103 protein-coding genes and 2 pseudogenes are annotated in these 115343 nt (G+C 70.1%); 76 read left to right on the top strand and 29 right to left on the bottom strand.

The features are described 5' to 3' along the window. Positions 1-41: 41 nt before the first annotated feature. Positions 42-767, bottom strand: a complete 726-nt coding sequence (locus OHT57_RS09625) for a 3'-5' exonuclease (RefSeq protein ID WP_328745666.1) — start codon at positions 765-767, stop codon at positions 42-44. 190 nt (positions 768-957) lie between these two features. Between OHT57_RS09625 and OHT57_RS09620 the strand changes: the two genes are divergently transcribed. The 3 genes from OHT57_RS09620 to thrS all read left to right on the top strand — a co-directional run bounded on the left by OHT57_RS09620 (position 958) and on the right by thrS (position 4826). Beyond that, on the top strand, positions 958-1524 hold the full coding sequence (locus OHT57_RS09620; protein WP_328745665.1) for a DUF4365 domain-containing protein: 567 nt from the start codon (positions 958-960) through the stop codon (positions 1522-1524). Next, positions 1521-2759, top strand: a complete 1239-nt coding sequence (locus OHT57_RS09615) for a hypothetical protein (RefSeq protein WP_328745664.1) — start codon at positions 1521-1523, stop codon at positions 2757-2759. The genes OHT57_RS09620 and OHT57_RS09615 overlap by 4 nt, the downstream gene beginning before the upstream one ends. A gap of 90 nt (positions 2760-2849) precedes the next feature. After that, complete coding sequence (gene thrS / locus OHT57_RS09610; protein WP_328745663.1) at positions 2850-4826, top strand: threonine--tRNA ligase; 1977 nt, start codon at positions 2850-2852, stop codon at positions 4824-4826. On the opposite strand, the gene OHT57_RS09605 is transcribed toward thrS, so the two are convergent. Beyond that, positions 4736-5407, bottom strand: a complete 672-nt coding sequence (locus OHT57_RS09605) for a potassium channel family protein (protein WP_443053606.1) — start codon at positions 5405-5407, stop codon at positions 4736-4738. The genes thrS and OHT57_RS09605 overlap by 91 nt on opposite strands. A 259-nt stretch (positions 5408-5666) precedes the next feature. Between OHT57_RS09605 and OHT57_RS09600 the strand changes: the two genes are divergently transcribed. After that, positions 5667-6227, top strand: coding sequence for an HIT family protein (locus OHT57_RS09600; protein ID WP_328745661.1), 561 nt, complete (start codon positions 5667-5669; stop codon positions 6225-6227). A 102-nt stretch (positions 6228-6329) separates the two neighbouring features. Here the strand turns inward: OHT57_RS09600 and OHT57_RS09595 are convergent, their stop codons facing one another. Both OHT57_RS09595 and OHT57_RS09590 read right to left on the bottom strand, forming a co-directional pair. After that, on the bottom strand, positions 6330-7991 hold the full coding sequence (locus tag OHT57_RS09595) for a hypothetical protein (RefSeq protein ID WP_328745660.1): 1662 nt from the start codon (positions 7989-7991) through the stop codon (positions 6330-6332). Positions 7992-8199: 208 nt separating this feature from the next. Next, positions 8200-10398: an elongation factor G-like protein EF-G2 gene (locus OHT57_RS09590; protein ID WP_328745659.1), complete on the bottom strand. Its 2199-nt coding sequence runs from the start codon at positions 10396-10398 to the stop codon at positions 8200-8202. A gap of 244 nt (positions 10399-10642) precedes the next feature. Here OHT57_RS09590 and pgsA point away from each other — a divergent pair, with 244 nt between their 5' ends. The 16 genes from pgsA (at position 10643) to OHT57_RS09510 (ending at position 26386) form a co-directional block, all read left to right on the top strand. Further along, complete coding sequence (gene pgsA, locus OHT57_RS09585; protein ID WP_328753161.1) at positions 10643-11422, top strand: phosphatidylinositol phosphate synthase; 780 nt, start codon at positions 10643-10645, stop codon at positions 11420-11422. Further along, a complete protein-coding gene (locus OHT57_RS09580; protein WP_328745658.1) occupies positions 11419-12327 on the top strand; it encodes a phosphatidylinositol mannoside acyltransferase in 909 nt (302 codons plus the stop codon). The genes pgsA and OHT57_RS09580 overlap by 4 nt, the downstream gene beginning before the upstream one ends. Further along, the gene (locus OHT57_RS09575; RefSeq protein ID WP_328745657.1) at positions 12324-13493 is read left to right on the top strand and encodes a glycosyltransferase family 4 protein; all 1170 of its coding nucleotides are present in this window, start codon (positions 12324-12326) and stop codon (positions 13491-13493) included. The genes OHT57_RS09580 and OHT57_RS09575 overlap by 4 nt, the downstream gene beginning before the upstream one ends. 86 nt (positions 13494-13579) lie before the next feature. Continuing rightward, entirely contained in the window at positions 13580-14122 is a 543-nt protein-coding gene (locus OHT57_RS09570) for a hypothetical protein (RefSeq protein WP_328745656.1), read from the top strand. Positions 14123-14387: 265 nt separating this feature from the next. Next, a complete protein-coding gene (locus OHT57_RS09565; RefSeq protein ID WP_328753160.1) occupies positions 14388-14504 on the top strand; it encodes a DUF6210 family protein in 117 nt (38 codons plus the stop codon). 120 nt (positions 14505-14624) lie between these two features. After that, positions 14625-15530, top strand: coding sequence for a pyridoxal 5'-phosphate synthase lyase subunit PdxS (pdxS, locus tag OHT57_RS09560; RefSeq protein WP_328745654.1), 906 nt, complete (start codon positions 14625-14627; stop codon positions 15528-15530). Between the two features lie 6 nt (positions 15531-15536). Beyond that, a complete protein-coding gene (gene pdxT / locus OHT57_RS09555) occupies positions 15537-16142 on the top strand; it encodes a pyridoxal 5'-phosphate synthase glutaminase subunit PdxT (protein WP_328745653.1) in 606 nt (201 codons plus the stop codon). Positions 16143-16191: 49 nt separating this feature from the next. Beyond that, complete coding sequence (locus OHT57_RS09550; RefSeq protein WP_328745652.1) at positions 16192-16944, top strand: YebC/PmpR family DNA-binding transcriptional regulator; 753 nt, start codon at positions 16192-16194, stop codon at positions 16942-16944. A 117-nt stretch (positions 16945-17061) separates the two neighbouring features. After that, positions 17062-17601, top strand: a complete 540-nt coding sequence (gene ruvC / locus OHT57_RS09545) for a crossover junction endodeoxyribonuclease RuvC (RefSeq protein ID WP_328745651.1) — start codon at positions 17062-17064, stop codon at positions 17599-17601. Next, on the top strand, positions 17598-18203 hold the full coding sequence (gene ruvA, locus OHT57_RS09540) for a Holliday junction branch migration protein RuvA (protein WP_328745650.1): 606 nt from the start codon (positions 17598-17600) through the stop codon (positions 18201-18203). The genes ruvC and ruvA overlap by 4 nt, the downstream gene beginning before the upstream one ends. Positions 18204-18213: 10 nt before the next feature. Beyond that, positions 18214-19290 carry a Holliday junction branch migration DNA helicase RuvB gene (ruvB, locus tag OHT57_RS09535; RefSeq protein ID WP_328745648.1) on the top strand — a complete coding sequence of 359 codons (1077 nt, stop codon included), beginning with the start codon at positions 18214-18216 and terminating at the stop codon, positions 19288-19290. A 173-nt stretch (positions 19291-19463) separates the two neighbouring features. Then, positions 19464-19991, top strand: coding sequence for a preprotein translocase subunit YajC (gene yajC, locus OHT57_RS09530; RefSeq protein WP_328745647.1), 528 nt, complete (start codon positions 19464-19466; stop codon positions 19989-19991). Between the two features lie 132 nt (positions 19992-20123). After that, complete coding sequence (secD, locus tag OHT57_RS09525) at positions 20124-21890, top strand: protein translocase subunit SecD (RefSeq protein WP_328745646.1); 1767 nt, start codon at positions 20124-20126, stop codon at positions 21888-21890. 2 nt (positions 21891-21892) lie between these two features. Further along, a complete protein-coding gene (gene secF, locus OHT57_RS09520) occupies positions 21893-22993 on the top strand; it encodes a protein translocase subunit SecF (protein ID WP_328745645.1) in 1101 nt (366 codons plus the stop codon). Beyond that, the gene (locus OHT57_RS09515; protein ID WP_328745644.1) at positions 22990-23538 is read left to right on the top strand and encodes an adenine phosphoribosyltransferase; all 549 of its coding nucleotides are present in this window, start codon (positions 22990-22992) and stop codon (positions 23536-23538) included. The genes secF and OHT57_RS09515 overlap by 4 nt, the downstream gene beginning before the upstream one ends. A gap of 277 nt (positions 23539-23815) precedes the next feature. Then, complete coding sequence (locus OHT57_RS09510; protein WP_328745643.1) at positions 23816-26386, top strand: RelA/SpoT family protein; 2571 nt, start codon at positions 23816-23818, stop codon at positions 26384-26386. A gap of 64 nt (positions 26387-26450) precedes the next feature. On the opposite strand, the gene OHT57_RS09505 is transcribed toward OHT57_RS09510, so the two are convergent. Beyond that, positions 26451-27680 carry a DUF349 domain-containing protein gene (locus OHT57_RS09505; RefSeq protein ID WP_328745642.1) on the bottom strand — a complete coding sequence of 410 codons (1230 nt, stop codon included), beginning with the start codon at positions 27678-27680 and terminating at the stop codon, positions 26451-26453. A gap of 135 nt (positions 27681-27815) precedes the next feature. Then, a complete protein-coding gene (locus tag OHT57_RS09500; RefSeq protein ID WP_328745641.1) occupies positions 27816-28637 on the bottom strand; it encodes a peptidylprolyl isomerase in 822 nt (273 codons plus the stop codon). A 180-nt stretch (positions 28638-28817) separates the two neighbouring features. On the opposite strand from OHT57_RS09500, the gene OHT57_RS09495 reads away from it, so the two are divergent. The 3 genes from OHT57_RS09495 to OHT57_RS09485 all read left to right on the top strand — a co-directional run bounded on the left by OHT57_RS09495 (position 28818) and on the right by OHT57_RS09485 (position 31771). Continuing rightward, positions 28818-29525 carry an MBL fold metallo-hydrolase gene (locus OHT57_RS09495; protein ID WP_328745640.1) on the top strand — a complete coding sequence of 236 codons (708 nt, stop codon included), beginning with the start codon at positions 28818-28820 and terminating at the stop codon, positions 29523-29525. A gap of 12 nt (positions 29526-29537) precedes the next feature. Beyond that, complete coding sequence (gene hisS / locus OHT57_RS09490) at positions 29538-30800, top strand: histidine--tRNA ligase (RefSeq protein ID WP_328745639.1); 1263 nt, start codon at positions 29538-29540, stop codon at positions 30798-30800. A 146-nt stretch (positions 30801-30946) separates the two neighbouring features. Beyond that, the gene (locus OHT57_RS09485) at positions 30947-31771 is read left to right on the top strand and encodes a tetratricopeptide repeat protein (RefSeq protein WP_328745638.1); all 825 of its coding nucleotides are present in this window, start codon (positions 30947-30949) and stop codon (positions 31769-31771) included. Between the two features lie 7 nt (positions 31772-31778). Here the strand turns inward: OHT57_RS09485 and OHT57_RS09480 are convergent, their stop codons facing one another. The 4 genes from OHT57_RS09480 to OHT57_RS09465 are packed head-to-tail and all read right to left on the bottom strand — an operon-like array spanning position 31779 to position 35306. Next, positions 31779-32405 carry a response regulator transcription factor gene (locus tag OHT57_RS09480; protein ID WP_328745637.1) on the bottom strand — a complete coding sequence of 209 codons (627 nt, stop codon included), beginning with the start codon at positions 32403-32405 and terminating at the stop codon, positions 31779-31781. Then, complete coding sequence (locus OHT57_RS09475; RefSeq protein ID WP_328745636.1) at positions 32402-33601, bottom strand: sensor histidine kinase; 1200 nt, start codon at positions 33599-33601, stop codon at positions 32402-32404. Before OHT57_RS09475 ends, OHT57_RS09480 begins: the two co-directional genes overlap by 4 nt. Beyond that, the gene (locus tag OHT57_RS09470) at positions 33598-34443 is read right to left on the bottom strand and encodes an ABC transporter permease (protein ID WP_328745635.1); all 846 of its coding nucleotides are present in this window, start codon (positions 34441-34443) and stop codon (positions 33598-33600) included. Before OHT57_RS09470 ends, OHT57_RS09475 begins: the two co-directional genes overlap by 4 nt. Continuing rightward, positions 34440-35306, bottom strand: a complete 867-nt coding sequence (locus tag OHT57_RS09465; protein ID WP_328745634.1) for an ABC transporter ATP-binding protein — start codon at positions 35304-35306, stop codon at positions 34440-34442. Before OHT57_RS09465 ends, OHT57_RS09470 begins: the two co-directional genes overlap by 4 nt. Before the next feature lie 145 nt (positions 35307-35451). Here OHT57_RS09465 and OHT57_RS09460 point away from each other — a divergent pair, with 145 nt between their 5' ends. From OHT57_RS09460 to rpsD, 3 genes are all read left to right on the top strand, one after another. Further along, the gene (locus OHT57_RS09460; protein ID WP_328745633.1) at positions 35452-36114 is read left to right on the top strand and encodes a vitamin K epoxide reductase family protein; all 663 of its coding nucleotides are present in this window, start codon (positions 35452-35454) and stop codon (positions 36112-36114) included. A 41-nt stretch (positions 36115-36155) separates the two neighbouring features. Then, positions 36156-37511, top strand: coding sequence for a replication-associated recombination protein A (locus OHT57_RS09455; RefSeq protein WP_328745632.1), 1356 nt, complete (start codon positions 36156-36158; stop codon positions 37509-37511). Positions 37512-37814: 303 nt separating this feature from the next. After that, entirely contained in the window at positions 37815-38429 is a 615-nt protein-coding gene (gene rpsD / locus OHT57_RS09450; protein ID WP_328745631.1) for a 30S ribosomal protein S4, read from the top strand. Between the two features lie 31 nt (positions 38430-38460). On the opposite strand, the gene OHT57_RS09445 is transcribed toward rpsD, so the two are convergent. Further along, on the bottom strand, positions 38461-40632 hold the full coding sequence (locus OHT57_RS09445; protein ID WP_328745630.1) for an ATP-binding protein: 2172 nt from the start codon (positions 40630-40632) through the stop codon (positions 38461-38463). Positions 40633-40782: 150 nt separating this feature from the next. On the opposite strand from OHT57_RS09445, the gene OHT57_RS09440 reads away from it, so the two are divergent. The 13 genes from OHT57_RS09440 to nusB all read left to right on the top strand — a co-directional run bounded on the left by OHT57_RS09440 (position 40783) and on the right by nusB (position 54195). Beyond that, positions 40783-41223: a DUF948 domain-containing protein gene (locus OHT57_RS09440; RefSeq protein ID WP_328745629.1), complete on the top strand. Its 441-nt coding sequence runs from the start codon at positions 40783-40785 to the stop codon at positions 41221-41223. A gap of 8 nt (positions 41224-41231) precedes the next feature. Next, positions 41232-41582 (top strand): hypothetical protein, encoded by a 351-nt coding sequence (locus tag OHT57_RS09435; protein ID WP_328745628.1) that lies wholly within the window; start codon positions 41232-41234, stop codon positions 41580-41582. Then, positions 41582-44254 carry an alanine--tRNA ligase gene (gene alaS / locus OHT57_RS09430; protein WP_328745627.1) on the top strand — a complete coding sequence of 891 codons (2673 nt, stop codon included), beginning with the start codon at positions 41582-41584 and terminating at the stop codon, positions 44252-44254. Before OHT57_RS09435 ends, alaS begins: the two co-directional genes overlap by 1 nt. Continuing rightward, entirely contained in the window at positions 44254-44718 is a 465-nt protein-coding gene (ruvX, locus tag OHT57_RS09425) for a Holliday junction resolvase RuvX (RefSeq protein WP_328745626.1), read from the top strand. The genes alaS and ruvX overlap by 1 nt, the downstream gene beginning before the upstream one ends. Before the next feature lie 122 nt (positions 44719-44840). Continuing rightward, positions 44841-46574 carry an endolytic transglycosylase MltG gene (mltG, locus tag OHT57_RS09420; protein WP_328745625.1) on the top strand — a complete coding sequence of 578 codons (1734 nt, stop codon included), beginning with the start codon at positions 44841-44843 and terminating at the stop codon, positions 46572-46574. Between the two features lie 186 nt (positions 46575-46760). Further along, positions 46761-47594 (top strand): shikimate dehydrogenase, encoded by an 834-nt coding sequence (locus OHT57_RS09415; protein WP_328745624.1) that lies wholly within the window; start codon positions 46761-46763, stop codon positions 47592-47594. Between the two features lie 417 nt (positions 47595-48011). Continuing rightward, positions 48012-49196, top strand: a complete 1185-nt coding sequence (aroC, locus tag OHT57_RS09410) for a chorismate synthase (protein ID WP_328745623.1) — start codon at positions 48012-48014, stop codon at positions 49194-49196. Between the two features lie 29 nt (positions 49197-49225). Next, positions 49226-49708: a shikimate kinase gene (locus tag OHT57_RS09405; RefSeq protein ID WP_443053605.1), complete on the top strand. Its 483-nt coding sequence runs from the start codon at positions 49226-49228 to the stop codon at positions 49706-49708. Further along, the gene (aroB, locus tag OHT57_RS09400) at positions 49705-50796 is read left to right on the top strand and encodes a 3-dehydroquinate synthase (RefSeq protein ID WP_328745621.1); all 1092 of its coding nucleotides are present in this window, start codon (positions 49705-49707) and stop codon (positions 50794-50796) included. The genes OHT57_RS09405 and aroB overlap by 4 nt, the downstream gene beginning before the upstream one ends. Positions 50797-51082: 286 nt before the next feature. Then, positions 51083-51925 carry a Pro-rich N-terminal domain-containing protein gene (locus OHT57_RS09395; protein ID WP_328745620.1) on the top strand — a complete coding sequence of 281 codons (843 nt, stop codon included), beginning with the start codon at positions 51083-51085 and terminating at the stop codon, positions 51923-51925. Between the two features lie 108 nt (positions 51926-52033). After that, positions 52034-53140 (top strand): aminopeptidase P family protein, encoded by a 1107-nt coding sequence (locus tag OHT57_RS09390; RefSeq protein WP_328745619.1) that lies wholly within the window; start codon positions 52034-52036, stop codon positions 53138-53140. A gap of 51 nt (positions 53141-53191) precedes the next feature. After that, a complete protein-coding gene (gene efp / locus OHT57_RS09385) occupies positions 53192-53758 on the top strand; it encodes an elongation factor P (RefSeq protein WP_328745617.1) in 567 nt (188 codons plus the stop codon). Positions 53759-53760: 2 nt separating this feature from the next. Further along, positions 53761-54195: a transcription antitermination factor NusB gene (gene nusB, locus OHT57_RS09380; RefSeq protein WP_328745616.1), complete on the top strand. Its 435-nt coding sequence runs from the start codon at positions 53761-53763 to the stop codon at positions 54193-54195. Positions 54196-54369: 174 nt separating this feature from the next. Here the strand turns inward: nusB and bldD are convergent, their stop codons facing one another. Then, positions 54370-54870, bottom strand: a complete 501-nt coding sequence (gene bldD, locus OHT57_RS09375) for a transcriptional regulator BldD (RefSeq protein WP_007380685.1) — start codon at positions 54868-54870, stop codon at positions 54370-54372. A gap of 251 nt (positions 54871-55121) precedes the next feature. On the opposite strand from bldD, the gene pyrR reads away from it, so the two are divergent. From pyrR to OHT57_RS09305, 14 genes are all read left to right on the top strand, one after another. Next, the gene (gene pyrR / locus OHT57_RS09370) at positions 55122-55688 is read left to right on the top strand and encodes a bifunctional pyr operon transcriptional regulator/uracil phosphoribosyltransferase PyrR (protein ID WP_328745615.1); all 567 of its coding nucleotides are present in this window, start codon (positions 55122-55124) and stop codon (positions 55686-55688) included. A 112-nt stretch (positions 55689-55800) separates the two neighbouring features. Continuing rightward, positions 55801-56778 (top strand): aspartate carbamoyltransferase catalytic subunit, encoded by a 978-nt coding sequence (locus OHT57_RS09365; RefSeq protein ID WP_328745614.1) that lies wholly within the window; start codon positions 55801-55803, stop codon positions 56776-56778. Positions 56779-56783: 5 nt separating this feature from the next. Then, complete coding sequence (locus OHT57_RS09360) at positions 56784-58070, top strand: dihydroorotase (protein WP_328745613.1); 1287 nt, start codon at positions 56784-56786, stop codon at positions 58068-58070. After that, positions 58067-58642, top strand: coding sequence for a PH-like domain-containing protein (locus tag OHT57_RS09355; protein WP_328745612.1), 576 nt, complete (start codon positions 58067-58069; stop codon positions 58640-58642). Before OHT57_RS09360 ends, OHT57_RS09355 begins: the two co-directional genes overlap by 4 nt. Further along, positions 58639-59811, top strand: coding sequence for a glutamine-hydrolyzing carbamoyl-phosphate synthase small subunit (gene carA, locus OHT57_RS09350; RefSeq protein ID WP_328745611.1), 1173 nt, complete (start codon positions 58639-58641; stop codon positions 59809-59811). The genes OHT57_RS09355 and carA overlap by 4 nt, the downstream gene beginning before the upstream one ends. Beyond that, entirely contained in the window at positions 59804-63112 is a 3309-nt protein-coding gene (gene carB / locus OHT57_RS09345; protein WP_328745610.1) for a carbamoyl-phosphate synthase large subunit, read from the top strand. The genes carA and carB overlap by 8 nt, the downstream gene beginning before the upstream one ends. A gap of 54 nt (positions 63113-63166) precedes the next feature. Then, entirely contained in the window at positions 63167-64273 is a 1107-nt protein-coding gene (locus OHT57_RS09340) for a quinone-dependent dihydroorotate dehydrogenase (RefSeq protein ID WP_328745609.1), read from the top strand. Further along, a complete protein-coding gene (gene pyrF / locus OHT57_RS09335) occupies positions 64270-65115 on the top strand; it encodes an orotidine-5'-phosphate decarboxylase (RefSeq protein WP_328745608.1) in 846 nt (281 codons plus the stop codon). The genes OHT57_RS09340 and pyrF overlap by 4 nt, the downstream gene beginning before the upstream one ends. A 368-nt stretch (positions 65116-65483) precedes the next feature. Then, positions 65484-65807 carry an integration host factor gene (locus OHT57_RS09330; RefSeq protein WP_147977088.1) on the top strand — a complete coding sequence of 108 codons (324 nt, stop codon included), beginning with the start codon at positions 65484-65486 and terminating at the stop codon, positions 65805-65807. Positions 65808-65867: 60 nt separating this feature from the next. Then, positions 65868-66461, top strand: a complete 594-nt coding sequence (gene gmk, locus OHT57_RS09325; RefSeq protein ID WP_328745607.1) for a guanylate kinase — start codon at positions 65868-65870, stop codon at positions 66459-66461. 51 nt (positions 66462-66512) lie between these two features. Next, complete coding sequence (gene rpoZ / locus OHT57_RS09320; RefSeq protein WP_067025681.1) at positions 66513-66785, top strand: DNA-directed RNA polymerase subunit omega; 273 nt, start codon at positions 66513-66515, stop codon at positions 66783-66785. 100 nt (positions 66786-66885) lie between these two features. Then, the gene (coaBC, locus tag OHT57_RS09315) at positions 66886-68088 is read left to right on the top strand and encodes a bifunctional phosphopantothenoylcysteine decarboxylase/phosphopantothenate--cysteine ligase CoaBC (protein WP_328745606.1); all 1203 of its coding nucleotides are present in this window, start codon (positions 66886-66888) and stop codon (positions 68086-68088) included. 249 nt (positions 68089-68337) lie between these two features. Beyond that, the gene (gene metK / locus OHT57_RS09310) at positions 68338-69546 is read left to right on the top strand and encodes a methionine adenosyltransferase (protein WP_328745605.1); all 1209 of its coding nucleotides are present in this window, start codon (positions 68338-68340) and stop codon (positions 69544-69546) included. 334 nt (positions 69547-69880) lie between these two features. After that, entirely contained in the window at positions 69881-72037 is a 2157-nt protein-coding gene (locus OHT57_RS09305) for a primosomal protein N' (RefSeq protein WP_328745604.1), read from the top strand. A gap of 150 nt (positions 72038-72187) precedes the next feature. On the opposite strand, the gene OHT57_RS09300 is transcribed toward OHT57_RS09305, so the two are convergent. Continuing rightward, entirely contained in the window at positions 72188-72739 is a 552-nt protein-coding gene (locus OHT57_RS09300; RefSeq protein ID WP_328745603.1) for a hypothetical protein, read from the bottom strand. A 267-nt stretch (positions 72740-73006) separates the two neighbouring features. Here OHT57_RS09300 and fmt point away from each other — a divergent pair, with 267 nt between their 5' ends. Together fmt and OHT57_RS09290 are read left to right on the top strand one after the other, a co-directional pair. After that, positions 73007-73939, top strand: a complete 933-nt coding sequence (fmt, locus tag OHT57_RS09295) for a methionyl-tRNA formyltransferase (RefSeq protein WP_328745602.1) — start codon at positions 73007-73009, stop codon at positions 73937-73939. Between the two features lie 149 nt (positions 73940-74088). Then, positions 74089-75507 (top strand): RsmB/NOP family class I SAM-dependent RNA methyltransferase, encoded by a 1419-nt coding sequence (locus OHT57_RS09290; RefSeq protein ID WP_328745601.1) that lies wholly within the window; start codon positions 74089-74091, stop codon positions 75505-75507. Positions 75508-75589: 82 nt separating this feature from the next. On the opposite strand, the pseudogene OHT57_RS09285 reads toward OHT57_RS09290, so the two are convergent. The 3 genes and pseudogenes from OHT57_RS09285 to OHT57_RS09275 all read right to left on the bottom strand — a co-directional run. Continuing rightward, positions 75590-75762: pseudogene (locus OHT57_RS09285) on the bottom strand (cyclase family protein); the annotation flags it as partial. After that, complete coding sequence (locus tag OHT57_RS09280) at positions 75762-77000, bottom strand: FAD-dependent oxidoreductase (protein ID WP_328745600.1); 1239 nt, start codon at positions 76998-77000, stop codon at positions 75762-75764. The pseudogene OHT57_RS09285 and the gene OHT57_RS09280, both read right to left, overlap by 1 nt. 33 nt (positions 77001-77033) lie before the next feature. After that, positions 77034-77321, bottom strand: coding sequence for a putative quinol monooxygenase (locus OHT57_RS09275; RefSeq protein ID WP_328745599.1), 288 nt, complete (start codon positions 77319-77321; stop codon positions 77034-77036). Between the two features lie 251 nt (positions 77322-77572). Between OHT57_RS09275 and OHT57_RS09270 the strand changes: the two genes are divergently transcribed. Then, positions 77573-80248: an alpha-L-rhamnosidase gene (locus tag OHT57_RS09270; protein WP_328745598.1), complete on the top strand. Its 2676-nt coding sequence runs from the start codon at positions 77573-77575 to the stop codon at positions 80246-80248. Between the two features lie 499 nt (positions 80249-80747). Here the strand turns inward: OHT57_RS09270 and OHT57_RS09265 are convergent, their stop codons facing one another. Beyond that, on the bottom strand, positions 80748-81224 hold the full coding sequence (locus OHT57_RS09265) for a MarR family winged helix-turn-helix transcriptional regulator (RefSeq protein WP_328745597.1): 477 nt from the start codon (positions 81222-81224) through the stop codon (positions 80748-80750). A 157-nt stretch (positions 81225-81381) separates the two neighbouring features. Between OHT57_RS09265 and OHT57_RS09260 the strand changes: the two genes are divergently transcribed. Then, a complete protein-coding gene (locus OHT57_RS09260; RefSeq protein WP_328745596.1) occupies positions 81382-82491 on the top strand; it encodes an ABC transporter substrate-binding protein in 1110 nt (369 codons plus the stop codon). Between the two features lie 242 nt (positions 82492-82733). On the opposite strand, the gene OHT57_RS09255 is transcribed toward OHT57_RS09260, so the two are convergent. From OHT57_RS09255 to OHT57_RS09240, 4 genes are all read right to left on the bottom strand, one after another. Continuing rightward, on the bottom strand, positions 82734-83951 hold the full coding sequence (locus OHT57_RS09255) for a metal-dependent hydrolase family protein (protein WP_328745595.1): 1218 nt from the start codon (positions 83949-83951) through the stop codon (positions 82734-82736). Beyond that, positions 83948-84160 (bottom strand): GAF domain-containing protein, encoded by a 213-nt coding sequence (locus OHT57_RS09250; protein ID WP_328745594.1) that lies wholly within the window; start codon positions 84158-84160, stop codon positions 83948-83950. Before OHT57_RS09250 ends, OHT57_RS09255 begins: the two co-directional genes overlap by 4 nt. 15 nt (positions 84161-84175) lie before the next feature. After that, the gene (locus tag OHT57_RS09245) at positions 84176-85132 is read right to left on the bottom strand and encodes an alpha/beta hydrolase (protein WP_328745593.1); all 957 of its coding nucleotides are present in this window, start codon (positions 85130-85132) and stop codon (positions 84176-84178) included. A gap of 482 nt (positions 85133-85614) precedes the next feature. Next, positions 85615-86469, bottom strand: coding sequence for an alpha/beta fold hydrolase (locus OHT57_RS09240; RefSeq protein ID WP_328745592.1), 855 nt, complete (start codon positions 86467-86469; stop codon positions 85615-85617). Between the two features lie 455 nt (positions 86470-86924). Between OHT57_RS09240 and OHT57_RS09235 the strand changes: the two genes are divergently transcribed. Continuing rightward, positions 86925-87527 carry a TetR/AcrR family transcriptional regulator gene (locus tag OHT57_RS09235; RefSeq protein ID WP_328745591.1) on the top strand — a complete coding sequence of 201 codons (603 nt, stop codon included), beginning with the start codon at positions 86925-86927 and terminating at the stop codon, positions 87525-87527. Between the two features lie 81 nt (positions 87528-87608). Next, positions 87609-87815: an MFS transporter gene (locus tag OHT57_RS09230; RefSeq protein ID WP_328745590.1), complete on the top strand. Its 207-nt coding sequence runs from the start codon at positions 87609-87611 to the stop codon at positions 87813-87815. A 333-nt stretch (positions 87816-88148) separates the two neighbouring features. On the opposite strand, the gene OHT57_RS09225 is transcribed toward OHT57_RS09230, so the two are convergent. Both OHT57_RS09225 and OHT57_RS09220 read right to left on the bottom strand, forming a co-directional pair. Further along, positions 88149-90455 (bottom strand): glycoside hydrolase family 3 N-terminal domain-containing protein, encoded by a 2307-nt coding sequence (locus OHT57_RS09225; protein WP_328745589.1) that lies wholly within the window; start codon positions 90453-90455, stop codon positions 88149-88151. Positions 90456-90497: 42 nt separating this feature from the next. Next, positions 90498-91529 (bottom strand): LacI family DNA-binding transcriptional regulator, encoded by a 1032-nt coding sequence (locus OHT57_RS09220; protein WP_328745588.1) that lies wholly within the window; start codon positions 91527-91529, stop codon positions 90498-90500. Positions 91530-91766: 237 nt separating this feature from the next. Here OHT57_RS09220 and OHT57_RS09215 point away from each other — a divergent pair, with 237 nt between their 5' ends. The 3 genes from OHT57_RS09215 to OHT57_RS09205 all read left to right on the top strand — a co-directional run bounded on the left by OHT57_RS09215 (position 91767) and on the right by OHT57_RS09205 (position 94908). Then, on the top strand, positions 91767-93086 hold the full coding sequence (locus tag OHT57_RS09215; RefSeq protein ID WP_328745587.1) for an extracellular solute-binding protein: 1320 nt from the start codon (positions 91767-91769) through the stop codon (positions 93084-93086). 62 nt (positions 93087-93148) lie between these two features. Continuing rightward, positions 93149-93994 (top strand): carbohydrate ABC transporter permease, encoded by an 846-nt coding sequence (locus OHT57_RS09210; RefSeq protein ID WP_328753158.1) that lies wholly within the window; start codon positions 93149-93151, stop codon positions 93992-93994. After that, a complete protein-coding gene (locus OHT57_RS09205; RefSeq protein ID WP_328745585.1) occupies positions 93994-94908 on the top strand; it encodes a carbohydrate ABC transporter permease in 915 nt (304 codons plus the stop codon). Before OHT57_RS09210 ends, OHT57_RS09205 begins: the two co-directional genes overlap by 1 nt. Positions 94909-95099: 191 nt before the next feature. Here the strand turns inward: OHT57_RS09205 and cimA are convergent, their stop codons facing one another. The 3 genes from cimA to OHT57_RS09190 form a co-directional block, all read right to left on the bottom strand. Continuing rightward, positions 95100-97004, bottom strand: a complete 1905-nt coding sequence (gene cimA / locus OHT57_RS09200; protein ID WP_328745584.1) for a citramalate synthase — start codon at positions 97002-97004, stop codon at positions 95100-95102. Between the two features lie 345 nt (positions 97005-97349). Then, positions 97350-97502: a hypothetical protein gene (locus OHT57_RS09195; protein WP_328745582.1), complete on the bottom strand. Its 153-nt coding sequence runs from the start codon at positions 97500-97502 to the stop codon at positions 97350-97352. Between the two features lie 189 nt (positions 97503-97691). Beyond that, entirely contained in the window at positions 97692-99836 is a 2145-nt protein-coding gene (locus OHT57_RS09190; RefSeq protein ID WP_328745580.1) for an MMPL family transporter, read from the bottom strand. A gap of 134 nt (positions 99837-99970) precedes the next feature. Here OHT57_RS09190 and rpe point away from each other — a divergent pair, with 134 nt between their 5' ends. The 5 genes from rpe (at position 99971) to OHT57_RS09165 (ending at position 103253) form a co-directional block, all read left to right on the top strand. Then, positions 99971-100657 (top strand): ribulose-phosphate 3-epimerase, encoded by a 687-nt coding sequence (rpe, locus tag OHT57_RS09185; protein WP_328745579.1) that lies wholly within the window; start codon positions 99971-99973, stop codon positions 100655-100657. A 78-nt stretch (positions 100658-100735) separates the two neighbouring features. Next, complete coding sequence (locus OHT57_RS09180; protein ID WP_328745578.1) at positions 100736-101779, top strand: sugar-binding transcriptional regulator; 1044 nt, start codon at positions 100736-100738, stop codon at positions 101777-101779. 71 nt (positions 101780-101850) lie between these two features. Beyond that, on the top strand, positions 101851-102219 hold the full coding sequence (locus tag OHT57_RS09175) for a ribonuclease domain-containing protein (protein ID WP_328745577.1): 369 nt from the start codon (positions 101851-101853) through the stop codon (positions 102217-102219). After that, positions 102216-102551, top strand: a complete 336-nt coding sequence (locus OHT57_RS09170; protein ID WP_328745576.1) for a barstar family protein — start codon at positions 102216-102218, stop codon at positions 102549-102551. The genes OHT57_RS09175 and OHT57_RS09170 overlap by 4 nt, the downstream gene beginning before the upstream one ends. A 90-nt stretch (positions 102552-102641) precedes the next feature. Continuing rightward, the gene (locus OHT57_RS09165) at positions 102642-103253 is read left to right on the top strand and encodes a hypothetical protein (protein WP_328745575.1); all 612 of its coding nucleotides are present in this window, start codon (positions 102642-102644) and stop codon (positions 103251-103253) included. Positions 103254-103281: 28 nt separating this feature from the next. Here the strand turns inward: OHT57_RS09165 and OHT57_RS09160 are convergent, their stop codons facing one another. Next, positions 103282-104844, bottom strand: coding sequence for a hypothetical protein (locus OHT57_RS09160; protein ID WP_328745574.1), 1563 nt, complete (start codon positions 104842-104844; stop codon positions 103282-103284). Positions 104845-105071: 227 nt separating this feature from the next. On the opposite strand from OHT57_RS09160, the gene OHT57_RS09155 reads away from it, so the two are divergent. The 3 genes and pseudogenes from OHT57_RS09155 (at position 105072) to OHT57_RS09145 (ending at position 107215) form a co-directional block, all read left to right on the top strand. Then, positions 105072-106514, top strand: a complete 1443-nt coding sequence (locus OHT57_RS09155; RefSeq protein WP_328753157.1) for a GuaB1 family IMP dehydrogenase-related protein — start codon at positions 105072-105074, stop codon at positions 106512-106514. Positions 106515-106590: 76 nt separating this feature from the next. Continuing rightward, positions 106591-106752 (top strand): annotated as a pseudogene (locus tag OHT57_RS09150) (amino acid permease C-terminal domain-containing protein); the annotation flags it as partial. A 10-nt stretch (positions 106753-106762) separates the two neighbouring features. Continuing rightward, on the top strand, positions 106763-107215 hold the full coding sequence (locus OHT57_RS09145) for an Lrp/AsnC family transcriptional regulator (RefSeq protein WP_328745573.1): 453 nt from the start codon (positions 106763-106765) through the stop codon (positions 107213-107215). On the opposite strand, the gene OHT57_RS09140 is transcribed toward OHT57_RS09145, so the two are convergent. Together OHT57_RS09140 and OHT57_RS09135 are read right to left on the bottom strand one after the other, a co-directional pair. Continuing rightward, entirely contained in the window at positions 107208-107666 is a 459-nt protein-coding gene (locus tag OHT57_RS09140) for a hypothetical protein (protein WP_328745572.1), read from the bottom strand. The genes OHT57_RS09145 and OHT57_RS09140 overlap by 8 nt on opposite strands. A gap of 27 nt (positions 107667-107693) precedes the next feature. Next, positions 107694-108434, bottom strand: a complete 741-nt coding sequence (locus OHT57_RS09135) for a GntR family transcriptional regulator (protein ID WP_328745571.1) — start codon at positions 108432-108434, stop codon at positions 107694-107696. A 214-nt stretch (positions 108435-108648) separates the two neighbouring features. Here OHT57_RS09135 and OHT57_RS09130 point away from each other — a divergent pair, with 214 nt between their 5' ends. The 6 genes from OHT57_RS09130 to OHT57_RS09105 all read left to right on the top strand — a co-directional run bounded on the left by OHT57_RS09130 (position 108649) and on the right by OHT57_RS09105 (position 115279). Further along, complete coding sequence (locus OHT57_RS09130) at positions 108649-109794, top strand: ABC transporter substrate-binding protein (protein ID WP_328745570.1); 1146 nt, start codon at positions 108649-108651, stop codon at positions 109792-109794. Next, complete coding sequence (locus tag OHT57_RS09125) at positions 109791-110690, top strand: ABC transporter permease (protein ID WP_328745569.1); 900 nt, start codon at positions 109791-109793, stop codon at positions 110688-110690. Before OHT57_RS09130 ends, OHT57_RS09125 begins: the two co-directional genes overlap by 4 nt. Further along, positions 110678-111490: an ABC transporter permease gene (locus tag OHT57_RS09120; protein WP_328745568.1), complete on the top strand. Its 813-nt coding sequence runs from the start codon at positions 110678-110680 to the stop codon at positions 111488-111490. The genes OHT57_RS09125 and OHT57_RS09120 overlap by 13 nt, the downstream gene beginning before the upstream one ends. Positions 111491-111493: 3 nt before the next feature. Next, positions 111494-112543: an ABC transporter ATP-binding protein gene (locus OHT57_RS09115; protein WP_328745567.1), complete on the top strand. Its 1050-nt coding sequence runs from the start codon at positions 111494-111496 to the stop codon at positions 112541-112543. 34 nt (positions 112544-112577) lie between these two features. Then, positions 112578-113987, top strand: a complete 1410-nt coding sequence (locus tag OHT57_RS09110; RefSeq protein ID WP_328745566.1) for an HAD-IA family hydrolase — start codon at positions 112578-112580, stop codon at positions 113985-113987. Positions 113988-114091: 104 nt separating this feature from the next. Further along, positions 114092-115279, top strand: coding sequence for an MFS transporter (locus OHT57_RS09105; protein ID WP_328745565.1), 1188 nt, complete (start codon positions 114092-114094; stop codon positions 115277-115279). Positions 115280-115343: the final 64 nt, after the last annotated feature.

Genomic DNA, 115343 nt, shown 5'->3' with positions numbered 1-115343 from the left:
AGCCGGTCCGTCGCAGACGGGCCGGCTTTCTTCATGCCTTGTCATGCCGCCGCGGGCAGATCCGGACGCAGCGGCCAGTCCGTGCTCACCGACTCCTCCGAGCCGCTGCGCGCGAACCACGCCTGCAGGCCCCGTGCCTGCGCCGCGTGCCACACCGCCTGCAGATTGTGCAGCTCCGGAGGCGCCAGCCGCTCCAGCCGGGCCGCGAAACGGCGCCCGACCGCCCGTACGACATCCAGTGAGGCCAGCGCGTCGGCCGCCGCGTCGTGTGCGCCCTCCAGTTCGACGTCGTAGTGCGCGCACAGGTCGGTCAGGGTGCGGCGGCCCTTGCGGTAGCGGTCCAGATGCTTGTCGAGGACCCGCGGATCCAGCACCAGCAGCGGTGAGGTGTCGAACCAGCGGTCCAGGGACGACGCGCGATGGCGGCGCAACTCCCGGTCCAGCAGTGTCAGATCGAACGGCGCGTTCATCACCACCAGCGGACGGCCCGCCACCGCCTGCTCCGCCAGCGCCTCGGCTATCTCGAACATCACCGGCGCCGGCCAGCGGCCGTTGCGCTGGAGATGTTCGTCCGTCAGCCCGTGCACCGCCGTCGCCCCGGCGGGCACCGGCACGCCCGGGTTGACCAGCCACCGGCTCACCCGCGGCCGGCTGCCCGCGGCGTCCTGGACGACGACGGCGGCCGACACGATCCGGTCGGTCTCGACGTCAACGCCCGTGGTCTCCGTGTCGAAAGCGGCCAGGGGCCCTTCGTACCAGTACGTCATCCAACTCAACCCCTCGTTCACCCACGGCAGCTGACGCACCGTCTTCTGCCTGTTTGGTGATACCCGGGCTGTTTGCGCCGTACGCCGGAAGGACACAACAGGAGTACGGGTCTTTGCAGTTCAGCGGCCCGGCGCGGGATTCATCCGCCCCCATTGTGGGCATGTCACTTTGCTTGGAAGGCTGTTGGTCATGGCGATAGCGCAGCCCGAGCGGGGCGGGCTGCTGCCCGAACGCACGGGCCCCCTTCGCGGCACGCTCGCCACCACCGCCTGCATGGAGACACTGCAGGTGGGCTATCTGCACGCCGTCGCGGCGGCGGCCGGCTGCTCGTTGTCGCAACCCTTTCCGGACAACGGCATCGACTGGCACGTCAGCCACGGCTCGCCCGGACACACCGTCGACGACGAGGTCACCATCAAGGTGCAGCTCAAGTGCACCTACCAGATCGCGCCCAACCCGGCAGGCCGGTTCTTCTCCTTCACGCTCGACAACGACCACTTGCGCAAACTCGCCCGCACACCGGTGTCCGTCCACAAGATCCTGGTGGTCATGCTCGTCCCGAGAACCCAGGACGACTGGCTGCGCGCCGGCCACGACCGCCTCGACCTCAGACACTGCTGTTACTGGGTCAACCTGGCCGGCCACCCCATCACCGGCCGGACCCGGACCACCGTGCGGATTCCGACCAACCGCATCTTCGACGACCGGGCGCTGTGCGAGATCATGACGCGCGTCGGGACGGGAGGCAGACCATGACCCACCGGCCGCTGGAGGAGCCACTGCGTGCCGTACGCCCCCACCCGGAGGCCCACTGGGAGCGTTCACCGACTCCCGACGAGGTCGACCCCGCCGTCCTGAGCGCCCTGCTGCACCGGCACGGCTGGCAGCGGCGCGGCGGCGCTCCGGGCCGCTACGGCCGCTGGACGCCGCCGGGCCCGGGCGCGGGCGGGACCAGCCTGCTCGTGCCCGAGAGCCGTGCGTTCCCCGACAGCGAGGAACTCCTCGGCGAGGCCCTCGTCGCGCTGTCCCGCAGCGGCACCCCCTCGGCGCGCGAGGTGCTCGTCGGGCTCGCTGTGCCCAGCGACGAGATCCGCTGGTGGCGGGACGTCCCGACCGGCCCCGCCGACGCCACGACCTGGAGCGTCGAGGAGCAACTGCGCGCCGCCGCCCGCCAGACCCTGCTCGCCGGCGCGCTCGCCACACGCGCGCGTGCCGGCTACTACGGCGCCCGCCACCGCCGTACGGCAGCCGCGACCCTGGACACCGTCCTGGTCGGCTCGGCCACCGGGGGCCGCCGGCTCACCGCCTTCGTGCCCGTCGACACCGCCCGCCCCCTCGCCGTCCGCCTCCACCAGGCCCTCTACGCGACCAGGGAGGCCATCGACTACCAGCGGGCCACCGGCGGCATGGACGCCTTCGACGGGGCCGTCGAGGCGGGTGTCAGCCGGGAGCTCACCGAGGCGCTGATCGCCCTCGTGCGGGGTACCGAAGGTGCCCGCATCGCCGTCGAGTGGGCGCCCGCGGCCGGGGTCCCCGAAGGGTGCGCGGCCCGTGCCGAGGCCGTCGAGTTCTCGCCCGGCGACCTGCCCGTGCTGCGCGAGGCCGGAGCCCGCTTCCTGCGCGAGGAGCCCTCCGTCCCGGTGCGGATCACCGGCACGGTGGAGCGGATGCACAGGTCGGGGCCGCGCGGCGACGGGTCGGTACGGCTGCGCGTGATCGCCGGCGCCGAGATCCCGCACCTGCGGCTGACGCTGGACGAGGAGGCGTACCGGATCGCCGGGCAGGCCCACCTCGTCGGGCTGCCGGTCCGGGTGCACGGCCGGCTGGAGAGCCGCGGCGGCTTCCGCAGGCTCACCGGGGCCACCGGAGTCGCGCCCGTACAGGTGGACGAGGCCGAGCGGGACCGGCTGATGAAGTCCCTCCAGGAGAATCTGGACTTCTTCGAGGAGGCATGCGGAGAGTCCGGTCAGGAAGCCTGCGGAGGGGACTGATTTCGCGGAGGCGGGTGCCGGGTCGGTACGATCCCCTCTTGCGCGCGCTCCCGGTATGGCGCCGCACCCACCTTCAGTCAGGAGAGACCGGTGTCAGACGTCCGTGTGATCATCCAGCGCGATTCCGAGCGGGAAGAACGCGTGGTGACGACGGGCACTACGGCCGCCGAGCTCTTCGCGGGCGAACGCTCGATCGTCGCCGCGCGCGTGGGAGGCGAGCTCAGGGACCTCGCGTACGTCCTCTCCGAGGGCGAAGAGGTGGAGGGCGTGGAGATCTCCTCCGAGGACGGCCTCAACATCCTGCGCCACTCCGCCGCCCACGTGATGGCGCAGGCCGTGCAGGAGCTCTTCCCCGAGGCCAAGCTGGGCATCGGCCCGCCGGTCAAGGACGGCTTCTACTACGACTTCGACGTCGAGAAGCCGTTCACGCCCGAGGACCTCAAGGCCGTCGAGAAGAAGATGCAGGAGATCCAGAAGCGGGGGCAGAAGTTCTCCCGCCGTGTGGTCACCGACGAGGCCGCCCGCGAGGAACTGGCCGCCGAGCCGTACAAGCTGGAGCTGATCGGCCTCAAGGGTTCCGCGTCGAGCGACGACGGTGCGGACGTCGAGGTCGGCGCCGGCGAGCTCACCATCTACGACAACCTCGACGCCAAGACCGGCGAGCTGTGCTGGAAGGACCTGTGCCGCGGTCCCCACCTGCCCTCCACCCGCAACATCCCGGCGTTCAAACTGATGCGCAACGCGGCCGCCTACTGGCGCGGCAGCGAGAAGAACCCGATGCTCCAGCGCATCTACGGCACCGCGTGGCCGACCAAGGACGAGCTGAAGGCGCACCTCGACTTTCTCGCCGAGGCCGAGAAGCGCGACCACCGCAAGCTGGGCTCCGAGCTCGACCTGTTCTCCATCCCGGAGCAGATCGGCTCCGGCCTCGCCGTCTTCCACCCCAAGGGCGGCATCATCCGCCGCGTCATGGAGGACTACTCGCGCCGCCGCCACGAGGAGGAGGGCTACGAGTTCGTCTACACCCCGCACGCGACGAAGGGGAAGCTCTTCGAGCAGTCCGGGCACCTGGACTGGTACGCCGACGGCATGTACCCGCCCATGCAGCTCGACGAGGGCGTGGACTACTACCTCAAGCCCATGAACTGCCCGATGCACAACCTGATCTTCGACGCGCGCGGCCGCTCCTACCGTGAACTGCCGCTGCGCCTCTTCGAGTTCGGGACCGTGTACCGGTACGAGAAGTCGGGTGTCGTGCACGGCCTCACCCGCGCGCGTGGCTTCACCCAGGACGACGCGCACATCTACTGCACCCGTGAGCAGATGTCGGAGGAGCTCGACAAGACGCTCACCTTCGTCCTCGGCCTGCTGCGCGACTACGGCCTGACCGACTTCTACCTGGAGCTGTCCACCAAGGACCCGGAGAAGTTCGTCGGCTCCGACGAGGTCTGGGAAGAGGCGACCGAGACCCTGCGTCAGGTCGCCGAGAAGCAGGGCCTGCCCCTGGTCCCGGACCCGGGTGGCGCCGCCTTCTACGGCCCGAAGATCTCCGTCCAGACCAAGGACGCGATCGGCCGTACCTGGCAGATGTCGACGATCCAGCTCGACTTCAACCTGCCGGAGCGCTTCGAGCTGGAGTACACCTCGCCCGACGGCACCAAGCAGCGCCCGGTCATGATCCACCGCGCGCTGTTCGGCTCCATCGAGCGGTTCTTCGCGGTGCTCCTGGAGCACTACGCGGGCGCCTTCCCGGCCTGGCTGGCCCCGGTCCAGGCGGTCGGCATCCCGATCGGCGACGCACACGTGGAGTACCTGGAGAAGTTCGCCGCGGCCGCCAAGAAGCAGGGCCTGCGGGTCGAGGTGGACTCCTCCTCGGACCGCATGCAGAAGAAGATCCGCAACGCCCAGAAGCAGAAGGTGCCCTTCATGGTCATCGCGGGCGACGAGGACATGGCGGGCGGCTCGGTGTCCTTCCGCTACCGCGACGGCTCGCAGGAGAACGGCATCCCGTTCGACGAGGCCATCGCGAAGATCGCGAAGGTCGTCGAGGAGCGGACACAGGTCTGACGCCTGCAGGTGGGGCCCTCGGGGAGTTCAGTTCCCCGGGGGCCCTTCGTCGTCCTCCCGGTCACGGCGCCGAGCAGGGCCAGCCCGATCATCATCACGCCGACCGCGATCAGGCGGCCCAGCGGGGTGACCGGGACGACATCGCCGTAACCGACGGTGGCGAGGGTGGCGCAGGTCCACCAGACGGCGTCACCGAAGGTGTGCATGGTGGTCCCGGGTGCGTGGCGTTCCTGCTGGTAGACGGCGAGAGCACCGGTGAAGCCCAGCAGCAGGGTCGACAGACCGGCGTAGACGCTCACGCGCGCGTGCAGGGCGAGCCGGGGCCGTCCGCGCCGGCGCTGCACGGCCTCGTACACCTTCACGACCCTCAGGGGCCGCAGCAGAGGCAGGAGCAGCACGAGGGTGTCCAGGACGTGGGTCCGTACGAAGCGCTGCCGCTGCCCGCTCAGACGCCGGCGCACCGCGTAGTCGACGGCGAACAGCGCCCAGGCGGCCAGTGTCACGGCCAGACAGAGGTCGAGCAGACCGTCCGCGAGACCGTCGGCCAGCACCCGGAGCGCGTACCCGGCGAGGAAGGCCAGGGCGGCGACGGCGAGAGGGAGTTCCGTGCGCTGCTCCCAGCGGGCCTCGCGGTCGTCGGCGGGCGGCGTCCCGCGGGAGCCGGAGACGGGGGCGCCCCGTACGTGCCTACCGGCGGCCCGGGTCCGGCGGGCCTCGTGGTCGTGGCTCCTGTGTTCCCCGGTGTCGTCGGCTCCGCGGCTGTCGTCGTCCACCCGTCCAGCTTGGCCCGGACCGTTTTTCCCACAACCCCACCGACACGGCGCGAACGGGCGAAGTCATATGCTGCACTGCATGACGAGTGAGCCGGAGCAGCAGTGGGGAGTCGGGACGCAGGACGCGTTCCAGCGTCTGTGGACACCCCACCGGATGGCCTACATCCAGGGCGAGAACAAGCCGACCGGCCCGGGTGCCGAAGACGGCTGTCCCTTCTGCTCCATCCCGGCCAAATCCAACGAGGACGGTCTGATCGTCCGGCGCGGACAACTGGTGTACGCGGTGCTCAATCTCTACCCCTACACCGGCGGCCATCTGATGGTTGTGCCCTACCGGCATGTGGCCGACTACACCGACCTCACCGAGCCGGAGACCGCCGAACTGGCCGCGCTGACCAAGCAGGCGATGACGGCCCTGCGGACCGCGTCCGGGGCGCACGGCTTCAACATCGGCATGAACCAGGGGACGGTCGCCGGCGCCGGTATCGCCGCCCACCTGCACCAGCACATCGTCCCGCGCTGGGGTGGCGACACGAACTTCATGCCCGTCGTCGGCCACACGAAGGTGCTGCCGCAGCTGCTGGGGGACACCCGGAAGATGCTGGCGGAGGCCTGGCCGACGGACTGATCTCAGCCGAGGCCGACACCGACCGGCCCGTCCGGACCGACGGGGACCGGGGGTTACCGCCCCCAGACCCCCCGCCCCCAGACCCCCCGCACCGCCGGATGCCTACGCGTCGTACAGGTCGGCCTTGCGCGGGGACACGTCCTGGACCTGCGTGCTCAGGAAGCCCGCCCGCGTGCCGAACTTCTCCGTGTCCACGCCGTTGTCCTCCAGGACCCGGATCGCCGCGGCGTGCACGACCCGCAGCACCGGTGTCGCGGCACGCAGCGCGTCGTCGGCCATGAAGCGGTGCCGCCACGGCCGGTCCGCCCAGGCGTGCCGCACACCGAACGGCTCGGGCAGGACGAGCGCGCCGCCGAGCCAGTTGAGCAGCGGCGGATACCGGGTCAGGGGCGCCCGGGCGGCGAGACGAACCACCTCGTCGGCGTCGACCAGCGGGAGCTTGATCTTCCGGGTCTCCCAGAACCGGATCGACTTGGCGACCTCCTTCTCCTTGGCCTCCGGCTTCGAGGTGAACAGCCCGTGCACCGGCCCCAGTGCGTGCCCGGTGACCTCGATGCGCAGGGTCTCGTGCAGCACGGTCACCGTGATCATCATGGTGAGGACCAGCTGCCCCTCCCACAGCGTCCACTGGACGCCCAGGTAGTGCCGGTCTCCGCCGCCGAACTGCTGCTTGTTGCAGATGTCCTGTATCGCGTGGGACTTGACCTGGTACGCGTCCACGTCCGTGCCCCCGGGCCGGGTCACCGCCTTGGCGCCTTCCGCGATCGGGGTGACGACCCAGTGCCGTACGGACGGTTTCGGGAAGCCGCCGGTGTTGATGGTGTTGCGTTCCAGCATGCGCAGCTGGTCGTGGATGGAGCGGATGACGTCCCAGCTGCGGAAGGGGTGGATCTCCCGGGTGGGGTCGGCGGACACCAGGTTCTCGGCCAGCTGCCAGCTGCCCCAGCGGGTGCCCATGCCGAGTATCCCCTTGGGGCCGGCGTAGAAGACGGAGTTGGACTGCTGTTCGGCGCTGAGGGTGGCGAGGGACTGGCGGAGTTGTTCGGCCGCGGTCTCACCGGGGCTGCTCGGCACCGCCTCGGGCACCTTGGCGCCGACGCTGCTGCCGGCCAGCAGATTGTCCCAGCGGCTCCGCAGGTCCGTCGCCGTGCGCTCGCAGATCTGCTTGGCCCAGAACCAGCCGACCACAGGGAGGACCACGCACGCGCGTGCGTACAGGGCCCAGAAGCCGCCGAAGGGCATCTTGATCAGGAAGAGCACGGCGAGCGCCCCCATCGCGACCAGCAGCGCTGTGCCGAGCACGCCCGCCTGCTTGTCGTCGCGCCTGGCGACGTTGGTGCGCAGCGTGAAGACCATCAGCCAGACCAGGAATCCGGGCAGGAAGAGCACACCGCACAGCACCACCACGGCGCTCAGCCAGTTGTCCCGGTCCCGGCGGATGTTGTTCGCCGCGAGACAGTGCTCGACCACGACCTGCGGCTCGGCGCCGAAGGACTGGATGAGCGGCTTGCGGCCCTTGCCGAGCATGCGGATGACCACGGCCGTGGAGAAGGCCTCGCCGAGGTTGGGGCGGAAGATCTTTGCCCAGCTGCGGCCGCCCTTGATGGTCGACTCGTGCCATTCGTTGTTGGCCTTGAGGATCTCCTCCATCGGATTGTCCCGATAGGCCGCCGAGGCCAGGGCGAACGTGGCCGTCTGTGCCTCGTCACCCGTGCGCGGCACCTGCGGACCGAAGAAGTCCGCGTAACCGCCGTTAACGGTCATTCCCGCCCCCCGATCGCCGCGTTGCTCCCGCTCCTGCGGCCTTCCCGACTTCCGTGCTCCGCACACCTGTTGATCAGGTCATCAGGGTATCCGCAGGTACCGACATTCGTCGGCGGACGGCCGAAGCCGCCCGCCTGGGCGGAGGGAAAGGTTCCGTAAACGTCACCTGCCGGGCCCCGGGCGCCACTTGTGCGGCGCCCGGCCCCAACTACGAGGCGTCTCGCGCGCCTTCACGGATCCTCTCGGAGATCTGCGGCGGCATGGGCTCGTGCCGTGCGTAGGAGCGGTCGAAACGCGCGGTGCCGTGCGACAGGGACCTGAGGTCGATCGCGTACCGGCCGATCTCGATCTCGGGCACCTCGGCCCTGACGAGCGTGCGCCCGCCGTTGGTCTGCTCGGTGCCGAGCACCCGCCCGCGCCGCCCGGACAGGTCACTCATCACGGCGCCCACGTAGTCGTCGCCGACCAGGACGGACACCTCTGCCACCGGCTCCAGCAGATGGATCCGCGCGTCCGCCGCCGCCTCCCGCAGCGCCAGCGCCCCGGCCGTCTGGAACGCGGCGTCGGACGAGTCGACGGAGTGCGCCTTTCCGTCCACCAGCGTGACCCGGACGTCGATGAGCTGATGGCCGGTGGCGACCCCCCTGGCCGCCTGCGCCCGTACGCCCTTCTCGACGGACGGGATGAACTGACGCGGCACCGCACCGCCGATGACCTTGTCCACGAACTCGATGCCCGAGCCGCCGGGCAGCGGCTCCACCTCGATCTCGCAGATGGCGAACTGCCCGTGCCCGCCGGACTGCTTCACATGCCGCCCGCGCCCCGCCGACTTGTCGGCGAACGTCTCCCGCAGGGCCACCCGGTGCGGTACGAGGTCCACCTGCACTCCGTAACGGCTGCGCAGCCGCTCCAGCGCCACGTCGGCGTGCGCCTCGCCCAGGCACCACAGGACCACCTGGTGGGTGTCCGGGTTCTGTTCGAGCCGCATGGTCGGGTCCTCGGCGACCAGCCTCGCGAGGCCCTGCGAGAGCTTGTCCTCGTCCGCCTTGCTGTGCGCCTCGATGGCGAGCGGCAGCAGCGGGTCGGGCATCTCCCACGGCTCCATGAGCAGCGGGTCGTCCTTCGCCGAGAGCGTGTCCCCGGTCTCCGCGCGGCTCAGCTTCGCCACGCACGCGAGGTCTCCCGCGATGCAGTGCGTGAGCGAGCGCTGCTGTTTGCCGAAGGGCGCGGACAGCGCGCCGACCCGCTCGTCGACGTCATGGTCCTCGTGCCCGCGGTCGGCGAGCCCGTGCCCCGAGACATGGACCGTCTCGTCCGGGCGCAGGGTCCCGGAGAAGACCCGCACCAGCGAGATCCGGCCGACGTACGGGTCGGATGCGGTCTTCACGACCTCCGCGACCAGCGGTCCCTCGGTGTCGCAGGGTTTGATCTCGCGCGGCTTGCCGTCGATGGTGGTGACGCCCGGTGTGGGGTGCTCGAACGGCGTCGGGAAACCCCCTGTGACCAGCTCCAGCAGCTCGACCGTGCCGATGCCCTGCCGGGCGCCTTCGCTCGCGGGGGCGGCGGCCAGGACCGGATGGAACGCCCCGCGCGCCACGGCCCGCTCCAGGTCCTCCACGAGTGTTTTGAAGTCGATCTCCTCGCCGCCGAGGTAGCGGTCCATGAGGGTCTCGTCCTCGCTCTCCGCGATGATCCCCTCGATCAGCCGGTTGCGGGCCTCCTCGATCTCCGGCAGCAGATCCTCACCCGGCTCGGCCTCCTTGCGTTCCCCGGACGAGTAGTCGAACAGCTTCTGCGACAGCAGCCCGGTCAGCCCGGTCACGGGCGCGTGCCCGTCGGGGCCCTGCGGGCCGTGCAGGGGCAGATAGAGCGGCAGTACGGCGTCGGGGTCGTCGCCGCCGAAGGCCTCGGCGCAGGTCCGCGTCATCTCCTCGAAGTCCGCCCGCGCGGCCTCCAGATGCGTGACGACGATCGCCCGGGGCATCCCGACGGCCGCGCACTCCTCCCACACCATGCGCGTGGAACCGTCCACGCCGTCCGCGGCCGAGACGACGAAAAGGGCCGCGTCCGCCGCTCGCAGACCGGCCCTGAGTTCCCCGACGAAGTCGGCGTATCCGGGGGTGTCCAGCAGATTGATCTTGTACCCGCCCCATTCGACGGGCACCAGGGAGAGCTGTACCGAGCGTTGCTGGCGGTGCTCGATCTCGTCGTAGTCGGAGACGGTGCCGCCGTCCTCCACACGGCCCGCCCGGTTCACCGCCCCCGCCGTCAGCGCGAGAGCTTCCACCAATGTCGTCTTGCCCGAACCGGAGTGGCCGACCAGCACCACATTCCGTATGGACGCGGGGTGGTCGGCCGCCGTTGCCCTGCCGGCGGCTCCGGGGTGTGTGTTCGCCTTGTCGCCCATGGCCTTGCCTCCCGTGCACGGTGAGGTCACTGTGGGCGCGGACGTGCGGAATCCTCCCCCAGGCTTCGCCCGGGAGGTGCCCCCAGCGATGGCGGCAACGGTGACGCCCGCGGTCCTTCGAGCTTTCCACTCGTGTCACGGTGCGTCCATACAACGGACGCGATCGCACCGTGACCCGTATGCCGCGGGCCCGTGACACGTGCTCCGGGTGCCCCGCCGCCGCCCACGCGTGCGCGTGGCTACGATGGGCCAGCCGGTGGCCAGCAGGGGCCGCGCGGCGAAACCGACCCTCGGGAAGGCCATGCTGAACAAGTACGCGCGTGCTTTCTTCACGCGTGTTCTCACGCCGTTCGCCACATTTCTGATCAGAAGGGGCGTCAGCCCCGACACGGTCACGCTTCTCGGCACCGCCGGAGTGGTCGCGGGCGCGCTGGTCTTCTACCCCATGGGCGAGCTCTTCTGGGGCACGGTCGTGATCACGCTGTTCGTGTTCTCCGACCTCGTCGACGGCAACATGGCCCGCCAGCTCGGCCGCTCCAGCCGCTGGGGTGCCTTCCTGGACTCCACGCTGGACCGGGTGGCCGACAGCGCGGTCTTCGGCGGGTTCGCCCTCTGGTACGCGGGCGGGGGCGACGACATCGCCCTGTGCGCGGTCTCCATCTTCTGCCTGGCCAGCGGCCAGGTGGTGTCGTACACCAAGGCCCGTGGCGAGTCGATCGGGCTGCCCGTCGCCGTCAACGGCCTCGTCGAGCGCGCCGAGCGCCTCGTGATCTCGTTGGTCGCGGCCGGCCTCGCGGGCCTGCACAAGTTCGGAGTGCCCGGCATCCAGTACCTGCTGCCGGTCGCCTTGTGGATCGTCGCCGTCGGCAGCCTGGTCACGCTCATCCAGCGGGTCGTCACGGTCCGCCGGGAGTCGGCGGAGGCCGAGGAGGCCGCCGCCGAGTCCGGTTCCGCGGAATCCGGCGCCGTCGAGCCTGCCGCCGAGGAGACGCAGCAGGAGCAGGGGAGCGAGGCCGCGAAGTGAGCGCGCAGGAGCGGCTGACGGACACGCTGTACGGCCTCGGCTGGGGCGTGGTCAAGAAGCTCCCCGAACCGGTCGCCGTGCGCCTCGGCCGGAGCATCGCCGACCTCGCCTGGAAACGGCGCGGCAAGGGCGTACTCCGGCTGGAGAGCAACTACGCGCGTGTGGTGCCGGGCGCGGGCCCCGAGCGCCTCGCCGAGCTCTCGCGCGCGGGGATGCGCTCCTACCTGCGCTACTGGATGGAGTCCTTCCGGCTGCCCGCCTGGAGCAGGGAACGCATCAGGGGCGGCTTCGAGCCCAAGGACCTGCACCACCTCACCGACGGCCTCGCCGCCGGCAAGGGCGTCATCCTCGCACTGCCGCACATGGCCAACTGGGACCTCGCCGGCGCCTGGGTCACCACCACGCTGGAGACACCGTTCAGCACGGTCGCCGAACGGCTCAAGCCGGAGACGCTGTACGACCGTTTCGTCGCCTACCGCGAGGGCCTCGGCATGGAGGTCCTCCCGCACAGCGGCGGCACCGCCTTCGGCACGCTGGCCCGGCGCCTGCGGGACGGCGGCCTGGTCTGCCTGGTCGCCGAGCGGGACCTGTCCAGCTCCGGCGTCGAGGTGGAGTTCTTCGGCGAGAGCACCCGCATCCCGGCCGGACCGGCCCTGCTGGCCCAGCAGACCGGCGCACTGCTGCTGCCGGTGACACTCTGGTACGACGACTCGCCCGTCATGCGGGGCCGGGTGCACCCCCCGGTCGAGGTGCCCGAGACAGGTACGCGGGCCGAAAAGACGTCTGTCATGGCACAGGCGCTGGCCGATGCCTTCGCCACCGGGATCGCCGACCATCCGGAGGACTGGCACATGCTCCAGAGGCTGTGGCTGAAGGACCTTGATCCCACGAAGGGAACCTCGTGAGGATCGGCATCGTCTGCCCCTACTCCTGGGATGTGCCGGGCGGCGTCCAGTTCCACATCCGCGATCTCGCGGAGTACTTCATCCGCCTCGGCCACGAGGTGTCCGTCCTCGCCCCGGCCGACGACGACACCCCGCTGCCCCCGTACGTCGTCTCGGCCGGCCGTGCCGTCCCGGTGCCGTACAACGGCTCGGTGGCCCGGCTCAACTTCGGCTTCCTGAGCGCCGCGCGCGTACGCCGCTGGCTGCACGACGGGGAGTTCGACGTCGTGCACATCCACGAGCCGTCCTCACCGTCCCTCGGCCTGCTGGCCTGTTGGATCGCCCAGGGCCCGATCGTCGCGACCTTCCACACCTCCAACCCCCGCTCGCGCGCGATGATCGCCGCGTACTCGATCCTCCAGGCCGCCCTGGAGAAGATCAGCGCCCGGATCGCCGTCAGCGAGTACGCCCGACGCACGCTCGTCGAGCACCTCGGCGGCGACGCGGTGGTGATCCCGAACGGCGTCGACGTCGACTTCTTCGCCCGGGCCAAGCCCCATCCCGAGTGGCAGGGCGACACGATCGGCTTCATGGGCCGTATCGACGAACCCCGCAAGGGGCTGCCGGTACTGATGAGGGCCCTGCCCAGGATCCTCGCCGAACGCCCGCAGACCCGGCTGCTGGTGGCAGGGCGCGGCGACGAGGAGGAGGCCGTGGAGTCGCTCCCCGAGGAACTGCGCGCACGCGTGGAGTTCCTCGGCATGGTCAGCGACGAGGACAAGGCCCGCTTCCTGCGCAGCGTCGACCTGTACGTCGCCCCCAACACCGGCGGCGAGAGCTTCGGGATCATCCTCGTCGAGGCCATGTCGGCGGGGGTCCCGGTGCTCGCCTCCGACCTCGACGCCTTCGCCCAGGTCCTGGACCAGGGCGCCGCGGGCGAGCTCTTCGCCAACGAGGACGCGGACGCGCTCGCCGAGGCCGCCGTGCGACTGCTGGGCGATCCGGCGCGACTGGCCGAACTGCGGGCCCGCGGAAGCGCGCACGTACGCCGGTTCGACTGGTCGACGGTCGGCGCGGACATCCTGTCGGTGTACGAGACGGTGACGGTCGGTACCACGGCGGTGGCAGCGGCGGAGGACGACCGGGGCACGGGGTTGCGGGCACGGCTGGGGCTGGCCCGGGACTGACCGGCCCGACGACCGGACGGTACCGGCGGGGCGCTCCGGCGTCCTGACCCGCCCCGCGCGACCCCGCCCCGATAGCCTTGCTGCTCGTGACTCCCACCCTCATCTGGACCCTTGTCGCGCTCGTCGCGATCGGCCTTTACCTGAGCTGGACCGCGGGCCGTCTCGACCGGCTGCACGCCAGGATCGACGCCACGCGCGCGGGACTGGACGCGCAGTTGCTGCGCCGGGCCTCCGTGGCCCAGGAACTGGCCACCTCGGGCGTCCTGGACCCCGCCGCGTCGATCGTCCTGTACGAGGCCGCGCATGCCGCGCGGCAGGCCGAGGAGGAGCAGCGGGAGGTCGCCGAGAGCGAGCTGAGCCAGGCGCTGCGGGCCGTTTTCGCGGAGGCGGCCCAGGTCGAGGTGGTCCGTGAGGTGCCCGGGGGAGAGTCGGCGGCCCATGAACTCACGGAGGCCGTACGACGGGTCCCGATGGCCCGCCGCTTCCACAACGACGCGGTCGGCGCGGCCCGCCGCCTCCGCCAGCACCGCAAGGTCCGCTGGTTCCGGCTGGCCGGGCACGCTCCCTTCCCGATGGCCTTCGAGATGGACGACGAGCCGCCCGCGGCCCTGGTGGACCGGGCGGCGTAGGACGATGACGGACGCACCCGGCGTCCCGCCTCGTGAACCGCCTCGTGGTGTGAGCGACCTTGCTCGACGCGTTCCGGTAAGCCGCGCGCCGGCCGACTACGGGGAAGCGGCGCCGACCTCACACGCGGCTGATCTGCCGGCAGCGCCCTCGGCGGCCCCGAGCCGTGTCGATGCGGGCGATGACCTGTGCATTCCGTGTACTTGATCGGCTACACCACCCGGCGGGACGCCGGGCAACGTCCACGGCTCCGCGAACCGTGACGACCTGTGGTCCGCGCCCCTGCTTCTTGACGAGTCCCGCCTGGCAGAGGCCGACGAGGCGTGGGTGCCGGTTCTCACGCCCGACGGCCCCGGCGTGCTGACCTGGGAGAACTCCGACTGACATGGTCCCCGGCGAAGCAAAACGATCCACCGACTCCCCATTGGCCCTTGCAGTGGCCTGGTCCGGTGACGTTTCCTCGGTGCTGCAGTAATCCCCCTTTCACATCAGCGAGGTCAACCCGTGTCCAGCACCGAGAACCAGACTCCCGAGACCGGCACCGCGCGCGTGAAGCGCGGCATGGCCGAGCAGCTCAAGGGCGGTGTGATCATGGACGTGGTCAACGCCGAGCAGGCGAAGATCGCCGAGGACGCCGGTGCTGTGGCCGTCATGGCCCTGGAGCGGGTCCCCGCCGACATCCGCAAGGACGGCGGCGTGGCCCGGATGTCCGACCCGACGATGATCGAGGAGATCATCGAGGCGGTCTCCATCCCGGTCATGGCCAAGTCCCGCATCGGTCACTTCGTCGAGGCCCAGGTCCTGCAGTCGCTCGGCGTGGACTACATCGACGAGTCCGAGGTCCTCACCCCGGCCGACGAGGTCAACCACAGCGACAAGTTCGCGTTCACGACCCCCTTCGTCTGTGGTGCCACCAACCTGGGCGAGGCCCTGCGCCGCATCGCCGAGGGCGCGGCCATGATCCGCTCCAAGGGCGAGGCCGGCACCGGCAACGTCGTCGAGGCCGTCCGCCACCTGCGCCAGATCAAGAACGAGATCGCCCGCCTGCGCGGCTACGACAACAACGAGCTGTACGCCGCGGCCAAGGATCTGCGCGCGCCGTACGAGCTGGTCAAGGAGGTCGCCGAGCTCGGCAAGCTCCCCGTCGTGCTGTTCTCCGCGGGTGGTGTCGCCACCCCCGCCGATGCCGCGCTCATGCGCCAGCTCGGCGCCGAGGGCGTCTTCGTCGGCTCCGGCATCTTCAAGTCCGGCGACCCCGCCAAGCGCGCCGCGGCCATCGTGAAGGCGACCACCTTCTACGACGACCCGAAGATCATCGCGGACGCGTCCCGCAACCTCGGTGAGGCCATGGTCGGCATCAACTGCGACACCCTCCCCGAGGCCGAGCGCTACGCCAACCGCGGCTGGTAACCACTGATGAGCACTCCGGTCATAGGCGTCCTGGCTCTCCAGGGCGACGTCCAAGAGCACCTCATCGCCCTGGCCGCGGCGGACGCCGTGGCCAGGCCGGTGCGGCGCCCCGAGGAACTCGCCGAGGTGGACGGCCTCGTCATCCCCGGCGGCGAGTCCACCACCATCTCCAAGCTGGCCGCCCTGTTCGGCGTGCTGGAGCCGCTCCGCGCGCGCGTGCGCGAAGGCATGCCCGTCTACGGCACCTGTGCGGGCCTGATCATGCTGGCCGACAAGATCCTCGACCCGCGCTCGGGCCAGGAGACGATCGGCGGCATCGACATGATCGTGCGCCGTAACGCCTTCGGACGCCAGAACGAGTCCTTCGAAGCCGCGGTCGACGTGCTGGGCATCGAGGGCGACCCCGTGGAGGGCGTCTTCATCCGTGCCCCCTGGGTCGAGTCCGTCGGTGCCCGGACCGAGGTGCTCGCCGAGCACGACGGTCACATCGTCGCGGTCCGTCAGGGCAACGCGCTCGCCACGTCGTTCCACCCGGAACTGACCGGCGACCACCGCGTGCACTCTCTCTTTGTCGACATGGTGCGCGCGAACCGGACAGCTGAATCCTTGTAGGATCTCAGGCGTTGGGTGCAGGGATGGGTTACGCGAAGGAGACAGGCAGATGTCCGGCCACTCTAAATGGGCTACGACGAAGCACAAGAAGGCCGTGATCGACGCCAAGCGCGGCAAGCTCTTCGCGAAGCTGATCAAGAACATCGAGGTCGCGGCCCGCATGGGCGGCGTCGACATCGAGGGCAACCCGACCCTCTACGACGCCATCCAGAAGGCGAAGAAGTCGTCGGTCCCGAACAAGAACATCGACTCCGCGGTCAAGCGCGGCGGCGGTCTCGAGGCCGGTGGCGCCGACTACGAGACGATCATGTACGAGGGCTACGGCCCGAACGGCGTCGCGGTGCTCATCGAGTGCCTCACCGACAACCGCAACCGTGCCGCTTCCGACGTGCGCGTCGCCATGACCCGCAACGGCGGCAACATGGCCGACCCCGGCTCGGTGTCGTACCTCTTCAACCGTAAGGGCGTCGTCATCGTCCCCAAGGGCGACCTCGCGGAGGACGACGTCCTCGGTGCCGTCCTGGACGCGGGTGCCGAGGAGGTCAACGACCTCGGCGAGTCCTTCGAGGTACTCAGTGAGGCCACCGACATGGTCGCGGTCCGCACCGCCCTCCAGGACGCCGGCATCGACTACGACTCCGCCGAGGCCAACTTCGTCCCGACCATGCAGGTCGAGCTGGACGAGGAGGGCGCAAGGAAGATCTTCCGGCTGATCGACGCACTGGAGGACAGCGACGACGTCCAGAACGTCTTCGCCAACTTCGACGTCAGCGACGAGGTCATGGAGAAGGTCGACGCGTAGCGCTGCCGTGAACTGAGCGGATCCGGCGGGCCGGTGGGACACACCCCACCGGCCCGCCGCCGTTGTCGGTGGCAGCAGATAGCCTGCACAAACAGGCGTTGGAGAGGGAGGGGCACGGTGCGCGTACTCGGGGTGGACCCCGGACTCACGCGGTGCGGTGTGGGTGTCGTCGAGGGAATCGCGGGCCGGCCGTTGACCATGGTCGGCGTCGGGGTCGTACGCACGCCCTCGGACGCCGAGTTGGGGCAGCGGCTCGTCGCCGTCGAGCAGGGCATCGAGCAGTGGCTGGACGAGTACCGCCCCGAATTCGTCGCCGTGGAGCGGGTGTTCAGCCAGCACAACGTCCGTACGGTGATGGGCACCGCCCAGGCCAGTGCCGTCGCGATGCTGTGCGCCGCCCGCCGCGGCATCCCCGTCGCCCTGCACACCCCGAGCGAGGTCAAGGCCGCCGTCACCGGCAGCGGACGCGCCGACAAGGCCCAGGTCGGTGCCATGGTCACCCGGCTGCTGCGGCTCGACGCACCGCCCAAGCCGGCCGACGCCGCCGACGCCCTCGCGCTCGCCATCTGCCACATCTGGCGCGCTCCCGCCCAGAACCGACTCCAGCAGGCCGTCGCCCTGCACACAGCCACAGCACGGAAAGGCCGTACGGCATGATCGCCTTTGTGAGCGGCACGGTCGCCGCACTCGCTCCCGACACCGCGGTGGTCGAGGTCGGCGGGGTCGGCATGGCGGTGCACTGCACGCCCAACACGCTGTCGACCCTCCGCCTCGGCAAGCCGGCCAAGCTCGCCACCTCGCTCGTGGTGCGCGAGGACTCCCTCACCCTCTACGGCTTCGTCGACGACGACGAGCGCCAGGTCTTCGAGCTGCTCCAGACCGCGAGCGGGGTCGGCCCGCGGCTGGCGCAGGCCATGCTGGCCGTGCACGCACCCGACGCCCTGCGCCGGGCGGTCGCCACCAGCGACGAGAAGGCCCTGATCGCCGTGCCCGGCATCGGGAAGAAGGGCGCCCAGAAGCTGCTCCTGGAGCTGAGGGACCGGCTCGGCGAGCCGATCGGCGCCCCCGCGATCGGCGCTCCGGTCACCCAGGGCTGGCGAGACCAGCTGCACGCCGCCCTGATCGGTCTCGGATACGCCACGCGTGAGGCCGACGAGGCCGTCTCCGCCGTGGCCCCGCAGGCGGAGGCGGCCGAGGGCACGCCTCAGGTCGGCCAGCTACTGAAGGCCGCCCTGCAAACCCTGAACCGCGCCCGCTAGGAGAACGTCAGTGAACTGGGACGACACGACCGACGAGACCGCCCCCGCCGCGGAGCGGCTGGTGGGTTCTGTCGCCGACCGTGAGGACCAGGCCGTGGAGGCCGCCCTGCGTCCCAAGGACCTGGACGAGTTCATCGGCCAGGAGAAGGTCCGTGAACAGCTCGACCTGGTCCTGCGCGCGGCACGCGCGCGGGGCGCCACCGCCGACCACGTGTTGCTCTCCGGCGCCCCCGGCCTCGGCAAGACCACCCTGTCGATGATCATCGCGGCCGAGATGGAAGCCCCGATCCGCATCACCAGCGGTCCCGCCATCCAGCACGCCGGGGACCTCGCGGCGATCCTCTCCTCCCTCCAGGAGGGCGAGGTCCTCTTCCTCGACGAGATCCACCGCATGTCGCGGCCCGCCGAGGAGATGCTGTACATGGCGATGGAGGACTTCCGCGTCGACGTCATCGTCGGCAAGGGCCCCGGCGCCACCGCCATCCCCTTGGAGCTGCCGCCCTTCACCCTGGTCGGCGCCACCACGCGCGCGGGCCTGCTGCCGCCCCCACTGCGCGACCGCTTCGGTTTCACCGCGCACATGGAGTTCTACGAACCGGCCGAACTGGAGCGCGTCATCCACCGCTCGGCCAGCCTGCTCGACGTCGAGATCGGTTCCGACGGCGCCGCCGAGATCGCGGGCCGTTCCCGTGGAACACCCCGCATCGCCAACCGTCTGCTGCGCAGGGTGCGCGACTACGCGCAGGTCAAGGCCGACGGGATCATCACGCGCGACATCGCGAGGGCGGCACTGAAGGTCTACGAGGTCGACGCCCGCGGCCTCGACCGGCTGGACCGAGGGGTCCTGGAGGCCCTGCTCAAGCTGTTCGGCGGCGGCCCCGTCGGCCTGTCCACGCTCGCGGTCGCGGTGGGGGAGGAGCGCGAGACCGTAGAGGAGGTCGCCGAGCCCTTCCTGGTGCGGGAGGGCCTGCTCGCCCGTACCCCGCGCGGACGCGTCGCCACTCCCGCCGCATGGGCGCATCTCGGCCTCACCCCGCCCCGCTCGGCGTCCACAGGAAACGGACAAGGGGACCTGTTCGGGACGTGACGGCATCGTGACGGCGCGGGCATTGGCCGGGTGCGGAACCCAGGTGCGATGCTGAGCGTTGTTCCCTGCGCGCGGACTCGCTTAGACTCCGCCGATGCCGCCTTTGTCGGCGGCGTTCACACCCCAACCATCAGGCCGCTCACCTCGCGGTCGCGTGAAGGAAGTTCCGACCCGTGAGTCTCGTGACCATCCTCCCGTTCATCGTGCTCATCGGGGCCATGTTCCTGATGACCCGGTCTGCCAAGAAGAAGCAGCAGACCGCCGCCAACATGCGGAACGAAATGCAGCCTGGCAGCGGCGTCCGCACGATCGGGGGGTTGTACGGCACGGTCAAGGAGGTCGGTGACGACACCGTTCTCCTCGACGCGGGCCCGGGTGTGGACCTGCTCTTCGCGAAGAACGCCATCGGTGCCGTCCTGTCGGACGACGAGTACAACCGCATCGTCCACGGCATCGAGCACGACCTGAAGTCCGACTCCGACGTCGTCCCGGACGACGCCTCCTCCCTCACCGAGACCGACGAGTCCGCCGACGAAGCTGCCGCCGCCTCCGACGAGAAGCCCGTCGACCTCGGTAAGAAGGACACGGCCGAGGAGCCCGTCGCCGACGAGCCCGCCAAGGCCGACACCGAGGCCGAGGCCACCGAGGCGAAGTCGGACGACGAGCCGAAGAAGACCGACGGCGAATCCGGCGCGAAGTAGTCGCACTCCGGGGCGCACGGATCAGCTCCGCGCGCCCCGGGATCTGCGCAGCTCGCACGGGATCCCGAACCATGTCATGGCCGTCCGTACGCCGATCCGGCGCGAGAGCGGCCCGAGAGGGAGTACGAGAAGGTGGCAGCACCCAAGAGGGGCCGGACCGCGAGTGCCCAGAGCAAGCCAGGGCGCACGCTGGCCCTGATCCTGATCGCCATGGTGGCGCTGACCGGGGGAATGTTCCTCTCCGGCCACACCACTCCCCGCCTCGGCATCGACCTTGCCGGCGGTACCAGCATCACGCTGGGGGCGAAGGCCGACCAGGGGTCGGCGATCAACAAGGCCAACATGGACACCGCGGTCGAGATCATGAACCGCCGTGTCAACGGCCTGGGCGTCTCCGAGGCGGAGGTGCAGACCCAGGGTGATCGCAACATCATCGTGAACATCCCCAAGGGCACCAACTCCAAGGAGGCCCGCGACCAGGTCGGCACCACCGCCAAGCTGTACTTCCGTCCGGTTCTGGCTCAGGACGTCACCGGCAGCGCCGCGGCCACCCCGTCGCCGAGCGAGTCCTCCAGCGGCTCCTCGACCGCCTCGCCGAGCCCGTCCGCGAGCAAGTCCGGCTCCACGGGTGAGAAGGCGACCTCGTCGTCCTCCCCGTCGCCCACCTCCTCCTCGCAGGGCCGCGCCGTCACCGACGCGCTGAAGGCCGACTCGACGCCGTCCGCGAGCGCCACCGGCTCCGCGTCCCCGACGCCCGCCGCGAGCAGCAGCGCCGCCGCACCCTCCGCCGCCGACGTCAAGCTCCAGGCCGCGTATGCCGCCCTGGACTGTTCCAAGAAGGCGCAGCGCACCAAGGCCGGCGACGGCGCCAAGCCGTCCGAGACCACCCTGGGCTGCGGCGACATCGACGGCGTCTGGTACAAGTACGTGCTCGGCCCCGCCGCCGTCGACGGCACCGAGGTCAAGAAGGCCCAGGCCGTCTTCGACACCCAGAACGCCGCCGGCTGGCAGGTCACCATGACCTTCACCGGCAAGGGCGCCAGCAAGTTCGCCGACATCACCGGGCAGCTCGCGAAGAACACCAAGCCGCAGAACGAGTTCGGCATCGTCCTCGACGGCCAGGTCGTCTCCAGCCCCTACGTCAGCTCCTCGATCACCGGCGGCAGCGCCCAGATCTCCGGCAGCTTCACCCAGGATGAGGCCCAGAACCTCTCCAACATGCTGTCGTACGGCGCCCTCCCGCTCTCCTTCCAGGAGCAGAGCGTGACCACGGTGACCGCGGCGCTCGGCGGCGAACAGCTGCACGCCGGGCTCCTCGCCGGTGCGATCGGCCTGCTGCTGGTCGTCATCTACCTGGTGGCCTACTACCGGGGCCTGTCGTTCGTCGCGATGGCCTCACTGCTGGTCTCCGGCATCCTCACCTACGTGATCATGGCTCTGCTCGGCCCGACGATCGGCTTCGCGCTGAACCTTCCGGCCGTGTGCGGTGCCATCGTCGCGATCGGTATCACCGCGGACTCGTTCATCGTGTACTTCGAACGCATCCGCGACGAGATCCGCGAGGGCCGCACGCTGCGCCCCGCCGTCGAGAGGGCCTGGCCGCGCGCCCGGCGCACCATCCTGGTGTCCGACTTCGTGTCGTTCCTGGCCGCCGCGGTCCTGTTCATCGTGACCGTCGGCAAGGTCCAGGGCTTCGCGTTCACGCTGGGTCTGACCACCGTGCTGGACGTCGTCGTGGTGTTCTTCTTCACCAAGCCGCTGATGACGCTCCTCGCCCGCCGGACGTTCTTCGCGAGCGGTCACAAGTGGTCCGGCCTGGACCCGAAGGGCCTGGGCGCGCAGGCGCCGCTGCGCCGAACCCGCCGTCCCGCCGCCCCCGTTGAGACGAAGGAGGCGTGAGCATGTCGAAACTCGGCAATCTCGGCGCCCGACTGCACCGTGGCGAGATCAGCTACGACTTCATCGGCCACCGCAAGCTCTGGTACGGCATCTCGATCCTGATCACCATCACGGCGATCCTGGGCCTCGCGGTGCGCGGCCTGAACATGGGCATCGACTTCCAGGGCGGCGCGGTCTTCACCACCGCGAAGACCAGCGTGTCCGTGTCCCAGGCCGAGGACTACGCCAAGGCGGCCTCCGGCCACGACGCGGTCGTCCAGAAGCTCGGCAACGGCACGATGCGCATCCAGATCGCCGGCATGGACACCCAGCAGTCCGACCAGATCAAGACGAAGCTCGCCTCGGACTTCAAGGTCGACCCGGAGACCATCGCGGCCGACCTCGTCGGTCCCAGCTGGGGCGACCAGATCGCCAACAAGGCCTGGCAGGGCCTGGCGATCTTCATGGTCCTCGTCGTGATCTATCTGGCGATCGCCTTCGAGTGGCGCATGGCCATCGCCGCCCTGGTCGCCCTGATCCACGACATCACCATCACCGTCGGCATCTACGCCCTCGTCGGCTTCGAGGTCACGCCGGGTACGGTGATCGGTCTGCTGACCATCCTCGGTTACTCGCTCTACGACACGGTGGTCGTCTTCGACTCCCTCAAGGAGCAGACGAAGGACATCACCAAGCAGACCCGCTGGACCTACAGCGACATCGCCAACCGTTCGATCAACGGCACCCTGGTCCGCTCCATCAACACCACGGTGGTCGCGCTGCTGCCGGTGGCGGGCCTGCTGTTCATCGGTGGCGGCTTCCTCGGCGCGGGCACGCTCAACGACATCTCGCTGTCGCTGTTCGTCGGCCTCGCCGCCGGTGCGTACTCCTCGATCTTCATCGCCACACCGCTCGTCGCCGACCTCCATGAGCGCGATCCGGTGATGAAGGCCCTCAGGAAGCGGGTGCTGGCCAAGCGGGCGCAGGCGACCCCCGAGGAGGAGATCGCCGGCTCGCGTCCCGTCGGCGACGAGCCGGAGGACGTCCACGCCGTCGTCGGTCCGCGCACCCAGCCCGCGTCCCGCGGCCGGGGCCGTGGCCGACCCTCGGGGAAGCGCCGATGACCGAGCTCGCCGGGATCACGACGCTGCTGCTCAGCCGTATCCGTGATGTGGCCGACTACCCGGAGCCGGGCGTGATGTTCAAGGACATCACCCCGCTCCTGGCGGATCCGGCCGCGTTCACGGCACTCACCGACGCCCTGGCGGCGGTCGCGGCGGACACCGGTGCCACCAAGGTCGTCGGACTGGAGGCCAGGGGATTCATCCTCGGCGCCCCGGTCGCGGTCCGCGCGGGGCTCGGCTTCATCCCCGTGCGCAAGGCGGGCAAGCTCCCCGGAGCGACCCTCAGCCAGGCGTACGACCTGGAGTACGGCTCGGCGGAGATCGAGGTCCACGCCGAGGACCTGTCGGCCGGCGACCGCGTTCTGATCGTCGACGACGTCCTGGCCACCGGCGGTACCGCCGAGGCCTCGATCGAGCTCATCCGCCGCGCGGGCGCCGAGGTCGCGGGCCTGGCGGTCCTCATGGAGCTGGGTTTCCTGGGCGGCCGGGCCCGCCTGGAACCAGCCCTTGCGGGCGCTCCGCTGGAGGCCCTGCTCAAGGTCTGACCCGACGGAACTCCTGACGAACGGCCGTCCCGGCGTCCCGGGACGGCCGTTCGCGTCGAGTACGGCCCTCCCCGCAAGCCCTTCGCCACCCGCACGCCCTTCACCTCCCACCCCCAGGTCACCCCCGATCCGCGCTCAGGAATCCCGCGGCGGCCCCTTGTGTTCTTCGGCTAGACGTCTCTCACATCGGGCTGGACGCGATCCCGGGGCGCAGGATCGCTACCATGGGGGCTCCGGAGCCTGACCGGGGGACCCGGATCGCGCACGAGGAGTCCTCTTGCCAGACGAGGCCCAGCCCCTGACCGCCGCCAAGCCCGAGCCCTCCTCGGCGCCTGCGGCGAAGCCCGCGCCGGACGCGAAGAACGCGACGAACGACGCACGCGGGCCGGTCGAGCACGCCCAGTCGGCGCCCGCCGACAAGCCAGCCGAGCCGGCCAGGCCCAAGCCCTCTGCCGTGGACCCCGCGCAGGCGGAGGGAGCCCCCTCGCCCGAGCGCCCCGCGTCGTCGGCCCCCGCGGTCCGCCCGAACGGGAGCCAGCCCGCCCGTACCGGCTCATCCAACCGCGTCCGCGCACGCCTCGCACGCCTCGGCGGCCAGCGCACCAACCCGTACAACCCGGTCCTGGAGCCCCTGCTGCGGATCGTGCGCAGCAACGACCCGAAGATCGAGACCGCGACCCTCCGGCAGATCGAGAGGGCCTACCAGGTCGCCGAGCGCTGGCACCGCGGACAGAAGCGCAAGAGCGGCGACCCGTACATCACGCACCCGCTCGCGGTGACCACGATCCTCGCCGAGCTCGGCATGGACCCGGCGACCCTCATGGCGGGCCTGCTGCACGACACCGTCGAGGACACCGAGTACGGACTCGACCAGCTCCGCCGCGACTTCGGCGACTCGGTCGCGCTGCTCGTCGACGGCGTCACCAAGCTGGACAAGGTCAAGTTCGGCGAGGCAGCGCAGGCGGAGACCGTGCGCAAGATGGTCGTGGCGATGGCCAAGGACCCGCGCGTCCTGGTCATCAAGCTCGCCGACCGTCTGCACAACATGCGCACCATGCGCTATCTCAAGCGCGAGAAGCAGGAGAAGAAGGCGCGCGAGACGCTGGAGATCTACGCGCCGCTCGCCCATCGCCTCGGCATGAACACCATCAAGTGGGAGCTGGAGGACCTCGCGTTCGCGATCCTCTATCCCAAGATGTACGACGAGATCGTACGGCTGGTGGCCGAGCGGGCGCCGAAGCGTGACGAGTACCTGGCCATAGTGACCGACGAGGTGCAGTCCGACCTGCGCGCGGCCCGCATCAAGGCCACCGTCACAGGCCGCCCCAAGCACTACTACAGCGTCTACCAGAAGATGATCGTCCGCGGCCGCGACTTCGCGGAGATCTACGACCTGGTCGGCATCCGAGTCCTCGTCGACACCGTCCGCGACTGCTACGCCGCCCTCGGCACCGTGCACGCGCGATGGAACCCGGTCCCCGGCCGGTTCAAGGACTACATTGCGATGCCCAAGTTCAACATGTACCAGTCGCTGCACACCACGGTCATCGGCCCCAACGGCAAGCCCGTCGAACTCCAGATCCGTACGTTCGACATGCACCGCCGCGCCGAGTACGGCATCGCCGCGCACTGGAAGTACAAGCAGGAGGCCGTGGCCGGCGCCTCCAAGGTCCGTTCGGACCAGCCGAGGACCACCGGCAAGGACGACCACCTCAACGACATGGCGTGGCTGCGCCAGCTCCTGGACTGGCAGAAGGAGACCGAGGACCCCGGCGAGTTCCTGGAATCCCTGCGCTTCGACCTCTCACGCAACGAGGTCTTCGTCTTCACGCCCAAGGGCGACGTGATAGCGCTGCCGGCCGGTAGCACACCCGTGGACTTCTCGTACGCGGTGCACACCGAGGTGGGTCACCGCACCATAGGAGCCCGGGTCAACGGCCGCCTCGTCCCGCTGGAGTCGACCCTCGACAACGGAGACCTGGTCGAGGTCTTCACCTCCAAGGCGTCCGGCGCCGGACCGTCCCGGGACTGGCTGAACTTCGTCAAGTCGCCGCGTGCCCGCAACAAGATCCGCGCATGGTTCTCCAAGGAGCGCCGCGACGAGGCGATCGAGCAGGGCAAGGACGCCATCGTCCGCGCGATGCGCAAGCAGAACCTGCCGATCCAGCGCATCCTCACCGGCGACTCGCTGGTCACGCTCGCGCACGAGATGCGCTACCCGGACATCTCCGCGTTGTACGCGGCGATCGGCGAGGGGCATGTCTCCGCGCAGAACGTCGTGCAGAAGCTGGTCTCGGCGCTCGGCGGCGAGGAGGCGGCCACCGAGGAGATGGACGAGGCGGTCCCGCCGTCGCGCACCCGCGGCCACAAGCGGCGCAGCAACCAGGACCCCGGTGTCGTCGTCAAGGGCGTCGACGACGTGTGGGTCAAGCTGGCCCGCTGCTGTACGCCCGTGCCCGGCGACCCGATCATCGGCTTCGTCACCCGCGGTAGTGGCGTATCGGTTCACCGCAACGACTGCGTGAACATCGAGTCACTGTCCCGGGAACCCGAGCGCATCCTCGAGGTCGAGTGGGCGCCGACCCAGTCCTCGGTCTTCCTGGTCGCCATCCAGGTCGAGGCCCTGGACCGCTCCCGGCTCCTCTCCGACGTCACCCGCGTCCTGTCCGACCAGCACGTCAACATCCTCTCCGCGGCCGTCCAGACCTCCCGCGACCGCGTCGCCACCTCCCGCTTCACGTTCGAGATGGGCGACCCGAAGCACCTCGGTCACGTCCTGAAGGCGGTCCGCGGCGTCGAGGGCGTGTACGACGTGTACCGGGTGACGTCGGCGCGCAACCGGTCGTAGACCGTCGTACGACGAGAAGGGCCCCGTACGCGATGTACGGGGCCCTTCTCGTCGTACGGGCTGATCAGCCGCCGAACTCGTGCAGACCCTTCAGGGCCTGGTCCAGGAGTGCCTGGCGGCCCTCCAGCTCACGCTCCAGCTTGTCGGCCCTGGCGTTGTTGCCCTGGGTGCGCGCCTGATCGATCTGGCCCCGGAGCTTGTCCACGGCGGCCTGGAGCTGACCGGTCAGACCCGCGGCACGCGCGCGTGCCTCCGGGTTGGTCCGGCGCCACTCGGTCTCCTCGGCCTCCTGAAGGGCACGCTCGACGGCGTGCATCCGGCCCTCGACCTTCGGGCGCGAGTCCCGAGGGACGTGACCGATGGCCTCCCAGCGCTCGTTGAGCGTGCGGAACGCGGCACGGGCCGACTTCAGGTCACCGATCGGCAGGAGCTTCTCGGCCTCCCCGGCCAGCTCCTCCTTGAGCTTGAGGTTCTCCGTCTGCTCGGCGTCGCGTTCGGCGAAGACCGAGCTGCGGGCGGCGAAGAACACGTCCTGGGCGCCGCGGAAGCGGTTCCACAGGTCGTCCTCGTGCTCGCGCTGGGCGCGGCCGGCGGCCTTCCACTCCGTCATCAGATCGCGGTAGCGGGCGGCCGTCGGCCCCCAGTCCGTCGAGGCGGACAGCGCCTCGGCCTCGCCGACCAGCCGCTCCTTGGTCCTGCGGGCGTCCTCGCGCTGCGCGTCCAGCGACGCGAAGTGGGCCTTGCGGCGCTTGGAGAACGCCGAGCGGGCGTGCGAGAAGCGGTGCCACAGCTCGTCGTCGGACTTGCGGTCCAGGCGCGGCAGACCCTTCCAGGTGTCGACCAGGGCGCGCAGCCGCTCACCGGCGGACCGCCACTGGTCGGACTGGGCCAGTTCCTCCGCCTCGACGACCAGCGCCTCCTTGGAGTGCCGGGCCTCGTCGGACTGCTTGGCGCGCTGCTGCTTGCGCTCCTCGCGGCGCTTGCCGACGGTCTCCACGAGAGAGTCGAGCCGCACCTTGAGCGCGGCCAGGTCACCGACCGCGTGATGCGCGTCGACCTGCTCGCGAATGTGGTCGATCGCGGTCTGCGCGTCCTTCGCGGACAGGTCGGTGGTCTTCACTCGCTTCTCGAGGAGGCCGATCTCGACAACCAGGCCCTCGTACTTGCGCTCGAAGTAGGCCAGGGCTTCCTCGGGGGAACCCGCCTGCCAGGAACCGACGACCTGCTCGCCGTCGGCCGTACGCACGTACACGGTCCCCGTCTCGTCGACGCGGCCCCACGGGTCGCTGCTCACAGCGCCTCCTCCACATGATGCCTGCGGAAGGCTTCAGCGCCCCCGGGCATCGTCCACAGTTTCGTCACGGCCAACATAGGCGACCGGCGGGTTGCCTGTCCGCATCCCGCGCGACCGAAATTTCGCAGCTGGCGGTCAGGATTTGGTGACGGTCGCCTTGTTGATCACGACGGTCGCGTTCGGTGCGCCGTCGCCCGCGCCGGTGCTCTCACCAGCAGCGGCGATCTTCTTCAACACCTTCATACCGGATGCCGAGATGGTGCCGAACGGCGTGTAGCTGGGCGGCAACTGGCTGTCCTGGTAGACGAGGAAGAACTGGCTGCCGCCGGTGTGCGCCTGCCCGGTGTTCGCCATCGCGACGGTGCCCGCCGGATAGACGTTGGACTTGAGGCTCTTGTCCTTCAGGTTCTCGTCCGGGATGGTGTAGCCCGGTCCGCCGCTGCCGGAGCCCGTGGGGTCGCCGCACTGCAGGACGTAGATGCCGTTGGTGGTGAGCCGGTGGCACTTGGTGTGGTCGAAATAGCCCTTGCCCGCGAGGAAGTCGAACGAGTTCACGGTGTGCGGGGCCGCCGACGCCTTCAGTGCGATGTCGATCTCACCGCAGGTCGTCGCGAGGCCCAGGGTGTACTTCGCCGACTTGTCGATGGACATCTCCGGCTCCTTCTTCCAGGTCGCCGTCTTGACCTTGCCGGCGGCGGCCTTCTCGCACGGGTCCGGCGCCTTGGTGGTCGGCGCCGCGCTCGGGCTGGTCTGTGCGCTCGCGCTGGCCTTCTTGTCGTCGTCCTTGAGGACGCCGGTCGTGTAAAGCGCCAGGCTGCCCACCAGGATCACGCCGAGCACCGACGCGATCACAGAGTTGCGCACACGGGCCTTGCGACGCGAGGCCGTGCGCCGCTGCTGCTGTCGCAGAAACTTCTCCCGCGCGAGCTGCCGCTTCCGCTGTTCCTGGGTGACCACGGGCTTCTCTCCTCATGCGTCTCGTCCGCCGACCGGTACGCATGCGTCCTATGAGACGACCGCCTGCGTGTGCCCCGTACCGTATATGGGTTCGCTGAGGAATCGGCAGCGCCGGTAGGCTCTGACCACTGGGGCAACCGCCCGGAAGACCGCCCGTACCGACACAAAACGAGGACGATCGTGCTCATTGCGGGGTTCCCCGCCGGGGCCTGGGGGACGAACTGTTATCTCGTCGCCCCCGCCGCCGGTGAGGAGTGCGTGATCATCGACCCGGGCCACCAGGCCGCCGAGGGAGTCGAAGAGGCGCTGAAGAAGCATCGGCTCAAGCCCGTCGCCGTCGTTCTCACCCACGGCCACATCGACCACGTGGCGTCGGTCGTCCCCGTGTGCGGCGCACACGGAGTGCCGGCGTGGATCCACCCCGAGGACCGCTACATGATGAAGGACCCCTCGATGGGCCTCGGGCGTTCCATCGGGATGCCGCTCATGGGCGAGATCACCGTGGGAGAGCCGGACGACGTCAAGGAGCTGACCGACGGCGCGAAGCTGGAGCTCGCGGGTCTGGAGCTGTCCGTCGCGCACGCGCCGGGCCATACCAAGGGGTCGGTGGCGTTCCGGATGCCGGAGACGGCCGACATCCCGTCGGTGTTCTTCTCCGGGGATCTGCTCTTCGCCGGCTCCATCGGACGCACCGACCTGCCCGGCGGTGACATGGCCGAGATGCTCGACTCGCTGGCCCGCGTGTGCCTGCCGCTCGACGACTCGACCGTGGTGCTGTCCGGCCACGGCCCCCAGACGACCATCGGCCAGGAGCGCGCCACCAACCCGTACCTGCGGGACGTGGCCGCGGGCCAGGGAGCCTTCGAGGCTCCCCGACGAGGAATGTGACGAGAGACTTCCGTGAGCACCTTTCAGGCCCCCAAGGGCACGTACGACCTGATCCCGCCGGACAGCGCCAGGTTCCTGGCCGTCCGCGACGCGATCGCCGCACCGCTGCGCACCTCCGGCTACGGCTACATCGAGACCCCCGGCTTCGAGAACGTCGAACTGTTCGCGCGCGGTGTCGGTGAGTCCACCGACATCGTCACCAAGGAGATGTACGCCTTCGAGACCAAGGGCGGCACCAGGCTCGCCCTGCGCCCCGAGGGCACGGCGTCCGTGCTGCGCGCGGCGCTGGAGGCCAACCTCCACAAGCTCGGCAACCTGCCGGTCAAGCTCTGGTACTCCGGCTCGTACTACCGCTACGAGCGCCCTCAGAAGGGCCGTTACAGGCACTTCTCCCAGGTCGGCGCCGAGGCGATCGGCGCGGAGGACCCGGCGCTCGACGCCGAGTTGATCATCCTGGCCGACCAGGCGTACCGCTCGCTGGGCCTGAGGAACTTCCGGATCCTGCTGAACAGCCTGGGCGACAAGGAGTGCCGCCCGGTGTACCGGGAGGCGCTGCAGACCTTCCTGCGGGGTCTCGACCTCGACGAGGAGACCCTGCGTCGCGCGGACATCAACCCCCTGCGCGTTCTCGACGACAAGCGCCCGGACGTCCAGAAGCAGCTCGCGGACGCACCCCTGTTGCGCGACTACCTCTGCGACGCCTGCAAGGCGTACCACGAGGAGGTCCGTGAGCTGATCACCGCGGCGGGTGTGGCCTTCGAGGACGACCCGAAGCTGGTGCGCGGCCTCGACTACTACACCCGGACGACCTTCGAGTTCGTCCACGACGGGCTGGGCTCCCAGTCCGCGGTGGGCGGCGGCGGCCGCTACGACGGTCTGTCGGAGATGATCGGCGGTCCCGCGCTCCCGTCCGTCGGCTGGGCGCTCGGCGTCGACCGTACGGTCCTCGCCCTGGAGGCGGAGGGCGTCGAGCTCGAACTCCCCTCCACGACCAGCGTGTTCGCGGTCCCGCTGGGGGAGGAGGCCCGCCGGATCCTCTTCGCCAAGGTCACCGAACTGCGCAAGCTCGGCATCGCGACCGACTTCTCCTACGGTGCCAAGGGCCTGAAGGGCGCCATGAAGAACGCCAACCGCAGCGGCGCCCGCTACACGATCGTCGCCGGTGAACGCGACCTCGCCGAGGGCGTCGTACAGCTGAAGGACATGCAGTCCGGCGACCAGTCCGCGATCGGGGTCAACGAGATCGTGGCGGAACTGGAGTCGAGGCTCGGTTAGCGGGACGGCGGGGAGGGGCGTCGGCACTCACTGGCAGGTGCCCTTTTCCCGGCCAACTCGCGCCAGGGGCAAAGGAGTCGGGGCACTGAGGTAAACGCTTGGCGATGTTTTCGAACGAGCGTGCACCGCGTTCCTATGCTCCGCGGATGAGACTCTTCCGGTCGCGAGGCCGAGACGGCGACGTGCAGACGCCGGGTAATCCCCTGGTCCCTGCCATGGCCCTGTTCCGGGACGGGCGTTACAAGGAGGCGGAGGCCGAGGCCCGTGCCGTGGCCGCGAGCCTCGGCACGGGCCTCCCGGACGGAGTCCTGGCACTGGCCTTCGCCGCGACGTCGGCGGGCGCCCAGGGCCGGCATGCCGAGGCCCTCGCCGAATACGACGCGCTGCTGCCGGTGTTCGGCAGGAAGTTCGGCGCCGAACACTCGCGGACCCTGGTGCTGCGCTCGAACCGTGCCCAGACCCTGATCGCGCTCGCCAGACACGCCGAGTGCGAGACGGAGTGCGCGGCCGTCGCCCGGGTCGCGGCTCGGGTCGCAGGGCCGGAGGGGGCACACCTGACGGCGGCCGCTCGCAACGGACAGATCTACGCCGTCAACGCGCAGGGCCGATACCCGGAGGCCGAGCGGCTGGCCCGTGAGGCTCTCGCCACCCATCACAGCGCGGACCGGGTCACCCTGGCCCTGCGGCTGGGCCTGGCACGCAGCCTCAACGGCCAGGCCCGTCACAAGGAAGCGCTCGCCGAGGCGGAGAGCGCCGACGAGCTGAGCCGGCGCCTGCCCGAGGAACAGCGTCGCCCGGAGACCGGCGCCCTCGAACTCGCCATGGCCAGGGCCCTCCTGGGGCTGGGCCGTGGAACCGAGGCCCACTCCCATGCCGCGATCGCCCATGACGCCTGCGTGGCCACCCTCGGCCCGGAGCACTACCGCACAGTCGAGGCCCGGGACCTGCTCGACCGGATCGACGGCGCCTGACGGGGCCTCACTGGTCGAGGAGGCCGTGGCGCATCGCACTCGTCACCGCGGCCGTCCGGTCGGCGACGCCCAACTTTGCGAAGGCCCGCAGGAGATGGGTCTTCACCGTCGACTCGCCGATGTAGAGCTGCCGGCCGATCTCCGCGTTCGTACAGCCCTCCGCCACCAGCCGCAGGACCGCCGTCTCGCGTTCCGAGAGCCTCGGGCGTTCCGGCCGGGTGCGCAGCTGGTCGACCAGACGGGCGGCGACCGTCGGCGCCAGTACCGTCTCGCCGCGCGCGGCGGCCCGTACGGACTCCGCGAGTTCGCCCCGGGGCAGGTCCTTCAGCAGGTAGCCCGCCGCCCCCGCCTCCACGGCCCGCAGGATGTCCCGGTCCGTCTCGTACGTGGTCAGGACGATCACCCGGCAGGGCAGCCCCGCCTCGGTCATCCGTACGATCGACTCGACGCCCGAGCCACCCGGCATCCGCAGGTCCATCAGCACGATGTCGGGCCGGAGCGCCGCCGCCAGTGCCTCCGCCTGCGGCCCGCTGGACGCGTCGGCGATCACCTCCAGGTCCGGTTCCGCGGTCAGCATCGCCCGCAGGCCCTCCCGTACGACGGGGTGGTCGTCGGCCAGGATGATCCGGATCATGAACAGCTCCTCGGGGGAGGTACGGGCAGTTCGACGGTGACCGTGGTGCCGCCGCCAGGTGTGCTGCGCACCCGGACCGTCCCGCCGACCTCGGTGGCGCGGGCACGGAGCCCTGCCAGGCCGTAGCCGTCGTGGGCGGCCCCCGGGTCGAAGCCGTGGCCGTCGTCCCGTACGGACAGGGTGAGGACGTCGTCGGTGTAGTCGAGGCCGATGGCGACCGCCACCGGACTCCCCGCGTGCTTACGGCAGTTCGTGAGCGCCTCCTGGCAGGAGCGCAGGGCGACCACCTCGGGCCCTGCGGGCAGCGGCCGGGCCGGGCCGGTCACGTCGAGCCTCGCCGAGTGCCGGGCCGCCAGCCGGAACAGGGCGTCCGGCAGCGTCGCGCCGTCCAGGTCGGCTGGGGTGCCGTCGGCTACCAAGGCCCGCGCCTCGGCGAGGTTCAGCCGGGCCGTCTCGTCCATCAGGGTCAGATGGCGGCGGGCCTGCGGGAGGTCGTGGTCGAGCTCGGCCTCGACGGCCTGGACCAGCATCAACAGGCTGGTGAAGCCCTGCGCGAGGGTGTCGTGGATCTCCCGGGCCATGCGCTCGCGTTCGGCCAGCGCCCCGTGCGCCGCCGACAGCCGGGAGACCTGGTGCCGGCTCACGTCGAGCTCCGCGATCAACGCCGCGCGTTCCTGGCTCTGCTCGATGATGCGGATCACCCAACTGCCCACGGCCACCGAGAAGATGAGGGTGACCAGGGCGAACAGGCCGTTGGAGAAGACGTCCTGGTCGCTCGGCCACCACAGCAGCGACCAGCCCACCACCGGCGCCAGGTTGATCAGGGCCACCATGGTGATCGCCCACCGCATCCGCAGCGTCATGAAGCACTGGGGGACGAGCGCGAAGGTCATCAGCCGTGTCTCGCCCACCAGGATCGCCGACGACAGGAACAGGGCGGTCATCGCGACGAGGTAGCCGAGGGCCTGACGCTCGGGCGGCGGGTCGCCCTTCAGCAACGGGCGGCCCGTCCACACGAACAGCGGGATCAACGGCACCAGCAGTGCCGCCGCAGTGACGCGGACGGGCCACCCCGGGTGTCCCGTGCCGAGCACGAACGCCAGGGTGGCCAGCCAGATGAGGGCGAAGTAGGTGTCCCACAACCGGAAGGAGCGGTCCCAGCTGTAGGCGCTGTCCGCTCCCGTCCGGTCGTTCATCCGTCGCGCCGGTTCTTCCACCGGAAGGTCAGCAGGCACAGCAGCAATCCTCCGACGCACCACGCCCCCAGCACCAGGGCGATGCGCCCGAACTCCCAGTCGCCGGCCTGCTCCAGGACCTGTGCCGAGTCCGGCAGGAACACCCCGCGCAGCCCCTGGCACATCCACTTCAGCGGGAACCACGCGCCGATGTTCAGCATCCAGTCGGGAATCGTCTCGATCGAGATGTACACCCCGGAGATGAACTGGAGGACGAGGAAAGGCAGGACGACCACGGAACTTGCGCTCTTTGCGGACTTGGGCACCGAACTGATCGCGATGCCGAGCAGTGCGCACGCCGTCAGCCCGAGCACGAAGATCCAGGCGAACGCGAACCATTTCCCGGCGTCCGAGGGCAGATCGATGTCGTAGAACGCCACGCCGACGAGCAGCAGGATCGCCGTCTCCATGAGACCGGTGACCAGAACCAGCCAGACCTTGCCGAGGAAGTACGCCGTCGGGGGCATCGGCGTGCCCCGCAGCCGGCGCAGCACCTTCTCGTCCCGCTCGATGGTGATCGAGATGCCGAGCGACTGAAAGCTCGTCGACATGATGCCGGCGGCCATCATCGCCGGGACGTAGAGCTGCTGGACGCTGATGCCCGCCCCTTTCACGTCGTCGCTGAAGATCGACGCGAACAGGAACAGGAAGACCACCGGGAAGGCGAAGGTGAACACCATCTGGTCGCGCTGGCGGAAGAACTGCTTGATCTCCAGGGTGCCCCGCCGAAGGCCGAGCCCCCAGGTGCCGGGCAGCCGCAACGCGCGGGCATCGGTCCTGGACCGTACGGCGGTCGTGGTCATCGCGCGTCCTCCTGTCCGGTCAGCCGGAGGTAGACGTCCTCCAGCGTGGGGCGGCTCACCTGGAGCCCCGGGATCTCGCCGTCGAAGCGGCGCATCAGCTCGGCGACCGTCCTGGTCGGGGTGTCGGTGTGCTCCGCGCGCGGGGTGCCGTCAGGGTCGGTCCACTCGACGGTGGTGCCGGTGCCGTAGCGCTCCCGCAGCCGGGCCGGTTCGTCCTCGGCGACGACCCTGCCACGGGAGATCACGGCCAGCCGGTCGGCGAGCGCCTCGGCCTCCTCCAGGTAGTGCGTGGTGAGCAGGATGGTGGTGCCCTCGTCGGACAGTTTGCGGATCAGGTCCCAGAACTGGCGCCGGGCCGCCGGGTCGAAGCCGGTCGTCGGCTCGTCCAGGAGCAGCAGGTCGGGGTCGCCGATCACACCGAGTGCCACGTCCAGGCGCCGCCGCTGGCCGCCCGAGAGCGCCTTGATCCGGCTGCCCGCCTTGGCCTCCAGACCCACCAGACCGATGACCTCCTCCGGGTCCCGCGGCCTCGGGTAGTAGCGGGCGAAATGCCGGACGGTCTCGCCGACCGTCAACTCCGCGGGCGCCGATTCGTCCTGCCAGACGATTCCGACACGTGAGCGCCACGCGCGTGTGCCGTGCGCCGGGTCCGAGCCGAGGACCGAGACCTCCCCCGCGTCCCGGTCGCGGTTGCCCTGGAGGATCTCCACCGTGGTGCTCTTGCCCGCGCCATTGGGTCCCAGCAGGCCGAACACCTCGCCCGTGCGGATACCGAGGTCGATTCCGTCGACCGCGGTCACTTCGCCGTACTGCTTGCGCAGCCCCCGAACGTCCACAGCGAGTTCGTTCGCGTGTGTTGTCATGTCTGCGAGGGTCGGCCGGAACCGAACGCTCAGGGACGACCGTGCGTACTTCCTTATGTCCACCGAACGGTGGACAAGCCTCTGTGTACGGCACAATGGCCCCTGCCCGAAGAAGGTCCAACTCTCAAGCAGACGGATCGGCGTGATGAGCAAGACCACAGTGAAAGACGTCTCCACGGAGCCCGATCGCGCGTCGGCGGACGCCGACAGGGCGCCCCGGACGGAGGGCGGCAGCCGTGCCTTCGCCCTGATGCTGGTGATCACCGGCGCGGCCGGACTGCTCGCCGCGTGGGTCATCACGATCGACAAGTTCAAGATCCTCGAGGGCAAGGTGAGCGGCAAGACGTTCACCCCGAGCTGCTCCCTCAACCCGATCGTCTCCTGCGGCAGCGTCATGGAGAGCAAGCAGGCCGCCGCCTTCGGGTTCCCCAATCCGATGCTCGGCCTCGTCTGCTACGGCATCGTGATCTGCGTCGGTGTGAGCCTGCTCACTCGCGCCCGCTTCCCGGGCTGGTACTGGCTCACCTTCAACTTCGGCACGCTCTTCGGCGTGCTGTTCGTGACCTGGCTCCAGTTCCAGTCCCTGTACCGGATCAACGCGCTGTGCCTGTGGTGCTCGCTGGCCTGGGTCGCCACGATCACCATGTTCTGGTACGTCACCTCGTTCAACGTGCGCAACGACTTCCTGCCGTCCCCGGGCTGGCTCAAGCGCTTCCTCGCGGAGTTCACCTGGGTCCTGCCGGTCACGCACTGCGGCATCATCGCGATGATGATCCTGACCCGCTGGGGCTCCAGCCTCTGGGCCTGAGCCTTCGGACGTTGTCAGTGGCGTGACATAGGGTTTTGGACGTGGAGCCCGATCTGTTCACCGCCGCGGCGGAAGAGCGCCAGGAGAAGGACCCGGCAGGCAGCCCCCTGGCGGTCCGGATGCGCCCGCGCACCCTCGACGAGGTGGTGGGCCAGCAGCACCTGCTCAAGGCGGGTTCGCCACTGCGCCGGCTGGTCGGTGAGGGCAGCGGCGGCCCCGCCGGACCTTCCTCAGTGATCCTCTGGGGACCCCCGGGCACCGGCAAGACGACACTGGCGTACGTCGTGTCGAAGGCGACCAACAAGCGTTTCGTGGAGCTCTCCGCGATCACCGCCGGGGTCAAGGAGGTCCGCGCGGTCATCGACGGCGCCCGCCGCGCCATCGGAGGCTTCGGCAAGGAGACCGTCCTCTTCCTCGACGAGATCCACCGCTTCAGCAAGGCCCAGCAGGACTCCCTGCTCCCCGCGGTCGAGAACCGCTGGGTGACCCTGATCGCGGCGACCACCGAGAACCCGTACTTCTCGGTGATCTCCCCGCTGCTGTCCCGGTCCCTCCTGCTGACCCTCGAACCCCTCACCGACGACGACCTCCGAGCGCTCGTCAAGCGGGCCGTGAGCGACGAGCGCGGCCTGAAGAGCACCGTCACCCTCCCCGAGGACGCCGAGAACCACCTCCTGCGGATCGCCGGCGGCGACGCCCGCCGCGCCCTGACCGCGCTGGAGGCCGCCGCGGGCGCCGCGCTCGACAAGGGCGAGCCGGAGATCTCCCTCACCACACTGGAGGAGACGGTCGACCGGGCGGCCGTGGCCTACGACCGGGACGGTGACCAGCACTACGACGTGGCCAGCGCCCTCATCAAGTCCATCAGGGGCTCGGACGTCGACGCGGCGCTCCACTACCTGGCCCGCATGATCGACGCCGGCGAGGACCCCCGCTTCATCGCCCGCCGCCTGATGATCTCCGCCAGCGAGGACATCGGCCTCGCCGACCCGGGCGCCCTTCCCATAGCCGTCGCCGCCGCCCAGGCCGTCGCCATGATCGGCTTCCCCGAGGCCGCCCTGACGTTGAGCCACGCGACCATCGCCCTGGCCCTGGCCCCGAAGTCCAACGCCGCGACCACCGCGATCGGCGCCGCCATGGAGGACGTACGCAAGGGCCACGCGGGACCCGTGCCGATGCACCTGCGGGACGGGCACTACAAGGGCGCGGCCAAGCTCGGGCACGCGCAGGGGTACGTGTACCCGCACGACCTGCCCGAAGGGATCGCCGCCCAGCAGTACGCCCCGGAGGAGCTCAAGGACCGGGAGTACTACACACCCACCCGGCACGGGACCGAGGCCCGGTACGCGGACGCGGTGGAGTGGACCCGCAAGCACCTCGGTCGCAAGCGGTCCTGAGCACCCTGTAGAATCCCTCGAAGTGCCGAGTCCCGCGCAGTCAGAGCGGGACAACCGGCCGGAACCCCCAGCGGGTTCCAGGAGTGTCGCGCACCGTTCGAATGGTGTCGCGGGCAACCCATCACCACCCGTCGTACGAAAGTATGGCGGAACCGGTCGGTGGGTCACTCGCGTGCTGCACGTATGTGCCCAGACCAGGGGAGCGGCTGCCCACCAGGTCCCTCGCGGACCCGGCGGGTTTCCCCGGCTGCGGATGCGACCTCCCATAACTCTGACGAGCCGAACACCCAGAAATGAGAGATTGTGGCGAACCAGCCCCGCCCCAAGGTCAAGAAGTCGCGTGCCCTCGGCATTGCGCTGACCCCGAAGGCCGTCAAGTACTTCGAGGCCCGCCCCTACCCGCCGGGTGAGCACGGTCGTGGCCGCAAGCAGAACTCGGACTACAAGGTCCGTCTGCTGGAGAAGCAGCGTCTGCGCGCGCAGTACGACGTGTCCGAGCGCCAGCTCGTCCGCGCCTACGAGCGTGCCGCCAAGACGCAGGGCAAGACCGGTGAGGCCCTGGTCATCGAGCTGGAGCGTCGTCTCGACGCCCTGGTTCTGCGTTCGGGCATCGCCCGCACGATCTACCAGGCCCGCCAGATGGTCGTTCACGGCCACATCGAGGTCAACGGCGGCAAGGTCGACAAGCCGTCGTTCCGTGTCCGTCCCGACGACGTCGTGATGGTCCGCGAGCGCAGCCGCAGCAAGACGCTGTTCGAGGTCGCGCGCGCCGGTGGCTTCGCCCCCGACGGTGAGACCCCGCGCTACCTGCAGGTGAACCTCGGCGCCCTGGCCTTCCGCCTGGACCGCGAGCCGAACCGCAAGGAAATCCCGGTGATCTGCGACGAGCAGCTCGTCGTCGAGTACTACGCCCGCTGATCACCAGCAGGCCGTAGCACCACGCACCACCTCAGCCCGCCGTCTCCCCGCCCTTCCAGGTGGGCGAGGCGGCGGGCTGCTGCGTCCTCGCAGCCGCTGTCGGATGCCGTACCGGACCGCGCGGCGCCCGCAGCGCGTCCAGACCCGGCTCCCGCCCGCCACGCCCCAGGGCCCGGGCCACCGCCGCCTCCCGGTCGAGCCGAGCCCCCTGCCGTACGCACTCCTCGTACCGCTCGTCGCCCAGCCGCTCCCGGGCCGTCGCCTCGCACAGCTCGTGCGGGGCGTTGTAGTGGGCCGAGCCGAACAGCGACAGGCCCACCGACGGCCACAGCGAGGCCGCCGCGCCCTGCAACAGAGCGGCCTCGGCCGCATCGCCCTGTGTCACCGTGACCAGGGCCAGCAGTTCGAGGGACAGGACCGAGCCGAGCAGGTCGTGGAAGGCGTGCGCGCAGGCCAGACAGTCGGTGAGCAGCGCGCGTGCGCGTGCCGGGTCGCCCTCGCTCCAGGCGGCGTACGCCAGGACGTACAGCGCGTACGAACGAGCCCATCGCTCGCCGTGGTCCTCGCACACCTGGCGCACGTCCTCGCACAGCCGCACCGCGTCCGGCAGATCGCCCAGGAACGCCCGCGCCATCGCCAGTTCGACCTGCCCCATCAGCACATTGCTGTTGAGTTCGCCGATCTCCTGATAGCGCGCCTGTGACGAGCGCAGCAGTGTCTCGGCGCGCGGCATGTCGTCCGAGACGAGTGCCAGACAGCCGGTGCGGTGCTCCGCGTACGCCACCGCCGTCGGGTTCGCGGACCGCTCCGCCTCCTGGCGGCACTCCTGCAGCGCCGCCAGCGCGGGGACCGTGTCGCCCTGGAGGACCGCCACATAGCCGAGGACCCACAACGCCTTCAGCCGGGCGTGCTCGGTGCCGGGCTCCAGCTCGACGCTGCGCTCCAGCCAGTGCCGCCCCTCCGACAACCGGCCACAGCCGACCCAGCAGAACCAGAGGGAGCCCGCGAGGTGCTGGCCCAGTTCCGCGCCGTCCGGTTCGGTCAGGCAGTGCTCCAGGGCGCAGCGCAGATTCGGCAGTTCGGCCTCGATCCGGGCGGCCACCTCGTCTTGCCGGGGCGAGAACCATTCCAGTTCGCACCAGGTCGCAAGGCCCACGTACCAGTCGCGGTGCCGCCTGCGCAGCCGGCCCGCGTCGCCCGTCGCCTCCAGCCACTCCGCGCCGTACGCCCGGACCGTGTCGAGCATCCGGTAGCGCACGCCGGTCGCGGTCGCCGCGCGAGCCACCACGGACTGGGCGAGCAGCGCGGACAGGACATCGAGAACGTCGTCGGAGTGCAGCCCGCCGCCGCTGCACACGTACTCGGCCGCCTCCAGGTCGAACTGCCCCGCGAACACCGACAGCCGCGACCACAGCAACCGCTCCTGCGGCGTGCACAGTTCGTGGCTCCAGCCGATCGCCGTGCGCAGCGTCCGATGCCGGGGGAGGGCGTCCCGGCCGCCGCCCGTCAGCACCCGGAACCGGTCGTCGAGCCGTTCCAGCAGCTGGGCGGGGGACAGCGCCCCCAGCCGTCCCGCGGCCAGCTCGACCGCCAGCGGGATGCCGTCCAGCCGCCGGCACAGTTCCCGTACGCGCGGATCGTGATCGGCTGTCACTCCCTGCCGTTCGGCACGTTGCCCGAACAGCTCCACGGCCTCTTCCTCGCCCAGCGGCCCCAGCGCGAACACCTGCTCCCCGGCCACGGACAGAGGTCTGCGTCCGACGGCGAGGACGGCCAGCCCCGGGACCTGTCCGAGCAGTTCGACGACGAGTTCCGCGCACGCGTCCACCAGGTGCTCGAAACCGTCCAGGACCAGCAGGAGCCGGCGTCCGGTGAGATGCGCGAGGAGCGTCTCGCGCGGCAGTCGCGCGGTATGGTCCGTCAGGCCCAGCGCCTCCACGACCGCGTAGTCGACGAACTCCGGGTCGCGCACCGCCGACAGCTCGACCCGCCACACCCCGTCGGGCGGTGCGCACCGGCCGCCGGCCACCCGGGCCGCGAGCCGGGACTTGCCGATTCCGCCCGGTCCCGTCACCGTCACCAGCCGCGAGGTGTCCAGCGCCCGCGCCAGCCCGGAGAGTTCGGCACGGCGGCCCACGAACCCGTCGAGTTCCAGGGGGAGATTGCCGTGCACCTCGGGGCGGTCGGGCTGATGACTACGCATGGAACACGGAGCGTACTGAAGCGTGTTCGCTCCGTACAATCGCCGTGGGCGCCCCGGGGACGTGCCGGGAGTAATCCGGTGCGGAGCGCCATCCCCGGCGCGATAGGCTCGGCACCGTTATCTACAGGTGTTTATGAGAGCAGGTGTCAGGTGTCCGGTGGAGAGGTTGCCGGGATCCTGGTGGCCGTCTTCTGGGCGATCCTGGTCTCCTTCCTCGCCGTCGCCCTGGCGAGGCTGGCCCAGACGCTCAAGGCGACCACCAAACTCGTGGCGGACGTGACCGACCAGGCCGTCCCGCTGCTGGCCGACGCCTCCACCGCCGTGCGCTCCGCGCAGACCCAGATCGAGCGGGTCGACGCCATCGCCTCGGACGTCCAGGAGGTCACGTCGAACGCCTCCGCGCTGTCCACCACCGTCGCCTCCACCTTCGGCGGCCCCCTCGTCAAGGTCGCCGCCTTCGGCTACGGCGTGCGCCGGGCGATCAGCGGCCGCAAGGACGACATGCCTGCCAGGGAGCCCCGGCGTACCGTGATCGTGGGCCGCACGGTCTCCCGGCGGGAGAAGCGAAACCTCCGCGGAAAGAGGGACTGAGAGCCAGGATGTTCCGCCGTACCTTCTGGTTCGGCACCGGCGTCGCCGCCGGTGTCTGGGCCACCACCAAGGTCAATCGCAAGATGAGGCAGCTGACCCCCGAGAGCCTCGCCGCGACCGCGGCGAACAAGGCCATCGAGACCGGTCACCGCATCAAGGACCGAGCGGTGGGCTTCGCGCTCGACGTCCGGGACAACATGGCCCAGCGGGAGGAGGAGCTGGGGGAGGCCCTGGGCATCAACAGCGACCCCGAACTCCCCGCTCCCCGGCGCTACGCCGCCATCGAGAACCGCACCGACCCGAAGTCCGTCGACAACGACAGGACGACGTACTCGCACAACCGGAATGAGGACCACTGATGGAGTCGGCCGAGATTCGCCGCCGCTGGCTGAGCTTCTACGAGGAGCGCGGGCACACCGTCGTCCCTTCGGCGTCGCTCATCGCGGACGACCCGACTCTGCTCCTGGTCCCCGCCGGCATGGTCCCCTTCAAGCCGTACTTCCTCGGTGAGGTCAAGCCGCCGTGGTCGCGCGCGACCAGCGTGCAGAAGTGTGTGCGTACGCCCGACATCGAAGAGGTCGGCAAGACCACGCGGCACGGCACGTTCTTCCAGATGTGCGGCAACTTCTCCTTCGGCGACTACTTCAAGGAAGGCGCCATCAAGTACGCCTGGGAGCTGCTCACCAGCCCCCAGGACAAGGGTGGTTACGGCCTGGAGCCGGAGAAGCTCTGGATCACCGTCTACAAGGACGACGACGAGGCCGAGCGCATCTGGCACGAGACCATCGGCGTGCCCAAGGAGCGCATCCAGCGCCTCGGCATGAAGGACAACTACTGGTCCATGGGCGTCCCCGGACCCTGTGGCCCCTGTTCCGAGATCAACTACGACCGCGGCCCCGACTTCGGCGTCGAGGGCGGCCCCGCCGTCAACGACGAGCGGTACGTGGAGATCTGGAACCTCGTCTTCATGCAGTACGAGCGCGGCGAGGGCATCGGCAAGGACAACTTCGAGATCCTCGGCGAGCTTCCCAGCAAGAACATCGACACGGGCCTCGGCCTGGAGCGTCTGGCGATGATTCTGCAGGGCGTGCAGAACATGTACGAGATCGACACCTCCATGGCCGTCATCAGGAAGGCCACCGAGCTGACGGGCGTCGCGTACGGCGACACCCACGAGTCGGACGTGTCCCTGCGCGTGGTCACCGACCACATGCGTACGTCCGTCATGCTCGTCGGCGACGGCGTCACCCCCGGCAACGAGGGCCGCGGTTATGTCCTGCGCCGCATCATGCGCCGCGCCATCCGCAACATGCGCCTGCTCGGTGCCACCGGCCCGGTCGTGCTCGACCTGGTCGACACCGTGATCGCCATGATGGGGCAGCAGTACCCGGAGCTCGTCACCGACCGCGAGCGCATCGAGAAGGTCGCCGTCGCCGAGGAGAACGCCTTCCTCAAGACGCTGAAGGCCGGCACCAACATCCTCGACACCGCGGTCACCGAGACCAAGCAGGCGGGTGGCAAGGTCCTCGCCGGCGACAAGGCGTTCCTGCTCCACGACACCTGGGGCTTCCCGATCGACCTCACCCTGGAGATGGCCGCCGAGCAGGGCCTCTCCGTGGACGAGGACGGCTTCCGCCGCCTGATGAAGGAACAGCGGGAACGCGCCAAGGCCGACGCCCAGGGCAAGAAGACCGGCCATGTCGGCGCGGGCGCCTACCGTGCGATCGCCGACCAGGCCGGCGAGACCGAGTTCCTCGGCTACTCGGACACCGAGAGCGAGTCCACGATCGTCGGCATCCTCGTCGACGGCGCCTCCTCCCCGGCGGCCACCGAGGGCGACGAGGTCGAGATCGTCCTCGACCGCACCCCCTTCTACGCCGAGGGCGGCGGCCAGATCGGCGACACCGGCCGCATCAAGGTCGACTCCGGTGCCGTCATCGAGATCCGCGACTGCCAGAAGCCGGTACCGGGCGTCTACGTCCACAAGGGTGTCGTCCAGTTCGGCGAGGTGACCGTCGGAGCCAAGGCCCTCGCCTCGATCGACGGCCGCCGTCGTACGGCCATCGCCCGTGCCCACTCGGCCACCCACCTCACCCACCAGGCCCTTCGGGAAGCGCTCGGCCCGACGGCCGCCCAGGCCGGTTCCGAGAACCAGCCCGGCCGTTTCCGCTTCGACTTCGGCTCCCCGTCCGCGGTTCCGACGGCCGTGATGACCGACGTCGAGCAGAAGATCAACGAGGTGCTCGCCCGTGATCTCGACGTGCACGCCGAGATCCTGAGCCTGGACGAGGCCAAGAAGCAGGGCGCCATCGCCGAGTTCGGCGAGAAGTACGGCGAGCGCGTCCGGGTCGTCACCATCGGCGACTTCTCCAAGGAGCTGTGCGGCGGCACCCATGTGCACAACACCGCCCAGCTGGGACTGGTGAAGCTGCTCGGCGAGTCGTCGATCGGCTCCGGTGTCCGCCGTATCGAGGCGTTGGTCGGCGTCGACGCCTACAACTTCCTCGCCCGTGAGCACACGGTCGTCGCCCAGCTCCAGGAGCTGATCAAGGGCCGCCCGGAGGAGCTTCCGGAGAAGGTCTCCGCCATGCTCGGCAAGCTGAAGGACGCCGAGAAGGAGATCGAGAAGTTCCGTGCCGAGAAGGTCCTGCAGGCCGCGGCCGGTCTCGCCGAGTCCGCCAAGGACGTCCACGGGACCGCCCTCGTCACCGGTCAGGTCCCGGACGGCACCACGCCGGACGACCTGCGCAAGCTGGTCCTCGACGTGCGCGGCCGCATCCAGGGCGGCCGGGCCGTCGTCGTCGCCCTCTTCACCGTCAACAACGGCAAGCCGCTGACGGTCATCGCCACCAACGAGGCCGCCCGCGAGCGCGGTCTCAAGGCCGGTGAACTGGTCCGCACGGCGGCCAAGACGCTCGGCGGCGGCGGTGGCGGCAAGCCGGACGTCGCCCAGGGCGGCGGCCAGAACCCGGCCGCGATCGGTGAGGCCGTGGACGCCGTGGAACGCCTGGTCGGGGAGACGGCCAAGTAATGCGCAGAGGCCGTCGACTCGCGATCGACGTCGGGGACGCCCGCATCGGGGTCGCCTCGTGCGACCCCGACGGGATCCTCGCCACTCCGGTGGAGACGGTCCCCGGCCGGGACGTCCCGGCAGCTCACCGTCGGCTCAGGCAACTGATCGAGGAGTACGAACCGATCGAAATCGTCGTCGGTCTCCCCCGCTCCCTCAAGGGGGGCGAGGGCCCGGCCGCGGTCAAGGTCCGTGGCTTCGCCCAGGAACTCGCGCGGGGCATCGCGCCCATCGAGGTCAGGCTGGTCGACGAACGGATGACGACGGTCACGGCCAGCCAGGGGCTGCGCGCATCCGGAGTGAAATCCAAAAAGGGCAGATCGGTCATTGACCAGGCAGCCGCCGTCATCATCCTCCAGCAGGCGCTGGAATCCGAACGGGTGTCAGGTAAAGCACCCGGCGAGGGCGTCGAAGTGGTCATCTGATCGCGATACGGTAACGTTCCGCGCGATGCGGTGGCATTCGAACAGTCGCCGCACAGAAAGAGGCGGACCGGTAGCCGGGTCGTCGGAGAAGGCGACCACCACCTCGCGGCTCTAGGGGATCGATGACTGAGTATGGCCGGGGCCAAGGCTCCGAACCGTGGCATCCGGAGGACCCGTTGTACGGGGACGACGGATGGGGAGGACAGCAGGCCCCCGATGGCCAGCAGTCCCCCTACGGCGGCCAGCCGCAGCACTATCCGGAGCAGCCGCAGCAGCCGCAGTACGACAACAGCGGTGGCTGGGGTGACGGCCAGCAGGCCGCTTATGGTCAGGCGCAGCAGCAGTACCCGCAGCACGAGGGCCAGTACGACCAGCAGCAGCAGTACCACCAGCAGCAGTTCCAGCAGCAACAGCAGTACGACCAGCAGGCCTATCAGGGCCAGCCGCAGCAGCCGTACGACAACAACGGCTGGGCGAACGGCGCTCAGGGGCAGGTGCCGTACCCCACCGATCCGTCGGATCCCTACGGCCAGCAGGCCGCCGCGTACGGTGCGGAGCAGGGCGACCACTACGGCAGCCCGGACGCGTACCCGCCGCCGGAGCCGCCGAGTCGTCGGCGTGCCGAGCCGGAGCCGCAGCCGACGGACTGGGATCCCGGCCCGGACGAGGGCGAGCACGCCTTCTTCGCGGGTGGCGGGGACGACGACGAGGACGACACCGACGACCCGAAAGGCGGCCGTGGCGACCGGCGCGGCCGCAGCGGCAAGGGCAGCAAGAAACGCAAGAGCGGCTGCGCCTGCCTGGTGGTCCTGCTGGTGTTCGGCGGCGGCATCGGCGGCGTCGGGTACTTCGGCTACCAGTTCTACCAAGATCGCCTGGTCTCGGCGCCGGACTTCACGGGGGACGGCACCAGCACGAAGGTGGCCATCACGATCCCGACGGGCGCCAACGGGGCGGACATGGGCAGGCGGCTCAAGGAAGCGGGCGTGGTCAAGAGCGTCGACGCCTTCGTGACCGCGTTCACGCAGAACAAGGAGTCGGGCCGGATCCAGGCCGGCTCCTATCTGCTGAACAAGGAGATGTCCGCCAAGAGTGCCGTGGTCCTGATGCTCGACCCCAAGAGCCAGAACAACCTGATCATCAGCGAGGGCGAGCGGAACTCGCGGGTCTACGAGCTGATCGACACGCGTCTCGACCTGTCCAAGGGCACCACGGCCAAGGTCGCGAAGCAGAAGTACAAGGATGTCGGCCTGCCCGACTGGGCGCTCGGCCACTCCAAACTGAAGGATCCGCTCGAAGGGTTCCTCTACCCCTCCGCCTACGCGGTCACCAAGGGGGACAAGCCGGAGGCCGTCCTCAAGGAGATGGTCAGCCGGGCCAACGACAAGTACAAGGCACTCGGCCTGGAGAAGAAGGCCGAGGCCCTGGGTCTCGACGGCCCCTGGCAGCTGCTCACCGTGGCGAGTCTCGCGCAGGCCGAGGGCACGAGCCACGACGACTTCCGCAAGATGGCGGAGGTCGTCTACAACCGCCTCAAGCCGGGGAACCCGCAGACGTACGGCTCCCTGGAGTTCGACTCCACGTACAACTACGTCAAGAACCAGAGCAAGATCGACCTGACGATCGCCGAGCTCAAGCAGTACAACAACCCGTACAACACGTACTACGTGAAGGGTCTGCCGCCCGGCCCCATCGACAACCCCGGCGAAGAGGCGCTCAAGGGCGCGCTCAACCCGACGCACGACGGTTGGTACTACTTCATCTCGCTGGACGGCAAGACCAGCAAGTTCACCAAGACGCTCGCCGAGCACGACAAGCTCGTGCAGAAGTTCAACGCCTCACGGAAGAAGAGCTGACACCGGCGCGCCCCGGAACGCGTCTGCGTCCCGGGGTCGCGCAGGAGTCATGGGCGCTGGGGCCTGGCAATGGGCCGGAACTCGTGGACACTAGGATCCGGACAGCCTGTCAGGCAGAGGTTCTCCAGCGCGGAATGGTGGTTTCCGGATCACTGTTCGAATTTTTGAGGCTCAAGGACACCATCCATGACATCTCGGGCCGCCCGCCGGGCCGCCGTCCTCGGCAAGCCCATCGCCCACTCCCTCTCACCGGTCCTGCATCGGGCCGCCTACGAGGAACTGGGACTCACGGGCTGGTCGTACGACCGGTTCGAGCTCGACGAGGCCGCACTGCCCGGGTTCGTCGAGGCGCTCGGGCCGGAGTGGGCCGGACTGTCACTGACCATGCCGCTCAAGCGGGCGATCATCCCGCTGCTCGACGAGATCAGTGAGACCGCCGCCTCGGTGGAGGCCGTCAACACGGTCGTGTTCACGGAGGACAGCCGCCGCCTCGGCGACAACACCGACATCCCGGGAATGGTCGCCGCTCTGCGTGAGCGAGGCATCGAACAGGTCGACTCGGCAGCGATCCTCGGTGCCGGCGCCACCGCGTCCTCGGCGCTCGCCGCGCTCGCCCGGATCTGCACCGGCGAGGTCGTCGCCTACGTGCGCGGCCCGGCCCGCGCCGCCGAGATGCGGCAGTGGGGCGAACGGCTCGACATCGAGGTGCGCACGGCGGACTGGGCGGACGCGGCCGAGGCACTGCACGCCCCTCTGGTGATCGCCACCACTCCCGCCGGAGCGACGGACGCGCTGGCCCACGCCGTGCCGGAGCGCCCCGCGGCCCTCTTCGACGTGCTCTACGACCCGTGGCCGACCGAACTCGCCGCCCGCTGGTCGATGATCGGCGGGGCCGTGGTCGGCGGCCTCGACCTCCTGGTGCACCAGGCGGTGCTTCAGGTCGAGCAGATGACCGCTCTGCGGCCCGCGCCGTTGGAGGCCATGCGCAAGGCCGGGGAACACGCGCTGGCGGCCCGCTGAGGCTCTTGGCGGCCTCGGATGCAGCAGGTCGTGCTCCGGGGACGGCCCGGCAAGATCGGCTCGTCGACGGCACCGGCCGCACCCCGTCCAGCAGACCGGGCACGAGCCGGGCCCGCTCGCTGCGGCCCTTCTCCAGCGCACGAGGAACCCCACGGGCGTCGACGTCGACGCCAACGTCTACCGCTGTCGCACGAACTTCCGTATCCGGAAGGCGGCCAGGTGCGAGGCGGCGCGGATGGTCCGGGGGCTCGGTGTCCGCGTCCACGTCCGTCTGCTGGACCTGTGACCGGCTCCCGCCGTCGGACGTGGGAGGATCGGAGACGGCGGGCCGGGGCCGCGCACCTGGTCGCGCCGTTGCCGTACGCGAGGACACGCGTGCGCAGGGCAGTACCAGGGCGCGAGCACTGAGGAGCACCGTTGAGCAGGTTGCGCTGGCTGACCGCGGGGGAGTCCCACGGTCCCGCACTCGTCGCGACGCTGGAGGGCCTTCCCGCCGGCGTGCCGATCACCACGGAGATGGTGGCGGACCACCTGGCGAGGCGGCGGCTGGGCTATGGCCGCGGTGCCCGGATGAAGTTCGAGCGCGACGAGATCACGTTCCTCGGCGGGGTCCGCCACGGTCTCTCCCTCGGCTCCCCGGTCGCGATCATGGTGGGCAACACCGAGTGGCCGAAGTGGGAGCAGGTCATGTCGGCCGACCCCATCGACCCGGAGATCCTGGCCGGACTGGCGCGCAACGCGCCGCTGACCCGCCCCCGTCCCGGTCACGCCGACCTGGCGGGCATGCAGAAGTACGGCTTCGACGAGGCCCGGCCGATCCTGGAGCGGGCCTCCGCGCGGGAGACGGCGGCCCGCGTGGCACTGGGCGCGGTGGCCCGCTCCTACCTCAAGGAGACGGCCGGCATCGAGGTCGTCAGCCACGTCGTCGAGCTGGCCTCCGCGAAGGCCCCGGCCGGTGTGTACCCGACCCCGGCCGACGTGGAGAAGCTGGACGCCGACCCGGTGCGCTGCCTGGACGCGGACGCGTCGAAGGCGATGGTCGCGGAGATCGACCAGGCCCACAAGGACGGCGACACCCTGGGCGGTGTGGTGGAGATCCTGGCCTACGGCGTCCCCGTCGGCCTGGGTTCGCACGTGCACTGGGACCGCAAGCTGGACGCCCGCCTCGCCGGTGCCCTGATGGGCATCCAGGCCATCAAGGGCGTCGAGGTCGGAGACGGGTTCGAGCTGGCGCGGGTGCCGGGCTCGAAGGCGCACGACGAGATCGTGAACACCCCGGAGGGGATCCGCCGGGTATCGGGCCGCTCCGGCGGTACCGAGGGCGGGCTGTCCACCGGTGAGCTGCTGCGGGTGCGGGCGGCGATGAAGCCGATCGCGACCGTGCCGCGCGCCCTGCAGACCGTCGACGTGAGCACAGGTGAGGCGACCCAGGCCCACCACCAGCGCTCGGACGTGTCCGCGGTGCCGGCGGCCGGGATCGTCGCCGAGGCGATGGTCGCCCTGGTGCTGGCGGACGCGGTGGCGGAGAAGTTCGGCGGCGACAGCGTGCCCGAGACCCGCCGCAACGTGCGCTCCTACCTCGAGAACCTGGCGATCCGGTGACCGGTCCGAGGGTGGTGCTGGTCGGGCCGATGGGCGTGGGCAAGTCCACCGTCGGGCAGCTGCTGGCCGAGCGGCTCGGCGTGGGCTACCGGGACACCGACGACGACATCGTCGCCGTCGAGGGCCGCAGCATCGCGGAGATCTTCGTCGACGAGGGCGAGCCCGTCTTCCGGGCGATCGAGAAGCAGGCGGTGCGGCAGGCGCTGGCCGGGCACGAGGGTGTCCTCGCGCTCGGCGGCGGCTCGATCCTGGACGCGGACACGCGTGCACTGCTGGCCGGGCAGCAGGTCGTCTACCTCTCGATGGACGTCGAGGAGGCCGTCAAGCGCACCGGGCTGAACGCCGCCCGTCCACTGCTGGCGGTCAACCCGCGCAAGCAGTGGCGCGAACTGATGGAGGCTCGGCGCCATCTGTACGAGTCGATCGCCACGGCGGTGGTCGCCACCGACGGCCGTACACCCGAAGAAGTCACACAGAACGCGCTGGACGCACTGGAGTTGAAGGAAGCATGAGCGAGGCAGTGACGCGCATCCAGGTCGGCGGAACCGCGGGCAGTGAGCCGTACGAGGTCCTGGTGGGCCGTCAACTCCTGGGCGAGCTGGGCGCGTTGGTGGGGGAGAAGGTCCAGCGGGTCGCCGTCATCCACCCCGAGGCGCTGGCCGGCACCGGGGACGCACTCCGTGCCGACCTCGCCGAACAGGGCTACGAGGCCGTCGCCATCCAGGTCCCGAACGCGGAGGAGGCCAAGACCGCCGAGGTCGCCGCCTACTGCTGGAAGGCGCTCGGACAGTCCGGCTTCACCCGCTCCGACGTCATCGTCGGCGTCGGCGGCGGTGCCACCACCGACCTCGCCGGGTTCGTGGCGGCCACCTGGCTGCGGGGCGTGCGCTGGATCGCCGTCCCGACCACCGTGCTCGCCATGGTCGACGCGGCCGTCGGCGGCAAGACCGGCATCAACACCGCCGAAGGCAAGAACCTGGTGGGTGCCTTCCACCCGCCCGCCGGCGTCCTGTGCGACCTGGCCGCGCTGGACTCCCTGGCCGTCAACGACTATGTCTCCGGGCTCGCCGAGATCATCAAGGCCGGCTTCATCGCCGACCCGGTGATCCTGGAGCTCATCGAGTCCGACCCCCAGGCCGCGCGCACCCCGGCGGGTCCGCACACCGCCGAGCTCATCGAGCGCTCCATCCGGGTCAAGGCCGAGGTCGTCTCCTCCGACCTCAAGGAGGCGGGCCTCAGGGAGATCCTCAACTACGGCCACACGCTCGCCCACGCCATCGAGAAGAACGAGCGGTACCAGTGGCGGCACGGCGCCGCAGTGGCCGTAGGCATGCACTTCGCCGCCGAGCTGGGCCGGCTCGCGGGCCGGCTGGACGACGCGACCGCCGACCGGCACCGCACGGTCCTGGAGTCGGTGGGCCTGCCGCTGCACTACCGCTACGACCAGTGGCCCAAGCTGCTGGAGACCATGAAGGTCGACAAGAAGTCCCGCGGCAACCTCCTGCGGTTCATCGTCCTCGACGGGCTGGGCAAACCCACCGTCCTGGAGGGCCCGGACCCGGCCGTCCTGCTCGCCGCCTACGGCGAGGTCGGCCAGTAAGTCCCGCGACGGGCGTTCCGTCCGATTCGCCTTGCCGCAGGGGCACTTCGGGCCGCGCCCGGCCGTTTCACCAAACGACGGCCGGGGGCGGTACCGTTCGGTGGCGAGGGGGTACATGCCCCCCGGCCAGCGCCAATCAGCCTGCCGCGAGGGAGCCGGAGGGGCGCGTCGGGGACGAGAGGACGAACACGCGCGGGCCCGTGGGCCGAACGCGGTCGGACTCCCGGCACCGACGTGAGCGTCCCGGCGGTGAACGAGCCGAAAAGACGAGACGGAGTGGCACCGGATGCAGCACGCAGTGGGTTCTCCGCTGCCGCCGCCCCATCAGCCGGGGCACGGACCGGCCGCCGGCTGGTCGCCGGCCGCACACCACCCGGGGCCGCATCACCCGGGTGCACACCAGGGATCCGCTCCGCCGCCTCCGGCACCGGGTTTCGCCCCCGCTGCGGTCCCGCCCGCACCGCAGCACTCCCCGGCGCCGGTCCCGGACACCACCGGCCATGTGCCGCTGCCGCCCGGCGCCCCTGTGGGCGCCCCCAGCGCCCCGCCTGCCGCCGTGCCCGACCCCGCGGGCACCACACTCGCCGTCCTCCTGATCGGCCCGGCCGGCGCGGGCAAGACGAGCGTCGCCAAGTACTGGGCCGACCACCGCAGGGTCCCCACCGCCCACATCAGCCTCGACGACGTACGCGAATGGGTCCGTTCGGGTTTCGCCGACCCCCAGTCCGGCTGGAACGACCACTCCGAGGCCCAGTACCGCCTCGCCCGCCGCACCTGCGGCTTCGCCGCCCGCAACTTCCTCGCCAACGGCATCTCCTGCATCCTCGACGACGCCGTCTTCCCCGACCGGCCGGTCGTCGGCCTCGGTGGCTGGAAGCGGCACGTCGGCCCCGGCCTGCTCCCCGTGGTCCTGCTGCCGGGCCTGGAGATCGTCCTGGAACGCAACGCCGAACGCGCGGGCAACCGCCGCCTGACCGACGAAGAGGTCGCGCGGATCCACGGGCGGATGGCGGGCTGGTACGGCTCGGGACTGCCGATCATCGACAACAGTCAGATGGACGTACCGCAGACCGCGAGGGTCCTGGACGACGTGCTGGCACGCTCGATCGCGAGCCCGCCGAAGTGGTAGCGCCCCGAAGGGACGCGGACAGCCGCGCGACCCGCGGAGGTCCCGCGACCCTCCTCACTCGGACCTTCTCGAACAGCGACTTCCTTGTGGAGCTCCTACGCTCGAGTCATGTCAGAGGTGTACGCCACCCGTAGAGCCCGTCTGCGCGATCGCTGCCAAGCCGGTGGCAGCCAGGCCGCGCTGATCTCCCGCCCGGCCAACGTCCGGTACCTCACCGGTGCGGCCCCGCAGGGCAGTGTGCTGCTGCTCGGCAGGACCGAGGACCAGCTGGTGTGCACCGGCCCTGCGGACGACCGTCCCGGCGTCGGACATCCCGACGGCGCCGTGCGTGTCCACCACCTTCCCGGTGCCGGAGGCGACCCCGCCGTGGCCGCGGCGGACCTCGCCACAGGTCAGGGCGCGGACTCCCTTGCCGTGGAGGAAGAGCACCTCACGGTCGCCCGGCACCGGGCGATCCGCTCGGTCGTCCCCCACTTGCGCCTCGCAGACCTCGCCGGTGCGGTCGAACAACTGCGTGTCATCAAGGACGAGGAAGAGATCTCCTGCCTCCGCATCGGCGCCGAGATCGCCGACCAGGCGCTGGGCGAACTCCTGGAGTCCATCCTCGTGGGCCGCACCGAGAGACATCTCGCCCTCGAACTCGAGCGCCGGCTCGTCGACCACGGTGCCGACGGCCCGGCCTTCGCCACCTCCGTCGCCACCGGACCGAACTCCGGCAGCAGGGCCCACCGCCCCACCGACCGCCGCGTCGAGGAGGGCGACTTCCTCTCCGTCTGCCTGGGCGCGAACTACCGCGGCTACCGCTGTGAGATCGGCCGCACCTTCGTCATCGGCACCTCCCCCGCCGACTGGCAGATCGAGCTGTACGACCTCGTCTTCGCCGCTCAGCGGGCCGGACGCGAGTCACTGGCGCCGGGCGCCGCCTACCGCGACGTGGACCGTGCGGCACGTCAGGTACTGGAGGCCGCGGGCCACCACGAGGGTCTCCCGCCGCTCACCGGACACGGTGTGGGACTCGAAATCGACGAGGACCCGCAGTTGGCCCCCGCGGCCATGGGTAAACTGGACGCTTGCGTGCCGGTCACCGTCGAACCGGGGGTCCACCTCCCGGGCCGGGGCGGTGTCAGGATCGATGACACGCTCGTCGTTCGCCCCGAGGCGGACGGCGGACCCGAGCTACTCACCATCACGACCAAGGAACTGCTCGCCCTCTAGGCAGTGGCGTGCGCCGGGGTCGTCCACGTCAGTCCAGGAGATTCCGCAACCGTGGCTTCCACGAACGACCTCAAGAACGGCCTGGTGCTCAAGCTCGAAGGCGGCCAGCTCTGGTCCGTCGTCGAGTTCCAGCACGTCAAGCCCGGCAAGGGCCCGGCCTTCGTGCGCACCAAGCTCAAGAACGTGCTGTCCGGCAAGGTCGTCGACAAGACGTTCAACGCCGGCGTCAAGGTCGAGACGGCCACTGTCGACAAGCGTGACATGCAGTTCTCGTACATGGACGGCGAGTACTTCGTCTTCATGGACATGGAGACCTACGACCAGCTCATGGTCGGCCGCAAGGCTGTCGGCGACGCTGCCAACTTCCTGATCGAGGGCTTCACGGCCACCGTCGCGCAGCACGAGGGCGAGGTGCTCTTCGTCGAGCTGCCGGCCGCCGTCGAGCTCGTCATCCAGGAGACCGAGCCGGGCGTCCAGGGCGACCGCTCCACCGGTGGCACCAAGCCCGCCATCCTGGAGACCGGCCACCAGATCAACGTGCCGCTCTTCATCACCACCGGTGAGAAGATCAAGGTCGACACCCGCACGAGCGACTACCTCGGCCGGGTGAACAGCTAACCGTGGCTGCCCGCAACACGGCCCGCAAGCGCGCCTTCCAGATCCTCTTCGAGGGCGACCAGCGCGGTGTCGATGTCCTGACGGTCCTCGCGGACTGGATCCGGCTCTCCCGGGAAGACACCCGGCAACCTCCGGTGAGCGAGTACACGATGCAGTTGGTCGAGGGCTACGCGGAATACGCGAAGCGCATCGACGAGCTGATCTCGCAGTACTCGGTCGGCTGGACGCTGGACAGGATGCCGGTCGTCGACCGCAACATCCTGCGCCTGGGCGCCTACGAGCTGATCTGGGCCGACGGCACCCCGGACGCCGTGGTGCTCGACGAGATGGTCCAGCTGGCGAAGGAGTTCTCCACGGACGAGTCACCCTCGTTCGTGAACGGCCTGCTGGGCCGTCTCAAGGACCTCAAGCCGTCGCTGCGCCGGGACGAGGCGTGATCCGGGGCGCCTGAGACCGCGCATCGCCTGAGGGCCCGCAGCGTGACTGCTGCGGGCCCTCAGGCGTATCGGGACGGGCGAGGCCCACCAGGCGCGCAGAAAGCCGCCGGGGTGGCCGGAACCGTGAAGGTCCGGCCACCCCGGCGGCACGTTTCTGCTGAGACTGGGAGCGGCTCAGCTGTCCTCGTGGGACACCGCGCGACGCGCGTCCGCGTCCAGCACGCCCCAGCTGATCAGCTGCTCGGTGAGGACCGAGGGCGACTGGTCGTAGATGACCGCGAGTGTGCGCAGGTCGTCCTGGCGGATCGAGAGCACCTTGCCGTTGTAGTCGCCGCGCTGGGACTGGATCGTCGCCGCGTAGCGCTGCAGGGGGCCCGCCTTCTCGGCCGGGACGTGGGCCAGCCGCTCCAGGTCCAGGACCAGCTTCGGCGGCGGCTCGGCGGCCCCGCCCGGAGTGGTGCCGGGCAGCAGCTCCTGCACCGGGACCCCGTAGAAATCCGCCAGCTCGGCAAGGCGCTGCACGGTCACCGCGCGGTCGCCACGCTCGTACGAACCGACCACGACCGCCTTCCAGCGCCCCTGGGACTTCTCCTCGACTCCGTGGAGGGAAAGGCCCTGCTGGGTGCGGATGGCCCGGAGCTTGGCCCCGAGCTGTTTGGCGTATTCGCTGGACATATAGCTCCCCGGACACTGGATCGGCGCGGCTGAGTGTTCCCGAGTCGCGCGTCTGGTAACTCACTGTGAGGTTACGCAGCGTGACTCTCTTGCGTCAAGCCGAATGGTCCACACCGACTCTTCCGGGGAAGGCGTGTCCGATTAGGCCAAGGGGGTGATCAGGGACGTCGACCGGCCTGCTACCGTGGTTGGCGCAAATCCGACGTCCTTTAAGGTCCGTCCCGTGAGGCGGAGAAGGAGGTCCGTTTCTTATGGACAAGAAGCAGGATCCGCAGGCCGCCGACCCCCGGCCCGTTCTCGAGGGCCCCGACATCGCCCGTGTGCTGACCCGTATCGCCCACGAGATCGTCGAACGCGCCAAGGGCGCCGACGACGTGGTGCTTCTCGGCATTCCCACTCGAGGCGTCTTCCTCGCCCAGCGGCTCGCCGCCAAGCTGGAGGAGATCACCGACCGCAAGATCCCGGTCGGTTCGCTCGACATCACCATGTACCGCGACGATCTGCGCATGCATCCGCCGCGTGCGCTGGCCCGCACCGAGATCCCCGGTGACGGCATCGACGGCCGCCTGGTCGTCCTGGTCGACGACGTGCTCTTCTCCGGCCGCACCATCCGTGCCGCCCTGGACGCACTGAACGACATCGGGCGCCCCCGCGCGGTGCAGCTCGCGGTCCTCGTCGACAGAGGGCATCGCGAACTGCCCATCCGCGCCGACTACGTCGGCAAGAACCTCCCCACGTCGTTGCGGGAGACGGTCAAGGTCCAGCTCGCCGAGGAGGACGGTCGCGACACCGTGCTGCTCGGCGTGAAGCAGACCTAGCAGCACGCCGGGCGGTCGCGTCTCCTGGCGCGCCCGCGCACTCCCGGCTGCGCTCTCCGGAAAACACTCCCGGACCCCCGACTCCCCTGAACTGCCTTACGGAGCCTGACAGATGCAGCGTCATCTCATCTCGGCCGCCGACCTCACCCGCGACGACGCCGTCCTGATCCTCGACACCGCCGAGGAGATGGCCCGGGTCGCCGACCGGCCGATCAAGAAGCTGCCGACCCTGCGCGGCCGCACGATCGTCAACCTCTTCTTCGAGGACTCCACGCGCACGCGTATCTCCTTCGAAGCCGCCGAGAAGCGCCTCTCCGCGGACGTCATCAACTTCACCGCGAAGGGATCCTCGGTCTCCAAGGGCGAGTCCCTCAAGGACACCGCCCAGACCCTGGAGGCCATGGGCGTCGACGCCGTCGTCATCCGGCACGGAGCCTCCGGCGCCCCTTACCGGCTCGCCACCTCCGGCTGGATCGACTCGGTCGTCATCAACGCCGGCGACGGCACCCACCAGCACCCGACCCAGGCCCTGCTGGACGCGTTCACCATGCGCCGCCGGCTCGTCGGACGGGACGCCGGCCTCGGCCAGGACCTCGCCGGCAAGCGCATCACCATCGTCGGCGACGTCCTGCACAGCCGTGTCGCCCGCTCCAACGTCGACCTGCTGCACACCCTCGGCGCCGAGGTCACCCTCGTCGCCCCGCCCACCCTGGTACCGGTCGGCGTCGAGACCTGGCCCTGCGAGGTGTCGTACGACCTGGACAGCACGCTCGCCAAGTCGGACGCGGTGATGATGCTGCGCGTGCAGCGCGAGCGCATGAACGCCGCGTTCTTCCCGACCGAGCGCGAGTACTCCCGGCGCTACGGCCTGGACGGCGACCGCATGGCGCGGATGCCGGAGCACGCCATCGTGATGCACCCCGGCCCGATGGTGCGCGGCATGGAGATCACCGCCGAGGTGGCCGACTCCGACCGCTGCACCGTCGTGGAACAGGTCGCAAACGGAGTCTCCATCCGGATGGCCGTTCTGTACCTGCTGCTCGGGGGCAACGAGCCCGCCGTCTCCCACACCCGTACCGAGGAGAAGTAAGACCCATGAGCAAGATTCTGATCCGCGGTGCGAAGGTCCTCGGCGGCGAGCCGCAGGACGTGCTGATCGACGGCCCGGTCATCGAGGCGGTCGGTACCGGGCTCCAGGAGGAGGGCGCCGAGGTCGTCGAGGCCGCGGGCAAGGTGCTCCTCCCGGGCCTCGTCGACCTGCACACCCATCTGCGCGAGCCCGGCCGCGAGGACTCCGAGACCGTGCTGACGGGCACGCGCGCGGCGGCCTCCGGCGGCTACACCGCCGTGTTCGCCATGGCCAACACCTTTCCCGTCGCCGACACCGCCGGTGTGGTCGAGCAGGTGTACCGGCTCGGCCAGGAGCACGGCTACTGCGACGTACAGCCCATCGGGGCCGTCACCGTCGGACTGGAGGGCCGCAAGCTCGCCGAGCTGGGGGCCATGCACGAGTCGGCGGCCGGTGTCACCGTCTTCTCCGACGACGGCAAGTGCGTCGACGACGCCGTGATCATGCGCCGCGCGCTGGAGTACGTGAAGGCCTTCGGCGGGGTCGTCGCCCAGCACGCGCAGGAGCCACGGCTGACCGAGGGCGCCCAGATGAACGAGGGCGTCGTCTCGGCCGAGCTCGGGCTCGGGGGCTGGCCCGCGGTGGCCGAGGAATCGATCATCGCCCGGGACGTCCTGCTCGCCGAGCACGTCGGGTCGCGCGTCCACATCTGCCACCTGTCGACCGCCGGGTCCGTCGAGATCGTCCGCTGGGCCAAGTCCCGCGGCATCGACGTCACCGCCGAGGTGACCCCGCACCACCTGCTCCTCACCGACGAGCTGGTGCGGTCGTACAACCCGGTCTACAAGGTGAACCCGCCGCTGCGCACCGAGCGGGACGTGCTCGCCCTGCGCGAGGCGCTCGCCGACGGCACGATCGACATCGTCGCCACAGACCACGCCCCGCACCCGCACGAGGACAAGGACTGCGAGTGGGCCGCGGCCGCCATGGGCATGGTCGGCCTGGAGACCGCGTTGTCAGTGGTGCAGGAGACCATGGTGGACACCGGGCTCCTCGACTGGGCCGGTGTCGCCGAGCGCATGTCCGTCCAGCCCGCGAAGATCGGGCAGGCGGGGGGCCACGGCCGCCCCGTCTCGGCTGGTGAGCCCGCCAACCTCACGCTGGTCGACACGGAATACCGTGGGTCGGTGGACCCCGCGGGCTTCGCCTCGCGCAGCCGCAACACTCCGTACGAGGGGCGTGAGCTGCCGGGCCGCGTCACGCACACGTGGCTCCGGGGCAAGGCCACGCTCGTCGACGGGAAGCTCACGTGACATCACTCACCCTGCTGGCCAACCTCGCTTCCGACAAGAAGTCGGCCGAGGTCACCGACTGGGCCGCCCGCGTGGGCTGGCTCGTCGGCCTCGCCCTCTTCGTCGCGCTCGTCTACTGGCTGATGCGCGAGGGCTGGAAGTGGCGTGGCACGCTCCAGGGCGACCTGCCCGAGCTCCCCACCGCGCCGGACGGCCCGGGCCCGGCGAAACTGGGCATGAGCGGCCGCTACCACGGCTCCACCACCGCGGGACAGTGGCTCGACCGGATCGTCGCGCACGGCCTCGGCACCCGCAGCCGGGTCGAGCTCACGCTGACGGATCAGGGACTGGACGTGGTGCGCCCCGGCGCGACGGACTTCTTCATCCCCGCCGACGCCCTGCGCGAGGCCCTGCTGGGCAAGGGCATCGCCGGGAAGGTCCTCACCGAGGGCGGCCTCCTCGTCGTGACCTGGGCCCACGGCGAGCGGCTGATCGACTCGGGATTCCGCTCGGACCACGCGGCGGAGCACACCGAGTGGGTCGACGCCATCAACTCCATGATCAACAAGACGGAAACGGAAGGCGCACGATGACGACCTCCACGAAGGGGAACGCCTCGCAGAGGAAAGAGGTGTCTCCCGCGGTACTCGTCCTGGAGGACGGCCGGGTCTTCCGCGGCCGTGCCTACGGGGCCGTGGGGGAGACCTTCGGCGAGGCCGTCTTCTCCACCGGCATGACCGGCTACCAGGAGACCCTGACCGACCCGTCGTACGCCCGCCAGATCGTCGTCGCGACCGCCCCGCAGATCGGCAACACCGGCTGGAACGACGAGGACGACGAGTCCCACCGCATCTGGGTCTCCGGCTACGTGGTGCGCGACCCCGCGCGTGTGCCGTCCAACTGGCGCGCCAAGCGCTCCCTGGACGACGAGCTGGTCGCGCAGGGCGTCGTCGGCATCAGCGGCATCGACACCCGCGCGCTCACCCGCCATCTGCGCGAACGCGGCTCCATGCGCGCCGGGGTCTTCTCCGGCGAGGCGATCGCCCCCGAGTCCGAACTCGTCGCGCGTGTGCAGGCCCAGCCGCACATGAAGGGCGCCTCGCTGTACGAGGAGGTCGCCACCAAGGAGACGTACGTCGTCCCCGCGATCGGCGAGAAGAAGTTCACCGTCGCCGCGATCGACCTCGGCATCAAGGGCATGACCCCGCACCGCATGGCCGAGCGCGGCATCGAGGTGCACGTCCTGCCCGCCACGGCGAGCTTCGAGGACGTCTACGCCGTGAACCCCGACGGCGTGTTCTTCTCCAACGGCCCCGGCGACCCGGCCAGTGCCGACGGGCCGGTCGCGCTCATGACCGCCGTCCTGGAGCGCAGGACGCCGCTGTTCGGCATCTGCTTCGGCAACCAGATCCTGGGCCGCGCCCTCGGCTTCGGCACCTACAAGCTGAAGTACGGCCACCGGGGCATCAACCAGCCCGTGCAGGACCGGACCACCGGCAAGGTCGAGGTCACCGCGCACAACCACGGCTTCGCCGTGGACGCCCCGCTCGACAAGGTCAGCGAGACCAGGTTCGGTCGGGTGGAGGTCTCGCACGTCTGCCTGAACGACAACGTCGTGGAAGGACTCCAACTGCTCGACCAGCCGGCCTTCTCCGTCCAGTACCACCCCGAAGCGGCCGCGGGCCCGCACGACGCCGCCTACCTGTTCGACCGCTTCACCTCTTTGATGAACACAGTCCTGTTGGAGGGCCAGCGTGCCTAAGCGCACCGATATCCAGTCCGTCCTGGTCATCGGCTCCGGCCCGATCGTCATCGGCCAGGCCGCCGAGTTCGACTACTCCGGCACCCAGGCGTGCCGCGTCCTCAAGGCCGAAGGCCTGCGCGTCATCCTCGTCAACTCCAACCCGGCGACGATCATGACCGACCCGGAGATCGCCGACGCCACCTACGTCGAGCCGATCACCCCGGAGTTCGTCGAGAAGATCATCGCCAAGGAGCGCCCCGACACGCTGCTGCCCACCCTGGGCGGCCAGACGGCCCTCAACACGGCGATCTCGCTGCACGAGGCCGGCACCCTCGACAAGTACGGCGTCGAACTGATCGGCGCCAACGTCGAGGCGATCAACAAGGGCGAGGACCGCGACCTCTTCAAGGGTGTCGTGGAGGAGGTCCGCAAGAAGATCGGGCACGGCGAGTCCGCCCGCTCGGTCATCTGCCACACCATGGACGACGTCATCCAGGGCGTCGAGACGCTCGGCGGCTACCCGGTCGTGGTCCGCCCCTCCTTCACCATGGGCGGCGCCGGCTCCGGCTTCGCGCACGACGAGGAGGAGCTGCGCCGCATCGCCGGCCAGGGCCTCACGCTCTCGCCGACCACCGAGGTGCTCCTGGAGGAGTCCATCCTCGGCTGGAAGGAGTACGAACTGGAGCTGATGCGCGACAAGCACGACAACGTCGTGGTCGTCTGCTCCATCGAGAACTTCGACCCGATGGGAGTGCACACCGGGGACTCCATCACCGTCGCGCCCGCGATGACGCTGACCGACCGCGAGTACCAGCGGCTGCGGGATGTCGGCATCGCGATCATCCGCGAGGTCGGCGTCGACACCGGCGGCTGCAACATCCAGTTCGCGATCGACCCGGTCGACGGCCGCGTCATCGTCATCGAGATGAACCCCCGCGTCTCGCGTTCCTCGGCGCTGGCCTCCAAGGCGACCGGTTTCCCGATCGCCAAGATCGCGGCGAAGCTGGCCGTCGGCTACACCCTGGACGAGATCCCCAACGACATCACCGAGAAGACCCCGGCGTCCTTCGAGCCGACGCTCGACTACGTGGTCGTCAAGGCCCCGCGGTTCGCCTTCGAGAAGTTCCCCTCCGCCGACTCCACCCTCACCACCACCATGAAGTCGGTCGGCGAGGCCATGGCGATCGGCCGCAACTTCACCGAGGCCTTCCAGAAGGCGCTGCGCTCGCTGGAGAAGAAGGGCAGCCAGTTCACCTTCGTGGGCGAGCCCGGCGACAGGACCACCCTCCTGGAGGAGTCCGTACGGCCCACCGACGGCCGTATCAACACCGTCATGCAGGCCATCCGCGCGGGCGCCACGCCCGAGGAGGTCTTCGAGTACACGAAGATCGACCCCTGGTTCGTCGACCAGCTCTTCCTGATCAAGGAGGTCGCGGACGAGCTGGCCGAGGCGCCCGAGCTGACGCGTGAGCTGCTCGCCGAGGCCAAGCGGCACGGCTTCTCCGACCAGCAGCTCGGCGAGATCCGGGGTCTGCGCGAGGACGTCGTCCGCGAGGTGCGGCACGCGCTCGGCGTGCGCCCGGTCTACAAGACCGTCGACACCTGCGCCGCCGAGTTCGCCGCGAAGACGCCGTACTTCTACTCCTCCTACGACGAGGAGAGCGAGGTCGCCCCGCGGACCAAGCCCGCGGTGATCATCCTGGGCTCGGGCCCGAACCGCATCGGCCAGGGCATCGAGTTCGACTACTCCTGCGTGCACGCCTCCTTCGCGCTGTCCGACGCCGGTTACGAGACGGTGATGGTCAACTGCAACCCGGAGACCGTCTCCACGGACTACGACACCTCCGACCGGCTGTACTTCGAGCCGCTCACCCTGGAGGACGTCCTGGAGATCGTCCACGCGGAGCAGCAGGCGGGGCCGGTCGCGGGTGTCATCGTGCAGCTCGGCGGGCAGACCCCGCTGGGCCTGGCGCAGGCGCTCAAGGACAACGGCGTGCCGGTCGTCGGCACCCCGCCCGAGGCGATCCACGCCGCCGAGGACCGGGGCGCCTTCGGCCGCGTCCTCGACGAGGCAGGCCTCCCCGCCCCCAAGCACGGCACCGCCACCACCTTCGCCGGCGCCAAGGCCATTGCGGACGAGATCGGCTACCCGGTCCTCGTACGGCCCTCCTACGTGCTCGGCGGCCGCGGCATGGAGATCGTCTACGACGAGACCCGCCTGGAGTCCTACATCGCCGAGTCGACCGAGATCAGCCCCTCGCGGCCGGTCCTGGTCGACCGCTTCCTGGACGACGCGATCGAGATCGACGTCGACGCCCTCTACGACGGCCAGGAGCTGTACCTCGGCGGTGTGATGGAGCACATCGAGGAGGCCGGCATCCACTCCGGCGACTCGGCGTGCGCACTGCCGCCGATCACCCTGGGCGGCCACGACATCAAGCGGCTCCGGGCCTCGACCGAGGCCATCGCGCGCGGAGTGGGCGTGCGGGGGCTGATCAACATCCAGTTCGCGATGGCCGGGGACATCCTCTACGTCCTCGAAGCCAACCCGCGCGCGTCCCGCACCGTCCCGTTCACCTCGAAGGCGACCGCGGTGCCGCTCGCCAAGGCCGCCGCCCGGATCTCGCTGGGCGCGACCGTCGCCGAGCTGCGGGCCGAGGGGCTCCTTCCGGCCAACGGCGACGGCGGCGAGCTCCCGCTCGACGCGCCGATCTCCGTCAAGGAGGCCGTCATGCCGTGGTCGCGCTTCCGCGACATCCACGGCCGCGGTGTCGACACCGTCCTCGGCCCGGAGATGCGCTCCACCGGCGAGGTCATGGGCATCGACTCCGTCTTCGGCACGGCGTACGCCAAGTCGCAGGCGGGCGCCTACGGCCCGCTGCCGACCAAGGGCCGGGCGTTCATCTCGGTCGCCAACCGGGACAAGCGCTCGATGATCTTCCCGGCGCGCGAGCTGGTCGCCCACGGCTTCGAACTCCTCGCCACCTCCGGCACCGCCGAGGTCCTCAAGCGCAACGGCATCAACGCCATCGTCGTCCGCAAGCAGTCCGAGGGCACCGGCCCGAACGGCGAGAAGACCATCGTCCAGCTCATCCACGACGGCGAGGTCGACCTCATCGTCAACACCCCGTACGGCACCGGTGGCCGCCTCGACGGCTACGAGATCCGTACGGCGGCCGTGGCACGGTCGGTCCCGTGCCTGACGACGGTCCAGGCGCTCGCCGCCGCCGTCCAGGGCATCGACGCCCTCAATCACGGTGACGTGGGAGTCCGTTCGCTCCAGGAACACGCGCAGCACCTGACCGCGGCCCGCGACTAGCAGCCTTGAGGGGGACACCGGAAACGGTGTCCCCCTCTTCGTGAGGACACCGACATGTACAAGCTCTTCTTCCGTCTGGTCTTCAAACGGATGGACCCCGAGCAGGCCCACCACCTCGCCTTCCGCTGGATCCGGCTCGCCGTCCGCGTCCCCGTGCTGCGCACCTTCGTCGCGGCCGCCCTCGCGCCCCGCCACAAGGAATTGCGCACCGAGGCCTTCGGGCTGCGCATGCACGGCCCCTTCGGGCTCGCCGCCGGCTTCGACAAGAACGCGGTCGCCGTCGACGGCATGGCCATGCTGGGCTTCGACCACATCGAGATCGGCACGGTGACGGGGGAAGCCCAGCCGGGCAACCCCAAGAAGCGGCTGTTCCGGCTCGTGCCGGACCGCGCGCTCATCAACCGCATGGGCTTCAACAACGAGGGCTCGCTGGCCGTGGCGGCCCGTCTGGCCTCCCGTGAGCCGGTCTTCCAGACCGTCGTGGGCGTCAACATCGGCAAGACCAAGGCCGTACCCGAGGCCGAGGCGACCGGCGACTACGTGAAGTCCGCGGAGCGGCTGGCGCCGTACGCCGACTACCTCGTCGTGAACGTCTCGTCGCCCAACACGCCCGGTCTGCGCAACCTCCAGGCGGTCGACCAGCTGCGCCCGCTCCTGACGGCCGTCCGTGAGGCGGCCGACCGTATCGTCGCGCACCGCCGTGTCCCGCTCCTGGTGAAGATCGCACCGGACCTCGCCGACGAGGACGTCGACGCGGTCGCCGACCTGGCCGTCGAGCTCGGCCTGCACGGCATCATCGCCACCAACACCACCATCGCGCGCGAGGAGCTCGGTCTGACATCCGCAGCCTCACTGACGCAGGAGACGGGCGGACTCTCCGGAGCGCCCCTCAGGGAGCGCTCCCTGGAGGTCCTGAGGCGCCTGTACGCACGCGTGGGCGACCGGATCACCTTGGTGGGCGTCGGGGGCGTGGAGACCGCCGAGGACGCCTGGCAGCGCATCCTGGCCGGTGCCACGCTGGTCCAGGGCTACAGCGCTTTCGTCTACGAGGGCCCCTTCTGGGCCCGCACCATCCACAAGGGCCTCGCCGCGCGCCTGCGCACAAGCCCGTACGCCACTCTCGCCGACGCGGTCGGCGCCGACGTGAGGAAGACGCTATGACCTCGTACGAGCCCTTCGGTGCCCGTCTGCGCCAGGCCATGGACGAGCGCGGCCCGCTGTGCGTGGGGATCGACCCGCACGCCTCGCTGCTCGCCGAGTGGGGCCTGACCGACAACGTGGCCGGTCTGGAGCGGTTCAGCCGCACGGTCGTCGAGGCGCTGTCCGACCGGGTCGCCGTCTTCAAGCCCCAGAGCGCGTTCTTCGAGCGCTTCGGCTCGCGGGGCGTCGCGGTACTGGAGAAGACCGTCGAGGACGCCCGGGCGGCCGGTGCGCTGGTCCTCATGGACGCCAAGCGCGGCGACATCGGCTCGACCATGGCCGCGTACGCGGAGGCCTTCCTGCGCAAGGACTCCCCGCTGTTCTCGGACGCGCTGACCGTGTCGCCGTACCTCGGTTATGGCTCGCTCTCGCCGGCGATCGAGCTGGCGCGCGAGAGCGGCGCGGGCCTGTTCGTGCTTGCGCTGACCTCCAACCCGGAAGGCGGCGAGGTCCAGCACGCCGTCCGCGCGGACGGCCGGGACGTCGGCGCGACCATGCTGGCCCATCTGGCCGCCGAGAACGCGGAGCAGGAGCCCCTGGGGTCGTTCGGCGCCGTCGTCGGGGCCACGCTCGGCGATCTGTCGTCGTACGACCTGGACATCAACGGCCCCCTCCTCGCGCCCGGTGTGGGCGCACAGGGGGCCACACCGGCCGACCTTCCCGGGGTCTTCGGAGCGGCGATCCGCAACGTCGTCCCGAACGTGAGCAGGGGAGTCCTGCGGCACGGTCCCGACGTCGGAGCGCTGCGCGCGTCCGCCGGCCGGTTCGCGGAGGAGATCCGGTCCGTGCTGCCGACCGGGTGAGAAATAGGTCACGTGACCTCCGCCGGGGACCGGATGAGGCGCCCGCGACGGCCGTCGCGGATGTTCGATGACCGCGTTCGAGTCCTCCGGCGAGTGGTTCAAGGCCCGCTTGAGTCTGAATACATTCTCAAATCCGGGGCATTATGTCGGGAATGTCCGACCTGGCGCAGGCTGACCAGGACTTTTCCGCTGTTCTCGCTGACTCTGGCGAACTTGGCCGCTAGTCTCCGACGGGTGGGGACACCCCCACACCCTTTAGATAGTGGGGGAGAACGGGCAAGCGTGTTGCTCGTGCCTCCCCAGGTGTGGGACCACTAGGTTCCTCACCGGTCCGTATCCGACAGTTCGACATCCGAGGTGACGTAGGCGTGGCTCTTCCGCCCCTTACCCCTGAACAGCGCGCAGCCGCGCTCGAAAAGGCCGCCGCGGCTCGCCGGGAGCGGGCCGAGGTCAAGAATCGACTCAAGCACTCCGGCGCCTCCCTGCACGAGGTCATCAAGCAGGGCCAGGAGAACGACGTCATCGGCAAGATGAAGGTCTCCGCGCTGCTCGAGTCGCTTCCTGGCGTGGGCAAGGTCCGCGCCAAGCAGCTCATGGAGCGACTCGGCATCTCCGAGAGCCGCCGTGTACGCGGCCTCGGCTCCAACCAGATCGCTTCTCTGGAGCGTGAGTTCGGCAGCACCGGTTCCTGAACCGGCGCTCTGCGGGGGAGGGAGTCCCGGGCACTCCGGGATTGCTGGAATAATCGCTGCATGGCTGCAACATTCCGGGGGACGACCCCCGAGCCCCCGGACGCACGTCCGCGACTGACCGTGCTCTCCGGCCCCTCTGGGGTCGGCAAGAGCACGGTCGTCGCTCATATGCGCAAGGAACACCCCGAGGTCTGGCTCTCGGTGTCGGCGACGACCCGCAGGCCGCGCCCCGGCGAGAAGCACGGCGTCCACTACTTCTTCGTCACCGACGAGGAGATGGACAAGCTGATCGCCAACGGGGAACTGCTGGAGTGGGCGGAGTTCGCCGGCAACCGCTACGGCACGCCGCGTGCGGCCGTGCTGGAGCGGCTGGAGGCGGGCGAGCCCGTCCTCCTGGAGATCGACCTCCAGGGCGCCCGGCAGGTCCGTGAGTCCATGACGGACGCCCAGCTGGTGTTCCTGGCCCCGCCCTCCTGGGAGGAGCTCGTGCGCAGACTCACCGGACGCGGCACCGAGCCGCCCGAGGTGATCGAACGCCGCCTGGAGGCGGCGAAGATCGAACTCGCGGCTGAACCCGAGTTCGATGTGACCTTGGTCAACACCTCCGTCGAGGACGTGGCGCGCGAGCTGCTAGCCTTGATGGACGTAGTGTGATCGTTTTCGATCGTTCACACTGAATCTTTCCCATCCATCGGAAGGTAGAGCGTGTCCTCTTCCATCTCCGCGCCCGAGGGCATCATCAACCCGCCGATCGACGAGCTCCTCGAGGCAACCGACTCGAAGTACAGCCTCGTGATCTACGCGGCCAAGCGGGCCCGCCAGATCAACGCGTACTACTCGCAGCTCGGCGAGGGCCTCCTCGAGTACGTCGGTCCGCTCGTGGACACCCATGTCCACGAGAAGCCGCTCTCGATCTCCCTCCGTGAGATCAACGCGGGTCTGCTGACGTCCGAGGCCATTGAGGGCCCGGCGCAGTAGTACTTTCAGCTTTTTGCTGACTTATCCACAGGCTCGACAGCGCGACTGTCGGGCCTGTGGTGTGTGATGGACCCGTACGTTGCCGAACTGGGGAGAGACGGTGGACAAGCCGAAGGTCGTGCTGGGCGTCAGCGGGGGCATCGCCGCGTACAAGGCCTGCGAGCTGCTGAGAAGGCTCACGGAGTCCGGCCACGACGTACGCGTGGTCCCCACCGCCTCCGCGCTGCACTTCGTGGGAGCGGCCACCTGGTCCGCGCTCTCCGGCAAGCCGGTCTCGACCGAGGTGTGGGACGACGTCCACGAGGTCCCGCATGTCCGCATCGGGCAGCATGCCGACCTGGTGGTCGTCGCCCCGGCCACGGCCGACATGCTCGCCAAGGCGGCCCACGGACTGGCGGACGACCTGCTCACCAACACACTCCTCACGGCCCGCTGCCCGGTCGTCTTCGCCCCCGCCATGCACACCGAGATGTGGGAGCACCCGGCCACCCAGGAGAACGTGGCGACGCTGCGCCGCCGTGGTGCCCTCGTGATCGAACCGGCCGTCGGCCGTCTGACCGGCGTCGACACCGGCAAGGGGCGGCTGCCGGATCCCGCCGAGATCTTCGAGGTCTGCCGCCGTGTGCTGGCCCGGGGCGTCACGGAACCCGACCTCAGGGGCCGGCATGTCGTCGTCAGCGCAGGCGGCACCCGCGAGCCCCTCGACCCGGTCCGTTTCCTCGGCAACCGCTCCTCCGGCAAGCAGGGCTACGCCCTGGCCCGCACCGCGGCCGCGCGCGGCGCCCGGGTCACGCTCGTCGCGGCGAACACCGGTATGCCCGACCCGGCCGGCGTGGACGTCGTCCCGGTGGGGACGGCCGTACAACTGCGCGAGGCGGTTCTGAAGGCCGCTGCCGACGCCGACGCGGTCGTCATGGCGGCGGCGGTCGCCGACTTCCGCCCGGGGACCTATGTGACGGGGAAGATCAAGAAGAAGGACGGTCAGGACCCCGAGCCCGTCGTCCTGGTGCGCAATCCGGACGTCCTCGCCGAGATCTCGGCCGAGCGCGCCCGCCCCGGCCAGGTGATCGTCGGATTCGCCGCCGAGACCGACGACGTCCTCGCCAACGGCCGGACGAAGCTGCGGCGCAAGGGCTGCGACCTGCTCGTCGTCAACGAGGTGGGCGAGCGCAAGACCTTCGGATCCGAGGAGAACGAGGCGGTGGTGCTGGGCGCCGACGGCAGCGAGACGCCGGTGCCGTACGGGCCGAAGGAGTCCCTGGCCGACATCGTCTGGGACCTGGTCGCGCAGCGCCTCGGCTGAGCGTCCCGTACGGTTCGTGGGCCTCGTGAACCACTCGAACCACCGCCGCGACGGCGTGGCGCCCCTGGCCAAGCCGTCACGGAATTGGGCACAATGCCCGTGCCGCAGGTCACAGCACTCCCGAGAGGCGAGACAGGTGGGCCGGTGGCCGAGTGCGACCGATAAACTGTTCTCGGACGATGCCGGGCGCAGCCCCCGAGCCCGTCCGCCAATGATCAGCCAGCAGCCGCTGCAACCCCAGGGAGCGTTGTGTCCCGTCGCTTGTTCACCTCGGAGTCCGTGACCGAGGGCCACCCCGACAAGATCGCTGACCAGATCAGTGACACCATCCTCGACGCGCTCCTCAAGGAGGACCCGACCTCGCGTGTCGCCGTCGAGACCCTGATCACCACCGGTCTGGTGCATGTGGCCGGTGAGGTCACCACCAAGACCTACGCGCCGATCGCCCAGCTGGTGCGCGACAAGATCCTCGAAATCGGCTACGACTCCTCCAAGAAGGGCTTCGACGGCGCCTCCTGCGGTGTCTCGGTGTCCATCGGCGCGCAGTCCCCGGACATCGCTCAGGGCGTCGACACGGCCTACGAGAAGCGGGTCGAGGGCGACGAGGACGAGCTGGACAAGCAGGGCGCCGGTGACCAGGGCCTGATGTTCGGTTACGCGACCGACGAGACCCCCACCCTGATGCCCCTGCCGATCTTCCTGGCGCACCGCCTGGCGAAGCGCCTGTCCGAGGTCCGCAAGAACGGCACCATCCCCTACCTGCGCCCGGACGGCAAGACGCAGGTCACCATCGAGTACGACGGCGACAAGGCCGTCCGCCTCGACACGGTCGTCGTCTCCTCGCAGCACGCCTCCGACATCGACCTTGAGTCGCTGCTGGCCCCCGACATCCGCGAGTTCGTCGTGGAGCGGGAGCTCAAGGCGCTCCTGGACGAGGGCATCAAGCTGGACACGGACAACTACCGTCTCCTGGTCAACCCGACCGGTCGTTTCGAGATCGGCGGCCCCATGGGTGACGCCGGCCTGACCGGTCGCAAGATCATCATCGACACGTACGGCGGTATGGCCCGTCACGGTGGTGGTGCCTTCTCCGGCAAGGACCCGTCCAAGGTGGACCGTTCGGCCGCGTACGCGATGCGCTGGGTCGCCAAGAACGTGGTCGCCGCGGGTCTGGCGTCCCGGTGCGAGGTCCAGGTGGCGTACGCGATCGGCAAGGCCGAGCCGGTGGGCCTGTTCGTGGAGACCTTCGGCACCGCCAAGGTGGACACCGAGAAGATCGAGAACGCGATCGACGAGGTCTTCGACCTTCGTCCGGCCGCCATCATCCGTGACCTCGACCTGCTGCGCCCGATCTACTCCCTGACGGCGGCGTACGGCCACTTCGGCCGCGAGCTGCCCGAGTTCACGTGGGAGAAGACGGACCGCGTGGACGCGCTGCGCAAGGCCGCCGGTCTGTAAGCGGCCCCTGCTCCGCCCGAGGCCCGGCCCCATCGGGGGCCGGGCCTCGGGCGTTTCCGGCAGCCCGCTCACCGTCATCGTGCGTGCGCGGAACACCCGGCGGACCTGGGCCGTCCGAACCTCATCGCGCTGGAACCCACCGTGGCGCGGCTGGTCGTACAGGGGCTGACCGATCGTCACCCCGCCGGACCTCGTCGCGAAGATGGCCCATGGTCCTGGCCCGCGCCGGCCTCCGCGTGTCATGGGGATTTCGCCGGGACGCAGGACCGTCCGGCCCCCGGGGTGGTGGCGCGGGCCCCGCCCTCTGTCAGTGGGGTCTGGTACCAATGATGCTGTGAGCAGCGAGGATGAGGGGGCGGAGCGTTCCGGGGCGGCCGGGGCGCCGGAGCAGCTTGCGTTCATTCGGGAGAGTGTGCGGAAGGCCAAGGCGCCGAAGGCCAAGCCGCGGACGTGGCGGGGGGCCGCGCTGGCCAGGGAACTGCCGGTCGCGCGGGTCCTGGTCGACAAGGGAGTGCTGCATCTCGACCGGTACTTCGACTATGCCGTGCCCGAGGAGCTCGACGCGGATGCGCAGCCCGGGGTGCGGGTGCGGGTGCGGTTCGGGGCCGGTCGCGGACGGGTCCGTGAAGGGCGCCGCGAGGGCGGGGGGCTGATCGACGGGTTTCTGATCGAGAGGCTCGCCCAGTCGGACTACTCCGGGCCGCTGGCCGCGCTCGCCCAGGTCGTCTCACCCGAGCCGGTGCTCAGCGAGGAGCTTCTGGGGCTGGCCCGGGCCGTCGCCGACCGGTATGCGGGAAGCCTCGCCGACGTACTGCAGCTCGCTGTGCCGCCGCGCAGCGCCCGGGCCGAGCAGCGGCCCGCGCCCGCACCCCTCCCGCCGCCCGGAGTACCGGAGGTGGGGTCCTGGGGGCGGTACGAGCGTGGCGGCGCGTTTCTGGAGGCGCTGGCCTCGGGGGGCGCCCCCCGCGCGGTGTGGAACGCCCTGCCCGGGCCGGAGTGGAGTACCGACCTGGCCCGGGCTGTCGCGGCGACCCTGGCCTCGGGGCGTGGCGCGCTGGTCGTCGTTCCGGACGGGCGGGCCGTCGCGCGCGTCGACGCCGCGCTGACCTCGGTGCTGGGGAAGGGGCGTCATGCGGTGCTGACCGCCGACGCCGGGCCAGAGAAGCGGTACGGGGAGTGGCTGGCCGTACGCCGGGGGTCGGTGCGGGCGGTGGTGGGGACCCGGGCGGCCATGTTCGCGCCGGTGCGGGATCTGGGGCTCGTCGCCCTGTGGGACGACGGCGACGACAACCTCAGCGAGCAGCACGCTCCGCAGCCGCATGCGCGTGAGGTGCTGCTGTTGCGGGCCGCTCAGGACACGTGCGCTTTCCTGTTGGGGAGTTGGAGCTGCACTGTCGAGGCGGCGCAGCTCGTGGAGAGCGGTTGGGCCCGGCCGCTCGTCGCTTCTCGGGAGCAGGTGCGGGCCGTCGCTCCACTGGTGCGGACCGTCGGGGACCACGATCTCGCGCGGGACGAGGCCGCGCGCGCCGCTCGGCTGCCCACGCTCGCCTGGCAGGCCGTCAGGGAGGGCCTGCGGCACGGGCCCGTGCTCGTACAGGTGCCGCGGCGGGGGTACGTGCCGCGGATGGCGTGCGCCAACTGCCGCGAGCCCGCGCGGTGTCGGCACTGCGCCGGGCCGTTGGAGGGCCAGGACGCCGGGGCGCTGCGGTGCGGGTGGTGCGGGCGGGAGGAAGAGGCCTGGCACTGTCCGGAGTGCGGGGCGTTCCGACTGCGGGCGCAGGTGGTGGGGGCGCGGCGTACGGCGGAGGAGTTGGGCAGGGCGTTCCCGGCTGTTCCGGTGCGGACGTCGGGGCGTGAGCATGTGCTGGACACGGTGCCGGGGGCACCGGCGCTGGTGGTGAGCACGCCGGGAGCCGAGCCGGTCGCCGAGGGCGGGTACGCGGCGGCGCTGCTGCTGGACGGATGGGCGATGCTCGGGCGGCCCGATCTGCGGGCGGGGGAGGACGCGCTGCGGCGGTGGATCGCGGCGGCGGCGCTGGTGCGGGCGCAGGAGGCCGGGGGGACCGTTGTGGTGGTCGCCGAGCCCACGCTGCGGCCCGTGCAGGCGTTGGTGCGGTGGGATCCCGTGGGGCATGCGGTGCGCGAGCTGGGGGAGCGGGCCGAGCTGGGATTCCCTCCGGTGTCGCGGATGGCTGCGGTGTCCGGGACGGCCGAGGCCCTCGCCGGATTCCTGGCGGCGGTGGAACTGCCTCAGGAGGCCGAGGTGTTGGGGCCTGTGCCGATGCCGGTCACGGTGGCCGGGGGGCCCCGGCGAGTGGGGGCGCCGCCGGTCGGGGAGCGGTGGGAGCGGGTGCTTGTGCGGGTGCCGCCGGGGAGGGGGTCGGCGTTGGCCGCCTCGCTGAAGGCCGCGCAGGCCGCGCGGATGGCGCGGGGCGGGGGTGCGGGGGATGGGGCGGTGTGGGTGCGGATCGATCCGCCTGACATCGGGTGAGGGGTGCGGGGCCGGGTCCGGTGCGGGCGCCAGCCGTCGACAGGTGGCTTGTCGGGGCGTCCCGGGCCTCCTCAGCAGGTGGGCGACATGCGTCTGCCCTCCCGGAGCGGCTCGGGGAGCGGCCGGGGAGGGCAGAAGGGGCGGCGGGGGTCAGCCGTTGCGGGGGCCGGGGAAGGCTGTGGGCCTTGCTTCCTCGCGAAGGACGGGGCTGCCCGCGGTGGGCTGGGTCGGCATGGAGCGGGCCGCGGGGACCGTGGGGACCGCCGGTACCGAGGGGATGCCGGTGTTGACGCTCACGGTGTGGGTCGCCGACACCTCCGGGCTCAGCTCGGCGTCGGCCGTCGCCTGGGCCGCGGCGCGACGGGCGCCGTACCGGCGGTGGACCGCCTGCTTGGTGACTCCGAGGGCGGAGCCCACCGCGTCCCACGAGAACCCGAGCGAGCGGTCGAAGTCGACCGCGGCCGTCACCAGGGTCTCGACACTGTCCCGCAGCTCCTGGGCGAGACGGACCGTGGGTGCGGGGGCGCGTCCGTAGACGACGAAGCCCGTGGAGGGGCCGGAGCGTCGCGGGCGGTAGACGTTGCCCAACTGGGCGGTCAGGGTGCGCAGCGCGTCCACCTGCCTGCGGACCCGCTCGATGTCCCGCACCAGCAAGTGCAGGCTGGCCCGAGCCTGGGCGTCGTGGGTTGCGTGGTCGGCCATGAACAAGCCTCTCGAACCGGCGGTGAAAAGGATGAGGCCGCCATCGCGGCCCGTTGTGGTCAACTCTTTCTTGACCAACGCGTTTACGCTCCGCTGGTCACGCAATGGGGGCGTACCGGCATATGCGTGCGCCGGGGGTGGGTGATGTGCGCCTTGGCCAGGAGCGCGGGCATCGCCTCTCGGGATTCCGTTCGGGCGGTGACCGCGCCTCGCCATAGACTTGTGCGTTGCCCGCCGTCACCCCTCTGCGAGAGGTCCCGCCCCCTTATGAAGCTCGTCTTCGCCGGTACCCCCGAGGTCGCCGTTCCCGCCCTGGACGCTCTCATCGCCTCCGGGCGGCATGAGGTCGCCGCCGTCGTCACACGGCCGGACGCGCCGGCCGGACGGGGGCGCAGGTTGGTCGCGAGCCCCGTCGCGGTGCGGGCCGAGGAGGCGGGGATCGAGGTGCTGAAGCCCGTGAAGCCGCGGGACCCCGAGTTCCTCGAGCGGCTGCGCGAGATCGCCCCGGACTGCTGCCCCGTCGTCGCCTACGGCGCCCTTCTGCCCCGCGTCGCCCTCGACGTCCCCGCCCACGGCTGGGTCAACCTGCACTTCTCCCTGCTGCCCGCCTGGCGCGGGGCCGCTCCCGTGCAGCACTCCATCATGGCGGGCGACGAGATCACCGGGGCCTCCACCTTCCTGATCGAGGAGGGGCTCGACTCCGGGCCCGTCTACGGCACCGTCACCGAGGAGATCCGGCCCACCGACACCAGCGGCGACCTGCTGACCCGCCTCGCCTTCGCAGGCTCCGGGCTGCTCGCCGCGACCATGGACGGGATCGCGGACGGCACGCTGAAGGCCGTACCGCAGCCGTCCGAGGGCATCACCGTCGCCCCGAAGATCACCGTTGAGGACGCGCGGGTCGACTGGGCCGCCCCGGCGCTGCGGGTGGACCGCGTCGTGCGCGGGTGCCACCCGTCGCCCGGTGCCTGGACGACCTTCCGTGACGAGCGGCTCAAGCTCGTCCAGGTCCAGCCTGCGCCCGACCGGACCGACCTCACCCCCGGCGCGCTCGCCGTCGGCAAGAACAGCGTCCACGTCGGTACCGGCTCGCACGGCGTCGAGCTGCTGTGGGTGCAGGCGCAGGGGAAGAAGCCGATGAAGGCCGCGGACTGGGCGCGGGGCGTCAGGATCTCGGACGGGGAGACGCTCGGCGGTTGACGCGGGCCGCCGCCGGGCTCCTGGAGCGCCGGAGCCCTCGGTACGTCACGGCGGGCGTCAGGATCTCCGTGGCCCTCGGCGGGTGACGTGGCCTGCGGCGGACGTACGCTTGGTTCGTATCCAGTCCTTACATCCGGAGCACCTTTTTCGTGAGCGACCAGCCCAGTCGGCCCCGTAAGCCCGGCAAGCCCTACCGGCGGCCACAGAAAGACCCCGTCCGCTTCCTCGCCTTCGAGGCCCTGCGGGCCGTTGATGAGCGGGACGCCTACGCCAACCTCGTCCTGCCGCCGCTGTTGCGGAAGGCGCGGGAGAAGGGCGGCTTCGACGGGCGGGACGCGGCGCTCGCCACCGAGCTCGTGTACGGGACACTGCGGCGGCAGGGGACCTACGACGCCGTCATCTCCGCCTGTGTCGACCGGCCGCTCCGGGAGGTCGACCCGCCGGTTCTCGACGTGCTGAGCCTCGGTGTGCATCAGCTGCTCGGGACGCGCATCCCGACGCACGCCGCGGTGTCCGCCTCCGTGGAGCTCGCGCGGGTCGTGCTCGGCGACGGGCGGGCCAAGTTCGTCAACGCGGTACTGCGCAAGGTCGCGCAGGACGATCTCGACGGGTGGGTCACGAAAGTGGCTCCTCCCTACGACGACGATCCCGAGGACCACCTCTCCGTCGTGCACTCCCACCCCCGCTGGATCGTCTCCGCGCTGTGGGACTCCCTCGGCGGCGGCCGGGCCGGGATCGAGCGACTGCTTGCGGCCGACAACGAGCGGCCCGAGGTCACGCTCGTCGCCCGGCCGGGACGGTCCACCACCGAGGAACTGCTGCGCGAGGAGGCCGCCGTCCCGGGCAACTGGTCGCCGTACGCCGTCCGGCTGGCGGAGGGCGGTGAGCCCGGGGCCGTCGACGCCGTACGTGAGGGCCGGGCCGGGGTCCAGGACGAGGGAAGCCAGCTCGTCGCGCTGGCCCTGGCCAACGCGCCCCTCGACGGGCGGGACGAGAAGTGGCTCGACGGCTGTGCGGGACCCGGCGGCAAGGCGGCGCTGCTCGCCGCGCTGGCCGCCCAGCGGGGGGCCGCGCTGCTCGCCTCCGAGAAACAGCCGCACCGGGCCGGGCTGGTCGCCAGGGCGCTGGACGGCAACCCCGGGCCGTATCAGGTCATCGTCGCGGACGGGACCCGGCCGCCGTGGCAACCCGGGAGTTTCGACCGGGTGCTGATGGATGTGCCGTGCACCGGGCTCGGAGCCCTGCGGCGGCGGCCCGAGGCGCGGTGGCGGCGGCGCCCCGAGGACCTCGACGACTTCGCCCCGCTCCAGCGCGCCCTGCTGCTCGGCGCGCTCGACGCCGTGCGGGTCGGCGGGGTCGTCGGCTACGCCACCTGCTCGCCGCACCTCGCCGAGACCCGCGCCGTCGTCGCCGACGTGCTCAAGCAGCGCCCCGAGGCCGAACTCCTGGACGCCCGGCCCCTGTTGGCCGGCGTGCCGGATCTCGGCGAGGGACCGGACGTACAGCTGTGGCCGCATGTGCACGGGACCGACGCGATGTATCTGGCGCTGGTACGACGGACCGGCTGACGCCCCGGACGGGTGTTGTAGGCCCCCAAAGTGGGTGACCAATTCTCATTCTGGTTGACCGGTGTCCGACCAATCGGTCACCGAAGGTAGACGGGCGGACGTTGTAGGTGGCGCCTTCGCGGCGTTTGGCCTCGTCGAGGAAGTTCAGTGTGCCCAGGACGTCGTCGACACCCCAGCGGCCCAGTTGGAGTTGCGCTTCGCCGCTGCGGCGACGGCACCTCCGGGGTCGGTGCGGTCGAGACCGCCCGGCGTCATCACGCCCCACCGCGCACAGCAACGAATCGTTTCTCGGCCTCGTCGATCGCGGCGATCTGGGCCAGGATCTCGCCGGGAGAGGACTCGCCGACCACCTTCTGCAGGAAGGGGGTCCGGTCCAGGATCGCGTCCCGCACTCCCTGGAGGGGACCCGGGGCGTGGTGGAAGACCTTGCCCAGGATGTAGGCCTGTTGCACCTGGCGGGCGGTGTGCGGCTTGCGCGGGGCCTCGAAGGCGTCGAGCGCGGCCCGGACGGCGGCGTGCTCGCTCAGGTCGAGCCCGGCCAGTCGGCGGCCCAGGTAGTACCCGTCCTCGGTCGCCATCCCCGCGCCGTAGGCGGCGTAGGGGGAGGTCGGGTGCGCGGCGTCGCCGACGAGGGTGGCCCGGCCCTTGGACCACTGCTTGAGCGGCTTGCGGTCGCGCAGCACCCAGCGCTGCACGTTGCCCGGCTCGGTCGCGGCGATCAGCTGCGGCAGCGGGGCGGGGAACTCCGCGCCCATCGCGGTCGCGGTGGTGTGCAGGTCGCCGTCGAAGGTGGTGGCGGCGTCGTGTGCGCCCAGCACCCACCACTGGAACCCGTGGCGGCCCTTGTGTCGGATCGAGGTCCAGCTGCCCTGCACCGTCCGGTTGTGGGAGACGATGCACAGCCCCGGGTCCGCGACGAGGACCTCGTCGAAGGTGAATCCGCCGAAGATGTGCAGGTTGTGCTCCCGCTTGGGTGAGTCGCCCCACAGCGTCCGGCGGACCAGCGAGTCGATGCCGTCGGCGCCGACGAGCACGTCGACCTCGATGGTCTCGCCGTCGGCCATCTTCAACCGGACGCCGGTCTCGTCCTGGTCGAAGCTCTCCACCGTGCGGTTGAGCTGCAGGACACCGGGCGGCATCGCAGCGAGCAGCCGTTGGTAGAGCTCCGGGCGCAGCAGCCCGATGAAGCCACCCCCGTAGTCGGCGACGATGTGCTCGGGCAGGTTGACGCGGGCCCGGGTGCGGCCCTTCGCGGAGCGGAACTCCGAATAGCAGGGGGCACCCAGGTCGGTGATGTCAACGCCGAGCAGGCCGAGCGCTTTGATCGGCGGTGGCCACAGGTTGAGGATGTTGCCGGCCGGCCGGGCCTGCGGGTAGCGCTCCAGGAGGACGACGTCGTGGCCGGCCTGGTGGACCGACAGGGCGGTGGCCATGCCGGCCGGTCCGGCGCCGATGACGGCGACCCGGCCTCGCTTCGTTGCGGGGACGCTCATGGTGCTCCCTGGAGATAGGGGTGACGGGAAGGGTCAGTCGGCGACGGTGTGGAAATGCATCGTCGGCGTGCCGTCGACCAGCGAGCCGGCTGCGGCGAGGAACTCCTGCGTGTGCGGGTGCTCCATGTGCGCGTCGAGGGCGGCCTGGTCGCGCCAGATCTCGACGCTCAGGATCGTCTCGTCGTCGGTGAGGTCGGCGTAGAAGCCGTAGGACTCGCAGCCCTCGTCCGCACGGGACTGTGTGGCGACGGCACGAGCGGCCGACACCAGGTCAGCCCGGCGTCCGGGAAGCGCACGGGCACTGCCGATCACGATCAGCACGAAGATCCTCCGACGGTGGAAGATGGGCAAAGCGTAGTGAACGCTACGGTTGAAGCAAAAGAGTAGCGCCTGCTACGGTTCTGTCAAGACGATGCCTTCACGATCGCGGCGGTATCGACGGTGCCCCGGTCGCACGCGGGCGATCCATGCCCGGACGACAGCAAGGACGCTCTGTCACTGGAATCGTTTTACCGATGTGTCGCCCGCGGCCGGGACGAGGACGGTTCCTCGGCGCGATGAAGGAGACTTGCATGCTGTGCGCCCCTGTAGATCTGCGGACCGAGACGCTGGACAGCCCGTTGTGCATCGGCAGTCGGAGTCCGGAGTTCGCGTGGCGGCTGCCTGCCGGGGCCGTGACCCAAGCCGCGTACCAGGTGCAGGTGACCACCGGGGACGGTTCCGCCGCGGGTGAGCCGGCTTGGGACAGCGGCCGGGTGACCGGCACCGAGCCCTTCGGTGTCACGTACGAGGGCACGTCGCTGATGTCGTGCCGGCGCTACAGGTGGCGGGTGCGCGTCTGGTCCGGGACGGAGCAGGAACCCGGTCCTTGGAGCGAGTACGCATCGTTCGAGACGGGCGTACTGGACCCGGAGCGCTGGGCCGCACGCTGGGTGAGCGGGCCCGCCCCCGCGGCGAAGACCGACTATCGCGTGCTGTACCTGCGTACCACGGTCGACCTTCCCGCACCCGTGCTTCGGGGTCGGGCCTACGTCTCGGCGCTGGGCTGGTACCGCTTCTTCGTCAACGGACGTGACCTCACGGGCCCGGCGCTGGTGCCGCGCTGGACGCCGTTCGACCAGTACGTGGAATACCAGGCTTATGACGTGACGGAAGCCTTCCGTGCCGGCGGCAACGTTGTGTCGATGGCGGTCGGGGACGGCAGATTCCGCGGGGCCAACGGGCTCACCGCGAAGCAGGCCGTCTACGGCGACCGGACCGCCGGCCTCGTCCAGGTGGATCTCGATCTGGCGGACGGCAGCACGGTCACGGTCGTCAGCGACGGATCCTGGCAGGCCGGGACCGGGCGCATCGGCGCTGCCGACCCGATGTTCGGGGAGCGGGTCGACCTGCGCGTACCTGATGAGGACTGGCTGACCTCACAGGCACCACCAGCCCGGTTCGGGCTCGCCGAGGTACTCGACGACCGGCGCACGCTGATCGCCGAGGACGTTCCCGCGGTGTGCGAGATCGAGCGGCTCTCTCCTCGTACCGTCAGCCGGGCGTCTTCGGGTAAGCAGATCGTCGACTTCGGGCAGAACTTCGCCGGCGTGGTGCGGATCCGTCTTCCCGCAGGACCCGGGACCACCGTCCGCCTGACGCACAGCGAGGTCCTGCGCAAGGACGGCGAGCTGGACATCGACTACATCCACGGACTTCCCGTGAACCGCTGGTACCAGCGCGACGAGGTCATTCTCGGCGACGAAGCAACCTGGTGGTCCCCGTGGTTCACCATCCACGGATTCCGCTACGTCGAGGTCGACGGCCTGCCCGGCGACCTGAGTGCCCAAGACATCGAGGGCATCGTTCTGTCCTCGACGTTGCCGGACGCCGGAGGCTTCGACTGCTCCGACCAGCGGCTCGTCCGCCTTCGTCGCAACGTCTCCTGGTCACTTCGGTCGAACTTCACCGACACCCCGACGGACTGTCCAAGCCGGGAACGCTCCGGCTGGACCGGGGACATTCAGGTCTTCGCCCCGACGTCCACGACGTTCGTCGACGCCCAGGCCTACTTGCGCCGCTACCTGCGCAATCTGGCCGCAGAGCAGCTGCCCGACGGTAGAGTGCCGGTCTTCGTTCCCGCTGAGGCCTCGTCCTTCTCCGGAGGAATGGCCAAACTGATGCGCATGGTGGCGCAGTCGGCCGGCTGGGGAGACGCTGCCGTACTTCTGCCCTGGACGCTGTACCGGTATTACGGCGACCGGTCCGTCCTGGAGCGGCAGTACCCGAGCATGACCGCATGGGTCGATCAACTGACCCGCCGGGCTCGCGAGAAGCGGCGCATCACCCGGCGCCTGCGCGGCAGTGCGAACCCTGACGTCGACCCCTTCCTGCTGGACACCGGCTTCCACTTCGGCGAGTGGCTGCGTCCGGGGCAGGGCTTCGCCGCGTCGATTCTCGACAGCATGCGGCACAGCCCGGTGACGGCCACCGCCTACTTCGAGCACTCCGCGCGCACTCTGTCCGACATCGCGACTGTCCTCGGCCGCGACGCCGATGCCACCCGCTACCGGGAAATCGCGGACCACACGCGCAGCGCCTGGCGGGCGGCCTTCCTGTACGACGACGGCCGTGTCGGAACCGACCGCCAGGACGACTACGTCCGCGCCCTCGCCTTCGGCCTGCTGGAACATGAAGAACGCCCCGCGGCCGTCGACCGGCTGGTCGCGCTCATCGAGGAAGCCGATGACCACCTGGCCACCGGCTTCCTTTCCACGCCGATGCTGTTGCCGGTCCTCGTCGACGCAGGCCGGCCCGACGTTGCCTGGCGTCTGCTGTTGCAGACCACCACGCCGTCCTGGCTGTACCAGGTCGAACAGGGGGCGACCACCGTCTGGGAGACCTGGAACGGGTACAACACGAAGGGGGAGGCAAAAGAGAGCCACAACCACTACGCCCTCGGTGCGGTGGTCGGCTTCCTCACCGAATACGTCGCCGGGCTGTCGCCGACTGAACCGGGCTACCGCGTGTTCGACGTCCGTCCACTGGTGGGCGGCGGGCTGACCTCCGCCCGCGCCGAGGTGCAGACGCCCTACGGCGCCGCCTCCAGCAGCTGGGTCGCGGACGGGAGCCAGGTGACTCTGGAAGTCAGGGTTCCACCAGGCAGCACCGCGCGCGTGCACACCGGCACCGACGAGCCCCCGCAGGAGTTCAGTAGCGGTACACACACGGTGGTCTGGCCCCGCGCCGAGGAGAGAGGCGAGGGCTGAACCCCAGCCGTTCCGCCACGACCGCGGGCAGCGGTCTGATTCCGGTGGGCAAGTCGCCGGCCGGCAGCCTCCCCGTCCGCTTCGGAGGACGCCTCTTCGAGGTTCTGCCACGACTGCCTGAGCCGATACGCGACCGGGTACTCGCAGCCGGGCAGCGCGCCACCGTCCCACCGATGCTGAGCCGCGCTTACCTCGGCTGGGCGGCCCGCCTGCACGCCAACAGCACCCCGCTGAACGATCCGGCCCTGTCACCAATGAAGATCCACCATCCTGACTCCTGCTGACCAGCAGGAGTCAGGATGGTGGATCTTCATTCCGGGCTCGGGTCCGGGTTTCGTTTCACTCGAAACCGGTCCGCGACAGAGGTGCCGGTGTGGTCGTGGGCATGAAGAAACGGGCTTCTTGCGGTGCCTGGTTATTGAGGCCGGTCACGAGCAGGGAGCCCCGTTGTCCGTAGGTGCCCCGTTCGTTCCGGTGGGCCTTCGCCGCGAAGGGTCGGTCACGGCCCAGCGGGTGTGGCGACCGTGCCGCGCGTGGAGTGGGCGAGCAGCTTGGTCACCAGCTCGCGCAGGATCAGCCGCTCGATGACAGTGAGTGGTTCCATCAGGTCGGCGGTCATCTGCGGGACGTGCGCGGCGAGGGCACGATCCAGCAGGTCGTTGCCCTTGTCGGTGGCCTCCAGGAGGGAGGCCCTGCGGTCCTCGGGGTGAGGGTGCCGGGTGATCAGCCCGGCCTCTTCCATCCGGGCCATCAGCCGGGTCAGGCCGCCGGAGGTGAAGGAGAGGTCCTGGGCGAGGCGGGCGCTGGTGGTACGGCGCTCCGGATGCCGCGCCAGACGCAGCAGCACCTCGAACTCGGACCCGCCGAGCCCGGCGGCCTCGCGGATCGTGCGATCGGCCCGTCCACCGAATGCGTCGGTCAGGCGCAGGATGTCGCCGTACAGGACGACCGCCCCGTCGTTCAGAAGCTCACTCATAAACCTGACGGTACAGCAATATATTTGCCCGCCATGTGGTGTTTTTTTGCAGATCAGGACAGCTGATCCGATACTTGAAGCTTGAAATATAGCTGCCTTTGCAGGTACTTTTCCTGCAGCCGATCGAACCGCACCGCACCGAAGGGACCATCCCCCCATGTCGCTCGGACGACGTCAGGTACTCGTCGCAGGCTCACTCACCGCCGCCGCAGGCGCCCTGGGCGCCGGAACGGCGCACGCCACGGGAGGCGGAGAGGAGACGAAGAGCCTGGAGCAGCTGTACCGCGAGGCGAAGGCGGAAGGCGGCTCGCTGATCGTCTACGCGGGCGGCGACACCGCCACCCAGCAGGACGGCAACAAGGCCGCCTTCGAGAAGGCGTTCCCGGGCATCACGCTGGACATCGTCGTGGACTACAGCAAGTTCCACGACGCCCGCATCGACAACCAGCTCGCCACCGGCACCCTCGTCCCCGACGTGGTTCAGTTGCAGACCCTCCAGGACTTCTCGCGCTGGAAGCGGGAAGGCGTACTGCGCTGCTACAAGCCGGCCGGCTTCTCCCGGGTACACCCCGCCTTCAAAGCCCCCGACGGCGCCTGGACCGGCATCTTCGTCGACGCGTTCTCCACGATCTACAACGTCGACAAGACCGGGGCCGCCGCGCCCGCCTCCGCCCGGGACCTCCTCGACCCCCGCTGGAAGGGGAAGATCGTCTCGACGTTCCCCAACGACGACGACGCCGTCCTCTACCTCTACAAGGTCATCGTCGACACGTACGGCTGGGACTGGCTGCGCCGCTTCGTCGCCCAGGACATCGCCTGGGTACGGGGCACCCAGGAACCCGCAGACCGGGTCGAGGCCGGCACCGCGGCCGTCGCCCTCGGCACCGACGGCATGCTGACCCCGGCCGACGGGGTCAGGACCCGCTTCGTCCTGCCGAAGAGCGACCCTTTCATGGCCTGGGCCCAGCGCGCCGCCATCTTCAAGGACGCCAAGCACCCGGCCGCCGCCAAGCTGTACCTGAACTGGTGGCTCGACAAGCAGACCCAGTCCGACTTCTACATGTGGTCCGTCCGCACCGACGTCGCCCCTCACGCCGGCTATCGCCCCATCTGGGACTACCCCAACGCCAATGTGAACGGCTTCGACACGTTCATGGCCGACCGTGCCCTCGTGGAACGCTTCCGGCAGCAGCTGACCCTCTACGTCGGCGAGGTCACCGGAGCACCGTCCCCGGGCTGGCTGGGATTGCACCCCGGACGCCGATGACATCTGGTCGCCCCTTCGGGCACCGCCTCGTCAGGCGGTGCCGGGACGGGCGACGTTCGGCATCAGCCCGCCAACGGCAGCAAGTGGATGCCCATGCCGGTCGACACGTTTTCCGTCTGGTGCTGAGACGCACCACTGGGAGCGCATTTTGCTCACCTGGCCCGACCCGATGGTGCCTATCCCTTAGTGGGCCGCACGTGGATTGCCCGACAGGTGAACACCCGTCAGGGGTGCATCCGGCGTCAGGTCCCGGAGACCACCGCACCGCCCTGGATGATGTGGCGGAAGTGCTTCGGCTCCGCCAGAACCCCGAGGTCGGCCAACGGATCTCCGTCCACCACCAGCAGGTCCGCGTGCGCGCCCACGGCCAATGTCCCGATCTCCCCCGTCAGGTTCAGCAACTCCGCCGCCGTCGATGTTGCCGAGCGGATCACCTCCAGCGGGGTCTGGACCTCGCCGCGCAGGCGGAACTCGTGGTTCTGGTGGCGGTGCATCCCGCCCAGCAGGTCCGTCCCGTACACCAGCTTCACGCCGCCACGAGCCGCACGCTCCAGGGCCGCCATGCCTGCGCCCAGAACCTCGTCGACCTTGCGCCAGCTCGACTCCGGCAGCCCGTGGTCGCGGCCCTCCTCCTTCAGCGCCCAGTACGTCACCAGCGTCGGCACCAAAAACGCCTCGTGGGCGAGGAACAGCGAAACGCTCCGGTCGTCCAGCAGGTTGCCGTGTTCGATCGAACGGACGCCCAGTTCCAAAGCGCGGTTGACAGCTCGGGCGGTGTACGCGTGCGCCGCCACATAACGGTTCGCCGCTGACGCTTCCTCGACGATCGCGCGCAGCTCCTCGGCCGAGTACTGCGTCGAGTCGATGCGGTCGGTCGGGGACGCGATGCCACCCGACGCCATCACCTTGATGTGGTGGGCGCCCTTGCGCAGCTCGTCACGGGCGGCCGCGCGGACCGCGTCGACGCCGTCGGCCACCCGGCCCAGGCCCACGCAGCACGGGTGATCGTCCTTCGCCTGCGTGCCGCGGGTGCGGCTGTCGCCGTGCCCGCCGGTCTGGCTCAGCGCGCGCCCGCAGAACAGCAGTCGCGGGCCGCGGAACAGCCCCTCCGCCTGGGCGTCGGCGAGGCCGTAGTCGGCACCCGACGCGTCACGGACCGTGGTGAATCCGCGGTCGAGCATCCGGCTCATCGTGCGCGCGGCATGAGCGGCCACATAGGACGGTGACAACGACGGCAGCGAGCCCAGATCCGCGGTCGACGCCGTGACGTGCACGTGCGCGTCGACCAGCCCCGGCAGCACGACCGCGCCCCGGACGTCGATCGAACGCACGTCGGCCGCGGCGAGACCGGGCCCCGCCTCCACGATCCGGCCGGAATCACACCGCAGGTCGCCTTCGGTGTACTTCCCGGACAGCGGGTCGAGCAGGCGGGCATTGCGCAGCAGCAGGGATCCGGTCACCGGTTCTCCTTCTCCAGGTTGAGCAGGGCGGACACGGCCGGCGGCGCGAGCGATTCGGCCACCACCACCGCATCGTCGTCGTAGGTGGCTTCCGCGTCGAGGATGTTGAGCACCCCGAGCGTCCGGCCATCGGCGATCACGGGGACGTGGATGATCGAGCCGCAGCCGAGCCCTTCGATCAGGTCGTGGTCGGCGAAGATCTCCCGCACTGCGTGAGTGGGGGTTCATCGGGACAGAAGCGTCCTGCGCAGCCAATCGTTACGAGTCGTGAGAGATGCCACGCTCACCCGCGCTTGTGGTGCGAAGGTGGCGAACCCGTGGAAACCGCCGGCCCACACGTGCAGTTCGGCCAGGTTGCCGGCAGCCCACAGTCGCGATGCGAATGCAGTGACCTCATCGCGGAATACCTCGGACGAACCAACTTCAAGATATGTGGGTGGCAATTCGGAGAGATCTGTGGCGCGTGCTGGTGCCGCGTATGCGGAAACCGTTGATCGCTCCGCACCCAGGAGGGCTTCCCATGCCATCAGGTTGGAGCCGCGGTCCCACAACGAGGTGCCATCGTAGTCGTGACTGGAAACGGATTCGTTCCGATCGTCGAGCATGGGTGAAAGTAGGCAGACCGCCAGAGGTGTCTGCAATTTTTCGTCCCGTAGACGCAGAGCCAGTCCGGCAGCCAATCCTCCGCCGGCGCTGCCGCCCATGAGGATCAGGCTGCTTGGGTCAACGCCGAGCTCAGCTGCATGTTCAACCACCCAGAGCCAGGTACGTCGTACATCGTTCGCGGCCGCTGGATATGGGTCCTCCGGTGCAAGCCGGTAATCGATGGTGAAAACCGGCACCTGCAACTGCTCCGCCAAGGTGACGAGGTCGTCCGCGCCGCCTAGCCGATGCCCCATCACCATCCCTCCGCCGTGGATGTAGAACACTCCGCAACCAGCAGCGGTCGACTCCGGCGAAAAGATCGTCATGGCGGATGCGGGACCAGTTTCATCACCTGGGACTTCGATGGTGCGTGCGGAGACCTGGCGACCGGCGGTGAGCTCGTCCAACCCTGGCACCTGCTGTTCGAAAAGGGACCGCGCAAATGGGACAACGTGCGCGGGCATGGTCGGACCGTAGGTGGCCATGAACTGATCGGCTGTGGGTTGAAGCTCGGAATCATACGGAACTCGAGTCATAGCGTTGCTCCTTTGCGTTCGGTGCGAGCTTCGAGGCTGCGAGTGCTCCCATGAAGTGACCGGACCGCCCGTCATGGTGATGACCCGGTCGGCTGCCACGATTCGGGGACCTTCGACGAGGGGCCGGCCTCGGCCGCTTTGCCCAACTCGATAGCGATTCCGTTCGCACCACCGTCGTCACGCACGGTGGTGACGGCGCATGCGTTAACAACCTGCTCGAAGAGGCCGGCGGGGCCATCATTCGCCCCGTGGACATGAGAGTTCACGTGGACATGAGAGTTGATGAGGCCGGGAATCAGGGAGCGGCATTGCCGTCGATTGCGGGTTTTTCGCCGATGGAGGGGGCGTTCTTGCCCTGGCCGATCCAGGCAGCGCGGCCTGCGTCCATCAGGACGCTGGGCCCAGCTTTGGGAATGCCCCCAAGGCCATCGACGAGGTCGGTGTTTGTGATCAGGGAACCGTGTTCATCTGATTCTCTTGTCTCATGACTGAATGAATCGAGAGATGGTCTGGAGGAATTCCTGAGTCTCTTCCACCAAAGGGTTGTGGCCGGAGTTCTCAAAGATGTGGAAGTTTGCATGGGGAATCCCCTTCACGATTTCTTCCGACTGTGATGGCGGTGTGACCCAGTCATACCTACCCGTGACAACAAGGGTTGGAATGTGAATGGCGCCCAGCTGTGCACGGACGTCATAAGAAGGCAGTTCGTGCTTCATGACGTGTTCAGCCACCTCGGGTCCGGCTATTACGCGTGCGTCCACAGCTTCCCTTTCGGCCAGCGGTGGGACCGTACGGTAGTAGAGGGGCCCGACGACTTCGGCCCACCTGGCGTACTTCTCAGGGGTAATGGTCCCCCCGAACAGAGCTGTTATCAGCTCCATCTGCTCTGCGCTGGCCACCTCGGCAACTTGTTTCATCGAGAGCGCGTGATATTCGTTGCTCGGCGCCGTGTCGGCCAGGATCAGCTTCGACAGCGAATCGGGATAGCGGACGGCGTACTGCAGAGCGACCATGCCGCCGAATGAGGCGCCAAGCAGCACAGGCGCCTCGATCCCGAGATAGAGCCTCAGCGCCTCGATGTCGTCGGCCATCTGTTCCAACGTGTAGGTGCTGACGTCTGCGCGGCTGGATCGTCCTGTGCCCCGGTGGTCGAAGTAGACGATCTGCGCCGTGTCCTGCAGGCCGTCGAGCCACGGTCGGAAAAGGCTGTGATCGCCTCCCGGGCCCCCATGGTGAACGAACAGCACCGGCTTCGATTCGAGACTCTTCTCCATTACAGAGAGACCCGATCCGACGACATCGAAGAAGAGATCAATACCGTTGATTTTGGCGAACATGAGATTCCTTGGAAGGTAGTGGTGCGCGATGCGGCAGGGATCTGGCTGTCATCCCTCTGCCGAGTGCGGTCACGTCGTCGCCACGGCGAAGGTGTCGGCGATCCAGTCGGTGATCAAGGTGCTGACGTGCGCGAGGTGGATCTAGCCCGATGTGCTCGGTGGCACCCTCGTTGGGGGTGGAGATCCGCAGGTCGCGGTTGGGGGCGTGGACGGCCTGGTCTCAGGTCAGGGAAGGGCGCGGACACTGCCGAACGCGATCAGCATGAAGGTCCTCCGGCAGTGGAAATGGTCAAAGCGTAGTGAGCGCTACGATTAAAGCAAGAGGGTAGCGCCTGCTACGGTTCTGTCAAGTAACTGTTCGGCGGCGGTTGCCGCGCATCGGAGGGAACCCATCGGTGACGTCGTCCACATCGGCTGATAACGCCGCTGGCGATCCCCTCGCGATCAGGCCGCCGTTGCAGAAACGCAGTCGGGAGGCGTGGGCACGGGTGCTCGACGCCGGGGTGGCACTGCTGGAGGAGGGCGGGTACGAGGCGTTCACGATCGCGGCAGTGTGCGACCGTGCCCAGGTGGCGCCGAGGGCGATCTATGCCCGGACCGACAGCAAGGACGCTCTGTTCCTCGCCGTCTACGAGCACGGGCTGGCCCGTGTCCGGGCCGACCACTCGGTCTTCGCCGACGCTGGGCACTGGCGGGACCTGTCGCCGGACCTGCTTGTGGAACGGGCGGTGCGCGCGGTCGCCGACATCTTCGGCCGGCATGCCGCGTTGCTGCGAGCGGTGATCCTCATCTCCGGAGCGCACCCGGAGATCCACCGGCGCGGTGCTGCCTACAGCGCAGAACTCGGCCGGCTCTTCACCGGCGTCCTGCTCGAGGTCGGCGAGCACATGGACCACGATGACCCGGAGCCGGCCGTGCGGGCCGCGTACACCACCGTCTTCTCCACACTCGTCGTCCGCGTGGCGTACGGACCGGCCATCGCCGACGCCGAGGCCGACGACGACGCCTTCCTCGCTTCCCTGAGCGACATGGCGTGCCGGTACCTGCTGCGGTCGTAGAGCTGCCGCCGTCACCGATGCAGAGCGCACGTCCGCGCGGTCACCACGGAGAAGCGGCGGCGCGTGGGCGGGGGCGGGATCGTGTTCTTGCTGATGCAGTCCCTGGTCATCCCGATCGTCCCGGACCTTCCGAAGCACCTGGGACCCTCGCCGTCGAACACTTCCTGGGTCATCACCGCCACACTGCTCGCGGCCGCCGTTGCCACCCCCGTGATGGGCCGACCGGGAGACATGGTCGGCAAGCGCCGCATGCTTCTGGTCAGCCTGGTTGTGCTGGTGGCGGGCTGACCGGGGTGGTGCGCTCCGCCGACAGCGGGGCCCGGTCGCCGACGCTGCGGTGATCGTGACCGATGTGCGCGGGGACGTTCTGGCCGACAACCAGAACTGTGAGTTCTTCTGCGGCCCGGGATGGGTTGCCGCCAGTCTCGGCGCCGATGTCCGGCAGACATCTCGGGGGAACGGCAGCCCCTGGCGGGACACCAGCCGCCGTACCGCGCCGGCCGTCAGATCTGAGCGTGAGCGCAGTAAACGGCGGTCGCGGTCCTGGCTGCGGGCACAGGTTCCCTACTTGAGGACTCCTACGGCTGATACCGGAAGCCACCGCGGCCGGAGCCGCTGCGCTCAGCCGACATCGGCCGGAGTGTTCAGTACTCGATCGTGGCCGGGCTCGCGGACCGGTCCGGTGAGGTGGATGGTGCCGGTGAGGCGGATGTCGGTGCTGGAGGCGCCGATCATGACGGTGATCTCGCCGGGTTCGACGATGCGGTGCAGGCCGGGACCGGTGTAGGCGAGGCGGTCGGTGTGCAGGCGGAAGGTGACCCTGCGCTGTTCGCCGGGGCCGAGCCGGACGCGCGCGTAGCCGGTCAACTGGGTTACTGGGCGCGGGAGCTGGGCGATGGGGTCGGCGGTGTAGAGCTGGACCACCTCGGAGCCGGGGACCTCGCCCGTGTTGCGGACCAGGCAGCTGATCTCGACCTCGCCGTCCGTGCGGATCTCCTGGGCGCTCAGCTCGAACCCGTCGTAGGCGAACGTCGTGTACGACAGTCCATGTCCGAAGGGGTAGGCCGGGGTGGGGTCGAGGTTGCTGACGCCCTCGGTGTTGCCGCCGAGCGGGGCGTGGAGGTAGGTGCCGGGTTGCCCGCCCGGCGTGCGCGGGATCTGGACGGGCAGTCTGCCCGAAGGGGTGGTCCGCCCGGAGAGCACACCGGCCAGGGCGGGGCCGCCCTCCTCGCCGGGGAAGAAGGCCTGGACGACGGCGGCCGCACGGTCGGCGTAGGCGCCGAGCGCGTACGGGCGGCCGGAGACGGCGAGGAGTACGACCGGGGTGCCGGTGGCGAGCAGGGCCTCGACCAGTTCGCCCTGGACGCCCGGCAGCGAGAGGTCCTCGGCGTCGCAGCCCTCGCCCGAGGTGCCCAGGCCGAAGAGACCGGCGCGGTCACCGACGACAGCGACGCACACCTGGGCCCGCCGGGCTGCCTCCACCGCCGCGTCGAAGCCGGCACGGTCGGTGTCCTTGACGGGGCAGCCCTGTTCGTAGCTGATCAGGGCGCGGGGCAGCTCCATGGCCAGGGCGTCGAGCAGGGAGAGCGCCTCGATGCCGTTGTCGTGGCCGGGGTGGTGGGGGAGGACGTGGTTGGGGAAGGAGTAGCAGCCGAAGAACGCGTTGGCGTCGTCGGCGCAGGGGCCGACCAGGGCGATGGACGCCGTGTCCGCGGCGAGAGGCAGGAGGCCCGCACGGTTGTCGAGCAGGATGATGCTCTGCTCGGCGAGTTCGCGGGCCAGGGCGCGGTGCGCGGGCGGGTCCAGATCGATCGGTTCCTTGATGTCGACCTCCGGGGTGAAGTCGGCGTCGAGCAGCCCGAGTTCGGCCTTCTGGTGCAGGACGCGGCGTACGGCCCGGTCGACCAGGTCCTCGGAGACGGTTCCCGCGCGGACGAGTTCGGCGAGTGGTTCGCCGTAGCAGAGGGTGTCGGGCAGTTCGACGTCGATGCCGGCCGTCAGGGCGCGGGCGCTGGCCTCGCCGTAGTCGGCGGCTATGCGGTGCATGGTGCGCAGGAAGGCGACGGACCAGTAGTCGGAGACGACCGTGCCCTCGAATTGCCAGTCCTCGCGCAGGAGTCGGGTCAGGAGCCCGGCGTCCGCGCCTGCGGGCATGCCGTCGACATCGGCGTAGGAGTTCATCACCGAGCGGGCGCCGCCCTCGCGTATCGCCGTCTCGAACGGCGGCAGGATCACGTCGGCGAACTCGCGGGGCCCCATGGAGACGGGGGCGTGGTTACGGGCGGCCCTGGAGGCTGAGTACCCGGCGAAGTGCTTGAGCGTGGCGACGATCCCCGCCGTCTCCAGTCCCCGTACATAGGCGGCGCCGCTCGTGGCGACCAGGTACGGGTCCTCGCCGAGGGTCTCCTCGACCCGGCCCCAGCGGTAGTCGCGTACGACGTCCAGGACGGGGGAGAGGCCCTGGTGGACGCCGACCCGGCGCATGCTCGTGCCGATCGCGTTGGCCATGCGTTCGACGAGATCGGGGTTGAAGGCGGCGGCCCAGGCGAGGGGGGTGGGGAAGACGCTCGCGCGGTGGGCGGTGAACCCGGTCAGGCATTCCTCGTGGGCGATGGCGGGGATGCCGAGCCGAGTGCTCTCCATCAACTCGCGCTGGAGGGAGGCGAGTTGGCGCGCTCCTTGGGCGGGATCGACCGGCTTGGTGCCGAAGGGGCGGGTGAGGTGGCCCAGGCCGTTCTTGCTGGCCTGTTCGAAGTCGGTGTGGCGGGCGAAGACGTCCTGCATCGGGGCCACGTTGCCGCTGACGCGCTCGACGCCGGGCCAGGCGCTGCCGAGCTGGGCCAGCTTCTCCTCCAGGGTCATCTCCGCGAGCAGGGCGTCGACCCTTTCGGGACGGGGGCAGGCCGGATCGGCCCAAGGTGTGGTCATGGTGCGTTCCTCGGGGTGGTGGCGCAGGACGGCGCGTGGGGTTCAGGAAGGAGAAGGGGTGGGCGGTGGTGCGGTGGAGGACCGGACGACGAGCTGGGTGGCCAGTTCCACCCGGTGGCTGTCCAGGGGTTCGCCCGCGGTGAGCCGGAGCAGGGTGCGCAGTGCGGCGCGGCCGATCTCGGCGAAGGGCTGCCGGACGGTGGTCAGGGGCGGGGCCGAGGTGCTGGCGGCGGCGGTGTCGTCGAAGCCGACGACGCTGATGTCCTCCGGCACGCGCAGCCCCTGGACCCGGGCGGCCTCGATGACACCGAACGCCTGTAGGTCGTTGCCGGCGAAGACGGCCGTGGGCGGGTCGTCGAGGGCGAAGAGCTCCAGGGCGGCCTGGTAGGCGGGTTCGAACCGGAAGGCCCCCCGCTTGATGAGGCGGGGATCGGGCGTGAGCCCGGCACTGCTCAGCCCGGCCTGGTAGCCGTGCAGCCGAGCGGTGTTGCACACGGCGTCATGCGGCCCCTCGATCATCGCGATCCGGCGGTGGCCGAGTTTCAGCAGGTGTTCGGTCGCGGCCATGCCGCCGCTGAAGTTCGTCGCGCCGATGCTGGGCACGGTGTCGTCGGGCTCGTTCATCGGGTCGATCAGCACCAGCGGGACACCGTGCTGCGCGAACTGCGCGCGCTGCCGGGCGGTCAGTTCGGACGTCACCAGGATGACGCCCTCCCGTCCCGCGTTCGCGACCTTCCTGGCCCAGGCGGCGCCCAGCGGATCGTCGGGCGCCGTGCCGATGACGACGTCGACCCCGGCCTCCGCCGCGGCCTGCGTCACACCCTGGGTGATCACCAGGTTGTTGGGGTTCACCAGCTGGTCGAAGGTCAGGTCGATGGTGCGGACCGGCGACTGCGCGCCCCCCGGACCCCGGGCCACGTACTCGTGGTCGACCAGCAGCCGCTCGACGCGTGCCCGGGTCTCGGGCGAGACGTCACTGCGACCGTTGACCACCTTCGACACGGTGGCCACCGAGACCCCGGCCGCCTCGGCGATGCCGGTCAGGGTCGTCCGCTCGACGACTCTCTTCGCCATGCTGGGTCCTTTCGAAGCTTTACGGGGAAGGTAGCGCAAGCTTTCGGAACGGTCCAGGGCGCGATTGGTACGGAAAGTTATTTCGTCAGGCGTATTGACCGACCGTAAAACCGCACCTAATTTGTCGGCCAGAAAACGCAGAGGTTTCGAAAAGTTTCGAATCGTATGTCGTGCTGCTGGCGAGCCCTACGAGCCGTCCGGTGCATTCGAACCTCTGAAGAGCCGAAGGAGCTCCCCATGCCTGCGAGAATCCCCTCCCGTGTCCTGGTCACCGCCTCGGCGGCGGTCCTGGCCCTGACCCTCACCGCCTGCGGCAGCAGCGGGCGGACCGCCGGCGGTGGCTCCGGTGACGGCGCGCTGGCGTGGGCACTGACCCAGGGCTCCGAAGCGACCTTCCGGGCCTCCGCCACGGAGTGGAACAAGGAGCACCCCGACAGCAAGATCAACTACCAGTACTTCCAGAACGACCCCTACAAGCAGAAGCTCCGCACAGCCGTCGGCGCGGGCAACGGCCCGGTCCTCTTCGAGAACTGGGGCGGTGGCGGCCTGAAGACCTACGTGGACGCGGGCAAGGTCGCCGACCTCACCGCCGATCTGAACGCCGACCCCGCGTGGAAGAACCGCATCTTCCCCTCGGTGCTGAAGTCCACCACCTTCGACGGCAAGACCTACGGCGTCCCGGTCAACGGCGTGCAGCCGGTGGTCCTGTACTTCAACAAGCAGCTGTTCGAGGAGGTGGGCGCCGAGCCGCCGAAGACCTGGGACGACCTCCTCGCCCTGGTGAAGAAGTTCAAGGCGAAGGGCATCGCGCCGATCTCCATGGGCGGCGCCTCCAAGTGGCCCGACCTGATGTGGCTCGAGTATCTCGTCGACCGCGTCGGCGGACCCGAGACGTTCGCCAACATCGCCGCCGGAAACAAGGGCGCCTGGTCGGACCCGGCCGTCCTCAAGGCCGCGGAGATGATCGAGCAGCTCGTGGACGCCGGCGGCTTCGCCAAGGGCTTCACCTCCGTCTCCGCCGACACCGGCCAGGCCGAGGCCCAGCTCTACACCGGCAAGGCCGCGATGATCCTGCAGGGCAGCTGGGCGTACGGCACGATGGCCACCGGTTCGCCGAAGTTCGTCTCCGCCGGCAACCTCGGCTGGTCCGGCTTCCCGTCCGTCTCCGGCGGCAAGGGCGACGCGAGCAACATCGTCGGCAACACGGCCAACTTCTTCTCGGTGTCGGCGCAGGCGAGCGCCAAGGACAGGAAGACCGCGGTGGCCTACCTCAAGGACGGCGTCTACAACGACACCTACATCGACAGCCTCCTCAAGAACGGCGACGTCCCGCCGGTGAAGGACCTCGACGCCAAGCTCAAGGCCACCGACAACGCGGACTGGACGACGTACGTCTACGGCCTCGCCCGCGACGCGAAGAGCTTCCAGCTCTCCTGGGACCAGGCGCTCACCCCCGAACTCGGCAACGAACTGCTCACCCACCTCGACCAGCTCTTCCTCGGCGAGATCAGCCCGCAGCAGTTCTGCGCCCAGATGGACGAGGCGGCGCAGGAGTGAGCGCCTCCACCGTCTCCAAGGCCCCGTCGGTGCGTTCCGGCGCCGACGGCCCGCCGTTCCTCATGGCCCTGCCGGCCCTGCTGCTGTTCGCCCTCTTCGCGCTCGTGCCGATGGCGATCGTGATCTACCTGAGCTTCACTCGCTGGGACGGTCTGGGCAGCCCGGCGTGGGCGGGAGCCGACAACTGGCGCGAGGCGCTGACCAGCGACGTCACCCGGCACGCCCTGTGGCTCACCGTCAAGCTGATGGTGTTCTCCTGGATCGTGCAGACCCCGATCAGCCTCCTGCTGGGCGTCTTCGTCGCCGGGAAGCAGCGTTATCGCGCCCTGTTCGCCGTCTTCTACTTCGTCCCGCTGCTGATCTCCACGGCCGCGATCGCCGTCATCTTCAAGAACCTCCTCGACCCCAACTTCGGCCTGGGCGCGGCCCTGAACCTGCCCGTCCTCGGCCAGGACTGGCTCGGCGACCCCCAACTGGCCTTCTACGCAGTGGTGTTCGTCATCACCTGGCAGTTCGTGCCCTTCCACACACTGCTCTACCAAGCCGGAGCCCGGCAGATCCCCGCCTCGCTCTACGAGGCCGCGTCGATCGACGGCGCAGGCCGCGTCGCCCAGTTCTGGCACATCACCCTGCCCCAGCTGCGCTACACCGTCGTCACGTCCTCGACGCTGATGGTCGTCGGCTCCCTCACCTACTTCGACCTGGTCTTCGTCCTCACCGGTGGCGGCCCCGGCTACGCCACCCGCATCCTGCCGCTCGACATGTACATCACGGGCTTCCAGAGCAACGAGATGGGCCTCGCCAGCGCCATCTCCGTGGTGCTCGTCGTGGCAGGACTCGTCGTCTCCCTCGCCCTCGTCCGGTTCTCCGGTTTCAGCCGGATGCGTAGCCAGCAGGCAGGTATGTGATGTCAGCGATCTCGCACGCCCCGTCCACCGATTCCCCCGGCATCTCGCCCCAGGACGAACCGCCGCCGGCACACCCGCGGCGCAACCCTCTCACCAGCCTGCGCCGCGCCAACCCGCTCGGTGCGTCGGGTGGACTGCTCTGGCTGGTGATCGTCCTGGTGCCGGTCTACTGGGTCGTCGTCACCAGCCTGCGGACCCGCGAGGGCTTCTTCGACGCCAACCCGCTCTCCGTCCCGTCGCACCCCACCCTGGAGAACTACCGCCAGGTTCTCGACAACGACTTCACGCACTACCTCCTCAACAGCACACTGGTGACGGTCGGCGCGACGCTGCTGACCGTCGGGGTCTCCTTCCTGGCGGCCTACGCGATCGTGCGCGGCACCAGCCGGGCCTTGCGCTGGGCGTTCAGCGTCTTCCTGCTGGGCCTCGCCATCCCGCTGCAGGCGACGATCATCCCGGTCTACTACCTGATCGCCAAGGCGCAGATGTACGACACCCTGGGCGCGATCGTGCTCCCCTCGGCGGCGTTCGCGATCCCGCTGACCGTGATCATCCTGGTCAACTTCCTGCGCGACATCCCCGACGAACTGTACGAGTCGATGCGCGCGGACGGCGCCGGCCACTGGCGCATGCTGTGGAGCCTCGCGCTTCCCCTGTCCCGCCCCGCTCTGATCACGGTCGTCATCTACGACGCCCTGAACGTCTGGAACGGCTTCCTCTTCCCGCTGATCCTCACGCAGAGCCCGGACAAGCGGACCCTGCCTCTCTTCGTGTGGAGTTTCCAGGGCGAGTTCACCATCAACGTCCCGGCGATCCTGGCAGCGGTGGTCCTCTCCACGCTGCCCATCCTCGTGCTCTACGTCCTGGGCCGCCGCCAACTGATCGGCGGGCTGACCGCGGGCTTCGGCAAGTGAGCGGCAACAGGACTGCGCGGGGCAGTCCGTCGGCTCCACCCGACTCGGGACAGAGGACTGCAAGACGCTCGGTGCAACTCCCGATCATGGAATACGCGTAGATGACCGGTGAGAACGTGACCAAGTCCGGGGCTGCCGAGTCCTCGAAGGCTGTGGCGGCCAGGGCTGAAACCGGTTTCGCTGTCAGAGAATCACCCAGCAGCGCGTGCCCCGGCCCCCTGCTCCTGGAGCAGGACCGGGCGGGGCTCGGTGGTGACGTCCAGCACGTCCACCATGCGGTTCAGTTTGCTGCGCGCGCGTGCCGCGTGGGCCCGGGGAAGCCGGATCTCAGCGGTGGCCCGGGCGGCGTCCGCCACCGAGTACGACAGCCCCAGCACCGGCATGCTGCTCAGGGTGGCCGCGATCCGTCCCAGCGCTCCACGACTGTCTCGCAGCGCCACGACAAGTGTGCACGCCGCGTCGTCCGGGGCCGGCTCGGGTTCGCCTGGAAGCAACGCTGCGTCGCCGTGCGCGCCGGCTCCGCACCGAGCGCGCCGGAGCCCGTACGTGAGCGCCTCACCCAGTGCCTCGCAGGACGCGGCGAGTACGTTGTCCGCGACGCCCACTGTCTGCCACACGCCCTGCCCGTCGGTGACACTGACCAGAACACGGATCCTCGCTGCGGTGCCGCGATGGCCCTCCAGGATGCGGACCTTGTAGTCGACCAGCTCGAACCCCGACACCTGCGGATACGCGGACAGCAACGCGCGACGCAGCGCGGCGTCGAAGGCGTTGACCGGCCCGTTGCCTTCCGCCGTGGCGACGACCCGCTCGCCCTGGGCGCGGAGTTTCACCGTCGCCTCAGCCTCCCGCGACGCGCCGGGCCCACCCTGCGTGATCACCCGCCAGGACTCCAGCTCGAAGTAGGTCTCCGTGCGGCCTTCGGCCTCCTCGCGCAGCAGCAGTTCGAAAGAGGCGTCGGCCGCCTCGTAGGAGTAGCCCTCCATCTCGCGCTCCTTGACCCGCTCCACGACCCGGCCCATCAGCTCCCGGTCACCACTCAGATCGACGCCCAGTTCCCTGCCCTTCAGCTCGATGGAGGCGCGTCCGGCCATGTCCGAGACCAGCATCCGCATGCTGTTGCCCACCAGCTCGGGATCGATGTGCTGGTACAGATCCGGGCCGACCTTGATCGCGGAGGCGTGCAGGCCTGCCTTGTGGGCGAAGGCGGAGACACCCACGTAGGGCTGGTGAGTGGCGGGGGTCAGGTTGACTGCCTCGGCGATGGCATGCGAGATCCGGGTCATCTGCCCGAGGGCCCCCTGGGGCAGCACCCGCTTGCCGTACTTGAGCTCCAGGGCCGCGACCACGGGGAAGAGGTCGGCGTTGCCCACGCGCTCGCCGTAACCGTTGGCGGTGCACTGCACGTGCGTGGCGCCAGCGTCCACGGCGGCGAAAGTGTTGGCGACCGCGCAGCCGGTGTCGTCCTGGGCGTGGATGCCCAACCTGGCACCGGTGCCGGCCAGTACGGCGGCCACGACCTCCTGGACCTGGGCGGGCAGCATGCCCCCGTTGGTGTCACACAGGACGACGACGTCGGCACCGGCCTCCGCGGCGGCCCGCACGACGGCCTTGGCGTAGTCGGGGTTGGCACGGTAGCCGTCGAAGAAGTGCTCGCAGTCGACGAAGACCCGCCGCCCCTGGGCGCGCACGTAGGAGACGGTGTCGCGGACCATCTCCAGGTTCTCCTCCAGAGTGGTGCGCAGCGCGAGTTCGACATGCCGGTCGTGCGCCTTGGCGACGAGCGTGATGACCGGGGCGCCGGAGTTGAGGAGCGCCTTGACCTGCAAGTCGTCGGCGGCCCGGGCGCCAGGGCGGCGGGTGGCGCCGAACGCGACGAGCTGCGCGTTCTTGAACGCGATCTGCTGCTGCGCGCGGGCGAAGAACTCGGTGTCACGCGGGTTGGCGCCGGGCCAACCGCCCTCGATGAAGCCCACGCCGAAGTCGTCCAGGTGCCGGGCGATGGTCAGCTTGTCCGTGACGGTGAGGCTGATGCCCTCGCGCTGCGCGCCGTCGCGCAGCGTGGTGTCGAAGACGTGAAAGTCGTCGTCTGTCATGGCGGGTGTTTCCTGTCCAGGTCTGCCGGGCCGGGGTGGGGCCGCTGCATGAGGGCTGCTGATGAGGAAAACAAAAAGACCCCTCGCGGAATGCGAGAGGTCTGCGTGCGGGCGGTGGGCTGCCTGGGAGGGGTCCCCTCCAGGTCACCTCGGTGCCGGCACGCTGGCGCTAATAATGAGCTGGCGCTGCATGGCGGGCATTCTCACACGGACCGGCCGCCGGGGATCGATCATCTCACGATGCGGGCACGCCGTCCGGGGTGGCACTCCGAGCTGACGGCTGAGAACTGAACGAGCGGTCCACCGCTCACTTCGTAGGCCCCTGCAACCAGGGCTGATGCGTTGTCAGCAGGTGATCTTGAGGAGCGTGGTGGCGTGGTCGGGGGTGGCCTGGACGGCGTGCGGGAACAGCAGGCCGGCTTCGACGGTGCACACCTTCAGCCGCCGGACCTCGCGACGTCCGTGCCCGGCGGTGCGGGTGCGGTCCAGCAGCGGCATCTGCCGCCAGGGCAGGCGGCGCAGTTGCCGGCGCAGCTTCTTCTGGTTGCAGTGACGACCAGGAGGTAGTGCCCGCCGGTGGCGACGATCTTCTTCGCGGTCCTTCGCTGGGTGTGCATGGCGTCGGCGAAGGGCCTACAACGGGTCCCGACCCGTCCGGGCTGACGTGCCCGGTGAGGGTACCGACCCTCATCCGCTGCGCCCGCCGGCGTGCTCCGTCTCGGTCGTCGCCGCGGTGCCGTCGTCCCGGTGTGGCTGCCGGTGCGGCCACCACACCTTGTCGCCGGCGTCCAGGAACAGGGCCGTCACCAGGACCGAGCGCACGATGAACGTGTCCAGCAGGACGCCCAGCGCCACCGCGAAACCGATTTCCGCGAAGGCGACCATCGGCAGGGTGCCCAGGGCGGCGAAGGTGCCGGCCAGGACCAGACCGGCGGAGGTGATGACCGCGCCGGTCGCGGCCAGGGCGGTGACCACACCCGGCCGTGTGCCCTGACGGGCCGCTTCCTCGCGGATGCGCGTGGTCAGGAAGATGTTGTAGTCGATGCCGAGGGCCACCAGGAAGACGAAGACGAACAGCGGGAAGTCGGTCGCCTCGCCCGCATAGTCGAACAGGTGGCGGAAGGCGAGGGCGCTGATGCCCAGGGCCGCCGCGAAGGACAGGATCACCGTTCCGATCAGCAGCAGCGGGGCGATCAGGGCGCGCAGCAGGGCGCACAGGATCAGCAGGACCACCGCGAGCACCAGCGGGATGATCACCATGTTGTCGTGCGTGGTCGCCTTGTCCATGTCGAGCAGGGAGGCCGTCCCGCCGCCCACCCGGGCGTCGGCGTCCGGCACCGCGTGGACGGCGTCGCGGACCCGCTCCACCGTCCGTTTCGCGGCCTCGCTGTCGGCCGGGGCGGTCATCGTGGCCTCGAAGAGCACCTTGCCCTCGTGCGACGGTTTCGTGCCCGGGGGCAGGCCGAGGGACGCGGCCACGACCCCGCGGGTGCCGGCCACCGCCTCGCGCACCTGGCGGGCCTGCGCCTGGTCGCTGACGACGACCAGGGGATCGCCGCTGCCCGCCGCGAAGTACTTCGCGGACACCTCCTGGCCGACGATCGAGTCGGGTTTCCCCGTGAACGCGTCCGCGTTCCCGATGCCCGCGGCGCGCAGCTGGATCAGACCGAGCGAGCAGATCGCGAGGATCAGCGCCGTGACCGCCCACACCAGACGCGGGCGCAGGGCGATACGGCGGCCGGTGCGGGCCCAGACACCGCTGTCGATGTGGTCGGGCGCGCCGGAGTGCGGAATCGTCGGCCAGAAGATCCAGCGGCCGAAGATCACCAGCAGGGCCGGGAACAGCGTCGTCATCGCCAGCAGGGCGACCAGCACGCCGATCGCGGCGACCGGACCGAGGCCGCGCGTCGAGTTCATCTCGGCGGCCAGCAGCACCAGCATGCTCAGAATGACGGTCGCGCCGGAGGCGACCACGGCCGGGCCCGCCCGGTGCAGGGCCAGGGCCATCGCCTCGTGGCGGTCCTCGTGGTGGTGCAGTTCCTCCCGGTAGCGGGCCACGAGCAGCAGGGCGTAGTCCGTCCCCGCGCCGAAGACGAGCACCGTGAGGATGCCCGCGCTCTGGCCGTTTACCGTCAGGCCTGCGTCCTGCGCGAGCAGGTAGATCAGGGCCTGCGCGGTGAACAGCGCGGCGATCACCGACAGCAGCGGGACCAGGAGGAGGCTGGGGCTGCGGAAGGTGATGAGCAGCATGACGACGACGACCGCCATCGCGGACAGCAAAAGCGTCGAGTCGATGCCCTCGAAGGCCTTGGAGAAGTCCGCGGAGGTGCCGCCGGGTCCGGTGATGTGGACGGCGAGGCCGTCGCCGCCCTTGCCCACGACGTCACGGAGGGAGTCGACCGCGGGGGCGATCTGCTCCCAGCCCTTCTCGTCATTGGTGATCGGGACGAGGATCTGGGCCGCGCGCGGGTTGCTCTGCCGGTCGTAGACAGGGCCCCGGGTCTCCGCGCCGCGGATGCCGTGTGCGGTCAGCCGCCTGATGTCGGCGGCGTCCTTGGCGATGGTGGCCTGTTCCCGGGGTGTGAGGCCGCTCGCGCGTGCGTAGACGACCACCGCGGGGATCTGTTCCGGCCTGAAGTCCTCGGACAGCTGCAGGACTTGGGTCGATTCGGCGGAGCCCGGCAGCCAGGAGGCCGCGTCGTTGTCCTGGGCGTCGGTGAGCTTGGAGGCGAGAGGCGCCGTCAGAAACAGCACCACCAGCCACAGTGCCAACACCAGCCACTTGGCACGCCGTCCGCAGACGAGATGCGCGATACCCCGATTGCCGCTCATGGCCACCCCCGCTGCCATCCGTCGAGCCGACCGGCCGCCCAGCATGGCATGCGCGACTCGTTCACAACATCCGATGAACGGCTTGGGTCTGGACCGGCGCGCCTCTTGGTGCCCGGGCATGGGAGGCTTGGGGCATGGCCGTGCAGATCAACCCCAGCATCCTGTCCGCCGACTTCGCTCGTCTCGCGGACGAGGCGAAGGCGGTGGAGGGAGCCGACTGGCTCCACGTCGACGTCATGGACAACCATTTCGTCCCGAACCTCACGCTCGGTGTGCCGGTCGTAGAGTCGCTGGCCCGTGCGACGGACACTCCGCTGGACTGCCATCTGATGATCGAGGCCCCCGATCGGTGGGCGCCCCAGTACGTAGAGGCGGGTGCCTCCTCCGTCACCTTCCATGTCGAGGCGGCCGCCGCTCCGGTCCGGCTCGCCCGCGAGATCCGGGCCAAGGGCGCCCGCGCCTCCATGGCGCTGCGGCCCGCGACGCCCATCGAGCCGTACGAGGATCTGCTCCCCGAGCTCGACATGCTGCTGATCATGACGGTCGAGCCCGGATTCGGGGGGCAGCCGTTCCTCGACATCATGCTCCCCAAGATTCGCCGCACCCGCGAGTTGATCAACAAGCACGGCCTGGAACTGTGGCTCCAGATCGACGGCGGTGTCTCGGCCGACACCATCGAGCGCTGCGCGGAAGCGGGCGCCGACGTCTTCGTCGCGGGCTCCGCCGTATACGGCGCGAACGACCCGGCCGAGGCGGTACGTGCACTGCGCAACCAAGCCGAGGGGGCGACGGCCAATGCCTCCTGGGCGTGCGGCCACTGAACCAAGGGAACGTGAACGGCTCTCATCAGGGCTGATCAAGTGCGCCGCATCTGCAAGGATGAACGGCGAATCCAGAGTGTGAACAGCAGTGAGGAGATCGCCGTGTCGGGTATGTCGGCTGGCCGGTCAGCCATGCGGATGGGACCCGCTGAGCTGGTGCAGGCGGCGGCCATGGCCCGCCGCTTCTACCTTGAGGGCAAGTCCAAGATCCAGATCGCCGAGGAGTTCGGCGTCAGCCGCTTCAAGGTGGCCCGGGTCCTGGAGACCGCCCTCGAACGGGATCTCGTACGCATCGAGATCCGCGTGCCTGCCGAGCTGGACGCCGAGCGCTCCGACGCGCTCCGCGCCCGCTACGGCCTCAGGCACGCCGTCGTGGTCGAGTCCCCGGCCGAGGCCCAGGACTCGCCCGACCCCGAGAACCTGGGAGAAGTGGCTGCCGACCTGCTCGGCGAGCTGGTCGACGAAGGGGACGTGCTGGGCCTTGCCTGGGGCCGTTCCACCATCCACATGGCGGCCGCCCTCGACCGGCTCGCGCCGTGCACGGTGGTGCAGTTGACGGGTGTGTACGACGCCGGAACCGCCGAGCGCGGTTCGGTGGAGGCGGTCCGACGGGCCGCCCAGGTGTCCGGCGGCGACGCCCACCCCATCTACGCGCCGATGCTGCTGCCGGACGCGGCCACCGCAGCCGCGCTGCGCAACCAGGCCGGGCTCGCCCGGGCCTTCGAGTACTTCGACAAGGTCACGGTCGCCTGCGTGTCCATCGGATCCTGGGAGCCGGGCATCTCGACGGTGCACGACATGCTCAGCGACGAGGAGCGCGGCCACTACGCCTCACTCGGGGTCGCCGCCGAGATGTCCGCGCACCTCTTCGACGCCGAGGGGCGCCGGGTCGGACGGGACCTGGGTGAGCGGTGCATCACCGTCAAGGCCGACCAACTGCGCCGGGTCCCCGAGGTCGTCGCGATCGCGGGCGGGCAGCGCAAGGCGGCGGCGATCGACGCGGTGCTGCGGTCCGGGCTCGTCACCAGCCTGGTGACGGACACCTCCGCCGCGGACTACCTGATGACGGCGGGGACTCCGCCGAAGCCGGCACTGAACCGGACGGACCCGGACGGGCCCTGACGGAGGGTCGGGCGGACCGGACGGACCCTTACGGACAGTCAAGGAGGGGCGGCCGTGGCAGCATCGGGACCATGCTGCTGCGGTTCGTCTCCCGGGTTCTTCTGTGTCTGCTCTTCCTGACAGGGTGTTCGTCGGGCACCGCCGATCCCGCGCGGACCGATGGCCCGGCCACCGTCCAGGAGGCGCGGCTTCCCCAGCAGGCCCGGGAGACCCTCGCCCTCATCGACAGGGGCGGCCCCTTCCCGTACGCCAAGGACGGCGCAGTCTTCGGGAACTTCGAGCGGCTGCTGCCCGAGCACCAGCGCGGTTACTACCACGAGTACACCGTCCCCACGCCGGGCTCGCGCGACCGCGGGGCCCGGCGCCTGGTCACCGGACAGGGTGGGGAGATCTACTACACCGATGATCACTACGACTCGTTCAGGGCGGTACTGAGATGACCCGCATCGCGGTGGACCTCGACGAGGTCTCGGACAAGGCCGGCCTGATGGATCGCGTCGCCGACGCCCTCGCACTGCCGGACTGGTTCGGCCGCAACTGGGACGCCCTCGCCGACTCCCTCTGCGACCACACCGTCTGGCCCGAGGGCGCGCCCGAGGAGGGGCTGGAGATCGTCGTACGGAACTGGCGACCGTACGCCAAGGGGCGGCCGGACGAGTGGGAGACGGCCGTCGAGGTCTTCGACGCCGCGGTGGACCGGACGCCGACGCTCTCGGTGGTGCTGGCACTGGGCGGGGCCGGCCACCAGCCAGGCCACCAGTCCGGCCTCTAGGACGTGTTTCGAAAGGTCCTGGCTCCGTCGGCCGGGACGGGCGTTCGGCCTCCCCCTCGAATGTCCGAGGCTGCTGGCAGAGTGTTCGGCATGGAGCAGCAGGAGCAGCGCACGTCGGTTCGCCTCGTTGTCATCGACCCCGACCTCGGTGCGCAGTGCGACCGGGTCGAGGAGCACTTGTTGGTGCCCTTGGCCGCAGCCGTCGACGGAGCGGGTGGGCACGCACTCCTCACGGACGGTCTCCCGGCCTTCCGGCGGGTCCGGGAGCTCCTCGCCGAGGCGGTGGCGCGGGGGCCGCGGGTGTGGACGCCGAACGGCCGCTGGGAGCATGAGGGCCTGCGCGTCGTCGATCTGCCCACCGAGCAGACGGACCTGCTGTACGCGCTGCTGCGGGAGCTGTCCGGGATGCTCGTGGCACCGCCGGACCTTCCCGACCCGGCAGGCGTGGTCGCCACGGTGCGCGCCACCGTCCTCTCGCCCGAGAAGACCGGCGTCGGCCTGGTCGGCGCACTGGCGCGGATCCTCTCGCTGGTGGACCTCGCCCCCGACGCCGACACGGCCGCGCTCTTCGCTGCACTGGAGGCGGCCGACGGCGAGGACGTGAGGCTGACCTATGCGCAGGACGAGGCGTGGCAGCGTCTTGCGCACCGGGTCACCATGCTGCTGACCGAGTCCGCTCCACTGCACCGTTTCCTCTATTGAGCATGGAGCGTGCATCGGGCTGCCGGTGTCAGAGGGAACGCCTGCGGCGCCGGACGAGGAGGAGAGCGGTGCCCACCAGCAGGGCTCCGGCGGATGCGGTGGCGACGAATGCCGGGTGGCCCGCGCCCGTCGCGGCGAGTGCGCCGTCGGCCGGTGTGGCCGGCGTGGTCGGAGTCGGCGACGCGGCAGAGGTGCCGAAGGCGAAGGTGACGCTGTCGTTGGAGGCATCCGGATCGTGGAGGGGTATGCCGGCCGGGCCGGGCCGTACGGTCGCCGTACCCGTGGCACCGTCGTACCCCTTGGCCGTCTTCACCCACAGCTGGAAGTCCTGGCTCCTGCCCGCGGCGATACCGAACTGCACGGTGCACACGTAGTGCCGGTGGCCCGCTTCGAAGGGCGCCGTCCTGGTGTCGTCGACCCAGAGAAGGCAGGGGCCGTAAGGGCCGTCCTCCTCCTCGTCGTGAGCGGTGCCGGTCACGACCGCGCCCTTGGGCAGGACGACGTCGACCACGGCGACGGACTTGTTGTCGATGCCGTAGACGGAGGCCGGTCCGTGGTTCACGGCGTCGAGGTCCAGGGTCCATTCGCCCGCCTTGCGGCCGGGCTTGGCCGTGGCGCCGGACGCCAGGTCCGCGGAGTTGTCGGCGGATACGGTGAACCGGCCTTCGGCGCCGTCCTCGAAGCCGTCCCCCGCTCCGGAGGCGCGCACCAGGGTGAGCGCGGGGCCGGTGCCCTGCCGGCTGCCGCCGCCGGGCTGTTCGTTCGGCTTGAGCAGCCTGGCCGAGTAGTCGACCACATCGGTCAGGACCCGCTTGCCGACCGTGGCGGACAGGGGGCTGCTCAGCTCGACGTCGGCGCCCGCGGGCACCGAGTCCGGGCCGACGGGGAAGACGCAGGTGACGGAGGCCTGACTGCCGGGATCGTCGGAGTCGGAGCTTCCGCCGTAGGTGCAGTTGGAGAACTTCTCGTCGAAGACCAGACCGCCCACCGATTCCCAGCTCAGCATGATGCGCCGGTCGGTCGCCAGGTTGCCGGTGTTGCGGAGCCGGAGCGGAAGGTCGAGACGGGAGCCGACCTTGGCGTCCGCCACGTCCGGGAGCTTCCCGACGGCCAGACGCGGGGCCCCGACGACCGCCTTCGTGTGCGCTGTGGCGCCGGTGGCGTGGTCGGCGGTGAGGGTGTACGTGATCGTGCCGCTGTCGCCGAGTGCGGCACCCGTCTCGGCACGCAGGGTGAAATCGACCGACTGGCGCTGGTAGACGTCCTTGTTGACACAGGTGAAGACCTGGCCGTCGGCCTTGCACCGCGGATCGTCGACCGAGAGGTTCGCGACGCCCGCCAGGCCGCGCGCGTCGATGACGAGCACAATGTTCGTGGGGAGGGGAACCTGCGCCCCGTCGTCCGCGAAACTCCAGCTCACAGTGGCGGGCTCCATCGCCGAACCCACGTTGAGCTGGTCCTCGGCGTCGATCGACGCGTAGGCCTGCGTCGGCAGGGGAGACGGATCCGCGGCCACGGCGGTTGCACCGGGAGCCAGAGCGAGCAGGACGGCAGCCAGGGCTGCCCCGAGCGCGGTGCACTTGCCATTCATGAACGTTTTGATGCCCGAGACACCCAGAAGGTTGCCCTCCGGTGGACCACGGGTGACAGCCGGTCCGGGGCCGGAAACGCCTTTGGACGTTGTTCCAAGGCGCTTGTGACCTGCCTGGACGAAGGTACCGGGTATGGCATTCCGCCTTGCATGGGACAATGAAGTACGTGCTCTCCCCCTGGCTGACCTGTCCGGGGGCCACTCTGATCGACCGGGATGTGCAGCACGTGCGTTTCCTCAACGACATCCAGCCCCCGTACGACCTGACGTACGACGACGTCTTCATGGTCCCGAGCCGCAGCGCCGTCGGTTCGCGGCAGGGCGTGGACCTCAGCGCCCCGGACGGCACGGGCACCACCATCCCGCTGGTCGTCGCCAACATGACCGCCATCGCCGGTCGCCGCATGGCCGAGACGATCGCCCGGCGCGGTGGCCTCGTGGTCATCCCGCAGGACATCCCGATCGAGGTCGTCACCGAGGTCGTCTCCTGGGTGAAGAGCCGCCACCACGTCCTGGACACCCCGATCATGCTGGCCCCGCACCAGACCGTCGCCGACGCGCTGGCGCTGCTTCCGAAGCGCGCGCACAACGCCGGTGTGGTCGTCGACGAGGAGGGCCGGCCCGTCGGTGTCGTCACCGACCGGGACCTGACAGGAGTCGACCGTTTCACACAGCTCGCCGAGGTCATGTCGCGCGATCTGCTGCTCCTCGACGCCGACATCGACCCGGGTGAGGCCTTCAGCCGCCTCGACGCGGCCAACCGGCGCTACGCCCCCGCCGTCGACCGGGACGGCCGCCTCGCCGGCATCCTCACCCGCAAGGGCGCCCTGCGCGCCACGCTGTACACCCCGGCCGTCGACGCGCAGGGCAAGCTGCGCATCGCCGCCGCCGTCGGCATCAACGGCGACTTCGCCGAGAAGGCCAAGCAGTTGCTCGACGCGGGCGTCGACACCCTTGTCATCGACACGGCGCACGGCCACCAGGAGTCGATGATCACCGCGATCAGGACGGTCCGGGCGCTCGACCCGCAGGTGCCGATCGTCGCCGGCAACATCGTGGCCGCCGAGGGGGTGCGTGACCTCATCGAGGCGGGCGCCGACATCATCAAGGTCGGGGTCGGCCCCGGCGCGATGTGCACCACCCGCATGATGACGGGCGTCGGCCGCCCGCAGTTCTCAGCCGTGATGGAGTGCGCCGCCGAGGCGAAGAAGTACGGCAAGCACGTCTGGGCCGACGGTGGTGTCCGGCACCCGCGCGACGTCGCCATGGCGCTGGCCGCCGGGGCGTCCAACGTGATGATCGGGTCGTGGTTCGCGGGCACCTACGAGTCGCCGGGCGACCTCCAGCAGGACGCGAGCGGGCGGCTCTACAAGGAGTCCTTCGGCATGGCGTCCGCGCGTGCGGTGCGCAACCGTACGTCCGAGGAGTCGTCGTACGACCGGGCCCGCAAGGCGCTGTTCGAGGAGGGCATCTCGACCTCCCGGATGTTCCTCGACCCGGCCCGCCCGGGCGTGGAGGACCTGATCGACTCGATCATCGCGGGCGTCCGCTCCTCGTGCACCTACGCCGGCGCGGGCTCCCTGGAGGAGTTCGCGGAGAAGGCCGTGGTCGGCATCCAGAGCGCGGCCGGCTACGCCGAGGGCAAGCCGCTGCACGCCAGCTGGAGCTGAGCTCCCGGGGACGGCCCCCGCCGGAGGTTTCGGGGGCCGTTCGCGTGTGCGGGCGTCCACGGTCGGCGCACGGACATCACCGGCGCGGCCCCCGTTGGGCCCCGGCCTCCGCGTCCGGACGATGGGCAATCCGTCCACCGTCACCTGGGTGGTCTTCGGGGTCCGGATGGCCGTCGGGCTCGTGTTCTACTTCGGTTACGGCCATCGCCGGTCCCGACCCGCACCACCCGAAAGCTGATCGACCCACCGTGCTGAACGATCTCGACGAACGCATCGTGCACGCCCTCGCCGAGGATGCCCGCCGCTCCTACGCGGACATCGGGCAGATCGTCGGTCTGTCCGCGCCCGCCGTGAAGCGGCGCGTGGACCGGCTGCGCGCCACCGGCGCCATCACCGGATTCACCGTGCGAGTGGACCCGGCGGCCCTCGGCTGGGAGACCGAGGGATTCGTCGAGATCTACTGCCGGCGCAACACCTCCCCGGAGACCATCCAGCGCGGTCTGGAGCGCTACCAGGAGGTCGTGGCCGCCTCCACCGTCACCGGCGAGGCCGACGCGGTCGTCCAGGTCTTCGCCTCCGACATGCGGCACTTCGAGCGGGTGCTGGAACGGATCGCGGGCGAGCCCTTCGTGGAGCGCACCAAGTCGGTCCTGGTGCTGTCACCGCTGCTGCGCAGGTTCTCGTCAGGGCCGCCTACCTGAGCTGTTCGGCCCGGCGCCCGATCGCCGCCAGCAGCCGCCCGGTGAGCAGGGCGTGTGCGCCCGAGGAGATGACCAGCAGCCGGTAGAGGGCTCCGAGGGGGCCGGGAAACCTGGCGCGGGTCTCGGCCTGCAGCCGGACACGGCCGCCGCCGGTCCCGTCCAGCCGGAAGACCAGGGCGTACGTGGAGAAGTGGTGTCGGCCGACGAGGACGAGCTCCCGGCCCGGCGTCGCGCGGGCCACCCGGAAGCCGGGGAGGACCGAACCCTCGGCGAGGGGCCGGGGCCCGGACGCCGTGCGGTCGGCGACGCCGACGAGAGTTGCGTAGCGCCCGGAGCGGGGGTGGCCGAAGGAGCGGTCCAGGGTCTCGCCGAGCGCGCGCCAGACGGCTACGGCCTCGGCCGCGACGTCCGTGGTGTGCTCGTCGACCAGGGGCAACGCGGCGATGTCCATCCAGGCCTCCTCACGGTGCGCCGAGCCCTACTCCGCGGTCTTGCGGGCCAAGGCGTTGTTCCCTATCGAGTTGTGCACACTGAAGCTCACCGCATCCGAGCGATACCGGTCGTCCGACCACTCCACCGGCCGTCCCTCCCGCGTCGTCGTCACCCGCCGCACCCGCAGCAGCGGACTGGTCCGGCGGACGTCGAGCAGCTCCGCGTCCCGTGCGCCGGCCGCCACCGCGTCGATGACGTGCTCACCATAGGCGAACACCAACCCCGTGTCGTCGTACAGGCGTTGGGTGACCGAAGGGCACTCCGGCTCGATCGCCTCGACGGTCGGGGAGATCCAGTCGGCGTACACCGTCCGCTCCAGCAACACCGGTTCGCCGTCCAGGCCGCGGACCCGCAGGACGTGCAACACCGGTGTGCCGACGCTCAGTTGGAGGCGTATCGAGTCCTCTTTCATGGCCGGACGGTACTCCTGGGTGACGACCCGTCCGGTTGCCTCGCGGCCCATCGCCCGCGCCCACTCGGCGAAGCTCCGCAGTTCGGAGAAGCTCTGGCTGCGGCGGCTGGCGAGGACCACGCGGCGGGCACCCTGGCGGGAGCCGATGAGTCCCTCGGCCGTCAGTGTCGCGACCGCCTGACGGACCGTCCCGCGCGAGACGCCGTACTGCGCGGCCAGCTCCGTCTCGGCGGGCAGCAGACTGCCGACGGTGTACTCCTCGCGGTCGATCGCCCGGCGCAGTTCGTCGGCGATCTCCTCGTGTCGCGCCGCCATGCTTTCCCTCCGGGTCGATCACTGTGCACAGCGTGACCAGCGTAGTCGACTTCCCCGGGGCGCAGGAAAGGTCCGCAATGTGCGGAAATTAAGGGGTCAACGTTTCTCCAGTGTTTACCGGGCGGACACCAGCGGCAGCCTTACTGGGGCCAACTTGTTCAGACAAGTTCCCTCCCTTTGGCTCCTGCACCCTCGCGCGTCCCCTGGAGAAGCCGTGACCGTGTCCCTTCCGAGAACCGCCGCCCTCGGCGTCCTCGCCGCCCTCACCCTGAGCGCTTGTGGCGCCGCCCCCGACACCTCGTCGACCACCGCCGACGGCAAGAACGCCGCCACCACGACCTCCGCCGCCGACTTCGGCGGTATGGACAAGCTGGTCGCCGCGGCGAAGAAGGAAGGCACGCTCAACGCCATCGCGCTGCCCCGCGACTGGGCCAACTACGGCGCGCTCATCGACGGCTTCCAGAAGAAGTACGGCATCAAGATCTCCGTCGAGAACCCCGACGGCACCAGCCAGGACGAGATCAACGCCGTCACCTCCCGCAAGGGCCAGACCCGCGCCCCCGACGTCCTCGACCTCGGCAGCTCCTTCGCGCTCAGCGCGGCCCAGCAGGGCCTGCTCGCTCCGTACAAGGTGGCGTCGTACGGCGACATACCCACCGGCCAGAAGGACCCGCAGGCCCGCTGGTACAACGACTACGGCGGCTACATCTCCATCGGCTGCGACGCCAAGCGGGTCAAGACCTGTCCGACGACCTTCGCGGACCTGCTCAAGCCGCAGTACAAGGGTCAGGTCGCCCTCAACGGCAACCCCACCAAGTCCGGTTCGGCCTTCGGCGGCGTCTACGCGGCCGCACTCGCCGACGGCGGCTCCTTCGACGACATCCAGCCCGGCCTCGACTTCTTCGCCAAGCTGAAGAAGAACGGCAACTACACGCCCGTCGAGTCGACCCCGGCCACCGTCGAGAAGGGCGAGACGCCGATCAGCATCGACTGGGACTACCTGAACGCCGGGTACGCCGACGAGTTCAAGTCCAAGGGCGTCGACTGGAAGGTGTCGGTGCCCAGCGACGGCCAGTTCTCGCAGTACTACTCCCAGGCCGTCAACAAGGACGCCCCGCACCCGGCGGCCGCCCGCCTGTGGCAGGAGTACCTCTACAGCGCCGAGGGCCAGAACCTGTGGCTCAAGGGATACGCCCGCCCGGTCCTGATGACCGCCATGGAGAAGGCCGGCACCCTCGACAAGACGGCCGCCGCCAAGCTGCCCGCGGTCTCCGGCACCCCGTCCTTCCCGACCGAGGCCCAGCAGAGCAAGGCCAAGACGGTGCTCGGTGAGGGCTGGGCGAAGGCCGTCTCCGGATGACAGCCACCCTCCCACGGGCCGACGACACGGCGGCCGCCGCTCCGGTGAAGCGGCGGCGCCGTGCCCTCGGCTGGGTCGCCGTCGTGCCGCTGCTCGCGTTCGTGGCGGTCGCCTTCGGGCTGCCCGCAGCCGCCATGCTGAACGGCGCGTTCACCGCCAAGAACCCGGCAACCGGGGCGACTTCGTACACGGTCGACAACCTGACGGCCTCCCTCAAGGGCGCGTATCTCACCGCACTGCTCGGCAGCGTGAAGCTGTCGGCCGTGTCCGCCGCCCTCGGGACCCTCGTCGGACTGCCGCTCGCCCAGGCCGTGGTGAGCTCCCGGTTCCGCGCGCTGCGGGAGGCCGTGCTCACCGCGTCCGGGGTGCTCGCCAACTTCGGCGGCGTCCCGCTGGCCTTCGCCTTCGTCGCCACCCTCGGCAACGCCGGTGTGCTGACCAAGCACCTGGACCTCACGGACCACGGCTGGAACCTCTACAGCTTCTGGGGACTGGTCGTCGTCTACCTGTACTTCCTGATCCCCCTGATGGTGCTCACCATCACCCCCGCCCTCGACGGGCTGCGCACCCAGTGGCGCGAGGCCGCGCAGAACAACGGGGCGACGGTCGCGCAGTACTGGCGTTTCGTCGCCCTGCCCGTCCTGCTGCCCACGCTGCTCGGCGGATTCGTGCTGCTCTTCGGCAGCGCCTTCGCCGCGTACGCCACCGCCGCCGCGATGGTGGGCAGCTCGATCCCGCTGGTGACCCTGCAGATCGCCGACGCCATCTCCGGCAACGTGCTCGTCGGCCAGGAGAACGTCGCCCTCGCCCTCAGCCTCGACATGGTCCTGGTCGCGGGCCTGGTCATGGCCGTGTACCTGCCCCTGCAGCGGAGGAGTGCGCGATGGCTCGCCTGAACCTGTGGCGGTGGGGCGTGCTCGCCCTCGCCGGACTGTACTTCCTGGTGCCGCTGGCCGCGTCCGTCGTCTTCACCGTCGACGTGCCCGGCGAGGGCATCACCTTCGACGCGTACACCCAGATCGTCTCCACCGACGGCTTCGTCTCCAGTCTGCTGCTCTCGCTGGAGCTGGCCCTCGCCACCATCGTGGTCGTCCTGCTGCTGATGGTGCCCGCCATGGTCGCGCTGCGGCTCGGCGCGCCCCGGCTCAGGCCGGTCGTCGAGGTGGTGTGCTCACTGCCGCTGGTCGTCCCGCCGATCGCGTTCGTCGCCGGCATCGGCACCGTCCTCAAGTGGGGACCCGAACACCTCTCGCGCACCCCGCTGTTCGAGACCTTCGTGGCGATCCAGAACCCCGGCTTCCCGTTCGTCCTGGTCCTGGCCTACGTCGTGATGGCGCTGCCGTTCGTCTACCGGGCACTGGACGCCGGACTGCGCGCCGTCGACGTCCGCACCCTCGTCGAGGCCGCCCGCAGCTGCGGTGCCGGCTGGCTGCAGGCCCTCGTCGGGGCCGTACTGCCCAATCTGCGCGGCGCCCTGCTCAACGCCTCCTTCCTCACACTGGCCCTGGTCCTCGGCGAGTTCACCGTGGCCCAGCTGCTGGGCTTCCAGCCCTTCGCGGTGTGGATCGTCAACGTCAGCGGCTCGCAGGCCCAGTTGTCCGTCGCCGTGTCCGTGCTCAGCCTGCTCGTGACGTGGGCGCTGCTCCTCGTGCTGGCCGGCTTCGGCGGCCGTACCCGTACTACCTCCCGGGGATGACCCATGCCTGAAACAGCCGCAACTGTCGAATTCCGTGGACTCAGGCGGGAGTTCGGGCCCACCGTCGCCCTCGACGGCCTCGACCTGACCGCCCGGCCCGGTGAACTGCTCGCCCTGCTCGGCCCGTCCGGCTGCGGCAAGACCACCGCGCTCAGGATGCTCGCCGGGTTCGAACACCCGAACTCCGGCGAGGTGCTGGTGGACGGCGAGGACGTGACCCGGGTACCGGCCCACCGCCGGGACGCCGGGATGGTCTTCCAGTCGTACAGCCTCTTCCCGCACCTCGACGCGCTCGACAACGTCGCCTTCGGGCTGCGGATGCGCAAGGTCCGAACAGCCGAACGGCGTTCCCGGGCAGCCGAGTTGCTGGAACTGGTCGGGCTCGCCGACAAGGGCGGGCAGTTCCCGCACCAGCTCTCCGGCGGCCAGCAGCAGCGGGTCGCGCTGGCCCGCGCGCTCGCCCTGCGACCGCGTGTCCTGCTGCTCGACGAGCCCCTGTCGGCCCTCGACGCCAAGGTGCGGCTCAGCCTCCGCGAGGAGATCCGCCGCCTCCAGCAGGAGCTCGGCATCACCACGCTGTTCGTCACCCATGACCAGGAGGAGGCCCTGTCCATGGCCGACCGGGTCGCCGTGATGCACGCCGGGAAACTCGAACAGTGCGCGGCGCCGAGCGAGTTGTACGGCCGTCCCGCCACCGCCTTCGTCGCCGAGTTCGTCGGCACGATGAGCCGGATCCCGGGGCGGCTCGCCCAGGGCACCGTCGACGTGCTCGGGCAGCGGCTGCCGGTCGACGGCCCGGTGCCGACCGCGACCGAGGTCGACGTGCTGGTGCGGCCGGAGGCCGTGCGGGTACGCGCCGAGGCCGACGGGAAGTCGCGCGTGGTCGCCACGTCCTTCCTGGGCGCGGCCGTCCGGGTCACCGTCCTGCTCGCCGACGGCACCGGGGTCAAGGCAGACGTGCCCGCGCACGAGGCTGCCGGGCTCACCGCCGGCACCACGGTGAGCGTGTCGCTGCCCGAGCGGCCGGTGCTGGTGGCGGAACGCGCCGGCTGACCCCCTTGAAGATCCCCCCACGAAAGAGACAACCGTGACTCGACTTCCTCTCCAGGCCGTCCTGTTCGACATGGACGGCACGCTCGTCGACACCGAGCGGCTGTGGTGGGAGGCGGTGGAACAGGTCGCCGGGCGGCCCCTGACCGAGGCGGACCGGCCGCAGGTACTGGGCCGTCCCGTCGAGTACACCGCCGCCTGGCTTGCCGCGGCCACGGGCACCCCGGCCGCGGGCCTCGCCGCCGACCTCCACCAGGAGTTCGCGGACCGCGTCCGCACCGGCGTCGTGCCCCGCCCCGGCGCGCTCGAACTCCTCGACGCCCTGGCCCACGAGCGCGTCCCCACCGCCCTGGTGACGGCGTCCCCCCGCTCCGTCGCCGACACCGTCCTCGAAGCCCTGGGCGGCGCGAGCCGCTTCGCCGTCTCCGTCACCGCCGACGACACCGAGCACACCAAGCCCGCCCCCGACCCCTACCTCGCCGCCTGCCGCGCCCTCGGCGTGCACCCGGCGAGCTGCGTGGCCGTCGAGGACACCGAGACCGGCGTCGCCTCCGCCGAGGCGGCCGGATGCGCGGTCCTCGCCGTCCCCTCACTGGCCCCCATCGACCCGGCCCCGGGCCGCACCGTCCTGCCGGGCCTGGAAGGCGTCACCCCGGCACGTCTGCGCGCCCTGCTGCCGCACCGGCTGCGGGTGATGACCTGGAACCTCTGGTACGGCGGCACCAAGGTCCACGACCACCGGGCCAAGCAGCTCAAGGTGATCACCGAGGCCGACGTGGACGTGGTCGGGCTCCAGGAGACGTACGGCACCGCCGCACACGAGCTCGCCGAGGCGCTCGGCTGGCACCACCACAGCGCCGGATCGAACCTCGGCGTCATCAGCCGGTTCCCGATCACGGCCCCGCTCGGTGACCCGGACGTCGGTTTCTACGGGGCGGCCGGGGCCCGGATCGCCGTGAAGGACCAGGAGGTCGACGTCTGGACGGCCCACCTCGACTACGAGCAGTACGGGCCCTACGCGTCCGAGCCGCTCGCCCACGAGGAGGTACGGCTCGGGCAGATGCGGGACACCCTGCGCCGGATCGGGGGCGCGACACCCGTCGTCCTCGTCGGCGACTTCAACAGCCCCTCCCACCTGGACTCACCGGACGTCGCATGGCCGGTAACCAAGGCGGCGGCGGAGGCCGGTTTCGGGGACTCCTTCCGCGAGGCCCGCCCCGATGCCGTACGGGACCCGGGCCACACCTGGTCGCCGGTGCACGCACACCCGGAGCCGCAGGACCGTATCGACTTCGTGCTGCACCGGGGGCTCGCGGTCCTCGACTCGCGGACGTACGTCAGCGGCACCCCGCGGACCTGGCCGGACGTCGAGGACAACGACTGGCCGTCCGACCACGCCGCCGTGATCACCACATTCTCACTGGGCAGCGGGCGCGGAACTGTCTAGCATCGAGTCATGACCTGGCGACATTGATCCACCAGCCGTGCCTCCCGAGGGCCGCCTCGGACGCCGTACCCACGACGTCCGAACCGCCCCTCCGGGAAGGCCTCATGACACTCTCACCCGCACGTGTGCCCACGACCGGCACCCGCCGGCTCACGACCACGCTGTACGGCTACGCGTTCCTCGACGACCTCGTCCTGCTCTACCCGGTGTACGCGCTGCTGTTCGCCGACACCGGCCTGCCTCTCTGGCAGATCTCCTCGCTGTTCGCCCTGTGGTCGGTCACGGCCGTCGTGCTGGAGGTGCCCTCCGGCGCCTGGGCCGACACCGTCTCGCGACGCAGGCTGCTGTGGATCGGCCCGCTGCTCACAGCCGTCGGCTTCGCGCTGTGGGTGAGCGTCCCGTCGTACGGGGCGTTCGCGGCGGGCTTCGTCCTGTGGGGTGCCGGGGGCGCGCTCGGCTCCGGCGCGCTGGAAGCCCTCGTCTACGACGAACTGGAGCGGCTCGGGGCCGCCGAACGGTACGCGCAGGTGATGGGGCGGACCCGGGCGGCCCGGCTGCTGGCCACGGTCGCCGCGATGGGGCTCGCAGGGCCGGTCCTCGCGCTCGGCGGCTACCCGGCCGTGGGCGCCGCGAGCGTCCTGGCCTGTCTGCTGGCTGCGGTCGCGGCGACCCGGTTGCCGGAACACCGGGTGCCCGCCGAGAAGGGCAGCGCGCGCTGGACGGCGATCCTGCGGGCGGGGCTGGCCGAGGCCCGCGGGGACCGGGCCGTCCGCGGAGCGCTGCTGCTGGTCCCGGCCGTCGCCGCGGTGTGGGGCGCCCTCGACGAGTACGTCCCGCTGCTGATCCGCGACCTCGGAGTGGCCGAGGAGACCGTGCCCTACCTGGTCCTGCTGGTCTGGGCCGCCGTCACCGTCGGCAGCCTGTTCGCCGGGCCGGCCGAACGCCTCGGCACCCGGGGCCTCGCCGCCCTGATCGCGGGCGCCGCGCTCGCCCTGGCCGTGGGCGCAGGGGTCCGCACCCCGGCCGGCATCGTCCTGGTGGGCCTCGCCTTCGCCGGGTTCCAGCTGGCGGAGGTGCTCGCCGACGTCCGGCTCCAGCACCGCATCGACGACGCCCGCCGGGCCACCCTGACCTCGGTGGCGAGCCTGGGCACGGAACTGGTCACGGTCGCCGTGTTCGGCCTGTACACCCTGCTCGGCACGGAGGCGGCACAGAGCACGGTCTTCGTGATCTTCTCCGCGCCGTACCTGGTGACGGCGCTGGTACTGGGCAGAGGGGGCCGTGACCAGTGACCGGCCCGGCTCGGGGCTTGAGGGGCCGTGACCGGTGCACCGACCTGGCGACCCGCGCCCGCGG

This window comes from Streptomyces sp. NBC_00285 (assembly GCF_036174265.1).
GTDB lineage: Bacteria > Actinomycetota > Actinomycetes > Streptomycetales > Streptomycetaceae > Streptomyces.
This window is presented reverse-complemented; position numbering and strand designations above follow the sequence as displayed.

Excerpts from the sequence above, each read along its gene's own strand:
- OHT57_RS09625 (WP_328745666.1), bottom strand. The coding sequence starts at position 767 with ATGACGTACTGGTACGAAGGGCCCCTGGCCGCTTTCGACACGGAGACC.
- OHT57_RS09620 (WP_328745665.1), top strand. The coding sequence starts at position 958 with ATGGCGATAGCGCAGCCCGAGCGGGGCGGGCTGCTGCCCGAACGCACG.
- OHT57_RS09615 (WP_328745664.1), top strand. The coding sequence starts at position 1,521 with ATGACCCACCGGCCGCTGGAGGAGCCACTGCGTGCCGTACGCCCCCAC.
- OHT57_RS09600 (WP_328745661.1), top strand. The coding sequence starts at position 5,667 with ATGCTGCACTGCATGACGAGTGAGCCGGAGCAGCAGTGGGGAGTCGGG.
- OHT57_RS09595 (WP_328745660.1), bottom strand. The coding sequence starts at position 7,991 with ATGACCGTTAACGGCGGTTACGCGGACTTCTTCGGTCCGCAGGTGCCG.
- OHT57_RS09590 (WP_328745659.1), bottom strand. The coding sequence starts at position 10,398 with ATGGGCGACAAGGCGAACACACACCCCGGAGCCGCCGGCAGGGCAACG.
- pgsA (WP_328753161.1), top strand. The coding sequence starts at position 10,643 with ATGGGCCAGCCGGTGGCCAGCAGGGGCCGCGCGGCGAAACCGACCCTC.
- pdxT (WP_328745653.1), top strand. The coding sequence starts at position 15,537 with ATGAGCACTCCGGTCATAGGCGTCCTGGCTCTCCAGGGCGACGTCCAA.
- OHT57_RS09550 (WP_328745652.1), top strand. The coding sequence starts at position 16,192 with ATGTCCGGCCACTCTAAATGGGCTACGACGAAGCACAAGAAGGCCGTG.
- ruvA (WP_328745650.1), top strand. The coding sequence starts at position 17,598 with ATGATCGCCTTTGTGAGCGGCACGGTCGCCGCACTCGCTCCCGACACC.
- secF (WP_328745645.1), top strand. The coding sequence starts at position 21,893 with ATGTCGAAACTCGGCAATCTCGGCGCCCGACTGCACCGTGGCGAGATC.
- OHT57_RS09515 (WP_328745644.1), top strand. The coding sequence starts at position 22,990 with ATGACCGAGCTCGCCGGGATCACGACGCTGCTGCTCAGCCGTATCCGT.
- OHT57_RS09485 (WP_328745638.1), top strand. The coding sequence starts at position 30,947 with ATGAGACTCTTCCGGTCGCGAGGCCGAGACGGCGACGTGCAGACGCCG.
- OHT57_RS09480 (WP_328745637.1), bottom strand. The coding sequence starts at position 32,405 with ATGATCCGGATCATCCTGGCCGACGACCACCCCGTCGTACGGGAGGGC.
- OHT57_RS09475 (WP_328745636.1), bottom strand. The coding sequence starts at position 33,601 with ATGAACGACCGGACGGGAGCGGACAGCGCCTACAGCTGGGACCGCTCC.
- OHT57_RS09470 (WP_328745635.1), bottom strand. The coding sequence starts at position 34,443 with ATGACCACGACCGCCGTACGGTCCAGGACCGATGCCCGCGCGTTGCGG.
- OHT57_RS09465 (WP_328745634.1), bottom strand. The coding sequence starts at position 35,306 with ATGACAACACACGCGAACGAACTCGCTGTGGACGTTCGGGGGCTGCGC.
- OHT57_RS09460 (WP_328745633.1), top strand. The coding sequence starts at position 35,452 with ATGAGCAAGACCACAGTGAAAGACGTCTCCACGGAGCCCGATCGCGCG.
- OHT57_RS09445 (WP_328745630.1), bottom strand. The coding sequence starts at position 40,632 with ATGCGTAGTCATCAGCCCGACCGCCCCGAGGTGCACGGCAATCTCCCC.
- OHT57_RS09435 (WP_328745628.1), top strand. The coding sequence starts at position 41,232 with ATGTTCCGCCGTACCTTCTGGTTCGGCACCGGCGTCGCCGCCGGTGTC.
- alaS (WP_328745627.1), top strand. The coding sequence starts at position 41,582 with ATGGAGTCGGCCGAGATTCGCCGCCGCTGGCTGAGCTTCTACGAGGAG.
- ruvX (WP_328745626.1), top strand. The coding sequence starts at position 44,254 with ATGCGCAGAGGCCGTCGACTCGCGATCGACGTCGGGGACGCCCGCATC.
- mltG (WP_328745625.1), top strand. The coding sequence starts at position 44,841 with ATGACTGAGTATGGCCGGGGCCAAGGCTCCGAACCGTGGCATCCGGAG.
- OHT57_RS09415 (WP_328745624.1), top strand. The coding sequence starts at position 46,761 with ATGACATCTCGGGCCGCCCGCCGGGCCGCCGTCCTCGGCAAGCCCATC.
- OHT57_RS09405 (WP_443053605.1), top strand. The coding sequence starts at position 49,226 with ATGGGCGTGGGCAAGTCCACCGTCGGGCAGCTGCTGGCCGAGCGGCTC.
- aroB (WP_328745621.1), top strand. The coding sequence starts at position 49,705 with ATGAGCGAGGCAGTGACGCGCATCCAGGTCGGCGGAACCGCGGGCAGT.
- OHT57_RS09395 (WP_328745620.1), top strand. The coding sequence starts at position 51,083 with ATGCAGCACGCAGTGGGTTCTCCGCTGCCGCCGCCCCATCAGCCGGGG.
- OHT57_RS09390 (WP_328745619.1), top strand. The coding sequence starts at position 52,034 with ATGTCAGAGGTGTACGCCACCCGTAGAGCCCGTCTGCGCGATCGCTGC.
- bldD (WP_007380685.1), bottom strand. The coding sequence starts at position 54,870 with ATGTCCAGCGAATACGCCAAACAGCTCGGGGCCAAGCTCCGGGCCATC.
- pyrR (WP_328745615.1), top strand. The coding sequence starts at position 55,122 with ATGGACAAGAAGCAGGATCCGCAGGCCGCCGACCCCCGGCCCGTTCTC.
- OHT57_RS09365 (WP_328745614.1), top strand. The coding sequence starts at position 55,801 with ATGCAGCGTCATCTCATCTCGGCCGCCGACCTCACCCGCGACGACGCC.
- OHT57_RS09360 (WP_328745613.1), top strand. The coding sequence starts at position 56,784 with ATGAGCAAGATTCTGATCCGCGGTGCGAAGGTCCTCGGCGGCGAGCCG.
- carA (WP_328745611.1), top strand. The coding sequence starts at position 58,639 with ATGACGACCTCCACGAAGGGGAACGCCTCGCAGAGGAAAGAGGTGTCT.
- OHT57_RS09340 (WP_328745609.1), top strand. The coding sequence starts at position 63,167 with ATGTACAAGCTCTTCTTCCGTCTGGTCTTCAAACGGATGGACCCCGAG.
- pyrF (WP_328745608.1), top strand. The coding sequence starts at position 64,270 with ATGACCTCGTACGAGCCCTTCGGTGCCCGTCTGCGCCAGGCCATGGAC.
- gmk (WP_328745607.1), top strand. The coding sequence starts at position 65,868 with ATGGCTGCAACATTCCGGGGGACGACCCCCGAGCCCCCGGACGCACGT.
- OHT57_RS09300 (WP_328745603.1), bottom strand. The coding sequence starts at position 72,739 with ATGGCCGACCACGCAACCCACGACGCCCAGGCTCGGGCCAGCCTGCAC.
- fmt (WP_328745602.1), top strand. The coding sequence starts at position 73,007 with ATGAAGCTCGTCTTCGCCGGTACCCCCGAGGTCGCCGTTCCCGCCCTG.
- OHT57_RS09280 (WP_328745600.1), bottom strand. The coding sequence starts at position 77,000 with ATGAGCGTCCCCGCAACGAAGCGAGGCCGGGTCGCCGTCATCGGCGCC.
- OHT57_RS09270 (WP_328745598.1), top strand. The coding sequence starts at position 77,573 with ATGCTGTGCGCCCCTGTAGATCTGCGGACCGAGACGCTGGACAGCCCG.
- OHT57_RS09265 (WP_328745597.1), bottom strand. The coding sequence starts at position 81,224 with ATGAGTGAGCTTCTGAACGACGGGGCGGTCGTCCTGTACGGCGACATC.
- OHT57_RS09260 (WP_328745596.1), top strand. The coding sequence starts at position 81,382 with ATGTCGCTCGGACGACGTCAGGTACTCGTCGCAGGCTCACTCACCGCC.
- OHT57_RS09245 (WP_328745593.1), bottom strand. The coding sequence starts at position 85,132 with ATGACTCGAGTTCCGTATGATTCCGAGCTTCAACCCACAGCCGATCAG.
- OHT57_RS09240 (WP_328745592.1), bottom strand. The coding sequence starts at position 86,469 with ATGTTCGCCAAAATCAACGGTATTGATCTCTTCTTCGATGTCGTCGGA.
- OHT57_RS09225 (WP_328745589.1), bottom strand. The coding sequence starts at position 90,455 with ATGACCACACCTTGGGCCGATCCGGCCTGCCCCCGTCCCGAAAGGGTC.
- OHT57_RS09220 (WP_328745588.1), bottom strand. The coding sequence starts at position 91,529 with ATGGCGAAGAGAGTCGTCGAGCGGACGACCCTGACCGGCATCGCCGAG.
- OHT57_RS09215 (WP_328745587.1), top strand. The coding sequence starts at position 91,767 with ATGCCTGCGAGAATCCCCTCCCGTGTCCTGGTCACCGCCTCGGCGGCG.
- OHT57_RS09210 (WP_328753158.1), top strand. The coding sequence starts at position 93,149 with ATGGCCCTGCCGGCCCTGCTGCTGTTCGCCCTCTTCGCGCTCGTGCCG.
- OHT57_RS09205 (WP_328745585.1), top strand. The coding sequence starts at position 93,994 with ATGTCAGCGATCTCGCACGCCCCGTCCACCGATTCCCCCGGCATCTCG.
- cimA (WP_328745584.1), bottom strand. The coding sequence starts at position 97,004 with ATGACAGACGACGACTTTCACGTCTTCGACACCACGCTGCGCGACGGC.
- OHT57_RS09195 (WP_328745582.1), bottom strand. The coding sequence starts at position 97,502 with ATGCCGCTGCTGGACCGCACCCGCACCGCCGGGCACGGACGTCGCGAG.
- OHT57_RS09190 (WP_328745580.1), bottom strand. The coding sequence starts at position 99,836 with ATGAGCGGCAATCGGGGTATCGCGCATCTCGTCTGCGGACGGCGTGCC.
- rpe (WP_328745579.1), top strand. The coding sequence starts at position 99,971 with ATGGCCGTGCAGATCAACCCCAGCATCCTGTCCGCCGACTTCGCTCGT.
- OHT57_RS09175 (WP_328745577.1), top strand. The coding sequence starts at position 101,851 with ATGCTGCTGCGGTTCGTCTCCCGGGTTCTTCTGTGTCTGCTCTTCCTG.
- OHT57_RS09170 (WP_328745576.1), top strand. The coding sequence starts at position 102,216 with ATGACCCGCATCGCGGTGGACCTCGACGAGGTCTCGGACAAGGCCGGC.
- OHT57_RS09165 (WP_328745575.1), top strand. The coding sequence starts at position 102,642 with ATGGAGCAGCAGGAGCAGCGCACGTCGGTTCGCCTCGTTGTCATCGAC.
- OHT57_RS09160 (WP_328745574.1), bottom strand. The coding sequence starts at position 104,844 with ATGAATGGCAAGTGCACCGCGCTCGGGGCAGCCCTGGCTGCCGTCCTG.
- OHT57_RS09140 (WP_328745572.1), bottom strand. The coding sequence starts at position 107,666 with ATGGACATCGCCGCGTTGCCCCTGGTCGACGAGCACACCACGGACGTC.
- OHT57_RS09135 (WP_328745571.1), bottom strand. The coding sequence starts at position 108,434 with ATGGCGGCGCGACACGAGGAGATCGCCGACGAACTGCGCCGGGCGATC.
- OHT57_RS09125 (WP_328745569.1), top strand. The coding sequence starts at position 109,791 with ATGACAGCCACCCTCCCACGGGCCGACGACACGGCGGCCGCCGCTCCG.
- OHT57_RS09120 (WP_328745568.1), top strand. The coding sequence starts at position 110,678 with ATGGCTCGCCTGAACCTGTGGCGGTGGGGCGTGCTCGCCCTCGCCGGA.
- OHT57_RS09115 (WP_328745567.1), top strand. The coding sequence starts at position 111,494 with ATGCCTGAAACAGCCGCAACTGTCGAATTCCGTGGACTCAGGCGGGAG.
- OHT57_RS09105 (WP_328745565.1), top strand. The coding sequence starts at position 114,092 with ATGACACTCTCACCCGCACGTGTGCCCACGACCGGCACCCGCCGGCTC.